Consider the following 115,343-nt stretch of genomic DNA (forward strand, 5'->3'; position numbering starts at 1 on the left):
AGAAGGCTATGAAGTCACTGAAGCTGATTACGATGGCGACCCAAATGGTTTAGAAATTTACAAACAAGTACTGATTGAAAAGGAGAAGTATACTTTTCACTCGTATACAATAGAGTAAGATTAAACTACATACAAGGCATTTCAGAAATGCTATGTAAAATATAAATACAAGGGTTTGCATGTAGCATTCTACCTACAAGAAGCTGTTATATACTAACATGTTAGGGCATGTTAAAACACATTAACATTTTTCCCTACTTTTACCACCGATTCCGTAACCAAAATTAACGCTGTGAAAATGATTGCAGGTAAACGGCTGTTCCTGTACAGCTCCATACAATTTTTACTTTCCCTTCATACTACTATTGGTAAGGCACAAGCCCCTAATCCATATAATTACCAGGATCTATCCCACACCGTAAACATTCGCCTCCGTGATTCGTTAAAAAGCAAATGGACAGTACCAGATATCTATAAGAACAAGGAGACACAAAAGAAGTATAAGGAGTTCTGGGATGGGCGTACGGCATTTATTGTAAATGGAATTGATAATAAAAACTTCATCCAGGAAAAGGAAGTATACAATTTTGTAGATGGCATTGTTGATAAACTGCACAAAGGCAATCAAAAGTATCTTCCTAAAAAGCCAACCCTCCTAATAGACCGAAGTGCCGCTGTAAACGCCTACTCGATTGGTGGTGGCATCATTGCCGTAAACTTAGGACTGCTGGCTTTTGCGTCCAGCCAGGAAGAGGTGGCCTTAGTAATAGCACACGAGCTTTCACATGATATTCTTGGTCATGCCGATAAATCCATGAAAGAGCGTGCTGAATGGCTTACTTCTGACGAATACAAAAAATCACTCAATGAAGTACTCGATTCAAAATATGAACGCTATAGCCGGTTAAAGAAACTGATGGAAGGTTACACCTTTTCCCGCACACGCCACAACCGGTACAGTGAAAGTGATGCCGATTCTCTGGCAGTAGTATTATTGAAAAACAGCAACATCGCTTTTGATGCAAAATACTTCCTTCGCCTGGACAGTGCGGATCTGCAATATTTGCAACCATTGAACAAGCCTGTAAAAGAATATTTTACAGTTTTCAACTTACCTTTTGAAGATAGCTGGACGCAGAAACGAACAAAAGGCCTTTCGTCAAAGAATTACAATTTTAAAAAATCAAACGAGTTGGCTGATTCCCTAAAAACGCACCCAGACTGTGTTCACCGCTATGAAAATACAAAAGCATTTACTACAGCTAACTATACCCCCTTACCCATTCCAGCAACGTTAGTGAAAAAAGTTAACCAGATGATCATCTGGAATACATTTGACAACCGCAACCTTACTGCCTGTCTCTACCGGACCTTCCAGGAAATGGATAAAGGCGACACAGACGCCTGGTACAAGTTTATGGTGTTTAATATTTTTTCTGGTTTAGCTTTTTCCGACGCTCAACTAGAGCGATTCAACTCCATTAATGTAACCTCCAAAGAATACATCTCTCAATCCTATTACGAGCTGCAAACCATGCTGGAGCAAATACCCCGGGAAATGCTGGAACAGTATTATAAAAATCTGACAGAACAGGCCTTCTGGCAACAGTTACCAACAGATGCCCGCAACTTAAAGAGCTTCTTTTATACCATTTTGAATAAAGAAGCCACAGACAAATCAAAAGAGGTAGCAGCTAAATCCTTCACCGCCAATCATGCTACAAGTATGTACTGTGAGTTTGCAGACCATTTCATTAAAAAGTAAATAATACACAGACCAATAAACCGCAAAATGAGAACAAAGTCAATTATGATGCTTTGTAGCCTTTTATGGGCTGCAACCGCATGGAGCCAGTCAAAAGTATTTAAAGAGGTAAGTGAAGATATTTCCTCTCAAATGAAAACCATTACACAGGATGATGCCCTGATCGGCTACCTGATGTTTACCCAACTGGAAAAAGCCAGCAAGGATTCGTTCAATTACCAGGTATCTATTATGGACGAAAACCTTAATGATATTGGTAAATTAAACTTCCGGGAAAAGAATTTAGAATTACAGGCCGTCTCCTTTGACCAGGATGTGTTATGCCTTGTCTACCTGAAAAGTGACATGGCTGATCTGAAAGGCAACAGTATGAAAAAGATTCGCAAGTCACTGGACGGCACCCAAAACGAGTTGTTTACGCAGCTGGTAAACTTGCAGGGTGAAATTATCAATACCAGCTCACAACAAGTAGAGCTGAGATTAAAAGACGAAGTGACTTATTTTAAAAACAGCCGTCCCTCCACTATTCCTGGTCGCTTGAAAAATGAAGTGATCCTTAAAAACATTCCAGGTAAAGGATTTTCACTTTTTTATGGTGATGAGAAACAGAGACATCTTTCAATCATTGACTTAACAGGAAAAGAAACTTGGCAAAAGACTATGACAGATGGAAATGTTGTTGGTATGCTTACTTCTCCTTCAGATGTTTATTTACTATTACAATTTAAACACCAAAAATGGGAAGGCGGCTTTAAATTGAGAGGTTATAATGCTACTAACGGTACTGCCTATGACAATTATGAGCTAAAAGATAAAAAGGGCAATCAATTAAAGGTGTTGAGTTTTGAAGCAGACCCTGCTACAGGCAAGCCTTTAGTAACCGGCGTTATCATTAATCCGAGACGTGACGATCATTTTCTTAGCGTAAAAACAATGCGCAGAGGTGCCTACGACGGGGTATTTACCTTGCTTGTCAACGGGCCTAAAAAATCAGATATAAAAGAACGGTTTTCTTATTGGCAAGATGGCTCCAAAGCACCAGAAATAAAAACAACGGGTATGTTGAGTGAAGGGAAGCTCTATCCCGACTATGCTAAAACCATCCGTGACTTCCAGGGCAACACCTATTTTGTTGGCTCTTCCTATGTTCGCAAAGTGAATGTTCCCGGAATTGCCGTAGCTACCATTTTAGCGCCCTTTATTTTTCCCCCTATTGCGCTACTCGTAAGTGGCGTACATAAGGTGAAGCAAACCGATGTGGTTTTGTTAAGACAAGATTCGACTGGTAAGATCCGCTATGAAAATAAGATAGATGCCTCTAGATCCAGGTCTCTTCGTAACAAGGATCCATTTTCTGCTTTTAGCAACCGCAACTTTTACTCAGTAACAAACACTACCAGCAAATCCAACTTTTTAATTATGGATGAAGCAAAAGGGGCCGTTATTTATAATCTGGAAAAAAAGAAAATAGTGCGTAACGTACCGCATAATGATGGAAACGTTTACACCTATATCTATCCGGCCAAAGAAGGCCATATCATGGTTATGGAATACAACCAGAAAGCAAAGGAAACAAAGCTTTCGATTGAAGCTTTATAATTAACCTTTTGAATTTTATTTTAACAGAGGTCTTTCAATTGAAAGGCCTCTGTTTATTATAGCCTATCAGTCAGTAGCCACTCTCTCCACACCTATTTTCCAAGCCTCACTTAGATTACTCAACTCACTATTCCCCGTTGCGCTTTAGGGTAAATATAACCGACTAAAACATACGTATATTAGCAAATTGCCGGTTATTGTATATAAACAACAGCAAACCATAAACAACAATAAAAAATAGAACCTCATGAGAAAAATAATTTCGTTTATGCACATATCGCTTGACGGTTTTGTGGCAGGGCCGAACGGAGAAATGAACTGGATTAAAGTTGATGAAGAAATTTTCGATCATGTTGGCGAACGGGTAAGCGAAACTGATACGGCATTATATGGACGGGTAACCTATGAGATGATGCAAAATTACTGGCCAACTGCAGGAGATGAACCTGGAGCATCCAAACATGACATCAAACATTCCAAGTGGTATAACAAGGCTCACAAACTTGTTTTATCAAAAACAATGGAAGACACGGGTTTGACTAACACAAAAATTATTAGCGACAACCTTTTGGACAGAATAAATGAAATAAAGCATGGGTCCGGGAGTGATATACTGGTTTTCGGTAGCCCCACAGCAACACATTCATTGATTCAACAGAACTTAATTGACGGCTACTGGCTGTTTGTTAATCCAATTATTCTTGGACAAGGCATTCCCTTGTTTACAGACATCAAAGACCAAATAAAATTAAAACTATTGAGCACCCGACAATTTACTTCCGGAGTAACGGAACTGAATTACACTGTTGACAGACAATAACAACAATCCACTAATAAAGGTATTGGCAAAAGCTGGGTGAACGGAAGATCAATCAGCTGTATACTGTTACACAAATGCATTTGATCCGAACAAGCAGTAACTATCCAGCCTTTGCCTATACCCGATCGTTTACTTCATACAATCACTTCAATCAAAATAGTATATGGGAAAACTAGCTGAAATAAAGACCAAGGAAACCGACGCCAGCATAGAAGACTTTATCAATAGTGTAGCTTCTGAACAAAAACAAAAAGATAGCTTCACTCTGATCCAACTCATGCAAAAACTGACAATGGATAATCCCAAAATCTGGGGCACTTCAATCATCGGTTTTGGTAAATTACGATACAAAAGTCCCTCTTCCGGAAGAGAAGTAGATTGGTTTAAAATTGGTTTTTCACCCCGCAAAGCCAACCTGACCATCTATCTGTGTGGCGATGTTAAGGCTCAAGCATCATCACTTGAAAAGCTAGGCAAACACAAAACAGGCGGAGGATGTATTTACATTAATAAGTTGTCTGATATAGATATTAAGGTGTTAGAAGAAATGCTAACTACGGCCTTGAGTACAAAGCAATAGACCCATTGATTTTCCTTCCCGATTGCCCTCGTCTCACTTGCTATACATAAGGTCCAGCAAAGCAGGCACTAGCGGGCCGAAACAATACACTTAACACAGTAGTTCCACCCCAAACACATTCACAAACAATCTTACCATGCCTCCAGACCTATTGCTGGTAATAGACACTATCTACAAACCTTGCGGGCTGGTTTTCACGGAATTGAAACCCGAAGAGGAAAGCGCTGAATACGACGCTTTTACTTTTAAGATCAACAACCAATCCATTAAGTATAGAGCGGCTAAAATCACACCCACTAAGACAGGGCAATTTGTTACTATCTGGAAAAGGAATGGCAAGGGCCCTATTGAACCATTTCATATATCTGACGACTGGGACTTAGTTATTATCAGCACCAGGAATGACAATAAACTAGGACAGTTTATTTTTCCTAAACATACGTTATACAATAAAGGCATCGTATCTGGCAATGAGAAGGAAGGCAAACGAGGCGTTAGAGTTTATCCGCCATGGGATAAAGCTGTCAACAAGCAGGCCGAGAAAACACAAAAATGGCAACTAGATTATTTTATTGACTTCACCAACAAAAACGACATAGACAACGCTAAGCTCCAGCAACTGCTTTTTATTACTAATACTTCCCTACTACAACACTAAATCAAAAGCTTTAATAGAATCGTTGCAACGTCTCTAAGCTATTTGTAGTGTTTCTACACATAATAAACGACCGCCGTCCAGAGTTTGTAACCACAAGTGTTCGAAAGATCCTGGCCACAGTATTCTTTATATATTTTGCCTAGGTAAGAAATGATCCAGTTGTTGAAGCTGGTGTTCCTTCTTACTTATCTTTTCAACATTTTGGACCGCAGATATTCGAAACGTACACTTTGCGTTCCTTTGCGAATGCTTTGCTGCTCTTTGCGGTTAATTTTTACCGCAAAGCCCGCAGAGAGGTCGCAGAGATGCGCAAAGAATACCTACGTATAACAGTCTTGCTTTTAACCTTAGTATAAGGTTTCGAACACATGGGGTTTGTAACCACAAGTGTTCGAAATATCTAGAACACATCATTCATTGTTGATTTTGCTACTTCTGTTTGGAGTACGTAATGGTCATGTTGATAATGTAACAGGTCTTTCTTCATCTATCTTTTCCACTTTTTGGACCGTGGATAGACAGGATTTGGAATGGATTAATCGGATGAGAGACTTTCGTTTTGAGTGTTCCTTCTTCCTCTTTCTTTTCCCCTTTTTTCTTGATAAAAAAGGGGAGCAAAAAATCAATCCCGCACGTGCGGGACCGCCAATGCGCCTCCGGTTGCCGGGCCACCCACGCACAGCAACCCTCCACTGCTTTGATCCCTGTTTAGGATAGGTTGGTCAATGTAAGTGTATCTTTCCAAAAGGTAGATGCGGTGAGCAAAGAAGTTAGAAAACGCTGCTATATGGAGAAACGGCAGGCGCTGTATATTCCGCCCGACTCAAATAATACAGTGAGATTGTAAATAGGGGCGCAATATAAGGCGCTGGACCGCTCCGATACTTTTTTGGGCGAGTGGGTTTTGAGTAGGGTACCTTGCTTTCTGGTATGGAAGTAAGGTTAGAGCTGTTTTAATGCAACTCTAAGTACCAATTAAAACTTTCGAACACTTGCGGTTACAAACTCAGGACAGTGTGAACTATAATTTGATCTTCCTCTACATACAACAACTAAGTCCACTTATCCAAAACAATCAATCACATACTACTATAAAGAGTTCGCCTATTTTTGCGCCGTCTTTTCTCATGACACAAACAACAAACAAATATACCTGGATCGCCGCTGGATTGTTATTCGCCGCCCTATGGGCATCAGCCTCTACAGCCACTAAGATTGGGCTTACTATAGCGCAACCCTTAGTAATAGCAGTAGTACGCTTTGGAGTAGCGGCAGTTATCATGCTTACCTACACCCATCTCATTAAAGGCAATAGACTACCCAAGGGAAAAGAATGGAAGCAGCTAACCATCTATGGCTTATTGAACATCACCATTTACCTGGGCGTTTATGTTATTGCTATGCAGTCCGTAACAGCTGGCATCGGTGCGCTGGCTGTAGCCACCAACCCTGTTATCATTAGCTTTCTATCCGTCTTCTTTCTAAAAAAGAAATTAACGGGCCCTATTGTAGCAGCCTTACTGTTAGGTGCAGCAGGAGTAGTCTGTGCCGCCTGGCCGTTATTGGGACAAGCCGCTGTAACCGCTAAAGGATTAGCGCTAATTTTATTCAGCATGCTCTCCTACTCCGTTGGCGCTATTTATTTCTCAGCCAAAGGATGGAATGGTTTACCCCTGTTTACCATTAATGGTTGGCAAACATTAATTGGAGGATTGCTATTGCTACCTTTTGCGCTATTCAATTACAATACAGCGCTTAATCATTTCAATTCGACTTTCTGGCTCTCTGTTTTATGGTTGGCTATCCCCGTTTCCATTGCAGCCGTGCTACTGTGGATGTGGCTACTTCAACGTAATGCAGTAAGAGCAGGACTCTGGCTATTTCTTTGCCCTTTGTTTGGCTTTGCTATTGCCGCATGGCTTATGCATGATCCTATTAGCATTTATACACTAGCCGGTATAGCCTTAGTGATCGGTGGACTAGTAATTGCACAACGAAGTACAAAACGGTAATGAGCGTATATGGTAACACGTAAAGCCCCTCCCGGCCTCCCCGAAGGGGAAGTGTTCCACGCACAATACCAGAAGAACAAACACTCTTACATAACAAAAGCACTCCAACACAGGAATGTTTCTATTTATAGACATTCTTTATTAATCTCCTTTCCTCTGTGCCTCTCTGTGTTCCCGGTGTCTCCGTGGTTCAAATCGCTGCGCCATCGGCGCCATTTGGGGGCTGGGGGCCTGCGCTGACTTCTGCTGGCTTACGCTGCCATCACCACCTCCTTAGATTTTCGGGCAACTCCATAGGCCTTCTATACAAACCCTCTTATCAAAAGCAATTAAATTAGAGGGCATAAACCTCATTTAGCCGCACCTCATCTTTATTGGTTCTCTATGCCCAAACTAATTATCATGAAGTTGATGCTGCCTATCTATTGTTTTCTTGTCACCATTTTAATACATAGCAATGCGATAGCCCAAACAGATACCACAGCTAAGCCTGCCGAAAAATCCATCATGAGAGATACATTGGATGGCAAGCTCGACTTCAGTCGTTTTTTAATAGACGCCAAAGGCTTTATTCCAGTACCCTTCATTATCACGGAACCGGCATTGGGTAGTTTTGGTTTGGCTATTGTACCCGTGTTTCTAACACCCAAAAAAAGACCACCCGGCTTTACAGGATATATTCCACCCGATATTACAGCCGGAGTTGCTATGTATACAGCCAACAAGAGCTGGTTGCTGGGTGGCATGCGCATTGGCAGCATTCCGGCTAAAGGTCTAAAATACCGGATTGCCGCAGGTGTGGCAGACATCAACCTTTCGTTTTTCAGAGAGCTACCGAACCTGGGTGAAAAAGAATTTGACTTCAGCATCAAAACTGTACCGATCCTTCTTTCATTATCCAAGAGGATATCAAAGAAGGATGTGTATTTGGGCGTGCAATACTTCTTTGCCAAAAACGAATTGAAGGCCTTGTTTAAAGACAGTTTACCAAACGACATTCAACCCTCCAGCTTTAAGAGCAACATAGGAAGCCTGGGTCTATTTACCGATTGGGATAAACGCAATAGTTTCTTTACAGCCGACAAGGGCTTTCGTGTAAATATTCTATACACGATGAATGATAACTGGACCGGCAGTGATTTTGAATACCAAAAACTCTCAGGCGCACTGAACTGGTTTATCCCATTCAAAAAGAAATGGATCAGTGGCTTTCGTGCTGAGTTCAACCAGGTATTTGGCGATCCGCCATTCTATGCCCTTCCTTCTCTAGCCATGCGGGGTGTGCCTGCTGTAAAATACCAGGGATACACAACCGCTTTGGTAGAAACCGAGCAGCGTTTTGACTTTAACCTGCGATGGAGTGCTGTGGCCTTTGCAGGCTATGGCAAAGCCTTCCAACGAGATGAAAGCGCTAGTGAAACGCAGTCGGCCTACAACGTTGGTGGCGGCTTTCGTTATTTAATTGCAAGAGTATTTAAGATAAGGGCAGGGATTGATGTAGCAGCAGGCCCCGGCAGCTTTGGCTGGTATATTGTATTTGGCCACAACTGGAACCGGTAAGTCTCGCTCCTCATAGAATATCCACTTGCTATGCTTCAATTTATAGGTTTACATGTTCACAAGTTCGTGAAAGGTTCTAGACTACAAAAAGGCGTTCTGTAGTTCACGAGTTCTCTTGTTCACCTTTTAATAAATGTTACTCGACTACAAAAGTTTTCACACCAGGTTTAAACCTGAGTCTGAGCGTGCAAACTTTTGTAGTCTTTATAGCGTCTTTTACATTACACTGTTTTTATTAGTAGATTGGAACTTGTGAACCCGTGAACTTGTGAACCCGTGAACTTGTGAACCCGTGAACTTGTGAACCCGTGAACTTGTGAACCCGTGAACTTGTGAACCCGTGAACTTGTGAACCCGTGAACTTGTGAACCCGTGAACTTGTGAACCCGTGAACTTGTGAACCCGTGAACTTGTGAACCCGTGAACTTGTGAACCCGTGAACTTGTGAACCCGTGAACTTGTGAACCCGTGAACTTGTGAACCCGTGAACTTGTGAACCCGTGAACTTGTGAACCCGTGAACTTGTGAACCCGTGAACTTGTGAACCCGTGAACTTGTGAACCCGTGAACTTGTGAACCCGTGAACTTGTGAACCCGTGAACTTGTGAACCCGTGAACTTGTGAACCCGTGAACTTGTGAACCCGTGAACTTGTGAACCCGTGAACTTGTGAACCCGTGAACTTGTGAACCCGTGAACTTGTGAACCCGTGAACTTGTGAACCCGTGAACTTGTGAACGACCTTTTCACCAAAACATATAATTAACACGAAATGGAAATGACAACAAATGCTATCAACTGGGTAGAAATTCCAGTAACTGATTTTGACCGCGCAAAAGCATTCTACAGTACTATCTACGACTATCAAATGCCCGACATGCCAATGGGACCCGTTCGTATGGGCTTTTTATTGTACGACCAACAAGGCGGTGGTATTGGTGGCGCCATAGTACAGGGTCAAGGGTATGCGCCAACCAGCAAAGGAGTACGCGTTTATTTAAATGGCGGCAATGATTTAAGTGTTGTGTTGAACCGTGTAGAAGGTGCTGGCGGCAAGATTGTTTTACCCAAAACACAGATCACTCCGGAGCTGGGTTTCTTCGCTACGTTTGAAGACACAGAAGGAAATCACATCTCCTTACATTCCATGTCATAAACTTCCAGTTAAAAAGACTACAGCACATCTTCAAACGTATTGTAGTCTTTTTATCTCCAAATTCTCCTCTCACATCCAATAGACTCGAAAGAAACGCAACGCCATACAAGTTTCAAACTTTGCGTATAGCGGCTTGACTTAGCTGCCACTTTTCTTATATTACAATTTCCTATAACTTTATGGCTACTAAAACTAACTACTATGCAAATGCGCATTGGCTTGCTGCTATCAGCCTTGTCGGCTACCTTTCTATTTAGCGTTACGAACTCCTTTGCTAACCAATCTAAAGAATCATCTGTTACGCCTATCCTTGTCACATTACCAGCAAGAGACACAACCAGTGTTGATACAACTATTTTTACAAAAGTGGATTTGGAGGCCACCTTTCCGGGTGGCGAAAATGGCTGGAGAACATTTTTAGAAAACAACCTCAAAGCAGATGTTCCCGTGCGCCGCAAAGCACCTGCCGGTCAGTATATGGTGGTGGTTCAATTTATTGTAGATAAACAAGGCAACCTGTCTGATATACGCCCGCTAACCAACTTAGGTTATGGAATGGAAAAAGAAGTGGTACGCGTGCTGCGCAAATCGCCAAAATGGCAACCAGCTATGATGAATGGCCAACCGGTTAAAGCCTACCGTAAGCAGCCACTTACGTTTGTAGTATCAGAAGTGAAATAATATACCCTAACATCTTATTTCATACCTATTCACTCATTAAACCAACGATCAAACACATGAGACTATTGCTTATTTTAGGACTACTTATTACTGGAACAACAGTACAGGCCCAACTGCAAATGGCAAAGGTTGTTGGCAAAAACGCCGACAAGTATAAACTGGGTTTTGGCGCTTTTGCCTATTACGACTTCCCCTTAAATGAAGTGGGCAACCAAAGCGCACGACTGGAATTGATGGACCTGGCCTTTTTTCCGGTAAAAAACAAAGACGTTGATGCAAGCGCAGCCTACGTTTCTATCAAACTTGGCTACAAGCATATCTTTTCTGAAACCAAAACAGGCTTTTACCTGGAGCCCCAGGCAGGTTACTGTCGTGTGGTAGTAGCTGCACCAAACGAATCCGAGGCTAGCCATGGCGATGGCATTGCTGCAGCATTGGAGGGAGGCTATAGCTTGGAAGTAGGGCAGGCTGGCAATGTTTTAAATTTCGGATTGAAATATGAAACCGATCGTGCAGGCAAGGAACACACTTTAAGTTCAGTAGGGCTTCGCTTATCCTATAGCTTTAATTTATTCCGCCGGAGAGAATAACGCTTAACACGGATCTTCTTTTCTACCCCACATTATCTATTCAAAAGCGCTCGGTGTAATGCCATCTATTATTACACCGAGCGCTTATAAAACTTCACATCTACATTCATAATAGGAAAGGTTGATGGCAAAAGCTGTTTATCCACTTCATCAAAACTATTCTTTTCATAAAAGCGTTGGGCCGCCACAAACTTTTCTGTAGTGCCCAGGTAGATTGTTGCATAGTTCTTTTTCTTAGCCCAATCCAAGAGTGTATTTAACAGTGATTGTCCCACACCCCACTCCTTTCCTCTAAAGTCTTTATGCACAAACATCTTTCGTAGCGCACCCATTCGATCACCAATATCCAGCAGTGCAATGGTGCCTACCACTTTATTGTCATAAATAGCCACCCAAAAATTGCCATTGTTTACCTGGTAAAAACTTGGGATTGCTTTTAAGTCGGGCTGCGCCTCAAGATCTATGGGTATTAAAAACTCGTCATGTTGAATGCTTACAATAAGTGCGCCTACTTCTTGTTTCAAACTATCGTCATAGGGCTTTATTTCTATTCCTTCCATGGCAGGCTATTTACTACAAAGAAAATAATAGATGCTAAATAAAACGGTACACACTTGCATTAGGTGTATTGTCAATAATAAGAGGCGTCAATGCAAACAGCCCAGACCTGGTTCTTGTCGTTGGTTGACAAATACATGCTGTTTGTAGACAGTCCGTTTTACCCAGCATCTTTTGTCAGTAGTTTGGTTATAGAAATTGTTTAACCGATCTAAACCGAATCACCATGACATCCATTCCGTTATCGCCCAAAGCAGAAACACCTCATACATCCCGCTTTCATCCTTTTACTATCTTTAAGCGCGACTATGAACGCTACGAAGGTGTTCCGCGCATCAACATTTACCTGCTCAGGCTTCTGTTCACTTTAATGTTTTTCTTTCTTAGCTACGATGCCTGGAGCCATATCTTTAATCACAAGGGACCTTGGGACAATGCAAATGCTGCTGCCTGGTGCATGTGGGGCTCGTATGCCATCATCTCGTTTATTGGTATTATTCGCCCGCTAAAGATGCTGCCCATTGTGTTGTTTGAGATCGTTTACAAACTTGCCTGGTTAGCAATCGTAGCCTATCCTTTATGGGCTAAAAATGAGTTAGCAGGTTCCCCTGCAGAAGGAATGGCGCGTGTATTCATCTGGGTGATATTTCCTATAGTAGCCATGCCATGGCGTTATTTTTTCAGAACCCATTTATTGGGTAAACACACTGCTTGATAACGCATTAACTGCGTGTTCAAGCGGGGTCTTCACTGCGCGGATTTGAGCGTGGCGAAACCCCGATTGTAGCAAGAAGTGATTAGACATTTATTACTTGTAACCCTCCCTTATCATGCTTTACGTTCTTTTTGCCTTGATGCAAAAAGAACCAAAAAGATCAATCCCGCACGTGCGGGACCGCCAATGCGCCTCCGGCTGCCGGGCCGGCCCACGCACAGCACCCCTCCGCTTTCTTGAACCTTGTTTACGATAGGTGGGTCGTTTTACGCGTACCCTTCCCAACCTTGGGTGCAGTAAGCAAAGAAGCCAACATCAGCTGATAGTTAGAGATACTGCAGGCGCTGTATATTCCGCCCGACTCTAATTATACAGTCAGTCTGTAAGTACAGGGCGCAATATAAGGCGCTGCTCCAACCTGCTTTACCCATTTCCTCTAACCAAAGCCCGATTCTAAATAGGAGCCCTCAGATCAGCCATCCTAAAATCAGCCATCCGCCATCCTCCCGTCATCCTGTCTGCAGGGGCTCTTCCTAGTAATCTCCTAGTAACGTCCTACTAACCTGTAGGGAGTCTGTGGGTTCACCCGTACTTCACCCGTACTTCATCCGTACCTCGGCCCTACCACAGCCCTTCCCAGGCCGCTATCGGGTCGTAGCAACTGCAGGAATCATCCGTAAGGAAATAGTAAAAGAAAAAAAGATGTGTATAACTAAACTGTGTGCATCCCTTGCAAGGGAGAAAAGAAGGGTGTAAATTTACTAAAATATTTAGCAATAAGCAATCATCCATAATTAATCATTAAACCCTCACCCCTATGGCACGACAGGCAGGCCCACTCTTTATTACCGGAACGATTGATGATATGGTATTTTACAAAATGGGCGACAAGTACTACATGCGCCTAAAAGACGAACCCACGCCTGGTACCAAAAAACGCATGAGCCAGGACGAGCACTACCCCTTGCTGTGCCTGCGTAAACGCGAGTTTAAAGAGGCTTCTAAAATGGTGCGCAAGTGGTACTATACCCTGCCCAAGACAGTGCGCAAACAGGGCCTGTTTGGAACACTGACCGGCAAGGCCGTACGGTGGCTGCGTCAGGGGAAAACAGAGGAAGAAATAAAAGCACTGGGGCTAAAAGCGGCGCTGCCTAAGCAAAAAGAGACGGAAACAGTGAAGGAGGCAAAGCCTGTAGAAAAAGCTGCAGTAAAAGAGCCTGTTATGCAGGAACTCTCTAATTGGTGTGTTACAGCAAGCGGTGGTATGAACATCATTTATGTCGAAAAACGTGCGCAACGACACGCCTCCCCGCCTACTTTGGCCGTTTTGCCTAACACAAATACTCCTCCCGATTAAGGAAAACCTGTGAGAAACATGTCCCTGAAAGCCGGAGCTCCTCACTTATCTTTGCCGCTCATTCTATTGATCAATCAAATTGATCCGCCGGCGGCGGAGACAGGAGTATTATTATGTTTCGTTCACATACTTGCGGAGAATTAAGAATCCAGAACGTGGGCAATAAAGTCACACTGGCTGGTTGGGTACAGGCAGTAAGAAAGTTTGGTTCTATCACTTTCGTTGACCTGAGAGATCGTTATGGCATTACCCAATTGTATTTTAATGAGAACCTGAACCCTCAGCTGGATGCGGAGCCTCTGGGTCGTGAGTATGTGCTGCAAGCTACCGGTACGGTTACCGAGCGTAGCAACAAAAATGCGAACATCCCTACCGGCGATGTGGAGATCACGATTGAATCGTTCAAGATCCTGAATAAATCGGCGGTTCCCCCCTTCACTATCCAGGACGATACCGATGGCGGTGACGACCTGCGCATGAAATATCGCTACCTTGATCTGCGTCGTAATGCGGTGAAGCGCAACCTGGAACTACGCTATGCGGTAAACCGCGCCACACGCGACTACCTGCACCAGCAAGGTTTTATGGATATTGAAACCCCTTTCCTGATCAAGTCTACTCCGGAAGGAGCCCGCGACTTTGTAGTGCCATCCCGTATGAATGAAGGTCAGTTCTATGCCCTGCCCCAGTCGCCACAGACCTTTAAGCAATTGCTGATGGTGAGTGGCTATGACCGTTACTACCAGATCGTAAAATGCTTCCGTGATGAGGACCTGCGTGCCGACCGTCAGCCGGAGTTTACACAGATAGACTGTGAGATGGCCTTTGTAGAGCAGGAAGACATCCTGAACATGTTTGAAGGCCTGATGAAATTCATCTTCAAAGCCGTTAAGAATATCGACTATACTGAGTCTGTAGAGCGCATGACATGGGAAGATGCCATGTGGAACTATGGTATCGACAAACCTGATATCCGTTTCGGCATGAAGGTCGCGAACCTTAAGGTTCCAGCTTCTGTATTCCTGGATAAGCAAACGCAGCTTAGCAGCTCCCCTTTAGGGGCTGGGGGTAGTGGCTTCCCTGTTTTTGATAATGCAGAAACTGTAGTCGCCATTGCTGTACCCGGCGCTTCTGAGTATACGCGCAAGCAAATTGATGAACTAACGGATTGGGTAAAGCGTCCACAGATTGGCATGCAAGGCCTGGTGAATATCAAATGCAATGCAGATGGCACGTTTAAGAGCAGCGTAGACAAGTTCTTCAATGCAGACCAACTGAAGGCCATTGCTCAATATACCAATGCACAACCCGGCGATCTGATCCTGATCTTAGCTGGTGCGGAAGAAAGAACCCGTAAAGCCATTAGCGAATTGCGCTTAGAGCTGGGCGAACGCTTAGGTATGCGTAAGAAAGACGAGTTCAAACTGCTGTGGGTATTAGACTTCCCGCTGTTTGAATATGCAGAAGAAGAAAACCGTTGGGTAGCGCGTCACCATCCGTTCACATCACCCAAGCCTTCACAAATTGAGGTTATGATCAACAATAACCCGGTGATTGAAAATGCAGCTGAATACCTGAAGCACCCGTATGCCAACATCAAGGCGAATGCCTATGATATGGTGTTGAATGGTAATGAAATTGGTGGTGGTTCTATTCGTATCTACCAGCGTGAATTGCAAGAAAAAATGTTTGCTGCGCTAGGTATGTCGGATGAAGAGGCTAATCACAAGTTTGGCTTCCTGCTGGGTGCGTTTGAATACGGTGCACCACCACACGGTGGTATTGCCTTTGGCTTTGACCGTACCTGTGCTATCCTAGGCGGTAGTGAAAGCATCCGCGACTTTATTGCCTTCCCTAAAAACAATAGCGGCCGCGATGTGATGCTAGATGCACCAAGCGCTATTGATGAAAAGCAACTGGATGAATTGCATATTAAGTTGGATAGCAAATAAGAGTATAATTACTATAATGGGTACCCGCAGTTTATAAAGCTGCGGGTATTTTTATAACTTTGCTTCAACATTTTCTATATAGGACCTTTTAGTCCTTGTGTAGTAGCTGCACCAACAACTGAACTTTGATTATCTTTCACTTATAACTAAATGGAATAATAAAGTCTATCCGGCCTTCATCAATCTCTAGCCCGCTGCTTGTAACACTGATGGAACTTCCAAAACATCAAAGATCAAATGAGAATAACAGATTATAGTTTTCGATTTTTAGCGTTTATAATTTCTTTAAACGGAATAACTGTACTTGTACAATCTTGCAAAAACAAAGACTCCTTATATGGAGAAGCAAAAAAACTTTATGATTATGGAGAATATTCAAAAGCATTTGAGTTGTATCATAAAGCGGCAAAGACTGGGGACATTTCAGCAATGAATGAAATTGGATGGATGTATGAAAAGGGAGAAGGTGTAAGTAAGGATTTTCATTTGGCCATGGAGTATTACAAAAAGGCCGCAGAGCAAGGAAACTCTTCAGCTATGGCTAATATCGGATGGATGTATGATAAAGCAGAAGGTGTAAAAGAAGACAACCTAAAAGCTATCGAGTGGTACAAAAAAGGAGTTGATGCAGGGAATGCCGATGCCATCTACAATCTTGCATGGATGTACGAAAATGGCGAAGGTGTAAATGTAGACCTCCAAAGAGCAATGGAGTATTATCAACAAGCAGCACAAGCAGGAAATGCTAATGCTATGAATAGTCTAGGATGGATGTATGAGAACGGTGAGGGAGTGAATGTAGATTACCAAAAGGCTATGCAATGGTATGAAAAAGCAGCTCTCCTTGGGGTTTCTGATGCTACATTTAATATGGGATATATGTATGAGAAAGGTGAAGGCGTAAATATAGATTACCACAAAGCTATGAACTTGTACCAAAAGGCGTATAAAGATGGCAACGCACGGGCAATGAACAATATAGGGTGGCTTTATCATAAAGGCTTGGGGGTTGATAAAGATGCCCAAAAAGCTATAGAATGGTACAAAAAATCAGCGGATGTTGGCTATAATATTGCTTTTTACAATCTGGGATGGATGTTTCAGCATGGTGAAGGAGTCGCAGTTGACTATCTAACAGCCATGAAATGGTATCAAAAAGCAGCGTCAGCTAATAATGCTCAAGCTTTAAATAATATTGGATGGATGCATGAAAAAGGTGAAGGAGTCAGTATAGATTACCAAAATGCGATGCAGTCATATGAAAAGGCCGCTACGCTAGGCAGCAGTGATGCCATGAACAACTTAGGATGGATGTACCAAAATGGAGAAGGGGTAATAACTGATTATCAAAAAGCAAGGGAGTGGTATCAAAAGGCCGCAGATGCTGGAAGTGCTGATGCGATGAACAATCTAGCATTAATGTATGAAACGGGAATTGGATTGAAAAAGGATATGAAAAAAGCAGCAGAGTGGCACAAAAAGTCAGAGGACTCAAAAAAATGACGAAATGAAATTTAGGGCCTAAGCGGGGTCTTCCACTCGTTGCCGTTGGTCGCCGACCAACGGTTCTTGTTTTAAATGAATATCTGGTAAAACAAAAGCGCCATCTGAGAAATTATCCCAACAGACAATAACAACACTTTCATTCAACGCCTTGCATACTTTCGAAATAGGTGAACCGTTGGTCGGCGACCAACGGCAACCAACGGCAACGAATAGGCAGTTTTATTGGTCTCCCGCCGGGCACCTATTCGTGGTCCACCCAGAGTGTAACCACTAATTTGGCCGATTATCCTAGCACAACCCGTGTCCCGGACGGTTTTAAGGCTTACTGGTCTTACCTCTCATTCAGCTTCGGGTACTCTGGTTGTTCCTCCGGGTGTCGACTGCATTATAAAAGGGATCGTTTTTTGATCGGTATTGATAGTGTCTAAAATTCTTCCTAAGTAGTAAGCCAATCAGGTAAGACCGGTTAAAACCTAACGCAGGTATTTTCTCTTTATGCTTACCAGTTGGAATTTAATGCTATCATAGATCAAGGCGCTTATCAATGTTATCACAGACAATAACAGGATTTTTATTCCGATAACCAAATAGCCATAGCCCCCGGTTATACCGCCTAAAAAGAAAAAGAAGATGATGGTAAGACGTAGTTTGATGGAAGCAATGAGTTTTTTCTGTTGTTCCTCTTTTTTGTAAAAGAAAAGTTGAGACAGCTCGATGCCCAAATCGGTAAACAGTCCAGTCAGGTGCGTGGTTCGAACAACAGAGTTGGACAGTGATGTAACTAAGGCATTTTGAAGACCCATGGAAAACAAAAGCAGACAAGCAACTATATTGACCTTTGCATGAATAGTGGCTGGATGGAGAAAAGCAATAAACGCCAGAATGGAAATTTCCATTAGAACTGGAATCGTGTTGATAAAGCGTTCGTTCACTTTGGAAATCACCTCCAACAGGAGATTAGAGAAAAAAGCGCCAAACAAAAAGGCCAAGATGAATAACAAATAAACAACTGCCTGGTCAAAGTTCTTATTTACCATTTCATCAGCGAAAAAAGCAAAGTGCCCGGTTACGTTGGTTGTCAGTCGCTGCACAGCAAATAACCCACTGACATTAACGATGCCAGCGACAAAGGATAACAAAGAAGCGAGCTTTAAATTATGCGTTAATGTTCTGCTCTTTCCCCGGTGCCTGAACATACTACTTTAAAATGAACGCAAAGATAACTAATAGTACCGCTGCGCCTAATCGTTGCACTCTTTACGCCGTTGTTGGTGTTCCTCTTGGCCCATGTGCGGCAGCTGCACCAACAACTGAACGTAGTAGAGAGGTTCTGCTATAAGTTGTTTATCTTCAACCGTGTTGTTGGTGGGCTTAACACATAACCTTCACCTCAACACCAACAACGGCGTAGTTCAGCTTTTGTGGATTTGTTCGTCTTCAGTTTCTCAATTTAGCATTGGTATCGGGTGTACTTTTGCTCAAGTCATAAGCAAGAAGACACAACAGACGGTTTTACAGTCACTGGAACCTTGAGCAAAACTACTGAGCAGCACGACACATTACCCTGCACGACATTTTATAACTTCAAAATAGAAATTACTATGGGAAAGTTTGTAATTACAAAACGTAGCAACGGCGAGTATCAGTTTAATTTAAAAGCCGGTAACGGACAGACCATTCTTAGCAGCGAAGGCTATTCTTCAAAAGCGGGTTGCGACAATGGCATTGACTCGGTGCGGAAAAATTCACAGGACGACAGCAAGTATGACCACAAGGTATCTTCTAACGGTAAATATTACTTCAACTTAAAAGCGACAAACGGGCAAATCATCGGCACAAGTGAAATGTATGAAAGTGTAAGCAGCAGGGACAACGGCATTGCATCTGTAAAAACGAATGCTCCTGACGCAACTGTTGACGAACAGACAACATAACAACACTAATGGTTTTTAGTATGACAGCGAAGTATGGCACATTACTGGGGTTTGCTGCTATGCTGGCTGATAGCGAATAAAAAATCATCTTTTTATTCCATTTAACTGGCGCAAGTATGCAGGGCAAGCCATTGAGCGTGGGGTACTTGTGCCGCACTGTTAGTAATGTTTTAGCTTAGATGCTTTTCGTCGTTTACAGTAGAGGTAGTACCTGTCCTTTGTCCCGGCACAAGTACGCTTAGCGGCAATGGGCTTGGCTGCATACTCATATCATTGCAAAAGATTATTTTTCATTATAGCAACAAAGCAATTAAGTAACCAGTACGCATACTAAACAAGCATCGCTATGTTGAGCGCAAGGCCTCCCTTAATTGCTTTTTCTTTTAAAGCCTGAACAGTACTTAAAGGTAGCCGCCTTACAGAGCTGCTAACCTTGTATAAAATATGAGAGAAGGCTACTAAAGAAAACGTTGCTGCGTATTCATTTTTAAAATTCAGGTATGGATTTATTGAAGTATGGTATTGGTATAGACATGGCCATGGACAGCTTTGATGTTTGTTTAAGTGTAATTGACCGCCAGCAGCACGTTATCATTCAAGCACGCAGCAGTTTTAGTAATGACAAAACAGGGTTTGATCGTTTCGATGCCTGGTGTACGAAACACAAGAAGCTCCCTTTGCCGACGGTTTATTTAATGGAAGCAACGGGGGTCTATTATGAGCAGCTGGCCTGGTACCTGCACACCAAAGCATACGATCTCTCCGTTGTGCTTCCCAACAAAGCCCGGAAATATAAAGAGTCGCTGGGCCTGAAATCAAAAACCGATCGTATTGATGCCAAAGGCCTTGCCCAAATGGCCTGCGAACAACAGTGCAGCCGGTGGCAACCCTTATCGGCCAACATTTACCGGCTGCGATTGGTGACCCGGCAGATTCAAAACCTTACCGAGCAAGCCATCGCGCTGTCCAATCAGTTGCACGCCCTGCAGCATGGCATGTTCCGCGATAAAGACCTGGAGAAGATGCTGCAAAAGCAACTAGTGGTTCTAAAAAAGAACAAAGCGTCACTTAAAACAAAAGTGCAGGCACTTATCGATGCTGATCCGGCCTTAAAACAAAAATTTGAAAAGATCGGGAGCATCAAAGGACTGGGCTGCCAAAGCCTGGCCGTAATTGTAGCAGAGACCAATGGTTTTGCGGCTTTTGAAAGTGCGGGGCAACTGGTCAGTTATGCAGGCTATGATGTAGTGGCCAACGACTCCGGTAAGCGGGTAGGTAAAACAAAAATATCCAAGAAGGGCAATAGCCGGATCCGGAGGTGCTTGCATTTTCCGGCTTTTAATATGATTAAATATGAAGTGGGTGTTTTTAAAAACCTCTATCAAAGGGTGTATGAAAGAAGTAAGCTGAAAATGAAAGCGTATACAGCGGTACAGAAAAAACTGCTTATGATCATCTATGCACTTTGGAAAAACAACGAAGCTTTTATCGATAAGATACCGGGGCCAGCATTAGGCGATACAGCCGCAGCGCCTTCGGTGGCATTGGTTGGGCAAGGGACAAAAAATTAGCCCGGGCAAACGCCTGGGCTAAACAAGATAGACAGCCATCGAAGTATCGGCAGATGTCTTCTTTAAGAAAACAAAGGTATTAAAAATTAGTGCCTGAATAATTTGGTTTTCTTGACAGTACCTTGCGCCAGATTGAGGGTATTTGGAGATGAACCACTGCCCACGACAATTGTTCATTCATCAAATGACGAAGCAATTATTGCACAGTGGGTATATGGTGAAAAAGAAAGTGAGAATGCGCTGCAAACTGTTGATTTTCCAGCATTGAATTGGAACTTCAATTTAGTAATTAAATTCTGTTCACCAGAACAGTATCTGTTTGATGCAACTATCGATGGAAGAAGTTTAGTTGCAAAAGATGATGGCACTTTCTTTTTGAAAATGAATCTATCGACGAGGGAATATCAAGTCTTTTCCACTTTTTATGAGCCAGGCAGCCAGACAAGATTTATTCTTTATAAGCTATTGAGAACCAATTAGCCTGCAGCCAACAGCTTTTTACTGCAATAGTGGCAAGTGAACATATTTTGAACAACAACTATTCTATTTTACTTTAGTGCAAGCGTGAACCTGAAATGCAAAGAATGCCACCACTGACAGCAACAAGTTCTCCGTTATCGGCAACTTAATATGACAACTACATTATTTGGATTTATTGTTTTAGCCTGTACTGTAATTGGCTGCACTGACAGCTACTCTCATAGTGCGCTCACCCAACAAACGTGGGTTGATACAACGGCATTTCCCAAAAAGCCATTTTCCAAAGTAGTTCTGTTTGTTTTAGATTCAACTGCACGCACTACCATTTCTACTGCATCGGAAGGAACAATCCAAGACACGACTAAGGTTGAATACAGAGGTGGCGGCTACACCTTTGTCAGTAAAGCAGGTATTCCTAAGACAAGTGAACACAAGACCTATACATTGGACTCGCTACAAGTGCAAGCTTTAGTAACCCAACTTAAGCAGCGGCCCTGCAAAAGTGATTTGGTCGCTGATAAAAACTGTTCGCCTACCTACCAACATGTATACGTGTTTTACAATCAACAACAGCAACCCATTGCTCAAGTACATGTGTGTTTTAGCTGCGAAAAAGCAGCTTTTTTACCCGATGTAGAATATATGTGCGATTTTGACAATAAGGCTGATTTTACTGCATTCAAAGCCCTTACAAACCACATCAGTCGCTAAGTGCAACAGAAACCTTCTATCTAACCCCGTTGTCGGTGTTTATTTTAGCCTTTTCACTGCTACTGCACCAACAACTGAAAAAAGTAGAGATGTCCCGCCATAAGTTGTTTTTCTTCAACTATATTGCTTGCGGATTAATTACATAGCCCTAGACTCACACAAACAACGGCGTAAAATCTATTCTTTGTGACATAATTGGCTGTATATATGGAAAGAAAGCCTACCTTCATCTTGTTAGTTTGAGCCTCGCATTAGTATTCATTAATTATTCTGCTTAGCAATCTGCATCTTAGTTAGTTTCTTACTGCTTGCTTTTCTCAATCTTTTTGACAATTATTAATTTTTAAAAATGAACATTTTCGTTTCAAACTTAAGCTTCAACATTCAGGATGAAGACTTAAGAGATTTTTTTGCTGAATATGGTGAAGTAGCTTCTGCCAAGATAGTGATGGATAAAATGACAAACCGCTCCCGTGGATTTGGTTTTGTTGAAATGGCTGATGATGAAGCTGCTAAAAAGGCTATTGCCGAATTAGATGGCGCTACAGTTGAAGGCAGAGCCATTAAAGTAATGGAAGCCAAACCAAAAGAAGCCCGTCCTGCTCGCGACTTTAATCCCTTCCGCCCCAATAAAGGGAGTGGTTACAATAAAAATAGATATTAATAGCTCTCTTCTACAATTTCTGAAAAGCCTTGGTGTCATCCAAGGCTTTTTTATTTATAGGTAACAAAGAAGTTCACCTGACATTGCTTGGAGTGCCAAAATACCCACAGCCGAACATTCACTTAGCATTTGGTCTTTCATCAACACTCTTACGCCGTTGTTGGTGTTTCCCATAGCCCTTGTGCTGTGGATGCACCAACAACTGAAAGGAGTAGATGTTTACTGGTATAAGTTGTTTAACTTCAACCATGTTAGTGGTGGGCTAATTACATAGCCTTTAACTTAACACCGATTAAGTTGTAGAAAATTTAAGTCTTTTGAACAAACAAGCATATTGGATTGGCGCCTCTTTAATAGTAATCGCTTTCATATTTGCTGTTATAAGCTACTACCTCCTAATCTTTTGTATTCCGTTATTTGTAATTGGGTTAATCGTTGTTTCTTTTGCTCGGGTTACCATTAAACGGTGGATTCTAACTTGCGTTCTCCCTGTGGCGCTTTGGCTTCCCTGTAGCTATATGTTTTTGTATGCCTATGGGTGGAACCCCAAGGAGGTGTATTTGATTCCTGATGGATATACCGGCCCTATTTCCATAGTCTACGAGGAGAAATGCGGTACTACTCCTTTAAAAGAGAACGGCTTTAAAACATTTCGAGTTCCAGACAATGGTATTTTGATTGTCAACTTGCCTCGGAAAAACGGCTTCATAAATCACGAATACTATTACCTAAAGAAAGATGGAACAAAAACAAAACTGGCGGAAGCGAACTACTATGACACGTCTCTTCGACAAGTACCTAGTGTTTCATTTACAGGATCGGGTATGATTGGAAGCATCAGCGGAGGCGAAATTCAGTACTCAGAGCTCTGGGTATTTGGACATAAAAGGGTTGGTCGTTCTGAAAATGAAAGTAAAGTTGATTCAACGTTACTGGCCGAGGTCGAAAAGTGTAGGCGCTCCTCCCAATAGGACTGCAGCAAACAGAGTGTAACTGCAATAGCAACGAAAGCACAAGGATTGAACATCGGCAACTCTATTCTACATTAGTATAAACTTGAGGCCACAGAGCACAGAGTTACAACACCGGCTGCAACATGTTTATCATTTTGAGCAATACTTAATACAACTAGTCACCAATAATGAAAAATTTAGCTGACATCCTCCTTACTACGCTAATTGCAGTATTTGTGGGAACACTGGTTTCCTTGGTGATGGTTCTGCTTTTGAGTACAGCCGACAGCGCCATATTAGCGGCTATTTTAATCCCATTCAATATTTTTCTGCCTACACTATTAGGAGTGAGTATCTACCATTCCCTAAAGACGTCGAAATTGAAATTACAGCAGTATGGAGTCTTTCAGCAAGGTTTTCGTCTGTCGATTGTTTTTGGTGCAGGTCTTTTACTATGGGCAGTTTTGGAAGTTCTCATAGGTTCTGGAATTCAAGCAGGAATGCTGAGCAAAATGAAACGCACCTTTGTTTCTCAGTTTCTGGGATTTGTACCGGTAGCTATTGCGATAGCTTTTGCAATTCCTATAATTGATAAGAAACTTAATACCAATAAAACTGCGGCAAAAAGGGATGTAGCGGATAGGCTTTGATGACACAGCGCTTAACACAATGTTCCGAAAACTATGGCTTGCCATCAAGGAATCAGTACACTATCTTTAATTAATGCCAATAGAGGAATAGAGCAGCAGAAACACCTACGCCCACTGTTCCATTAGGCTAAATGTAGAAGACGCTTCATCTAATCATTTATAACGCCCTTACTAATAAAATGAAAAAAGCTATTTTATTCTTTTCACTTTTTACAATAACCTCCTCATTAGTTGCGCAGAGCAATAACCCTCCCGGTTTGAGTTTGATACGCAGCGAAGATTTGAAAAAGGATCTATACAGGTTCGCCAGTGCACATTTTAAAGGACGTTCCGCTGGCACCATCGATGAACTGAATGCTTCTGCCTGGTTGGTTGAACAATTCAGAGCTATTGGGCTAAAGCCTGCAGGTGATAACGGAACTTATCTTCAGTTCTTTTCGCTTGTGCGCAAACAGCTGGCAAACAATTCAACAATAGAGATCAATGGTACGCCTTTGCAGTTATGGAAAGATGTTGCTGTTTCGCAGTTGGCAAATACTAACCTGAAAGCCCCCATTGTTTATTTGGGCAATGCCGCAGACATAGATACCAATACGGTGGATGTAAAGGATAAAGTAATAGCCATTGAAGCCAGTACAAAAGGCATTAATTTAAATGTCTCTTTACCTACATGGAGGTACAACCGGTATATTTTTGCCCGGTATGGTATGCCTTTATTAAAAAGAGGCGCTAAGGCTATCCTATTTATTGCTGATGAACAAGCTGAAGCAGCTTGGGCTGATGCTACAGAAAACTTTAAAAGAGGCATTTATGATCTTCATGAAGAAGCTAACCCAAATGCATCAGCCAGAAGTGCGCAATCTGCAACTGCCACGGCACCGGTGATCTGGCTTCATGCCGAAGCAAAACAAAAACTGCAAAACAATACGGCATCCATTAACATGAACCTTATTGTATCGGAATATTTATATCCTTCCGCAAATGTTGTAGGGATGGTTGAGGGAACGGATCCTAAACTAAAATCGGAGTATGTATTGTATAGCGGTCACACCGATGCTCATGGTATTAGAAACGTCATAAAAGGCGACTCCATTTATTATGGCGCTGATGATAATGGAAGTGTAGATGTGGCTATGCTGGCTAACGCACGGGCGTTTGCTAAATACCCGTCCAAAAGATCGGTCTTGTTTGTTATCCATGGAGCTGAAGAAAGAGGCCTGTTTGGATCCCGCTATTATTCAGGACATCCAACCGTTCCAGTTGGAAAAATTGTTGCTGTTTTGAATGGTGATATGATTGGCAGAAATAACACAGACAGTGCGGCAATTTTAGGCGTAAATCCACCACACAGAAATTCGTCTGATTTAGTTAGTATGGCTTTGGCTGCTAATAAGGAAGGTCCAAATTTTAAACTAGATACCACATGGGACAATATAAACCATGTTGAAGGATGGTATTTCAGAAGCGATCACCTGCCCTATGCACGGCTAGGAATACCGGCTATTATGTATACTAGTCTTTTGCATCCTGATTACCACACCCCGCAGGACAATGTTGAAAGCATAAACTATCCAAAGCTGAAAAAGATGGCAGATTGGATGTACCGCACGGGCTGGAAAGTAGCCAATAAAGAAATGCGACCAGCAACCGATAAGGACTTTAAGCTGGAGCGATAAGAGAAGTACAAGCAGGGTCTCCCAACATTTCAAAGCCAGGCAGTGAAGCCCCGCTTAGACTCTTAATGGTAGCTCGCAGGAGATTAGGTTGTTTCCACTCGTTTTTATATATCTGTAGCGCAGATTTATTCGTTAGCATCAAACTGTAAATGCAAAAGATTAAGAAGCTCATAGGCTGTTTGATACTTTTCGTTGCCCATAACGCTGCGAATGGGCAACGAAACATTACAGAGTCCACTATTGACAGCATAGTTGCTATAATTGACACGTCAATACCTAAACTGGCACTAACTACAAATCCACCAAAAGAAGGCTATCTTTTGTCCAGAGCGGAATACTATATAGATTCTCAAGGGAGCTTATGTAAGGTTGTCTTTATGTATGGAAGTCATCCAGGAAGGGTTAATGGGCATCTAATCTACAGAAGTACCTATTTTTACTATAATGATGAACCTTTAAAAGCAGTAGCGACAACCATTAATTTCAAAGACACTACACTAAGGAGCACCTATTACTTTAACCAACAAGCTGCATCCATCAAAAGCAATCGTTCCAGTTCCAGCCAAATTCAAACGGCAAAGTCTTTCTTAAGAACTTATCATTTTACAATTTCCCCAAAAGGCTACTAACAAGCCCTGCTCCTTTCACCCCTACAAAAGCAACACAAAGGAAAACACCTAGAAACAGGGAGATATCCCTGTAATTGTTAAAGCTATTCCGCCATTCATCATTATAAATACTACCTGTAACCGCATACTGGCTTATTTTCAGCGAGTTTTTCACACTTAATAAGCCGTTATGTTGCATAGAGCCTTCTTTACCTTATTTCTTGCACTCAGTTGCCTATTCGTATTTGCACAAAATATGGGTACTGTTTCAGGTAAAGTAACCGACTCCTTACAACGACCGCTGGAAGGCGCCACCGTATTATTGGTTACCGGAGCAAAAGAGGTGACGGTGAAATCGGCCTTGTCTGATGATAAGGGAGCTTTTGTTTTAGAGAAAATAAAGTTCGGCACTTATAAATTGATCGTTAGCATGACGGGCTTCAGTAAAGAAACCGGCGTTACCGTCATACTCAATGAAGAAAAAAATACGATCAACGTAGGCACAGTAAAACTAATGAACGCTGCTACAAACCTGCAGGGCGTTACCGTAACATCGCAACGTCCTCCGGTGGAAAGAAGAATTGATAGAACAGTTGTAAACGCTGATCAGATGGTGAGCGCTGCGGGATCAACAGCCTTGGATGTATTGGAGCGGTCTCCAGGCGTTTCTGTTGACAACAATGGCATTATCAGTTTAAAAGGGAAGAATGGTGTTACCATTTTTGTTGATGATAAATTTACGTATCTAAGCGGCGCCGATCTTGAAAACTACTTACGTTCATTACCCGCCTCTTCGGTAGACCAGATAGAACTAATGACCAACCCGCCGGCTAAATACGATGCAGCTGGTGGCGGTGGTGTTATTAATATCCGTCTGAAAAGAACCAAGACAAAAGGGTTCAATGGCTCCCTCAATACGGCCTACACGCAAGGCAAGTATGCCAAAACAAACAATAGCGCCAACTTCAATTATCGCAGCGGCAAGTACAATCTGTTCAGTACACTGACACAGAACTACGCCACTAACTTTTCTGACCTTACTATAAATCGTCACTTCAAAAAACCAGATGGCAGCCGCTATTACGATTTCTTACAAAGCACCTATATTAAACCTTCAGGACTTGCTTTCTCTGCCAAAGTGGGTACCGACTATTACGCTAATGAAAAGACGACATTCGGCGTTGTTCTTACCGGTGTTACACGAAAAGGAGAACGCAACAATGACAACACCAGTCAAATTTTGAATACCAGTTATCAACTCGACTCCACCATTGTTGCCCACAACACACAGGATAACTCATTCAAAAACGGCGGTATCAATTTAAATTTAAGAAAACGCATAAGAAAGAATGGGCCAGAGTTCTCTATAGATGCCGACTATATTCACTACGGAACCGGTAATGTGCAGGAGTTCAACAACTTTACTTTCCTGGCGGACAATACACTTTCACAACAGGATCGCTTAGACGGCGACCTGCCTGCCGGCATCAATATTTATTCGTTGAAAACAGATTACACACATCCATTGAAAAAAGGTTGGAAGGTAGACGCTGGTGCAAAATCGAGCCAAACGGAAACAGATAACGTGGCTGATTATTTTTCTACAATAAACAATGTAACAAAACCTGACTACGACAAAACGAATCATTTTATCTATAAAGAAATCATTCATGCAGCCTATATCAATAGCTCTCATGAAGGTAAACGCTGGTCCATGCAGTTAGGACTGCGGGCAGAGAATACCGTATCGAACGGAAAGCAGTTAGGCAACGCGGTGAAGCCCGATTCTGCATTTAAGAGAACATACACCAGTTTATTTCCTACGGCCTATCTGAATTATAAACTGGATAGCGTTGGGAACCACACACTCACTCTTGATTATGGTCGCCGAATTAACCGACCTTATTACCAGGATCTGAATCCTTTTATTTCGCCATTGGATAAGTTCACGTATTATGTAGGGAACCCGTACCTACAACCGGCCTATACACACAATGTACAGTTGTCATACAGTTACAAGAATAGGATAACTGTTGGATTCAGATACAGTTCTACTTTGAATAACACCAACGAGACCATTGAGATCGTAAATGGGACTTATTACAGTCGCCCGGGAAACATTGGTAAGATCACCAACATCAGTGGCTCATTAGAAGGCGATCTGCCTTTACGGAAATGGCTAAACTTCGGTTTTTATTCAGAAGTGACGAACATCCATTCTAAAACCAATTTTTACACCGGCTTTTTAGATACACAGGGCACATTTTGGTATGTACAGCCTAACCTGCGTTTCACTTTCAAGAAAGGATGGGCCGCACAGCTCGATGGCGTATATCAAACAGGTCTTACATCAAACCAGTTCTATTTATTGGAAAGAGGACGATTGAACGCAGGCGTTTCTAAAAAGGTTTCTACAGCTTTGACCGTTCGTGCAGCGGTGAATGATATTCTATACACCAATATCAACCGCGGCATCATTAATAATCTCGCCAATACGGAGGCTAATTGGCGTAATGCAAACGATTCACGTACGTTTTCTATTGCCATTGCCTATCGTTTCGGGAAAGCTATTGCCGATCTGAGAAAACATAGCCAAAACAGTGCACAACAGGAACAAAGCAGGGTGAAAGAATAATGAGCAAGGAAGGGAATATTGAACAAGGAACAAGGAATGATGAATAATGAATGAGGGAATGTTCGATGCTCAATATGCAATACTCAATGCTCAAAGAACAAGGTGCAAGGAGAAAAGACTGCTATCATTTTACGCCGTTGTTGTTTCTCTTAGCCCTTGTGCTGCGGCTGCTCCAACAACTGAAAGGAGAAGATACATCCTGCTATAGGCTGTTTACTTCCACTAGTGTTGTTGGTGGGCTGGTCACATGGCCATAGCCACAACACTAACGGCGGCGTTAAAAGAGACCAACAAAAGCCACAACAAAAGTGTTTCATATTCAGACATATTGCCTCTCTTATGGAATGCTCTATTCCTTTGCATCTCAAATAAGCATGATACAGTTTTCTAAGTCTCTTATTCTTGGCTTCTTATTGTTTACTTCTTTTGAGGCTTTTAGTCAAAGAACAGGACAAGACTCTACTATTGGTTGCACTTTTCTTGATGATGTTCACGCTAGCTTCCCGGGCAGTATTGAAACCTGGAATAAATACTTATTAAGAAAGTTGAATCCGGCTATTGCCAAGCAAAATGGAGCACCAGTAGGAATATATACTGTATATGTTCATTTTAAAATAACCAAAGTTGGTAGTATTGATAGTGTAAGGGCTACCACAAATCATGGCTACGGAATGGAAGAAGAAGCGGTGCGAGTGATACAGCATGCACCCAAATGGTCTCCGGCCATAAAGAATGCCATAAATGTACCGGAATGGAAGCAACACGCTATTACATTCACCGTATCCAAATAGATAACCGAAATAGGAAACAGTTAGCATAGTATGTACTTACAGGTAAAGTAAGCCATCTGCAAACACCTAGCCTCCTACCCTTCTGCTTTTTGTATAATCAACCCAACAGAAGTAACAACATACTCATTCAACTGAAGCTTCAAGTGTATTTCTTGTTTGTGCGGCAAGTAGTCAACTGCATAATCTTCGGGCATAGCGCCCATGGAAAAGTCAAACGGTTCAACAAAATGGCCATCACTTCTCAGCTCATTAGCCAGTTGCTCCAAGTCTTTCCTTCTAAAGATCACTGTATTATCATTATCAAGAGTCAATTCTTCAGATGATATATTGTACTCCGTTGTATGCACGGCCCATCCACCCGGCTTTAGTGTTTTTAATTGGTTCTTTAAAAAGGTTAGTCCTTTTTCAATAGAACCCAAATGCTCAAACGAACAACTGGACCAGTTAAAGTCAAAGTCTTTCAGATCACCCGGTATATCATTCATATCTACAGCCCTGTATTGCACATGTTGGCGCAGTGTTTCATCACTACACAAACCACGCTTATTCAATGATTCAATACCAAAGCATAATTGATCTGCAACGGTCCATCCTTTTTCAATACCCACTTCTGGGAAAATATCGGTGGCCAGTATATCACAACCATAGTTAGCAAATACAGAAGGCAACGGTTCTGTTCCTACCGCGAATACCAAACCTTTTTTACCGCCAGCAATACAGCCCCTTTCCCATAGCGCCTGCATCACATACGCGAACTCCCACTGCTTTCGATGAAATCGTGCCGGCTCCTTTATCTCCCTTACCCATCGATTATACCAGTCCGTATGCCAGTCCTGAGCTTTGCAAAGTTCTGAAATGCGCCAACCCCGGTTATATATAAGAGGCGAAGGCGGAACCCACTCCGGCTCCGGCGCTGTCACAGCCCGTTCATCTACCGTATGCTGTTGTTCTTGCTTATTGGAACGAAACCAGTTCTTTACCGTATTGGGAATGCTCATAACAATGATTTATAAACCTTAAAATACTCCTGTGCACTACGCTTCCAATCAAACAACTTACCACGCTCCCGGATCCGGTCTGCAAGCCCGTTCTGACTGTAGGTATGTAGTCCATCCATCAATACCTGCTGCATGTGGGCAGGCTCAAAGCTTTTAAAGTAAAAGGCCACATCGCCACCAACCTCTGGCAGTGATGTAAGGTTTGAAAGGAAAATCGGTTTACCAAACTCCATAGCTTCTACTACGGGCAAACCAAAACCTTCGGCCAAAGAAGGATGCACATATGCTTTGCAGTTCTTCATGTACCATGCCTTTTCACTTTCGGAAATGGGGCCCAGTATATGCAAGCGTTCCTCTACTTTTCTACCTTTTGCCTGCTTATGCATAAAGCTTACATAGTCGGGCTCATCCAGGCGTCCGGCTACCACCAGTTCCAGGTCAGCATCGTGTTCCAGCAGCGCCAGCAGTGTATGAAAGTTCTTTTTCTGATTCACATATCCAATACCGAATAAGAATGGACGTTTGGGTTGATAAGAATTGATGCCTAACACTGGTTTCTCTACATGGCGACTACCATTATGGATGACATAAACCGGCTTATTGCCCACCTCGCAGTTTTTAAGTACATCATTCTTACAAAACTCCGACACACATACTATTACGTTGCTGCGCTTTATTAACTGCTGAGTACGTGCTATACTTTCTCTTTGTTCTCTTATTGGTTTGCCTTCGTGCAACGCGTTCAGGTCATGGATGGTTAAAACCACCTGTACAGATTTGTTTCTATAGGGAACAATTCTACCTGTTTGAAAGGGCGCATGCCAAACACGGCAGTTCCAAATAAAGGGCTTGAAAAAACGGTGACGCTTATGTTCAATAATTACTTTGTTACCAGGTCCAAAAGCGGCTTTGTCTTTCCGATGTACATAAAACTCCAATTTCGGCAACCCATGCTCTTCCAGTAACGGATTGACATGCAAGCCCAAATTCAAACAATAATGATACAGCCCTGAGTTGGGATACTTCATCAGGTCGCAATCCAATATAATTTGGCCCATACGTTATGCTTTATTCAAAATGAGGTTACAGGGCACGGACACATCAGTACTTTATCTATCAGTAAATCGGAAAATAAATGGCAATTAAAGCAACGTTTCTACGTTAAAGAAGTCTCATAATTTTCGCAGGGACAAATACAAAACAAAGCTCTTTTATACATTTTATATTGATGGGCTAACGCTTACGGTATAAATTTTGCTTCCGAAGGCCATCCAACTTGTCCATCCTACCTTATAAAAGCTCACCTATTACTTAACCGTTGCTAATCTACACCACATGCACATGAACAGAATCGTTTTCGATTGTGAACGGATGAAGTATCCTAACACCGGCCTATACAGCTATTGCCTCAACCTTGGAACGCGATTACAGCAAACCTTACACCAAAACGCACAGTTAACCTTTTTTATTCCGCCTGCTGTCAAAAAAATCTTTGGTTCACAAAGCTCCAATATTATCCAGCACTCCTATCAAAAGTTTTGGCTTCCCTCTTTAAAAGACTACCACATCTGGCATGCTACCTATCAAGGCAGTCAGTACCTACCACAACTCAACAAGAAAATTAAAGTTGTGTTAACTATACATGATCTAAACTTCATGCATGACCCTAGAAAGTCGGAAGCCAAGAAAAAGAAATATTTAAAAGTGCTACAGCACAACATCGACAGAAGCGCTGCTATCATCTGCATTTCAGAATTTGCGAAATCAGATGTTCTTCAATACTGTGCTACAAAGAATAAGCCTATATATGTTATACATAATGGTACTAACAGTTTAGAAAAGCCGGGCCTGTTTGGCAATTCTTACAAGCCACGAACACGCTTTCTTTTCTCTATTGGTGTAATGGAGCGAAAAAAGAACTTTCATGTATTGTTACCGCTACTGCAACAAAACAAAGACATGGAATTACTAATAGCCGGGCAGCCAAACGATAGAGAGTACATCGATTATATTATAAGCATGGCCAGAGAATTAGGTGTGGAAGAAAAACTAAAAGTACTCGGAGCCATATCCGAAGAGGAAAAATCCTGGTATTATGAAAACTGCTATGCATTTACGTTTCCTTCTTTGTCAGAGGGCTTTGGATTGCCGGTAACAGAGGCCATGTCTGTAGGCAAGCCACTTTTCCTTTCCGACAAAACGGCCTTACCAGAGATCGGTCAAGACATTGCTTTCTACTTTAACGATTTTAATAGTGCACACATGCAAAAGGTATTTATAGATGGTATGCAGCAGTACAAGACTGAGAAAATGCAGGATGCTATCAAGTTGCGTGGCCAGGACTTCTGCTGGCAGAAAGCAGCACAACAATATATCAACGTTTATCAATCACTCTGATTAAAAAGGTTAAACCAATAGACAATGAAAATCTACCAACGTCTTTTAACCTATGTAAAACCCTATGGGCGTTTTATCCTGCCCTTCTTTGTGCTTACACTGATCAGTGTATTCTTTAGCATTTTTCAATTTGCGTTGATCATTCCCTTGCTGAATTTCTTGTTCAATCATACCAGCCCTGAAGACGTTCAGAGGTATGCACATGCTCCTTCCTTTTCATTAACGGCCAACTTTTTCAAGGATTTCTTTTACTACCAGGTATACCGCCTTAAAAACATGAACCCCAAATATGCGCTGTACCTGATTGCTGCGCTGATTGTAGTAGCTGTTATCTGTACCAACATCTTCCGGTACCTGGCACAACGCTGTTTGGTTAATGCCCGCACGCTGTTGGTAAAACGATTACGTGAAGCTTTGTTTACGAAGATCAACAGGCTCCACCTGGGCTATTTTACAAAAGAACACAAGGGCGATTTACTTTCCCGGATGAATGCCGATGTTTTTGAAATTGAAGCCGTTGCTGCCAACTCTATTGAAGTGCTTTTTAAAGAGCCTTACGTAATGATTGGTTATTTCATTGCGCTCTTTGCCATATCGCCACAACTTACCTTGTTTACTTTGGTCATCATTCCTATTTCAGCAGTTGGTATAGCATCGGTTACCAAACGATTAAAAAAAGAAGCCACAGCGGCTCAGGCGTCCATTGGCCGGTTATTTACCATCATTGATGAAACACTAATGGGTATGCGTATTATACGCTCCTTCAATGCTTCCAAGTTCATTATCGATAAGTTCAGCCAGGAAAACGACTTTTACCGGAAGGCCAGTTTACAAGGATTTAGCCGACGCGAATTAGCACCTGCCTTTTCTGAAGCATCGGGTGTATTTGTAGTGGCTTGTATATTGGTATTTGGTGGTAGCCTGGTCTTAAAAAATCAAGCTACCGGCACAGGTCTGCAAGCCAGTGCATTCATAGCATTCATAGCCATTTTCTCACAAGTAATCCGTCCCGCCAAAGCCATGGTAATTGCTATGGCCAATATTCAACGGGGAGAAGCGGCTGGTCAACGCATACTACAGGTGCTGGATACCCAGGTAGAGGTTGACGATCATCCCAATGCCATACCATTACCTTCTTTTGAAGACGCTATTGAATTTAAGGATGTAAGCTTTGCTTATCATAATAAACCCGTATTGCAGCACGTTAATTTTATTATACCGAAAGGAAAAACGGTTGCCCTGGTGGGCCCCTCTGGAGTAGGCAAATCCACTATAGCCGACCTGATCCCCCGCTTTTATGATGTAAGGAGTGGTGAAGTGTTGATCGATGGCATTGACGTAAGGGGATATACCATGGAGTCGCTTCGAAGCCATATGAGTTTTGTAACTCAGGATGTGATTCTTTTTAATGATACCGTCTTTAATAATATTGCGTTGGGCCAACCTGAAGCAAAGATGGAAGATGTAATAGAGGCAGCTAAAATTGCAAACGCCCATGAATTTATTAGCAATACGGAAGACGGCTACCAAACTATTATTGGTGATCGGGGCATTCGTTTATCTGGAGGGCAACGCCAGCGATTGAGCATTGCGAGAGCGGTGTTCAAAAACCCATCGATCCTGATCCTGGATGAAGCCACATCTGCCTTAGATACAGAGTCTGAAAAGTTAGTGCAAGATGCTTTGAATAAACTAATGAAAGGCCGAACCACCTTAGTAATTGCACACCGTCTCAGCACTATTAAGGAAGCGGATGAGATCATTGTATTACATGAGGGTCAGATCATAGAAAGGGGCAATCATAAGGAATTAATTGAAACGGAAGGAAGCATTTATAAGCGACTAACTAACCTTCAAAAAATTGCCTGATTTTGTGTATTTCTCTTCACGAAAAACATTAACAATAAACCCTGCCAATTAAAAATTAAAGCTGGGCCATCGGCATAGGAATTGAAGAGATAAATGTACACCCACCACCATAAATCGAACCATGAAAAGTTTAATCACCCTTTTTTTCCTCATGACCATTTTCAGCTCATGTGATAGGAGTGCTGGTAACTCCTCAACAGATTCTTTTGCCCCAGCTACGGCAGAGTCGAAAATAAACGTAGCATATGGAAACGACTCGGCTCAACGCTTGGACATTTATTTGCCGGCAGGCCGAACCAGCGCTACTAAAGTGCTGGTGTTAATACATGGGGGCGGCTGGGCAGGTGGCGACAAAAACGAGTTTGCTTCTGTCATTCCCACCCTGCAAAAACAATTACCCGGCTATGCTATTGTTAATGTAAACTATCGTTTAGCTAACCAGTTCGGGAACCATTTTCCCACCCAGGAAAATGATATAAAAGAAGCACTACGATTTGTATTAGGTAACACAAAAGATTATCGCATTTCAAAAGACATAATTATATTAGGCACTTCAGCTGGCGCCCACCTGGCGCTGCTACAAGCCTATAAGAATACCGATGTCGTAAAGCCAAAAGCCGTCATTTCATTCTTTGGACCGACAGACATGGCAGAGATGTATAACCGGCAAACTAATTCTTACTATCAATTTGCCATTGGCTTATTAGTTGGTGGCACACCTGCCAAAGTACCTGAGGCTTATGCAAAGGTTAGCCCCATCAATTTTGTAACGCCTCAAAGCGTTCCTACGTTATTATTTCATGGTGGTAGAGATGGGATGGTACCGGCTTCTCAATCAAAAAACTTAAAGGCTAAACTGGACAAATTAAGTGTGCCTTCAGAGCTGGTCATTTATCCTAGAGAAGGACACGGCTGGTGGGGAGCTACACGGGATGACTCCTTTAAAAAGATTGTGGCGTTTTTGAAGAAGCATGTTGGGTGAGGAAAAGCTGCACGCTGTACGCTGCACGCAGCGGGTTTCACGCAGAGCGCGCCAAGGCGCGGAGAGGGGATTTCGCACAGAGGAATTGCCTATAAAACAAAAGCACTCCACCTAAGGAGTGCTTTTTTATTTTCTTCTTCTTTATTGACCATTGAATATTGATCGTTGAGCATTGAACATTTCCTTCCCTTCCGTGGACCGTCATCTGTCGACCGTGGACTTCTTCTCACCGCTCGTAGCTCATAGCTCGCAGCTTTCCTCCCTTCATCATTCTTCCTTCCTTGTTCCTTGTTCAATATTCCTCTCCTTTCCTCCTTTCCTCTGTGCGAAACCCCCTCTCCGCGCCTTGGCGCGCTCTGCGTGAAACCAGATTCGGTCAAAAAATTGCATCGCTGTTCATTGATCCTTCTTTAATTTGATATATGAAAGCAATGGCTCCCCTGGCAGAACGTATGCGCCCGCATACATTGGATGAATTGGTAGGACAAGAACACTTGGTCGGCAAAGGCAGTATACTACGTACAGCAATAGAAAGCGGTAAGATTCCTTCAATGATCTTATGGGGCCCGCCAGGCACAGGGAAAACTACACTGGCTAATATCATTGCGCATCAACTACAACTACCATTTATAAACCTCAGCGCTATTAGCTCAGGTGTAAAAGAAGTGCGCGATGCCATTGCTACTGCTCAAAGGGCAGGCGGCGCCATTTTGTTTATTGATGAGATACACCGGTTTAATAAAAGCCAACAAGATGCCTTATTAGGGGCAGTAGAGAAAGGTACTATTACACTTATTGGCGCTACAACGGAGAACCCCTCTTTTGAAGTCAACAGTGCCTTGCTTAGTCGTTGCCAGGTCTATGTACTGAAAGCTTTAGAAGATGAAGATTTGGTTAAACTGCTTCAGCAAGCTTTAGAAAAAGATGATCAGTTAAAAGAAAAGAAGATTGAGTTAAAAGAAACGGAAGCGTTACTTACCATTTCAGGAGGTGATGCCCGCAAACTGCTCAACTTACTGGAACTGGTAGTAGACACACTTACAACGGGAAAAGGATCCAATGGCAAGCATGGGATTACCAATGAGAAAGTAATGGCCATTGCCCAACAGCGTATAGCCATCTATGATAAAAGCGGTGAGCAGCATTACGATATTATTTCTGCCTTTATCAAGTCCATGCGCGGTTCAGATCCCAATGGTGCCATATACTGGTTGGCCCGCATGATAGAAGGCGGAGAAGATGTAAAGTTCATTGCACGCCGTATGGTCATCTTTGCCAGTGAAGATATAGGAAATGCAAACCCCAATGCCCTGCTCTTGGCCAATGCCAGCTTTGAAGCCGTGAATAAAATTGGTTATCCGGAAGCCCGGATAATCCTGGCCCAATGCGCCACATATCTGGCCTCCTCTCATAAGAGCAACGCATCGTATATGGCCATCAACGAAGCGTTGGATCAGGTGCGTCGGGAGGGCGACTTACCAGTACCATTACACATACGTAATGCGCCTACAGGCCTAATGAAGAAACTGGGATATGGCAAGAACTATAAGTATGCGCATGATTATGAGGGTAATTTTACAGAACAGGAGTTTTTACCAGAAGAAATCAAAGGCACCACCTTTTACGATCCCGGTCATACACCACGAGAAGAAGAACTTCGCAAATTCCTGCGCAGTCGCTGGGGTAATAAATACGGTTATTGACAACAGATATGAAGGATTTGAAATAGATTAGCAGGATCATTAATTCGTATTAGATGAAACGCTCAAGCATAGCCATTGCTTTTTCTTTGTTTTTATCGCAAACTACTTCCGCCCAACAGATCATTAATCGTGATGCTGAAATAGAAGGCATGGTCAAAGAAGTATCTTCCGACTCATTAAGAGCCTATGTAAACAAAATGGTATCCTTTGGTACACGCCACACATTAAGCTCTACTACAGATAAGAAGCGTGGTTTAGGTGCTGCAAGGGAATGGGTTGTTCAAAAATTCAATGAGTTTGCCAAACAAAGCAATGGGCGCTTAACAGCGTTTGTAGATACCACCATTTTAGAGCCTGATGGCAGAAGGATCGACTCGCGCATTAATCTAGGCAATGCTATGGCCACTTTAAAAGGTACAGATCCCAATGATGATCGGATCTATATCATTAGTGGGCACTTAGACAGCCGGGTTACCGATGTAATGAACCGAACAGCCGATGCACCAGGTGCGAATGATGATGCCAGTGGTGTTGCTGCTTTAATAGAATGTGCGCGTATTTTGAGCAAACATTCTTTCCCAGCTACAGTCATATTTGTAGCCGTTAGCGGAGAAGAACAAGGCCTTCTGGGTGCAGAATACTTAGCTAAGAAAGCAAAGGCCAATAACTGGAACATTGATGGATTGTTGAACAATGATATTATTGGTAGCAACAACAGCAGCGAAACAAATATTATTGACAACTCCAAAGTGCGCATCTTTAGCGAATCCTTTTCACAACAAGATACAGGCCGTGTTCTTCAAAACATCAGAAGTATGGGTCTGGAAAATGATGGCCGTTCCCGCCAGTTGGCCCGATATATTAAAGAAGTAAGCGAACGCTATGTTGATGACCTGGAAGTGATGCTTGTATATCGTAACGACCGCTTCTTGCGTGGAGGAGACCATACCCCATTTGTACAACGCGGTTATCCGGCAATTCGCGTAACAGAGATGAACGAGAATTTTAATCATCAGCACCAGGATCTCCGCACGGACAAGGGCGTAGTATATGGCGACTTGCCAGAATTTATGGATTTTGAATATCTACGTAAGAATACTTCTTTAAACCTGGCAACCTTAGCCAACCTGGCAAAAGCACCTTCTGTGCCTCAAGAAGTAAAAGTGGATGTAAAGAATCTTACCAACTCAACATTTTTAAGCTGGAAGGCACCTAAGAACGGCAAGGTAAAAGGTTATTATGTAGTAATGCGTGAAAGCAGTTCTCCTGTATGGCAAAAAAAGTTCTTTACGTATGAAACTAGTATGCGCCTGCCCTATTCCAAGGACAATTACTTCTTTGCAGTACAGGCCGTAAATGCTACTGACAATGAAAGTTTGCCGGTAATTCCTGCTGTTGGTCGCTAAATTTGTGCTATGCAAATAGAATGGCGCCTTAAGCAATTTGACGAACTGACACCACATGAGCTCTACGCGATCTTACAACTACGTATTGAAGTATTTGTAGTAGAGCAGCATTGTGTTTTTCAAGACGCTGACAACAATGACCAGGGATCATTCCATCTAATGGGTTGGCAAGACAATCTGCTGGCTGCTTATACAAGACTAGTGCCGCCTGGCAACATTTATGAGCAGGCCTCTATTGGCAGAGTGGTAACGTCGCCCAACGTACGACGATTTGGTGCAGGTAGACAACTAATGCAACAATCCATTGAAACCGTTTACCAACTCTTTGGCCAAGGGCCTATTAAGATAGGCGCCCAGTTTTACCTAAAGAAGTTTTATGAGTCTTTCGGTTTCCAACAAATAAGTGATATCTACTTAGAAGATGATATTGAGCATATATATATGATGAAGCCATAATAGGAGAAACCAACTAAGTGTATTTACCTATTTTCTGCTATAATTTTATAGAAACATTAGCAAAGGTTTGCTCATTAAATTTTCTGCAACTACATTAGCGCAGTTATCCAACTCTTGTAAACCAAAATTCAGTATCCATGAGAACAACTGTACCTAGCGTACGTACATTTGTATTCATTTGTGCTTTCCTGCTCGCGACCTCTAACACCTATTCACAATCGATTTTTTTTGGTGGCAAAAATGAAATAGGCTTAGCCCTTGGACCCTCCTTTTTTCTAGGAGATCTGGGTGGGCATAAGGGAAGAGATATTTCTGACACCCGTCCTGGTGGTCTGAAGCACTTGAATCTACCTCTAACTAAACTATCTAAAGGATTATTTGTTGCTACTTATCCAAATACCTGGTTAGGACTTCGGTTAGGCATCAACCACACTGTTCTTGAAGGTGATGATGCATTAATTCCAACTGTTGACCAAAATGATGATGCCTGGTTCCGTAAAAAAAGAAATCTTAGTTTCAAGACCAGTGCCTTAGAAGGTCATTTACTGGCTGAAATTTTACCTCTTGGCTTCATGGAAGAATTTACAGAAGCCAGCCTACAACCTTACCTTTTAGCTGGTGTTGGCGTTACTAAGGTAAATCCTAAAACCCTGTACAATGGAGAATGGATTGAGCTAAAACCATTGATGCTTGAAGGTCACGGTATGGAAGAATTCCCAGAGCGTAAAAGCTATAGCAACATCGTACCATCATTAAACGTAGGTGCAGGTTTTAAATACTATTTTGGCCGTAATAAATTTGCTGGTTTAGAAGTTTTACACCGTTCATCTAAAGGCCCTGGTGCTGATATGATCGATGGTGTAAGTACAAACTATATCGATCCAAACTTATTTGATAAATACCTGAGTCCTAAACAAGCAGACCTTGCTAATGCGCTTTACTTCCGTGAAGATGAATTGAAAAATCAAAATGGAAGTGTACTGCGTATTCGTCCGCAGGTTGGTGAACAAAGAGGTGATGGCGGAAAAGAAAAAGACTCTTGGTTTACTGGCATAATCCGCTTTGGATGGGTGATGCCAGATCCAAATTCATTAGAGTCCAGACAAGCAAAACAAATGCGTTGTCCAACATTCTACTAAGAATTATGTATATTAACTGAAACAACTTCTAAATTAGAATAAGATCTTTCCAGTAAGCGACAGAGAACTTAATAAAATTCAAATCCTGGTTGAATAAACCTAATCCGTTCCCTATAGTACGCTAATTACAATTTTATTAATCATTCTCTGTCTCCCCTTACTGGAATCAATAAACGCTCTTTGTTTCAACAACCATAAGTCATTTACAAATAAAAAAAGCCGCATAAATTCTTCTGATTTATGCGGCTTTTTTTATTTACCTACTAGCGTTTAATTCAACAGTTTTTTCCTGGGCTTCAATTCATCTTTTAAGAACTGCCCTGTAAAGCTTGCTTTAACTTTAACCAGGTCTTCCGGTGTACCTTCAAACAAAATCTGTCCTCCACCAGAACCCCCTTCAGGGCCAAGATCAATAATATGGTCTGCTACTTTCACAACATCCAGATTATGTTCAATAACCAGTACCGTATTACCTCTATCCACCAATTTATTAAGTACCTCTAACAAGTGATGGATATCTTCAAAATGCAAGCCTGTAGTTGGCTCATCTAAAATATAAAAGGTCTTACCTGTATCTTTCTTCGCCAGCTCAGTTGCCAGTTTTACACGCTGCGCTTCACCACCTGATAAGGTAACGGCCGATTGCCCAAGCGTGATGTACCCTAACCCTACATCTTGCAACACTTTGATTTTTCTGTAAAGGAAGGGAACATTTTGAAAAAACTCTACCGCCTCTTCTACTGTTAGGTCCAATACATCGGCAATGGACTTTCCTTTGTAGCGGATCTCTAATGTTTCCCTGTTGTAGCGCTTACCATTGCACTTTTCGCAATGCACATATACATCGGGCAGGAAGTTCATTTCAATAACCCGCATACCACCACCTTCGCACACTTCACAACGGCCGCTTTTCACATTAAAGGAAAAGCGTCCTGCATTGTAGCCACGGATCTTTGCTTCAGGAATTGAAGCAAACAGTGTTCTGATTTCTGTAAAGAAGCCACAATAGGTAGCGGGGTTGCTCCGCGGTGTACGCCCGATAGGCGTTTGATCAATTTCAATGACCTTATCAATATGCTCTAAGCCTTTTATGGATTTATAAGGCATAGGTGTACCCTTAGATCCATAACAGTGATGCGATAAGATCGGATACAGCGTATCATTAATTAGTGTTGATTTTCCACTACCGCTAACACCAGAAACAACGATAAACTTACCTAATGGGAATGTAGTACTTACATTCTTTAAATTATTCCCTGTTACACCTTTCAATGTAATAGTCTTACCATTGCCTTTACGACGCTCCTTTGGAACTTCAATTTCTCTTTCGCCATTTAAAAAATGTGCTGTCAGGGTATCATTTCTCAAAACATCTTCCGGTTTGCCCTGTCCCATCACGCGGCCACCATGATAGCCAGCCTTAGGGCCAATATCAATAAGATGGTCTGCCGCCAACATAATGTCTTTATCATGCTCTACAACCAACACACTGTTTCCAATATCACGAAGGTTCTTTAACGCCGTAATTAACCGGTGGTTATCACGCTGGTGTAATCCAATAGAAGGTTCATCCAAAATGTAAGTGATGCCTTGCAATTGAGATCCGATCTGCGTAGCTAAGCGGATACGCTGGCTCTCTCCCCCACTTAGGGTTCGCGTTGGTCTATTTAATGTCAGGTAGGTTAATCCCACATCCAGCAAAAACTGCAACCGCTCCCGTATTTCCTTATTCAACTCACGGGCTATAACATTTTGCTTTTGGCTCATACGGCTCTCAATATCTTTAAACCAAGCCGCAAGCTGCACCAGGTCCAATTGACTGAGTTCTGAAATATTTCTTCCATCTACCTTGAACCACAAGCTTTCTTTTTTAAGGCGTGTACCATTACATGTAGGGCAAGTAGTTAGCTCCATAAAAGCTTCTGCCCATCGCTGTATGGCCTCGGATGTACTGGTAGCAAACCAACGCTTTATTTGATTTACAACACCTTCAAACTCACCATTGCTTGAACCTTCACTTATTTCTTCATCATCAAAATGCAGTTCATCGCCTGTTATTCCTTCTTCTTTTCCATACAGCAACAGGTTTAATGCCTTCTCTGGCAAATCTTTAACCGGCTTATCTAAACTGAATTTATTGCGTCTGGCTAGTTGCTGTACCTGTCTAAAAGAATAAGCCTCACGTTCGCCACCCAAAGGTGCTATACCACCCTCATTAATACTTAAACTATCATCAGGGATTATAGCACTCATACTTACATTATATACTTGCCCTAAGCCTTTACAAGTAGGACAAGCACCATAAGGTGAGTTAAAAGAAAACGAGTTTGGTGATGGTTCTTCATACGAAATACCCGTGTCTTCACACATCAACTGACGGCTATAAGATACCTCACCAGCACCGCTTCCATTATCTTTTTCATAGGCCACAAACATCAGGTCCTTACCAAGCTTCAACGATTGTTGTACACTTTGGCTAATGCGTGTGCGCATTGATTTTTCTACTTTCAGACGGTCCACTACCAGTTCTATATCATGAATCTTATAGCGGTCCAACTGCATTTTAGGCGTTAGGTCTTTTATTTCTCCATCTACACGAACTTTTAAAAAACCTTTCTTTCGTACTTCTTCAAATAGTTCGCGGTAATGTCCTTTTCTACCTCTTACTAAAGGTGCCAGAAATGTTACTTTATAGCCATCCAGCTTTTTGAAAAGGTTATTGACAATTTCATCTTCACTCCACTTAACCATTTTCTTACCGGTGTTGTAAGAATAAGCCTCGCTGGCACGTGCATATAATAAACGAAGGAAGTCATAGATCTCCGTGACAGTACCAACAGTAGAACGAGGGTTTTTATTGGTAGTCTTTTGTTCTATAGAGATAACCGGAGATAACCCCATGATTTTGTCTACATCTGGACGCTCCATCTCGCCCATAAACTGACGGGCATAGGCTCCAAAGGTTTCCATATAGCGTCGCTGTCCTTCTGCAAAGATGGTATCGAAGGCTAAAGAAGACTTACCACTACCACTTATACCAGTAATAACAACAAGCTGATTTTTAGGAATGTTAATATCAATATTCTTCAAATTATGCTCTCTGGCGCCGTATACTTCAATAAACTCTCCATCTACCGGCACTTCGATTGGCTTCTTTGTCCCTTTTTTCATTCGGTTAATTCCCAAATTTTTTAGTAAGCGAAGATACGGTGCCATACATTCTCTTGCACTTCTTTAACATCTATTAAATTTTTTTAGCGGGTTTTCCCCCAATTAACGTTTTTGGCACAATATTGTCTTAGAAGGGGCAAAAACCTTTCCATCACATAATTTGCTAACAAATGAAAAACACCTTTTTATCAGCAATCATTGCCCTATTTATTGGCGCAACAGTTAATGCTCAGTCAACGGTAGACTCTATTGCAGCGAAGTATAAACTACTTCCAATGCCAGCTCCTTTAACAGTAGAAAAGACTTTCCCTGTATTAGGTTCTTATCAACTAGCTTCAGGTACTCCTGGCGCAGTTAGTGCTCCTGCCACTACAGCACCAGCTACTACTACAGCTCCTACTGCTACAGATTCTAATGCTTCTCAAACAGCTCCTGTTACAGCGCAAGCTCCAGCTACAGTAGCTACTGAAGCAACACCCTCTGTTACAATTACTTTAGATTCTGTAAACAAAGGAATTGTATGGATAGACGGTTTACCTGAAGGTAAATTCAAAGCTTACTTGAAAAAATCACCTACTACTTATCGAATTGTATCTCAGAAAACAAACCTGGGTAAAGAAATTCCAGAAGGTACTTTGTACTATGATGTACAAGCAAATGCTTTGAACATTGCTCTTGGAAAACCTTATAATGAAGAAGATCCAACAGCTGTATTTGCTGTAAATGCACCTTCTACAGAAGTTGCAGCAACATCTACTGCTAGCACAAAAAGCAAATCTGCAAAACAAAAAACAAAAGTTACTTTCTATACTGCATCTAAAGTAATTACTGAGCCTGCAACTTCAACAGAAGCGCAAGGCGGCGGTACTGACCACGATCAGCAATAAGAGTTTTCATTTGCATATACATAGGGACGAAGGGGTTGCGCAGGCAGCCCCTTTTATTTTTTTATATGGATAGGTTAAAAGAAATTATAATTTGGAAGTTAAAACACCAACCTATTAGCTTTGTAGACTTATAACTACTTGATGGTATCATTATATCACATATGCTACTTCCATCATTGCAGCACGTATTGTATGCCGTAAGGCATAATTATTTTCCCCTAATCTTACCGACTCCTATTTAATCATTTAATAACTCTTTACGTATGCAATTACCTATAGGTATCTTTTATGAACATCCTGAATGGTTTAAAAAACTGTTCGCCACACTTGAATCCTATCAACTTCCTTATGAAAAGCTACATGCTGGCTTTCATCAATTTGATCCCTTACAAACAAAACCAAAGTATAGTGTGGTTTTAAACAGGGTTAGCTCCTCCTCTTATCTAAGGGGCCATGGTCAAAGTATATTTTATGCAAAAGGCTTTATCTCCTATTTAGAGCAAATTGGCGTTCCTGTAATCAATGGTTCTAAGGCTACAGAAATTGAAACATCAAAAGCACTGCAACTACTTCTGCTTTCTCGATTAGGTTTGAAATTTCCAAAGTCAATTGTAGTTAACCACACCAACCAATTAGTAAGTGCAGCCAAGCAATTGCAATTCCCTATTGCCGTTAAGCCAAACATTGGTGGCGCGGGCGCTGGCGTTATCAAGTTCAATTCATTATCAGCCTTGGAAGAAGCTGTTGAAAATAATGCTATTGATTTGGGCATTGATCAAACAGCTTTAGTACAAGAATTTATTCCTGTTCGTGGCGGTCATATCAATCGTGTGGAAACATTGAACGGTAAATTCCTATATGCCATTAAAGTGTTTACCTCGGGCGAAAGTTTTAATCTATGCCCGGCAGAGATCTGTGCTGTTCCTGAAAAGCCAGCCGTTGAAGAAATTGGTGAAGTGTGCCTGACAACGGCTGTAAAGAAGGGCTTTAAGGTTGAAGCCTTTACGCCTCCTGCCCATATTACTCAAGCTGTTGAACGCATTGTTGCAGAAGCAAAAATAAATGTGGGTGGTATTGAGTACCTGGTAGATGACAGAAATGGTGATGAGCTTTTTTATGATATCAATGCCTTATCAAACTTTATTGCTGACGCTGAGAATGTGGTTGGCTTTGATCCATTTGTAAACCTTGTAGAATACATCAAAACATTTACAAACACTAAAACCCATTAAAATGAGATTTGGCTATTGGCTACCTGTATTTGGCGGCTGGCTACGTAACGTAGAAGATGAGGCCATGGAAACAAGCTGGAACTATGTTAAGCGCTTAGCGCAACGTAGTGAACAGATTGGCTTTGACCTTACCTTGATCGCTGAACTTTTTTTAAATGATATTAAAGGAGAATCGGCTCCTTCTTTAGATGCATGGTCTACAGCAGCTGCCCTGGCAGCCGTTACAGAAAAACAGGAACTAATGGTGGCAGTACGGCCTACGTTTCATAATCCTGCTATATTAGCTAAGCAAGCTGCTAACATAGCCCACATTAGTAACAACCGTTTATCACTTAATGTAGTATCATCCTGGTGGCAACAAGAAGCTTTAAAATACGGTATCAACTACGAGCAGCACGATGATCGTTATGCTCGCATGAAAGAATGGCTGGAAATTGTAACCGGCATGTGGGAGAAGGATGATCTAAATTATCAAGGCAATTATTATTGTGTAGAAAACACCATCCTTCAACCTAAACCTACTATAAAACCCGCTATCTATGCTGGTGGCGAATCAGAAGCAGGTAAAAACCTCATTGCACAATTATGCGACGGTTATGTTATGCATGGTGATTCTCCTGATGTAATTGCTAAACGTATTGCCGATGTGAAAGAACGTCGCGAAAAGTCAGGCCTTCCTCCTATGAAATATGGAGTGGCCGCGTATTCAATTGTCCGCAATACAGAACAGGAAGTAAAGAAAGAAATTGAGCGCATTACAGATGTAAAGGCAACAGCTGCCGGCTATAACAATTACCAGCAATGGTTGAATGGTACGCAGTTAGAAAAACGTGTATCTCTTGAAGATTATTCTGTTTCTAATAGAGGCTTACGCAGTGGTTTAACAGGAATCCCTGACCAAGTAGCTGAACAAATAAACAAATTTGAACAAGCAGGTGTTGACTTCTTCTTATTACAATGTAGTCCGCAATTGGAAGAAATGGAGCGCTTTGCTGAAGCCGTTATTTCACAAAAAGCACTCGTATAACACTGATAGACAAGATTAATAAAAAAGCCTTCTGCTTAAGAAGGCTTTTTTATTACGCGGAGTTTAAACATTTTCCAATTAACAAAGTCCTAAACAAATACAAACACTACAGTAGTGGTTATAACATGTTGATAGATTACTAACCACTAAAGACCTTATGGTACGGTGTTTGAAAAATAGACGAAAATTAAAAAGAGAATGCTATGAAGACACTACAACAATTCGCACTGGCCCTTACGTTGTTCGGCTTAATATTATCTGGATGTAAATCAATGAATCGGACACAGAAAGGAGCTGTCATTGGCGTAGCGGGTGGAGGTGCTATTGGCGCCGTGGTAGGTAAAGCGTTAGGAAACACTGCGATGGGTGCTATTGTGGGAGCTACAGTGGGTGGTGTAACCGGTGCAGTAATTGGTCGGAAGATGGATAAGCAAGCCGAAGAGATGAAAAAAGTATTAGGCGATGCAGAAGTTAAACGAGTAGGTGAAGGAATCGTGATTGAGTTTAAAGACAAAGTATTATTTGGCTATGATCGCTCTGATCTAAGCGACCAGGCACGCGCGAATCTGACCAAACTCGCGAATGTTTTACAGAAGTATCCTGATACGAACATAGAAATCTTGGGACATACAGACGATAAAGGTTCAGATGCTTACAATCAGGGCCTTTCAGAACGTCGTGCTAATTCAGCAGCAGGCTATTTGCGCTCACTGGGAGTAGCCAACGCAAGAGTTACTACAAAGGGCCTAGGTGAGTCTGACCCTAAAGTTTCCAACGATACAGAAGCCAACCGGGCAGAAAATCGTCGCGTTGAATTTGTTATTACAGCCAACGAGAAAATGGTAGAAGAAGCAAAACGTGAATCAACACAGCGTTAACCAAAATCGATAGATACATTTAAAAAGCAACACTATGAAGAAACTAGCAATGGCGGCAGCGATCGGATTAATCAGCTTCCCTGCTCTCGCCCAGAACATGACAGTAAATGCCGGAAGAACCACTTTTGGCATCAGAGCAGGCGTTAATTTTCAGAACATCAATGGAAAGAACATGGATGGTGGTGATCTGGAAAACCATGTACTTACAGGCTTTAACGCTGGCGTAAATGCCGAAGTACCAATAGGTACAGGGTTTTATGTGCAACCTGGATTACTCTATAGCCAGAAAGGAGCTCAGTCTGAAAATAAGGTAAACAAAGTACATCTTTCCTATGTTGAACTTCCTGTAAACCTGGTGTATAAACCCATTCTTGGAAGCGGCAATATGGTTTTAGGCTTTGGCCCTTATGCGGCGCTAGGCGTAGGCGGCAATGTTGAAACAAACGGCAATAAAACAAAAGTGGAGTTTGTAAGCGATTACGAACCTTCTACCCCAGCCCCTCAGTTTAAGAAATTTGATGCGGGTGCCAACTTTTTGGCCGGTTATGAATTTGTAAGCCGTCTTTCCTTCCAGTTAAATGCACAACTGGGATTAGTAAATATCAATCCTGAAATTTCAACAAACGATAAGTCTAAATTGAAAAACACAGGCTTTGGTGTATCACTTGGCTACCGTTTCTAAAATGTTATAAAGCACAAAAAAAGCTGCCCCGACGGGCAGCTTTTTGCTTTCTAAGCAATAGCTGCCAGTATATTTGCGCGGTGATTACCGAACAGAAAACCGACAACATTCAGCAACATTTCAAAATTGCTGTTGTCACCAGCCTAGTATTAGCTTTGGTGGTAGCCATCTTTTTAATGATCTATGGCAAGCAAGACTCCTTTGTTTTAATTAATGGCTATTATCATCCTTCTCTAGATCTCTTCTTTCAATACATCACTTTCCTGGGAGATGGGCTAATCTATATTCCAATTGCACTTTATTGCGCTGTATACAACAGGAAATACTTAGTGGCCGTAATTGCCGGCATTATCATCTGCACCATCCTTACGCAATTTTTAAAGAATGTGGTCTTCTCTAATGAATTGCGTCCAATTAGCTTAGAGGCGAAGAAAATCATTATTCATAAAATAGATGGCTTGACCATTCATCGGGAACACAGTTTCCCATCTGGGCATACCAGTACTGCATTTAGCATGGCATTGTTATTAGCAGCTATCATGAAAAGAAAATTCTGGTGCATCATCCTTCCGTTAATTGCATTCATGGTTGGTTATTCACGAGTATACCTATCACAACACTTTGTCACGGATGTTTTTGCCGGAATGACCATTGGAATTGTCACTGCCTATTTATCCTTACTTATATACTTTAATTATTTAAAAAGAAGGGAACAAAAGAAGAAACAATTGACATCATAAAAAAAGAAGGGCTCTCAATGAGAGCCCTTCTTTTTTTATGTTATTATCAACCTGGATATGTTAAGCACTTCTACGCTTACTATCCTTTTTTGCCGTTACTCTTTATGAGTTTAAAATAGGTTGCTTTAAAGCGGTTATCTACTACTTCGCCTTGCACTTCTGCTTTCCGTATAGCCTTGCAAAAACCATCTTTCGCATGGGCATCTCCATAGGAGTCAATATGCGTTCCATCAACATAGTAAGCTTTTCCATTGATACGCACGGCCAACTCACAATCCTGCCCCGGCAAGCCAAACTGGCATTGACCGCAAGCGGCCTCTACAACCTGTACAGGCTTAGAGGGATCAGGTTTGGTAGCGACGGTTTCTTTTGCCTGTGCATGCCCTGCCAAATAAGAAAAACAGCAGACAAGCAATATATAAAGCGATTTCATAAATAAAATATTAGAGGTGTAAAGACAAGTCAAACTTACACCTTTATTGACTACTAAGCCTGACTTAACTAGTATGCATGAAAACTGTATAACTCACAAACATTTCTAACAGCCCATCTAACGCTCCTTTTTAAAAATGATATTTCTGGAGTGACACCGAAGTATGAGCACCCCAAAACATCTCAATTTGAAATAGTATTGTTGAAAAGTAAGGACAACCCTAAAAGTGTATAAGAACATTTTATCTCACTTCGCTTCTAAAAGTTGTAGTTAACATGCACCAACAGCTCATAAAATCCACATTATTTTCTTGGAACGATTTTTTCTAATAGTATTTATAAGAATCGTATTCCCTTTTTATGACTGCATAAAAAGTACCCGAAACACCATTCCATACACGATTTAAATGAAACCGAACATGACAGCATCTACCTTACAAGCCAAGAAAACAAAGAAAGTGCTCATCATTGAAGACGAAGGTGACATGTGTTTATTGTTGAACATTATCCTCACTGGAAAAGAAATGGAACTAGAGCACGTAAAAAATCTTTCAGCTGCAAAAGAATACTTGAAAGAGCATCAACCGGAAGTAGTTCTTCTCGACAACAAGCTGCCTGATGGATTTGGCGTTGACTTTATTAGTTACATCAAAGCGAACTATCCCTCTATTAAAATTATTATGATCTCTGGATTTGACATTTCAGCAAAAGATGTTGCACTAGACAATGGTGCGGACATCTTTTTAGAAAAGCCATTCACCAAGAATCAACTTTATCAATCCATCACTGGATTGTTGCACAACTAAAAACACGAGTAAGCTAAAAGCGTTGGTCCAAAGATCAACGCTTTTATTACTATGTTTTCTATCCCCATTCGGCATACCGTTGTATAATTAGGCAGCATTAATTGCGCTTGCTAGTAACTAGAATTCTGGGCATCTTTACATGGAGTTCATACCAGCAATCAATAATTGCCCTATTATACATTTAGCCGTGACTACATCTACTAAACAAGAATGGCATCCCAATGGCCAGTTAAAAGAAGAAATTCATTATAACGGCTCATTGCCTGCAAATGGTTGGAGTTACAAATCGTATTACCCTAATAGCCAGCTTGAAAAAGAGCAATGCTTTAGCAAGGGGCAATTGATAGAACAAAAGACGTTTGATGAAAATGGTAACAAAACCAGCCATACTATCTGGAACATCCGCTTACAACAAATGGTTGATCGCCCCGTAGTTACACCAGCTTCACAAACAATTCGACCAAATGTTGCCAGTGGCTGTATGACAATTGCAAGCATTATAGAAATAATGCCTTGGGTTTGTGAACTTATTGAAGCGCCTGTTATGGCAAATGAATTAGGGGCTGCACATGACCGTTTTTACAGTCAATTTAATGATGATAAAGAAAACGAGGCTGAAGAAGAAAGAGATGAGGAAGCTTGGAGGCTGAAAGGCAAAAAAGGCAGCCTTAGTGTATTATTTGAACGCTCCGAAGGCTATTTATTCTATCACATTCATACACCAGACAACAATGATTATGTAAAAGCCAACCAATTAGTTGCACGTGCGCAGAATCGAAACCGGCTGGATATGTATTTTACAGAAGAAGAGCTTTTATTAAAAGCCACAAGAACAGCAACCCCTATCCTATATTACATAACGCCCTTTCCCAGAAGTCAATGGCTGGAGTTTGAACTGAATGTATGGGGTACTGATCCTGTTTACACCTTATTATCCAAAGCGTTTACATTGGCGCGCTATTCAATAAACATAAAGAATGACTCAGTTCCTCCTGTGCCCAGCTTTTTGGAATCGCTTCCATACTGGAATACTATCATCAAAGAGATTAAAGAGTCAGATAGTGCATTTTATATCATTCACGCACCCCACTCAGCAACGGTACCAATAGTAAAGAACCCTACCCCTAAAGAATTGGAAAGATTCCTGCAAGATCATAGATCTTCCCAGTAGAGCCTTTACTGTTGTGGCATAGTTTTTAACCGCTTTTGTAAAAACAATAACTATGACTACAGTTTCCAATACCCGTCTGCCAGAAGAAAATAAATTACCCACCACCAGCCCTGGAAATGCCAGCAACCCTCCTTTACAGGATGAGCGATTTGAACCCGCCCATAATAATCAACTAATAAATGAACATGGTGAAAAACACCTTCGGGAGACTGCTAATATTGAAGACTATCCAGATGCACAAGACGAACAACACATGGATGAAGCTATTAAAAGGCAAAAGAAAGAGGAGTAAAACTGTATAACGGCAAACCAGTTATTTTACTAATTGCTGCTCCTGAATGAGTTTATATAAATCATTGGCAAAAGCTGCATAGGCTATAAAGGTGTCAGGCTTCACCATGTACCCTGAAGCTCCTAGTTTCAGACATCGATCAATCATTACTTTGGCGGAAGAAGTAGAGGTTATGATAACCGGTATATGCCTATAAGCAGGATCTGCTTTTATGCCTTCCAAGATATCATATCCATTTTTACCAGGCATATTCAAGTCAGATAAAATTACATCGGGTAACGAAGGCTTATGTTCCTCTAGCCATTCAAACAATGCGTCTCCGTTTTTCAACTGTGATACAATTTCAAATACGCCAGCCACATCAAAGCCTTCTTTCATAAAGAACTGCTCATCCTCGTCATTTTCTACTATTATCAGCTTGTATTTAATCATGCTATTGACTGTGCCTCCCTGTTTTCTTTATTAATGGTAAAATAAAATGTAGTGCCTTTTCCTGGTTCTGACTCTGGCCAGATATGGCCGCCGTGCCGCTCAACAATTTTTTTACAAATAGCCAGGCCTATACCAGTACCCGGGTAATCTTTTTTTGTATGTAAACGCCTGAAAATATCAAAAACCTTAGGTATATCGCTTTTAGAAATGCCAATTCCATTATCAGTTACAGCGAACCTTACAGAGCCCTTCTCATACTTACATGTGACTTTTATTTGCGGCTGCTCCGCCTCTGTAAACTTCAATGCATTTGTAATAAGGTTTTGAAGCAACTGTACCAATTGTACACGATCGCCATACACTACACCTACCTCATTTTCAATCACCACTTGAGCTTTTGAGGCATCTATAGCACTCTTTACATTTTGCAAAGCTTCCTCTATCAATGCATTGACCTCAATATTTTCTTTTGCTATTTCTCCTTTGCTCAACTGCGAGTAATGCAATAAGTTTTGAATCAATTCACGCATGCGAGTAGCAGCATTGATCGACTTACTAATATAGGTCTTCAAACCTTCATGCTGCTTTGCATCCAACTTCATATCTATGAGCTGCAAAAAACTTTTAATGGTACGAATAGGCTCTTGCAGATCGTGCGATACAATAGAGGTAAACTGCTCCAACTCCTCATTAGCATAAGATAATTCAAAATTGGTAACTTTTAGCTCTTCGGCCAGCATGCGGAAGCGGTCATAGCTTTCACGCAGCGCCTTTTCAGACTCTTTACGTTCGGTAAGATCACGAACAACCTTTGAAAAGCCGATAAGTATATTCTCATCAGTATATACTGCAGTAATAACAATATTAGCCCAGAAAAGAGATCCGTCCTTTCTAATACGCCATCCTTCTTCTTCATATTTCCCCTCCCTTCTGGCTACCTTTAGTTCATGAGCAGGCTTGCCGATTAAAATATCTTCTTCTGGATAAAAAATAGAAAAATATTTACCTATAACCTCTTGAGCAGTATATCCATTAATTCTTCGGGCGCCTTCATTCCAGCTGACAATACGCCCCTTTTCATCGAGCATAAATATCCCATAATCAGTAACCTGCTCTACTAGGGAACGAAAGCGCTCTTCACTTTGGCGCAGGCGCTCGTCCTTTTCTTTCCGATCAGTAAGGTCACGTGTCACTTTAGAAAACCCTATCAGCTTATTATGTTCATTGAACAAGGCAGTGATCACCACATTAGCCCAGAAAAGTGATCCGTCTTTTCTTACCCGCCATCCTTCTTCTTCATATTTCCCAGTAGCCAAGGCTACTCTTAACTCCATTTCTGGCTTTTTACTTTCCAGATCTTCTGCAGTATAAAAAGTAGAGAAATGTTTTCCTATGATCTCGCTAGCGGTGTAACCTTTTATACGAGCAGCGCCCTCATTCCATGTTTTAATATATCCCTCAGTATCCAACATGAAAATGGCATAGTCCCTTACACTCTCTACCATCAATCGATATTTCTCTTCGCTATAACGCACATCCAATTCTGCATTTTTCTGCTCAGTGGTGTCGCGTAGTAAACAGCTATAGCCTACAAGCATCTGGTTGTTATCATACAAAGGTGACAATGTCATAGAAGCCCAAAACTTAGACTCATCTTTTTTTGTTTTCCACCCTTCAGTAACATATGTACCTCTTTTGCTGGCTTGGCTTAATTCATATTCAGCTTTGGTTAGATCGTTAAGAATAGGGTATAATGCAGCTAAGGGCCGATTCAGGAGTTCATCGGCGGAATAACCTGTAAGTGTTGTAGCTGCAGGGTTGGAATATTGTATATACCCGTTTGTATCCAGCATCAACACTGCTTCGCCTATGCCTTTCAGCAATTGTTGGTAATCAGTAAACATGGTTAAGGTAAAGGCCTCCCTAGGAAGACACTTGTTGTAAAGATAACTATCTGACTATTATATGTTTAATTTTTTGACTTCCATCCAACTCTTTTGTTTAACAAAAAAGTGTTCACAAATGGCTCTTCCAAAAAATACTTCCATCCATATGAAAGGCAAAATTCAGGCAATTCACAAGCTGACAGGGCATATCACCAAGGCTTTTAACAAATTGTATTTCAGTACAGTTACACCAAAAGAACACTTCAATTGGCACTATTCTCCGAAGTTTTAATGCTACCTACTTACAGTACGAGGTCGGTATTAAATGGATTCATACAACACTAATTTTCAACATCTATACGTTTTTGAAAACAAATTGGTTAAGAAACCGGTATCCGGGCTAATCGTACTACATATTAATTATTTACTATTTTCGCTGACCTTAAAACCATACGTAATCGTGCTAAACCTGAATACTAACACTTTACAGGAGCCGCATATTATCATTGTAGATAATGATCCTGACGACAATGCGCGCTTCTTAAACTGTTTTCAACATTTAAACTGGCATCATCAAGTAAAAATGCTAAATGATGCGGATGCTTTATTTGAATTATTAGACAATACACCCCATCTTAATCTTTTACCAACACTTATTGTACTGGATTACAACTTGCCGCGTTTGGGAGGAGAAACAACATTGATACTACTAAAGAAAGACAAGCGCTTTCAAAGTATTCCTGTAGTACTATTTACTACTTCTATATCTGACAGAATGGAAAAGCAATTATTGTCTTTAGGCGCCCTTCTTTGTATTAGAAAGCCCAAAACTATAGATGGCATACATTGGCAGGTGGTGGAGCTTATGGAGTTGGCTAAAGCACAATTTCATAGCCACCAAATGGCATTAACCACTAAGTAATACTTACGCTAATAGGGAAGCTATTGTAGTACCTGCTAATAGCAAATGCTCGTAGTATGCCTCTACCCATTTGCCAAGGCCAAAATACCTTTTACTACATGGAATAACTCTTTTGGACTTAGGGGTTTGGTCACAAAAGGAATATTGAATTGTTCGCAAAACGTACGATCCAATTGGCTAGAAGATGTTGTAAACAAGACGATAGGTATACTATCAAAACGACGCTCTTTTTTAATGCGCGACACCGTTTCTTTTCCGTCCATCAGCGGCATGTTGATATCCATGATAATGAGGCAGGGAAGTTCTTCTTTTGTCTTTGCATTGGAGAGAAAATGCAAGGCCTCTAAACCGTTAATGGCAGTAGCTATTCGGGCATCAGGATTAATCTCCTTTATTGTTTCAAATACCATCAATTGGTCATCAGCATCATCATCAACACAAAGGATGGTTCGCGGAATTACGTGCATATATCTATCTGAGATAAATCAATATACACATTTTTATACTATTTGTGTGCCTGAAGCTAAGTTCGCCTAAAAGAAATGTTGATTATAAATAAGGGGTAATGAAATACCCGTAAAAAGTTTATTATTTACTCGTATGCAATATAATTGAGATTAGTCAAAATAGCAAGGGAGCTATAACTAGCAAAAAAGTGCATTGATATTGATTTCTTCTAAATAAGGATCCAGCTCATTCGTATCCTTAAAGCACTTGACCTTATTGATCCGGTCCGTATGCCTTTTAAAAAAAATCTCAACATAATAGTCTGTCAGCTGGAAAAGCAAGATGTCTTCAGCATCAGTATTACGGTCACTTACACAAGCCCCATTAAAAAGCAGGTACTGATACTTTTTGCCTTTAGAGAGACGGTTAAATTGATGAAGTAACATAGAGGTAATTATAATATCAATATAAAAAAGACAATGCCAAACTGGCTAAAGTTTAAAACTTGAAAAAAATAAACGAATAGCGGCTTTCTTTCCCCAAAATCATCTAATTGTCATTTGACCATAATCAAGGAAAAGAGTACACCATTTCCCCCTTTCATTGACTTTTATAGAAGTTACTTAAACGTACTCTTCATTACTTTTATTACACCTGAAGCTGACCATTCCGGAGAAACAATCATACGCCTTACAGTATACAGCGGCTGAGCCGAATCTCTAGGTGTAGCTAACTGGAATGCCATTTTATAACCCCGCTTTTCAATTTCGGGCAAGGCCTCTTTGCTCCAAATACCAAAGGGATAAGCAAAATAATAGACCGGCTTACCAGTAATTTCTTCTAATTGTGTACGAGTATTTGTCAACTGAAAATCCCATTCATTTACTACCTTTTTCTGCCCACGGTACTCGATGGTGTTCTCGTTTTTCAAACGATCTACCCGATGGTGATCCCAGGTGTGGCTTGCAATGACATGCCCTTCATCCGACAACTGCTTGATCTGCTCTTTGGTCATATAGCGGGGACGGCCAATAGAGATGGTCATTATAAAATAAACCCCTTTAAAGCCATACTTATCCATTTCCGGCTTAGCAATGCTGAATTGCTCTTCATCGGTATCATCGTAGGTAAGCATAACCGGCTTAGAAGGCAGTGGCGTACCCTTAGTAAGGTAAGCATATAACTGGTCAGGAAGAATGGTATGGTAACCACTATCGGCCAATGCCTTCATTTGGGCTTTAAACTCGGCCACAGTTACCTCGTAGCCTCTATCAGCCCTGCTGGCCATTTGAATATCCCGAATATGATGATAACAAAGAATAGGCACTTGTGTACGGGCCATTATAGTTGCTGCATCAGCCTTTGTTTCGTTGGCTCCAGTAGTATTTAGAATCAACGAAGGATGGTTACTACTAGCAGTAGCAGAATCTTTAACAGGTGCGGCAGTTGTTTTCGTGGAGGAATCAGAACAGCTAGCCAGTAAAGTGACTGCAGTTGCAAGGCAAAGGAGGTTTTTCATAATGTGTTTTGCTTAGACAAAGGTGTAAAAGATGAGCTTGATTTCAAAAACTTTCTTCCACTTTTTTAATTAACCATCAAATTCAATGAAATATAAGCCTGTAAAGACTTACAAACAAAAAGAGTAGACTAAAAACCACCCTTTAAAACGAATTTAACAACTTACATGGAAAAGCACCATCCTTTGGACTAATCGCCTTCCTTTTTATCGCTAATTTTTTAGGTTTAAAACCATATGCTGAAACTGTAAGGCATACCCTTTTCCTACACTTTTCCTACCCCTTGCTGTCCTCATAGTCATGACTTCTTCGGGACTGCTTCGAGGCTTGTTCGAGACTTCTTCGAAGCGGCCCGAAGGAATCCCGAAGGAGTCCCGAAGCGGTCTCGAACAAAGGATGACGCTAAGGACAGCCATTCCACAGCAAAGGATAGAATAGCCCGCAGAAACTAGTACATATCAATGGTTTACAGAAGATAAAAGGAAGTTATGGGGGAAAACTTGCAACCAAAAAACAGAAATTTAATACGTTTAAATTCTAAAATCTTTGATACCCTCGACCAAGCATTTACCAACATATGAATAAGCAGGGGCTAATAATTACATTTTTACCTACCTATTTTTCAACAATTTTGGTTCCCTATACCATGATATAGTTTTGAACTACCTATACCTATAATGATTTGTATAGCACCAGAGAGATGGTTACGATCCTGTACAAAGCAGATGGCGTCTGACGAACCCATTGTAACTAATTATTATACAAGTAAGAAGTGGAGAATTGATACTAGGACTTAAACCCTAATGTAAATATGCGCTGACGGCCATTATAGGTAAAGATGCAATGCTTGAGCACTTCTACGCCTATGATAATAGAAGCTGGATACTGGGGATCGATAAGCGTACCTGCCCTTATTCCTTCAATAACAGCTACCTGTTGCCCTTCCTGGTCAAAGCGCAGATCCATCAGGTATTCTGTCAGTGGCATTTTACCAAATAGCGGATGCCGGTAATCGGCCAAACGCAAGGTTTCCAGTTGCAGCTGCTTGGCCAGCTCCTCACGTATAAGGCAGTGGGCAGCGCCTGTATCAATAATGGCCTTTGCTGATACAGCCAAGTCTTTTTTCTTGTTGAGCACCTGCAATTGCAAATATGGAAAAGCGTCTTCATCAAATGTACCGGTTACTATCTTATCCATAATCAGAGCATTTACCTCTTACAAACTACAAACTATACATAACATTTAGTGCTTAAATAACCTTCTTTTTATTGCTTTTTAGGTTAACCAGACCGTGGTTTTTACCACCCTTTGAACCTGCTTAATTACCTATAAAAACAGGGTGTGAAAAACAATTGTATAAACTATTAAGAGTTTATCCTAAATTAAGGGTCGAAATAACGTTTGTCTAACCCTTAAATGCTCATAAAAAATGGCAAAAGCAACAAAGAAAGCAGCTCCTAAAAAAGCAGCTGCTAAAAAAGCGGCCCCTGCTAAAAAGGCTGCTCCAGCAAAGAAAGCATCAGCTAAGGCGCCTGCTAAAAAAGCGGCAGCTAAAAAAGCAGCTCCTGCAAAGAAAGCAGCTCCTAAAAAAGCAGCAGCTAAAAAATCTGCCCGTAAACCTAATGCGGCCTTCATGGCTCCCCTACAACCTAGCGGACCATTAGCAGAAGTAATTGGTAACAAGGCTTTACCTCGTACAGAGATTGTAAAGAAGGTTTGGGACTATATTAAGAAGAACGACCTTCAAGACAAAAAGAACAAGCGTATGATCAATGCCGACGCTAAGCTGAAACCGCTGTTTGGCAAAAATCAGATCTCTATGTTTGAGTTGGCAAAAATTGTCAATAACCACGTAGTGAAATAGATGACCTACTTGTTCTGCAGAACACAGCATCTATAACGCTCAAGCTTATACGAAAGCCGGTATTTACTACCGGCTTTTTTATTTTATGGCACTGAACTTTGCATTAATTACCGGCACATGGTTTGACGCCATATGTTATTCATCTTTTAAACGGCCAATTGATTACTTATGACAGCAACAACTAAAATAGCCCTTGTAACCGGCGGCAGCCGTGGATTAGGGAAAGACATGGCATTGAGTTTAGCTCAAAAGGGAATTGATGTTATTCTTACCTATCGCACCAACAAATCAGAGGCAGAAGAAGTGGTCAAACAAATAGAAAGTTCGAAACAAAAAGCAGCAGCCTTAGCACTTGACATGTCGAAGGTTGACTCTTTAGGCTCTTTTGTTGAAGAACTCAAGCATACGTTACAAGACAAATGGAACACCAGCCAACTGGACTTCCTGATCAATAATGCTGGCATGGGTGCTACAGTGCCATTTGCAGATGTAACAGAAGCCCTGTTTGACGAGTTTTTAAATGTACATTTTAAAGGCGTTTATTTTCTTACACAAGGACTGTTACCACATCTGAACCAAGGCGGATGCATTATTAATATCTCAACGGGTACCACACGCTTTGCCAATCCTGGTTACTCCGTATATGCTTCTATGAAAGGAGCTATAGAGGTTTTTACCAGATACCTGGCGAAAGAACTAGGCCACAAAGGCATTCGTGCAAACGTAGTAGCTCCCGGCCCAATAGAGACAGATTTTAATAGTTCAGCTATTCGCAGTAATCCACAAATGAAAGAACGTCTTAGTAGTGTAACTCCATTAGGACGTGTTGGCACAGCCGAGGACATTGGTGGTGTGGTGGCTTTTCTTTGCTCTGATGAAGCTCGCTGGGTCAATGCACAGCGTATAGAAGTGAGTGGAGGAATTAATACATAGGCCATATGCTTTATACTGCAAGCATTTATACACTTTCCGTTTTGCACTTCTTAAAAGGAGGATTGCTAATTAAGGCTAATAGATAGTTGGCATTTGAATGCTAAGCAGGTGGTCGGGGATGACTGAATCCGAATCAGCGGCCTCTTCGTCCAGAATTGATAACTAAATAAAAAACTATGTGCAGAAGAGAATAAGCCACCAACTAGATATTGGCAAACTGTTGTAGCACTTCTTCTTTCATCGTTCTTTTCTTACACTCAATCACCCGCTGCAATTCCTGCAGTACCGTACTTTCAGCAAGTTCTTTTATTTGAATAACTTCAGGTAAATGAAGAAGGGTTTGCGATACACATAGATCATGGAATTCGCCCAATTTCTCTGCCAGGCCATCAGCTTCTTCTTTCTTCACCAATAAGGCTGGTAGAAGGAGTGACATATACGAGCCCAGGTAATCGCGATTATATCCAATATCCTTAACGATCTTTCTTACATCATGTAAGTCATCGTCACTAAAAGAAGCTGGGGCCAGGATTGCAATTAATGCAGTATGTTGATTTAACAGGTAGCTTTTCCGCTCACCGGCTTTTATCTCCAATTGAATAGGGGAAAGGAGATCTTTACGATTTTTTTTAAATGAAAGCTTTTGCTCTTCAACCCGTAATTGCTCTATCGCCTTTTCTTTTTCCTTTTCCAATAATTCCGTGAAAACAACAGGCAATGTCAGATGGTTCTCATTGGCCAATTCCTGAATGCGCTGCTCATGTAGCTGCAGGTTTCTTAGGTTCCCTGTCAGTTTATAATAGGTTTTTAAGTGCCGGTTCAACTTAAGTGTTTCGTGATGCGTTCTGTGTGTATTTAGCAGGCGCAAGAATGCTTTTAGTTTTTTCATTTCCAGGCGGTAATCGTGCAATTCTTCAGGATCAAAGCTTTTCCTGAGCTTCAAAAAATGTTTCTTGAGCCTTTTCATTCGCAATTTCAATACGTCAAGGATAGCTTTTTCTTTCATAGTGGCTGATGCTAAAAGAACAGTATTAGCAGCTCATCAATTAATAAATTACCCCCTTTAGAAATAAGTACATCAATAAGCACACCTGAATAATTTCGTAACTTTAAATAGTATCTGGCACCTGTTCATTGAAATATTGTAAAAGGCAGTCTATTCGCATTTTAATTAACCTGTAAACAGTTAATTTATGAGAAGTTTTTACAATCAAGCCACCCCCACCTTGACGCCTATTGCTCCTTTCAGTTACGTTCCTTCAAATGAGCATGCTGCCTGGTTTGCCATTGCCTATACAATTGCCTGTATTAATGGCGATATTTCAGAAGAAGCGAGAAAAACGTTTTGTAAGCTCATAACTTCAAAGAGCTTTTTCAGCGGACATCAAACATTGGATTATTTTTTTGAACTAAAAAAAATAAGCGACCTGTTACCTCCAAAAGAAATTATACGTGCTGCCGCTAGATTGATAAATCCAGAAAATGCGCCTACACTCTTTTGCATTATAGTTGAAATCCTATTAACCAAAGGTTACCTGACACGAAAGGAAGAAAACCTTTTGGATTATCTAAGCTTAAGGCTGGCTTTGGACGATAATCTAACCGATAAAATAACAGAAGTATTACTGATTAAAAACAAAGGAAACTGGATTAGCTAACACCAGTCCTATTCCCTAATAATTTCACTTTACCCAAGTGTTCTTCTCTACCTAACAATTAGAATTAAAACCACCATTTTCTCCTCTATAAATCAGCTCTTTTCTCCCATTACTCATTTTCCAATACCCGCCGTACACAACTCACCACTCACCTCTTCCCTCGTTTAACAGTCCTTTTACAAAAATCTTCAGAAATGCTTCAGAAGTGGGAACTAAGCTTGCAATGAAAACAAATTGTAAGCAACCATGACAATAAAACAATCATTGGCAACTGTAGCAGTGGCAGCAGCTACTTCCTTGGGAAGCATCTGGGGTTATAGTCAGTATCAACAAAACAAATTACCAATTCTAGATACTACTGATAACGGTTCACTATTTAAGAGTGCTAAATATACCGGCACAGCCGACCCTGTAATTGATTTTGAAAAAGCAGCCAACAAAGCTGTACCAGCCGTTGTACATATTAAAACACTTACAAAGGCCAAACAGGCAAATGTTCAAGACTTGCAAAACAATCCATTCAGAGATTTCTTTGGTGACGACTTTGACCAACTCTTTGGCGGCAGAGGCAACATGCAAGCACAACCGCAGCGCGCTTCCGGATCCGGCGTGATCATTAGTGCCGATGGTTATATTGTAACCAACAATCACGTAGTAGATGGCGCTGATGAGCTGTCTGTTACACTGAGCAATAATAAAACCTATAAAGGCAAGGTAGTAGGTAAAGATGCCAGCAGCGATCTGGCTGTTATTAAAATCGACGCTAGTAACCTGTCCTTCTTAAGCTTCGCCAATTCAGATGATACGCATTTAGGTCAATCTGTTTTAGCCATTGGCTACCCACTGAATCTGGATGTAACTGTAACTTCTGGAATTGTAAGTGCTAAATCCAGAAGTATTGGTATCAATGGTCAGAACAGCAAAACCCCATTAGAGGCCTTTATTCAAACCGATGCAGCTATTAACCCGGGTAACAGTGGCGGTGCCCTTGTTAATGCTGATGGCGACCTGATTGGTATCAATAGTGCTATTGCTTCACCTACAGGCTCATATGCCGGCTATGGTTATGCTATTCCATCTAATATGGTTAAGAAAATTGCATCTGATATTGTAAAGTATGGTAGCACCAAAAGAGCTTACCTGGGTGTAATGTTTGGTTATGACCAAATGAGCGATGAAGATCGCCAGAAATATAACGTAAAGGAAGGTGATGGCGTGTTTGTAATGGACGTAGCTCAAAACAGTGCTGCATACCAAGCGGGTATTCAGAAAGGTGACTTTATTACCAAAGTAAATGGCATCCCAGTGAATACCGGCACACAGATCATAGAAAAGATAGCTACTATGCGCCCCGGCGATAAAGTGAGCATTAGTTACCAACGTAATGGTGTCGAGAAAACAGCTTCTACAACGTTGAAAGGTGAATCTGGTGTATATGCCAGTATGAAAGAGCAAGCTGTTGAAAGCCTGGGCGCTAGTTTTGAAGCAGTGCCAAAAGCACAAGCTTCACAACTGGGTATAGCTGGTGGTGTGTCTGTAAAATCCCTTTCACAAGGTGTATTAACAGAACAAACACGCATCAAAGAAGGCTTTATCATCACTAAAATCAACAACCAGCGAATTACCTCTGTAGACGAGCTAAATGCCGCCCTGCAAAGCGCCGGAAACAGTGCTATCATCAGTGGCATCTATCCTAACAATCCACAGCGGGAATATCAGTATGCGTTGAATGACTTGCAATAAGCCCGGCACGCCCCCAAGCCCTAAAGGGGAGACCAGCGCGACAAAGCCTATCTAGCGATCATCCCTCAATATACATTAAGGTCAGAGTTAGCTCTGACCTTTTAAGTTTTCATAAAAAGTGAGATAAATAATAGAAGAATGATAGATCTAAGTCTCCCCTTTAGGGAGACAGGGGGTATTTTTACCACCATGAAACTCCTGATCATTGAAGACGAGCCAGCCTTGCGGGAATCGATACAGACCTACCTTGAGCAGCAGGGCTTTGTATGTGAAGCGGTTGCTGATTTTAAAGCAGGCTTGCAAAAAGTGCAGCAGTATGATTATGATTGTGTAGTAGTAGATATTAACCTGCCTTATGGAAGTGGATTGGATATCGTAAAAGAGTTGAAGGCAATTGAAGCCAAAGCCGGCATCATCATCATCTCAGCCCGGGCTTCCCTGGAAGACAAACTCACGGGGCTTGAATTAGGATCAGATGATTATCTCACCAAACCCTTTCACCTATCTGAGCTTAGCGCACGCATACAAGCCATTATACGACGGCGCAATTTTGGAGGCAGCAAAACTATCAGCTTCCAGGAAATCCGGCTAGAACCCGATGCACAACGCGTAAGTATTGATAGTAAGCCGGTAGATCTTACTGAGAAAGAATACCGGTTGCTGGAGTACTTTATTGCCAACCAGCGAAGGGTACTGACCAAGGCTGCCATAGCCACTCACGTATGGGGCGACGAATACGAGCAGGTAAGCAATTATGATTTTATATATACCCATATTAAAAACCTGCGTAAGAAACTGATTGATGCCGGTAGTGAGGATTATATAAAAACAGTACACGGTGTCGGCTACCGTTTTACCGATCATTAGTAGATATTTACACCAAAGAGTTATGGAATAGGAAAACAGAACAGTAAAAGCGTAAGCATGCGACTACTCACAAAAACAACTCTTTATTTTTTATTAGCCATGATACCTCTGCTGGTGGTTGGTGGTTATTTTTTATACAAGCAATACAGCACGCAAATCAATGAACGGGCTGACAAAGAGCTGGTTTATGAAGAGGTACAATGGATCCAGTACCTGGAAGCTGCTACCGCAAATGGATCTAACTTCCTATTGCAATCGCCCGACCTGCTGATCCATCCGGCACAGGAAGAGCCTACGCCCTACCCCACTATCACTAACACCAACGGTCTAAAGGCTCGTTCCAATGAAGAAATTCCTTATCGCCAATTAGCGCATATAGTAGATATTAACGGTGTTCCTTACCAGATTGTGATCCGTAAGTCGCAGGAACAAAAACTGGCACTGGTTTCCAATATTACCTATATCATGCTGTTGGTATTTGGAGGCTTATTTATAGCAACATTGCTATTTAACTGGATGATCAGTAATCGCCTTTGGCGACCTTTCAGGGCATCCCTGCAAAAAGTACGCAACCTGGAGCTCCAGAAAATGGAAGCTGTCCGTTTTGAAGAAACGAATACCAAAGAGTTTAATGAGCTAAATGGTGCCCTCAATACCATGGTGCAAAAGATACAGCACGACTACCTGAACATGAAAGAGTTTACGGAAAATGCCGCGCATGAAATGCAGACACCTCTTGCCATTGCACAATCCAAGCTGGAGTTGCTGCTTCAAGACAGCCAACTGAACGACACACAGGTAGGCTCCATTGCACAGGCCACCGAGGCTTTAAGCCGATTAAGCAAGCTTAATCAATCCTTACTATTACTTGCCAAAATAGAAAACAACCAATTTGTGGCTACCGAAACAATCAACCTAACCAACGTTACTCAGAAATACCTGCGCCTTTTTGATGAGATCATTAAAGACAAACAATTACAAGTACATATACAGGCTGAGGAAGATTTCACTGCCCGACTACACCCCTTCCTTGCCGACTCTCTGGTAAGCAACTTGCTGGGTAATGCCATTAAATACAATGAGGAAGGCGGTAAGATAAACATTCAAGTTAGCCGCAGTTCATTTTGTATCAGCAATACCAGCCAGCAGCCAGCCCTCGATGCCCAACACTTGTTTCAACGTTTCCAAACTCCTAATAAGGGCACCACACACTCCACCGGCTTAGGGCTAGCCATTGTAAAACGCATTGTTGATACCTCGCAGTTAAAGATCACCTACCAATACGCGGAGAGTATGCACCGCTTCTGTATAAGCCAGGCATAGTAGCTTCTAGTATTTAGTTACCTTTAATAAGTCCGAATAACCAAGGAAGTTTCTCTATTTACGCGTTTCATCTTACTGGTATTGAAAAGTATGAGAGCATTCATGAACTAACCAACCCACGTCACCATGAAAAAGAATAAAGGCATACAGACCGAAATAGATGCATCTTATTTATACCAACAGTTAGCCAATCATGAAGACGATCCCACCATTGCCGATGTATATCGACAAATGAGCGAAATAGAAAAAAGCCATGCAGAAGCCTTTGCACAAAAAGAGAAAGTATCGCTAGTAATGCAGCCTTCCTGGAGAGCCAAAGTGTTGAACAGGATTGGGAAGACGTTTGGCTATGATTATGTTTTGGGATCCCTAATGGACACCGAGAAAAGTATATCCAACGCTGTTATAATCACCAAGGAAAATCAAAAAATAAAGCTTACCGGTTCAGAGACCAACCATGTAAACATCTTACGTGCTATTCTTGAAAAGCAGTCTAAGGTTACAGGATCCCAGTTATCCAAGTTTGAAAGCCGGCACCGCACTGTTGGCGGCAATGCTATACGGGCAGCCGTTCTAGGAGGTAATGATGGCTTGGTTTCCAACTTCAGCCTGGTAATGGGAGTTGCTGGTGCTACGGCAGGTGGCACAGCCGTTTTATTAGCCGGTGTTGCGGGCTTGTTGGCGGGAGCCTTATCCATGTCGCTGGGCGAATGGATATCGGTAAAAAGCTCACAGGAGCTGTACGAAAATCAAATGCAGGTTGAAATGGAAGAACTGGAAACCAATCCTGAAGGCGAAATGAAAGAACTGGCCCTGATCTACATTGCCAAAGGCATTCCTAAAGAGCAGGCGTATGAAATGGCGGCAGATACTATAAAAGATAAAGAACACGCCCATGAAATACTAGTAAAGGAAGAATTGGGCATTAATGCAGACGAACTAAAAGGCTCACCTATTGAAGCAGCTATCTATTCCTTCATATTATTCTCTATAGGTGCCATTATCCCCTTTCTCCCTTTCTGTTTAGCGGTGGCTATAATGCCATCATTATGAGTGTGATCTTTAGTACAATAGGTTTGTTTTTAATTGGCGCTGCTATTACCTTGTTTACTGGAAAGAATGTATGGTATTCCGGCTTTCGGCAGGTTATATTTGGATTATTAGCGGCCGCTATCACATTCGGAATTGGTAAGCTTATAGGTGTATCCGTTTCGTAACGACTTGTATATCCAGTAATAGAAAATAAGCAACCGGTCGACGGCAATCGCCAACTAAGGATTCCCTTTTATTAAATAAAGTTCTGTTCTTGATTACTTAGCCCCCAGGCGCCCTGTAGCTAACATTTTTCTTAGTGGCTTCATCAACATCTGCAGGTGAAAGCAATACAGTTGTTGTAATTTTAACCAGGCCTGCTGTATTCACTCGCAATCCCACAGCTGCTGCAGAAATATCATCAGGGAGTTCTACAACCACATATACATCATCTTCTCCAAATGCATAATAGAATGACTCCACTTTGCCACCCATATCTGCCAGCATTTTCTCAACAGCATTTTTACGTCCAGAGCCACCTTCCTGCATTAAGCCTTTAATTCCTTCTGCGTTGTAAGATCCTTTAATCAAATACTTTTTCATTGTTTGGTAATTTAATTTTTCTACTCTTACGGCTTTTCGGATTGGTCCAGTCCTTATAAGGTGGGCTCCAATTGAGTATAAAGAAAAAAGAGGTTGACTACCATGAGCTACTCTTTTCAAATACAACAACTGATACAAAGATTAGGGGAGCATAAACTTCAGATACAATGCCTATAAAAGATACAATATCAGATGCAGAGTTCCTACTCAGCTTTAGCAGAGAGGGCTCCCACTAAAAGTAAAAGTGATGCTGATGCATCGCTTTTACACTGGCTATCAATCACATATTAAGAGCCACTAAGGAGGTAAGCCAAAACGAAAACGTTGGCCTCAGCCAACGTTTTCTAATACTTTAAGAGCTAACTGTTTTACCAACAGTCTTCTTATTTATAAACTCTTTTTATTCATAAGTTCATATACTTCAATCAACTCATTCTTAAAGCTGACATTATTAGGTTCCAGTTTTATAGCTTCCTGTAAATCGTCTTTTGCACCACTGTAATCACCTTTACACTTTTTCGCTTTGGCCCGGTCAACAAAGTATAAGCTTTCTTTAATAGCACCTAGCTCCTGTTTATAGAGGCGAATAGCTTCATCGTAATAACGAACCGCTTCATCACACCGATTCTTGCACATCAGTATTGATGCTTTTGTGTGATTATTATATCGTGTTTTTTCCAGCGCCAATGCCTTATCTATACTTTCCATTGCATCATTACAATAACCAGCCTGGTATTGCGCCCAAGCCAGGTTATTTAGCGCACTAGCGTTTGAAGGATAGAGTTCAAGGGCTTTCTTAAAATCTGCTATTGCCAAATTATAATACTTGCCGTTTAAGTGGTCAGAGCCATCTTTTAGGTATTTTTTAAATTGCTCCTCATTATTCTCTTCTTTCTTATAATAGATAAAAGAGTTTATTCGTCTTCCCTTATCCCACTGTTCTTTTATTTTAGAAGTAGGGAATGATGTTTCTGGAAGAAAGGCCGTTTCGCCCTTAGAGGTAGCCTGTTTGGTCATTACTACAATCCACTGCTTGCCATCATGCTCAATTGAGGTAATGTTATACTTATCATCATACTGCTCTTGTATCCAGCTGCTAGGAAACGACTCACTGGCCTTGAATTTCTGGTGCTCATACGTCTCCATTACAGTAAGAATTACAGCCCAAATGCCGTTTCCATAAGCCAGGTCAGTAATATTATAGCGAGAGTTCTCCTTCCACGTATCGTCTATATATTTCTTCATACCATCCCAAGTATCGCGCGTTCCCCAGCTTTGCGTTTTTACGTTTTTGTCTGTGGCCATTATTACAAACCACGCTCCATTGCCATACGTAACCTTGGTAATATACTTTTTATTATCCCACTCACCTTTTATCCAATCTGAAGGGAAGTCTGGGCCCCATTTCCAGGAGACAGTCGTTTCAACAGCTGTGTAGGTAGTAACTACATACCATTTACCATCGCCATAGACAATCTCTGTAGGCACATACCCCTTTTTTAACTGGTCGGAGATATAGGTACTAGCACTTTCTAAAGAATAAAAATAGTCATACGACTGTGCTGCGGTTCCCTGTGTCATCACAGCAGACCACTGATTTTGGGCGCTGAGACAGAGGGTAAAAAGACAAAAGAGGGTACTGAAAATCAATCTCATAGTTGGCGGTTTTGGCTTCCGATAACCTGCTAAAAGCAAATAAGCAAGCCTAGGGAATTACTTTAAAAATACGCGCAAAGTTAAGCCCATGCAACATTTCATAAGAAAAATCACTTAGTTGTCGTTAGTCAACGACCAACAAAGTCTAAATAATCGCATGATGACCTATAAGGCGTTAAGACAATAGTTATTTTTTATAATAAAGTTTTGCGACAATCCCATATATACAGCCAGCACGAATAATTACATCTGTATCTAAATACTTTAAGTGATATCCCACCAAAGTATCATATGGCTGTAGGGTAGTTTTTTAGGTCCAGCCATTCAAATCCTAAGGGATTGCAGCAGTATATAAACTTTCATAAGTCAAACAGTTTAATTAATAGCGATTGCTACCACCTAGATGCACCTATTTCTGATATTACACAAGCTTATCTTCTTAAATAAAAAAAATCTTTTAAAATCCAATAAGGATAATAAAAGCATAGCCTTAAGTATTGGCAAGAAACCCGTTTTATTAAACAAATAGTTTGGTGGGAAACCAGAAACAACGAAATGGGTTTGTTTCTCAGCGCAAATGCTAGAAATGAGTCCTGTACTATAAGGTATAGACTTTCTTAAATTGTGCTATCAATCCATTTATTAAACTAGGATTCAGTTGCACGTAACGTCATCGGAGGCGTTTTCCATTTATTGGTCTCTTTAGGGGGACTTTTCTTAGGCTCTTTACGCTGACTTTCCTTACGCGTTTTAATAACATCGATCACCTTTACCACAACATCCCGCACAGGAGCGCCAACACCTAAGCGCTGGGCATTAGAATTTGCAGGAGATATCATCATGCTGGTAGGATCAAACACTACGTAATCATCAGCATTCTGTGCCACTGAATCTGCAACCCCTTCTGGCACATATACCTGTATTTTCGTTTGCTGGTAGTTGTTGGGCAGATACCGTACAAAATAGCCTTCTTCCTGCTTATACCATTGATCGCGCTTCATATGAGGCTTACTGATTTGAGAAGGAGTAGTCAATACCGCCAGGCGCTCATAGGCTTCATACGATGAGGATCCAACATCCAACAACTGTTGTAAGCTGCTTTGAAACCCTGACGATGGTAAAACCCTCGCCACCGTCCTTGCTGCTCCCAACACGCCACCGTTCAATTCAAAGATCTGCTTAGGAGTCAATAATTGCCAGGCAGCTGATTGTACATCTGGGGATAGTTTTTGAAACTGAGAACGACTCACTACAGACCATAACAAGAGCTGTATGTTCTTTTGATCGAGTTGAGATTGCTTACGTGAATTAAGCAGGATATCTTCAATGATCTCTTTGCGTGGACCTTGTAGGGATGCCTGAAAATACGCATCGTTAGATGAAGGTCCCGGTGTGCCGGGCTGAAGACAATAGGTCTTAAAATCAGCTTCATAAAAGCCCGGCGCTAATACAAAGGCTCCATCTGTTGTTCGCGGCAGCTCCGTCAAGGCAACAGGTGTTTTGCCTTCTGTAAGATCGCCAGGAGCAAATAAGCTGGTATCTACTTCTTCAAAATGAGTTGCAAGCGATTGCTTATTCTTGGTGCTATTCCTACTGGCAGAATTAGTAAAGGTTTTTTTATGTGCCGTAGACGCACAGCCGTATAATAGAATAACAAGCAATAATGCTGAGAGTAAATGTTTTGCCATAAGGTACGTTTAGGTGTTATGTGTTGAGCAGGATATTGGATGAGATATACAGGCATACAAATGCTGCTACCAAGGTGTAAACTTATTTGCTTTTTTGAAATAATAAGGGCAGTAAAGTATTGTTAAGGTTGTTTTCATAACCTATATACTACTCCAAACAATAGTAGCTGGGAAATAAAGCATTTTATTAGCTTCATAATTCAAGGTTAATGTGGTTAAGAAAAATATCTATGCTATCTACAAGCTACTAAAATATATAGTGTACAAACTGTAACTAGTCATATGACACTGCACTAGTACCCTGTGCGTTCCAAGCCAGACGACATATTTATGCCAGATGGAGATTGTTTTCTTAAGGCTGGCATCCTCAAGTACAAGCGGCGAATTAAAGGGCTGCAACCATTTATTCTAATCCTTTTTGACAATAATAGAACCTTTATCAATCAATGCCAACAATAAAGCAAGCTGATACTAAACACCAATTATTTATTCTGTTAATAATTAATACTTTCACATCTTCCGCTGTATAAAGTAGTCAAGAAAAGGATACTTCTAAATTAAACTAGTCAAATGCAAGTCATGCTAAAACACTCTTTACTCCTTATTTTTTGTCTAGTTCATTTTTCGATTTACTCTCAGATAACAGACAGTTCCTATACAATCTATTTAGAACAATTCATTGAACTTAGTAATACAAGGGCCCTGCAACCAACCGAAATCCAAAAAACTATAAAAGACTTCAAGTCAAATAATTTAAATTCCAATGAAGATTTTGCAAAACTATGTTCCAGACTTTACCCCAAAGACAAAGGGATAGGCATCCTGCTCTACTTCTTTCATAGAGATACATTGAAAAGGGTTTTCGTTGAACCAGGTAACGTAATAGAGGAAACAGCAATACCCATTAAAAAAGAAGCCCTTTTAAAACTAAGTGATGATTTAAATTATGCGCTAAACCTCTATAATTTAACTGCCAATCGAGCCCCCACGTTACGAGGAGGAATAAGGATTGACAAAAAGGAAGAGAACACGGGACAGAGTTTAAGTAAAATAACTTCTGATCTAACATCTCTTTTGCTACCGAGTAAGTTTAGTGATAAGTATCGGCATTTAATTATCATCCCCTGTTTGAATATAGGTGTTTTACCCTTCCATTTATTGAAGCCATATAAAGACGATTCTTACCTTATAGACAAATGCAGTTTTACGATTGCTCCAACTTTAGTTGACTTCGTTGGCTTACGATCGAGAGTAATAAAAGCCTTGGGAATGAACGTTGAATATATAAAGGATTTTGATGTAGCCATAAATTCAACAGACTTCGCTGAAGGTCTCATAAAATTTTCAATAGAAAATCCTTTATTTATTTCAAACCCTGACTATCCTAAGAATAGTGAGTATTTTTTTCCAGATTTACCAGGAGCAGAAAGAGAGATTGACAGCGCTTTACGATATGCTGCACGATACAGTTTATTAAAAGGTAAAGAGGCATCAAAAGCGCTTGTTATTGAATCTTTAAATCACTCTGACATTGCATATTTTGCTACACATGGTATGTCAAATGCCGAAAATCCTAAAGACAAAAGCTATTTAGTATTAAGCGGAGATGATCCATTTTTAACATCAAAGGAAATACAGGACTTGCGATTAAAGAAGGACTTTGCCATGCCTGAACTGGTAATATTATCGGCTTGCCAAACCGGATTAGGCAAGGCAACAGAGGCTGGTATTGCTGGATCTCTTGCCAGGTCATTTATTTTGAGTGGCAGTAACCAGGTGATTACAAGTTTATGGAGTGTTGATGATAATGCAACAGCCTACCTTATGAATCGTTTTTTCTTTCATTTAGCTAACTCAGAATATTTTATTCCAGCAGAACATTTAAGAAAAGCAATTCTTGATACCAAAAATAAATTTCCTAATCCCGCTCACTGGGCAAGCTTTTCATTAGTAGGCGTAGATTATGGTATAAGATAGATGCACAATCCCTCCATTTGGTGCAAGCTTGCAGGCAGGTTATTACAGGTGGGCGTTCTTGCGCCGTACTGTCAGAGAGGTCTTACTAACAACAGTCTGTGCTTATCATAGCACGGCACAAGTACCCTATGCACCCTAAGCCAGGCGGCATACTTCCGACAGATGGGGGCAGATCTATTTTACGTTGTTCAATTGTGCCACGATTTCTTCTGCGATTCCTTCAAGCCCATGTTGTGATCCTGGATCAGATTCATTTGTCAAAAGAACAATTCCAACTTTACTCTCTGGATAGATTACACAGTAACTTGAAAAACCAAATGTCCCACCACTTTGCCAAATCTTTTTTTGCTTTTTTGATGTTATTTGCTCTTGCCAATTCAGCCCAATTGCATAATCATTAATCTCACCCATCGTTACTTTGTGTGATAAGGCAACCACTTCATTGTTTTCGTCTAAATGAAATTTCAAATACTGCAGCATATCAGATGTTGTTGAAAATATGCCACCGGCTGCATCAAGTATTTGTGGATTGTATGGCATAAGTTTTCCTTTATCATTATAACCTTTTACCAAAAGTGTAGCGTCATTCTTTGTATATAGAGAATTGGTGTTTTGCATTTTCAAAGGCTTGGTTATGTATTCACTTAAAAGTTTGTCATATGGCATTTTATACACCTTTTCCAAAATGAACTTTAGAAGCTGAGCACCTGCATTTGAATAATGAAATTTATACCCCGGGATGGTGTCTAATTGAACGGTATGCAAGTCGTCAAAGAACTTTTGTTTTGAATAGTTCTGTTGAATTTTGGAAATAGTAAAAGGTAAAGTATCAAAATTTGGTTTTTTAAAAAGATCCGGATTGTCAGGAAGGAAAAAAGGAAGTCCTGAAATATGACTTACCAGATGCGATAGCTTTATTGGCTTTCCTTGATATTCCAAGTTAGGGTAATTGCCGTCAAGATACTTTCTAATGTCATCATCCAATTTTACTTTTTTGTCTTTAACTGCTTGGGCAAGTAATGTTCCTGTAAATGTTTTAGATATTGAGCCTATCTCATAAACCGTTTTATTTGTTGGTAAACTTTGCTTTCCTTTTTGTGTGGTGCCGTAATTATAATAATGCACTTCGCCATTTTTGTAGATACCAATTGAAAGTCCAACTTTTGAAGTATCGCTAATAAAAGGTATTGTAGCTTTTTGAACAATGGTGTCTATTTGACTTTTGAGTTTGTTGTCACTCTGAATAATGGGTTTAATAGTTTGTGTTTGCCCAGCGAATGAGTGGTGTATGTTGACAGGACCTTTTGTATTGGTTTGGCCACTGCATAAATAAGGAGCTCCAAACGCAAGTAAGGAAATAGCGTAGAAAGCTTTTAATTGTTTTTTACACATGTAATTGTTTGAAATATTTTACAACAAACATATATAAAAGCTTTCAACTACGATATGCTTCGTATTACTATTTTAGAGACTTTAACAGGCCATACATAAAAGTTCACTAAAGCCGATGAAACCGTTTACGAAAAAGTAAGTTGTCTATGAATGTATTTGCGGTCTTAAAACACAAGACTGATACTTGCTATAACATCTAGCACCTCTTGCAAAAGATGAATAATCAGATAGCTTATCGCTAACGGAGCGAGGATTGGTGAAGTAGCGGAATTTGAAAATTTGCTGCTTCATTTCCTTGCTAGCGTTGTTTGTTGTTTGAAGCTGAAAGATAGCACGTCATCCGCTATTTTACCGATCCTGTGTTAGCAGCACTGTTCTTCAGTTTGTACCATCTAAAAAACAAAAGAACGATAGCGATAGCCATAATGCTTTTAATGACTAACAGTATCAGGTTGTACTTCTCTTCAGTCAGTTGGCTTATACCTAAAGAAGCTAAGGGCGGGTAAGATGTCCATCCATAAGTTATATAATCAATAAGGAAAATAAAAACAATCCCTGTTGACAAAGCCGTTATGAATGCGGCCTTGTCTCTCCTTGGAGAATAATAAAGTCTTACAAAGAAGTAAATAAAAATTATTAGCAGTAACACAGAAACAAAGAACCCCCACAAATTATAAGCAACATAGCTATCCATTATTTTAATTGATATAATGCCATGTTCAAAGCTCGGTTGCCATAACATTGCAAATAAACTACTGACTACTATCAGAGCCAAGCAGAAACAAACAATATAAAAAGGAATTGATTTACGCTTTCTCATTTTGGAGGTTCTCACTCATTGCTGATAACGTAGTGAAGCTTTCCGAAGTACAGGTAGTCGGTGTTCATGCCGCTCAGGTTGGTACTAAGATAAATAGAATTGATTAGTTGAGCCTATGTACTGCCTCCTGTATTTTGGGAAACCTGTATTAGCGGCTGCTTATTCTAGCATATCCAACGACCAACCCTTATCACCACGCTTTTCTTTCCATTCCCAGTAGGTCCCATAAAAGTCATCATGCAGAAACGGCATATCTTCTTCAAGGTCTTCTGGCTTATCTATTAGAAATACTCCAGACCACTTTTCTGTTTCAATGTCGGGAGCTGTAGTGCCGTCGAGGGTATTGAAAAAGGAGAAGAAAACTTCGGCAGTATTATTGGCTAACAGTTTACGAAGGGCTGTCATTACTGATTCATTTCCTTTCAACTGTGTTAATGCTTGTGCTTCTGCTTCTGTCAACCCTCCATTAGGAGGATAAGTAATGGATAAGGGCTTACCTTCCAAAATAGCCTTTGCTTTAGCATTGGCATAGTCTTCAATTTGCTTATGAAGAGAAAGTAAAAGTGGGGTTCTGTTATTATCAGATAATTGCATAGAGAGTTAAGTTACCGCTAACGGAACAAGTATTGCTGCCAGTGGTGGCCGTCCGTGATCCTGTTGTAGGATTAAAGGTAAGGGGTTGATTCGAATTGTTATGCTGGTTACAGGTATGCTTCCACCATTGCAGCAATATCGTGTGCTTGTTGCACAACTCAGCCTCCTAAAGCCACTGTAAAAGTGGTAAATTAAACCATGCAAGGAAAGAAACCTTTTCAAGACAAGCGCCTTGCTTCCTTCCGCCTCTCGGAGCGGGTGCCGCGTGACAACTTCTACCGCCGCTTAAAAGCAATCATGGATGTGGAGTGGCTCTATGAAGCCACCCAAAAGTACTATGGCCGTGAGGGCCACAAATCGCTGGACCCGGTGGTGTTCTTCAAACTCATTTTAATTGGTTATCTCGAGAACCTCTTAAGCGATCGAAGAATCATCCAGACCGTCAGCCTGCGCCTGGATCTTTTGTACTTTATCGGTTACTCCCTGGACGAACCGCTGCCCTGGCATTCTACCATCAGCCGCACGCGTCAACTTCTGGGTGAAGAGGTCTTTAAAGAACTCTTCAAACGGGTCTTACGCCAGTGTGTGCAACAAGGCATGGTGAAGGGCAAACGCCAGGCCCTGGACTCGGTGCATGTCAAAGCCAATGCGTCGATGGACTCCTTAAAAGAAAAAGAAATTGTGCAGGACGGGGAAGCCTATGCAGGTGAACTCGGTGAAGATGCAGAGGACGAAGAGCAAACAGAAAAGCAAACCGTCTCCGTCTTCAAACACCAGCAAGTGCAGTGGCATCACGGCTGGAAGCGGAAGGCCTACAAAGGGCGGCCCAGTGGTGGATGGCGGGCTCGCTTTGTCTCCAACCACACCCACTACAGCACTACCGATGGGGATGCCCGTGTGGCCGTCAAACCCGGCAAGCCCCGCCAGTTAAACTATTTGGGGCAACTCAGTGTCGATACCGCCCATCACGTTATTACTTGTATACAGGCCGACTATGCCAGTAAAAAAGACTCGCAGTGTTTGCCCTCATTACTCCGGCATACCATTGACAATGTAAAGGCGGTAGGCTTAAAAGTAAAAGAAGTACTCTGCGATGCGGGCTACTCCTCTTCGGAGGCCCTAAAAGCACTGAAGCAGTACCGTGTCACCGGCTATATCCCCAACTTTGGGCAATATAAACCCACCCGGGAAGGCTTCCGCTATTTTGCCGGCGGGGATTATTACCAATGCTCCCGGGGAGTAAGGCTTCCTTTTAAACGCATCAAGGACTCTCATGATGGCACGTACCAGATGCGGGTCTACAGAAGCAGTTCTTTGGATTGCAGGAACTGCCCTTTGAGAAAAACCTGTATTGGTAAAAGTGATTTTAAAAAGATTGAAGACACTGTAGACAAACCCCTCTATGATGAGATGCATCTCCGGCTACAAACCCGCAAAGCCAAACGTATGAAACGGCTTAGGCAAGCCACCGTCGAACCGGTGATTGGTACCCTGGTGAACTTTTTAGGGATGCGACGAGTGAACACAAGAGGCATCCAGCTGGCCAACAAGTGTTTGCTGATGGCCGCCGTGTGTTATAATTTGAAAAGACTCCTAAAATGGATGGGGAAAGCCGAAGGCAAAGGCGAAAAAACGCTTGGCCAGCTACTGGTTATGCTGTACTGGCTACCGGTTCTCTACAGCCGAAGAGGAGAGCAAATACAAACCAGCTTAAGCTACGCTTGCTAAAATCAAAAAACCACATACAAATACTGTTTTAGTTCCGAGTTGTGCAACAGCCACTCGTGTTATACAACGGCATCAGGCATCACAATTCATGATAATGCGCTTCATTAGGTATTTCTATCCAGCCATCTTCAGGCTGTTTAACGTTGGTTTGCCTGTAGAATTGATAATTGGCCAGTAGTCGGCATTGCTGCGGATTTGAAGGAAGCACCTGCACTAAATACCTGTTTCCTACAATATTCCCCCCTAAAGTGATATGCTTACTACTTTGATACACTTGGCCTTTAAATTTAAACTGATAATAGACAATCTGGCCTCGGGTAGTCACTTCATACTTTGTAATGTACCCAACTACATAGACACCCTTTTGCTCAATAACGGCATCTTCTTTCTTCTGAAAAAAGCCTACAGCGATGACTATTAAAGCGGTAGCAACAACAATTAGAATTCGCCATTTATTGGCTCTTACAAATTGAAATACGTTAGCAGGTAGCTGGCTCATTAGAAGGTTCTCTGAAAATAAAGGTTGTTATTGTTGTTGTATAACTATCAAATATACGAACCACTTTCAGTTTATCACCTTTCTTAGAATTTAGTCTACCCGGCACATTTACAAGTAGTTGCAGGTGCGCATCCTTTGTTGCCAGAAGCTTGTTTCCTGCTTATCTTCTGCCCTCCGGCAACAAAGAAACGAACTTGGTTATGTTAAACAGGCAACCTGAAAAACGCACCTGCATATCCTTATACACTGCCCATTTTATCCAGCATTGTTATCTTTGTAGCCCCTCTTAATTTTTCTTCTTTAAGCTTTTCTTCCTTCATTCTTTTACCCTTGTTTTGAACTTCTTCGGAGATTTCCGAAGGCGTCTCGAAGCAGTCCCGAACAAGCCTCGAAGGATCTCAAACCCAAATGATGCAATAAGCTCATTTTCAACCATGTATTACGTTTAGATATCCAACTTTCATTTCCTAAAGTGGGGGAAACGTGCCCAAACGTGCCCAAACGTTCCCAAAAATGCCCAAACGTGCCTTTTCGTGCCATTTTGTGCCCAAACGTTCCCAAACGTGCCCAAACAGGGAAGTGACCCTTTGGCGCTATGGTATGTTTGCACTGTCATCGTTACTCACCACTGCTACACCGGTTACAGCAGCTAATAGTAAAAAGGACATTTATTATTAAATCAATTTTTAAATCACTAAAATTTTATTTTTTATGGCTCGTATTAGTAAGGGCATTTTAGGCCCCGTAAATGGTTTAGTAGGCACTGTAGTAGGCAGCAGCTGGAGAGGTATTAATTATGTTCGTAGCAAACCTACTCGCAGCAGTAAAGCAGCACCAAGCCAGGCACAGCTGGACCAGCAGTCGAAATTCCGTTTAGTAACCAAATTTGTGCAAACCATGGGTGCACTACTGGATTACACCTTTAAAGACTACGCTATCAAAAAAACCGGCCGCAACAGTGCTACTTCATTCTTATTGAAAAATGCTGTTACCGGTGCTTCACCCGACTTTACGCTCGACTATCCGCAAGTGCTGATTAGCCGAGGCGATCTGCCGGGAGCTTCGGGAGCAAGTGCCAATGCTGGCATTGACCGAACGGTAACTTTTTCATGGGCCAATAATACCGGCACCGGCAAGGCCCTGGAAACCGACAAAGCTGTAGTAGTGATCTATTGCCCAATGATGGACCGCAGTATCTATAGCATTACCGATGCAACACGCAGAGGAGGTACAACGAATATCGATACCCGTGCCTTTAGCGGGCAAACGGTTCACACCTGGATGGGGTTCCTGTCGGCCAATGGCAAAGAGGTAGCCAATAGCGTATATACAGGGCAGTTAGTTATCGCATAAGTTTTATTGCTTAGTCATAATATTAATTGTTAAAGCCCGCTGTGTCTACAGCGGGCTTGTTATATAAGCAATCGGTCAGGTATATCTCCTCACCTTCGCTTCTGATATTATACAGACAATACTTTCTTTATTACGAAAAGTCTTTACCTACAATCGTCCAATCGTTGTTACCAAAGCCTTTTTCTATCCATTGATCCATTACACCAGCTATAGCAGGTAAGAGTGAGAGTTGGATGTTGTTTTGTTGAGCAGAATCCAAGAACAACTGAGTGTCTTTTCTAGCCATGGCTAGCTCCCAGGAAGGATTGGTATGATCATCCATAGATAATCGCTTCAGGCGTGCATCGGCCTGTGCACCGGGGTTCCAATCTTGAAATAATTTCAGTATATCATCAACCCCTACGCCTTGCGCTTTTGCCACACCCATCATGTCTCTTAAGCCAAAAGCAAAACAAACCAGGAAGGCGTTGCCTATCAGTTTTATAGAGGCTGCTTTGCCTACTTCCGGTCCATAATGAATTAGCTTACCAGTCATTGGCTTTAGTTCCGGCTCCAGCGTTTTAATTAGCGCTTCATCGCCCGAAATCAGCATATAACCGGTACTATCCAGTGCATTGGCTGGGCCCATAAACACCGGTGCATGCTGGTAAGTAACGCCTCTCTCCTTCCAGTAAGCCGTTCTGCGAATAACACCTTCTTTAGATGTAGTGGTATGATCTATAATAATAGCACCAGGTGTAAAGCCAGCACTGGCAGCTTCCAGCACTTCATCTACCGATACATCATCTTTCAAGGTTACATGAATGCGGGTGACACCCTGTACCGCTTCTTTCACATCTGCAAAAGCGGTTGCACCAAACTGTTCCAGCCCCATAGCCTTTGCTGTGGTACGGTTCCACACCTGCACGCTCTCCCCTCTTTTGGCCATAGCCTTCACAAAGTTGGAACCCAATAATCCCATTCCTAAAAATGCTTTCTTATCCATATCCTTTTTATTAATTACAAGTTTTAAAATTAAACACTACAGGCTTTCTAGCTATTTAACAACAGGAACTCAACTGCCTTGGCAGGAACCATCAAGTGCCCCAAGCCGTAATTACCAAGGTTCTAGAGCCTCCCTGGTTGCGGTGCTCGCAAAGATAGATACCCTGCCAGGTTCCCAGTGCTAATTGTCCATTACGTATGGGTATCAATACCGAGCTACCCAATAGGGATGCTTTCAGGTGAGCCGGCATATCATCGGGCCCTTCATAATCGTGTGCATAGTCGGAATCGTTTTCCTTTACTGTTTTATTGAAGAACATTTCAAAGTCCTTGCGCACTGTAGGGTCGGCATTTTCATTAATGGTTAGCGAGGCCGATGTATGCTGAATAAATACCTGACAAAGTCCTGTTGTTATCTCACCTAATTGAGGCAAGGCCTGCTCTACTTCTGCAGTGATGAGGTGAAAGCCTCTACGCTTTTGGGGTAATGCTATGGTTTGCTGATAGATCTTCATGTACCAACCGTATTTTCTATTTACAAAGTTTAAAGCAATGATTCAATACTAAAAGCATGCAATTCTGAATAGGTATAAAAACAAACAAGGTCCTATAAAACTAGGACCTTGTTTGTTGGTTTATCTTTTATGCTTTACAGCGGGTCTGCTGTAACCTTAAATTTTGAGTCTGCCTTTACAGTTAACTCTTTTGCCACGCTAGAGCGTAACGTCACATCTGTGTAAAGTGTAAAGCTCTCGGCTTTTATATACTTATCTAGTTTTGAAGAACCTGGTACTAAATCAATTGCAGAAACACCGGTAGGCACATTATCCAGCGATGCCAGGAGTACTTTGTCTGAATTATCCGTTCCTATGTAAATTTTGATCGTTTTCAAAAAATCGAAATTCTCTGCTGCGGGATCTATTATGGTAAGCGACAATTTAGTTAAACTGACATCTTTTACCAGGTTGGCGCTTGTATTATTGTTTTTAAACGACTCCTGGGAACTAACCGTAGCTGGAACAGGCGAAATAACAGGTACGTTAATTAATCCTGTAGCAGGTATTTTAATATTGCTTGAGTTCTTTATTTCAAACGTGAGTAATTCATTTACTTTTTCACAACTGAATAAACACAGGAGGAATAAAGGAAGAAAGAAAATAGTCTTTTTCATATGTTAAGATTAGACAGGCAATTTAGAGCATTACACAAAACGAATTTCACCCTACTTACCTATTCCTTAAAAACCATAATTAATTGCTATAGTGTACTTCTTAGAAAAAAGCATTTTGAACAGATCATCCGGCAACACACTTCTTTTCTTACAACAATTCTACACTAAACAGCAGTAAGCGCTTTTGCTTTCTGGTAAAGCTCTTGTGCATGAAAGGGTTTCAACAATACATCGTTAAAGCCCATATCCAACACCTCTTTACTGGCTATTGCATCGGCTGTCATTAGCAGCACTGGTCCTGTGTAGCTTTTTTCCTGCCGCAGCTTCTTTACAGTCTCAACACCATCTAACACCGGCATATGCATATCCATTAATATCAGGTCGTAGTTTTTATTAGCCAGCTTAGCAATTGCTTGCTCGCCATTGTTGGCTTCATCTACAACTACTCCTTGGCGTTCCAGGTATTTGCGGGTTACCATTACATTAATAGGATTATCTTCTGTAATCAACACACTCAGGCCACTTAACTTATCTGCCCATGAGTCTTCTTTTATTTCTTTTACTACTGTTGGCTGTATGGCTTTTAGCTTCAGTTGAAACGAAAAGCTAGAGCCTACGTTTGGCGTAGAAGCTACCTGTATACAAGACCCCATAGCCTCTACCAGTTTTTTAGTAATAGCCAGCCCCAGTCCTGTACCCCCAAACTGCCGGTTTACGCCGGTATGCGCCTGCATAAACTGCTCAAAAATGCGCTGCTCCTGTTCTTTGCTAAAACCAATTCCCGTATCTTTTACTTCAAATAGCAGGTCAACCGATTGCGCGGTTGTAGTTATAGGCTTAACATGCAGGCTTACGCTTCCTTCCAATGTAAATTTTACAGCATTCCCTATCAGGTTATTGAGGATCTGCGTTAAGCGGGTGGGATCTGCCACTACCACTTCCGGCACTCCTTTATCAAGAGTAGCTTTAAGGCAAATACCTTTTTCTTTTGCTTTGGGATCATGTGTTTTGCGTACTTCATCTACCAGCTTTGGCAGGCTAAACTCCACTTCTTCAAGCATTACACTACCTGAAGTGATTTTGTTGTAGTCCAGAATATCATTTACAATCGAAAGCAGGTTTTTAGAAGCGAACTGTAGTGTATTGATATAGGCCTGCTGTTCTGGCTTTGGGGCTTCAGTTTGAAGAATTTCTACAATACCTATGATACCATTCAGTGGTGTTCTGATTTCGTGGCTCATGGTAGAAAGAAATTGTTCCTGTGCCGCACGAGCTGCATCAGCCTCTTGCTTTAGCTCCCTTTCAGTTATAGCCAACCGCTGCAGTTCTTTATTTTGCTTACGCACCTCCAATAAAATACCAGCTTGCTGTGTTAGCTTGCGAATGGCATTCTTTTGTTCTTCGTTTAGTGTTTTGGGCTGGGTATGACAAACGCACAAGGCGCCAAGGTTATACCCCTTAGGCGAACGGATAGGTGCACCAGCATAAAACCGAATTCCTGCTTCTATAGTAAATGGATTATCAAAAAAGCGCTCATCTTCTAAGAGATCCTCTACCAGGAAAAGATCATTCTGTAGAATGGTATGTGCACACATAGAGCCTTCACGCACCATTGTTGTGTCGCCTAATCCAAAATTGGCTTTCCCCCATTGTCTGTGTTTATCGATAAAATTGATGACGGAAAAATCGGTCTGGCAAATGAACGCTGCCAGTTCAACCAGGTGGTTGAAGTCTTGATCTTCTTCTGTATCCAGAATTTGGTAAGCGTATAAATCCTGTATCCGCTTTTCTTCATTAATAGGTAGAGGGGCAGCTAACATAAAGTATTACATAGGATATTTACGCAAAAAAAGCGGATTTTATTGAATTCACGCCTACTTTGACTAGAATCATTAGCCAACTCTATCATCCCTAAATAGATATATTCAAGTGACTCCTATAGGTGCAGTTAAGCATTTTACCCCATTTCAGTTTAACTAAATGCGGAGAGCATAGACTGGCACTTAGACAAAAGCCCGTTTTTAGCTACTCCCAAATACTCTTAAACCGACTACCCCTGTAGTTCTCTTACCACACCAAATTCAAGGTATACAACTAATTATAAGTCAGAATAAATAGTAATTTCGGCTTCATACTCTTAACCATGCAGTCTACAACCATTAGTGGAAGGCCGGCCCATACCCTTGAATTTTTAGCCGGCGGTGGAGAATTGGGTGAAATGATCAGAAAGTTTGACTGGTCATCAACACCTCTGGGCCCTTTTGAAAAATGGCCTCAAAGTTTACGTACTTGTATTCGCATTATGCTTACATCCCGCCAGCCCATATGGATTGGCTGGGGGAAAGACCTCATTAAGTTCTATAACGATCCTTATAAGGCCATTGTAGGGGGCAAGCATCCCTGGGCGCTGGGGTCGCCTGCCTCTATGGTGTGGAAAGACATCTGGAGAGATATTGAGCCTATGCTTAAGCAGGTTATGGAAAAAGATGAAGGCACGTATGTGGAGTCGCAGCTACTGATCATGGAGCGCAATGGCTACCCGGAAGAAACGTACTATACCTTTTCCTATACTCCCATACCTGGTGATGATGGAAAGACAGAAGGGATGTTTTGTGCCAATACGGACGACACTGATAAAATCATCAGCGAACGTCAATTACGGACGCTAACGCAATTGGGTAAGCGATTAACGGATTGCCAAAGCAACCGGGATGTTATTGAAAAGACCATCTATACCTTACAGGAGAACCCATATGATTTCCCTTTTGCTCTATTCCGGACTATCGCCGATGGCAAAGCCATTCTGGAGCGCTCAACACTGTTAGATGCAGAACAGAAAATATTTCCAAAAGATATTCACTTAAACTCTGATGATCCTGTTGCACTTGCAATAAATATGGCGCTGTATACCGGAGAGCTTCAAGTGTTTAAAAACCCCAAAGAGAGGCTACCAACTGTACCTACTGGTGCATGGCAGGTGCCGCCAACACAAGGTATTATTATACCCATTATACAAACCGGGATCAATGAACCATATGGCATACTGTCTGTTGGTGCAAATCCATACCGGCTGCTGAATGAAAAGTATTTGAGCTTTATAACATTGGTAGGCGACCAGGTAGCTACCGCCTTTGCCGATGTGCATGTATTGGAGGAAGAACGTAAACGTTCAGAAGCGCTCGCCGAAATTGACAAAGCAAAAACCATCTTCTTTTCTAACATCAGCCATGAATTCAGAACGCCACTAACCTTACTATTAGGGCCTATTGAAGAAGTAATGAATGACCCTGATACCATTGGTGAAAACAAGGTGCGCATGGACGTTGCCTATCGGAATGCCTTGCGCATGCAGCGGTTGGTAAACACCTTGCTGGAATTCTCCCGAATTGAAGCAGGACGATTGGAAGGTCGTTTTACCAAAGTGGATATTTGCTCGTTTACACAAGAGTTGGCCAGCACCTTTAGATCAGCCATTGAGAAGGCTGGCATGCAGTTGAAATTTGATTACAGCGCTATTCAATCGGATGTGTATGTAGATGTAGATATGTGGGAAAAGATTGTACTCAACCTTATATCCAATGCCTTCAAATACAGTAAAGAAGGAACAATATCTATTTCCGTAAAAGAAGTGAGTCAGAAGATCCTGTTTTCAGTTACAGATACAGGCGTTGGTATACCGCAAGATCATCTGAGTAAGATCTTTGACCGTTTTCACCGAATTGAGAATATACAAGGCAGAAGCCAGGAAGGATCCGGTATTGGCCTGGCTATGGTTAAAGAACTGGTACGATTACACCAAGGCGTTATAGATGTAGAAAGTACCGTTGGGAAAGGCTCTACATTTACAGTGGCTATTCCGGTAGGCTTAGACCATTTACCAGAAAACAAAATAGTAAAAGACGCGGCGGCACCTATAACCACGCGCTATGCAAATGCTTTTGTACAGGAGGCCATGAAATGGATCCCTACATCAGAATCAGAGTTGCAGGAAGCAGGCCTGCCCATTTCTTCAAAAGAAATTTCATTACTAGACACACCTCCTTCAGATAAAAAATACAAAGTGCTGGTAGCAGATGACAACAGGGATATGCGCGAATATCTTGAGCGCTTATTGTCTGTGCAGTTTGAAGTAATTACAGCTGTGGATGGAGAAGACGCCTATCAAAAAGTATTGCAACATTATCCAGACCTATTACTCACTGATGTAATGATGCCTCGACTGGATGGATTTGGTTTGCTTGAAAAAGTGCGTCAGCACCCAGACAGTAAAATGATACCTGTTATTCTATTGTCGGCACGCGCTGGCGAAGAAGCTAAGGTGGAAGGATTAGAAGCCGGAGCTGATGATTACCTGGTAAAACCTTTCTCAGCTAAAGAATTGCTGGCCCGGGTAGATGCCAATATTAAAATTTCAAAGACCCGTATTGCTGCAGCCAAGAACCTGAAAGATATAATTCAACAATCACAGATAGCCACTACCCTATTGCAAGGTCCATCCTTTGTCATTGAATTGGCTAATGAAAAAGCGCTTGAGCTTTGGGGCAGAAGCCATGAAGAGGTTATCAACAGACCTATTTTACAAGCCCTCCCTGAAATAGCGGAGCAGGGTTTTGGCTATTTACTGGAAGATGTATTTACCACCGGAAGAATACACAAGGCTTACGAAATACCCGTAGAACTGGTTCGTTTTGGAAAGCCGGAATTGGTATACTTAAACTTTATTTATCAGCCATTGCGCAATGACGACAATAAGATCACATCTATCATTGCAGTAGGGCTAGACGTAACTGAGCAGGTAATAAGCCGGAAAAAATTAGAGCAAAGTGAAAAAGAATTAAATGAATTGGCCAATGCTGTTCCACAATTAGTTTGGGCTGCTAATGAGGCTGGTAAGATTACTTATTATAATGACCGGGTAGCCGAATTTGCTGGTGCCTATAAAAATGAAGATGATACTTGGTCCTGGCAAGGACTTGTTCACCCGGATGATGCGAAAGCTACTGAAAATGCCTGGAGTCAAGCACTGGAACATGGAACAGTATATCAGGCGGAGCACCGTGTACAAATGAAGGATGGCAGCTATCGCTGGTATTTAAGTCGCGGATATCCTTACAAAGATAAAGATGGCAATATCATTAAATGGTTTGGCAGTGCCACCGATATACACGCATCTAAAGAACATGCAACCATACTGGAAGCGGAAGTAAAAAAGCGCACAGCAGAATTGTCGGAATTGAATGTTTCCTTAAAACGCTCTAACAGTGAGTTGCAGCAATTTGCACACGTAGCCAGTCATGATCTAAGAGAGCCACTGCGTAAGATCAAAACCTTTATTGGTCGCTTGGCCGATGATCCAGGCAACTCGTTAACGGAACGCTCAACTACTTTCGTACAAAAAGTCAATTCAGCTTCCGATAGGATGTTTTCCATGATTGAAGGGGTATTAAACTATTCGGTTCTCAATACTAGTGATCAAAGAATAGAAGCGGTTCAACTTAGCACGCTTATACAAAACATTGAATCTGACCTGGAGTTACTTATCACGCAGAAAAAGGCTGTTATTCGGTATTCAGCGCTACCGGTTATAGAAGGATCTGCAGTATTGCTGTACCAGCTATTCTATAATTTGATCAATAATTCATTGAAGTTCTCTAAACCCGACACGCCGCCTGTAATAGATATAGATGCAACTGATGAACATGGCCATGAAAAAGAATGGACATTGATCAAAGTACAGGACAACGGAATTGGTTTTGAGCAGGAGTATGCCGAAAAGATATTTGAAAGCTTTACACGCCTCAATTCAAAGGATCAATTTGAAGGTACAGGTTTAGGATTGTCCTTATGTAAAAGGATCGTAGAACGCCATGGAGGGTATATTGAAGCAACAGGAGAATTGGATAAAGGCGCTAGTTTTTCTATTCATCTTCCGATCATACAAAATCGCAAGAGTATATAAACTATGAAGAGAGTTGTTTTAGTTGATGACGACAGGGACGATGCAGAACTGTTTCAAGAAGCCTTAGAAGAGGTAGACAACAATTTACATTTTCAGCATTTTGAAAATGCACAGTCTGCCTTAACTGAATGGAATACCTCAACGAAAGTATTGCCTGATGTCATTTTTCTGGACCTTAATTTACCGCAGGTTAGTGGCTGGGAGATTTTAAAACATCTGAGACAAACCAATCACCTGGCAACTATTCCGGTAGTTATGTATACAACTTCATCACAGAAGCAAGAGGCAGAAATTGCTCACAACCTGGGCGCTAATTACTTTATTACCAAGCCTACTGATTACAATGAGTTGAAACGATTGTTGACAGAGGTGTTGGGTAAAGTTTTAGTATAACAACCAGATCCAAATAGATGCCCAAGAGGTAGTCACACAAAGTCGAAAGAAAGAAGGGGTGTTTTATAAACTTTGGGGTAGCTAGAAATCTACACTAAAAGATGCTACTCCAAAATTATCTGAACTAAAAGGGCTGAAATAAAAAAAGCCTGCCCTGCACCTTCCAAAATAGTATTCAGCAAATAGGCCGCGCTGAAGTTCCAGATCGGATTCAAACAACCTTGTCCTTTGAGCCATAAGACCTGTACGTATTGCCTTAATTGGTCTTATAGCTAATTCTGAATACGTATAAAAGAAGTTATTTTCTTTCGTTTTAAAGTCAAACAGGTATTCACTTTCAGAATAGAAATCAAACTTCTTATAAATGATCTCCGTTTCTAAACCAGGCGCTATACCATTTGTATTTCCAAAAACAACGCCCCCCATGGGCACCAGTACAAACTCAACGGCTTTGCCAAACTTAAATCTCCGTCCTGCCCAAAGAGATGCGGTGTTCTTGTCTTCATAATTATAGCGGCCTTCCAGGTGTAGCGTTTTGTGTCGGGCATAAAAAGTAGGATTAAAAAAATCCTTTTCATCAGGGATAATGAATAATTCAGCCCAGGCTGAAAATTTCCATTGAGAACTAGTAGAATCGATTTTATTCTCTTGTGCCGACAATTTTAATGAGGCAAAGCCTAGTAATAACAATAAATACTTTTTCATATTTATCCCCCCAATGCAATTGTTATTGCCACCAGCAGTATTCCAATTAAAGTGACGGCAGCACTCATTTTCCATTTACTGAATCCTGCATATTTAGCCACCGACCACCCACATAAAAACATCATTATTATAGCAACCAAGTTTGAAACTCTTAAAGCAAGCATTGTATTATGCATAAATACAAATGGCACAACAACGGGGAAAGTTGTAATAAATACAAGGATAAAAAGAGCTATAGCTCTCTTTATATCATTAAATGTCAAATGCACTTTTCCTGAAACGCCGGGAAGTTTCATTAATCTACTTCTTATTTGCTCCAAATCCTCTTTCTCTAATACCGAGGCTACTACGGGTGGCAAGGCATGAGAAATGCACCTTCTTGCTTTTTCTTTGTCTGAGGTTTTTTGAATAGAATCGAATATTATTTTGTTTCTGCTATTTTGAGCTAAGACTCCAATGAGGTACATGGTTGCATCAACAAACCCCCAAGCCAGATTACAACCAATTGCACCAACAAGTAATTGCCTAATTTCAGCTCGATGAGTATTGGCAATACTAATTGAGCAAGTAAAGCTGAGCGCCATTATTAATCCGAACAAGATTTCTTCCGCTCGATCCATCGGATTCAATAACCTTGGAGATTTGACAAAATCTTCCATAAAAAGAATTTAAACTTCTAAAGCTCCGTACCCTTGCTGCCGTTGTCACTTCTTGACGCCGTAATAATGGCCATATTGAAAACTCCATATTATTTGACAGCAAGAGGCAGAAAAATTTAGGTCACCGAAAGATTTATTTGCAAAGTTACTTGTGGACGCTGCCTAGTATCTTAACTTATCTGGGATGGCAGGCTTGAAAACTAATTGATACAAGGAAAAATGATCAAAGAGAAAGCAATCATTCTTTTGGTAGACTGATAATAAAAAAAAGGAGTCACATTTCTGTGACTCCTTCGTTTGTTTTTGTCGGGAAGACAGGATTCGAACCTGCGACCCCCTGGTCCCAAACCAGGTGCGCTACCGGCCTGCGCTACTTCCCGGTCCTGTTATCGGGCTGCAAAGGTAAGTGTTCTTTACATTCCGATAACATTTTATTTTTCAGCGGTGAGGGAGGGATTCGAACCCTCGGTAGAGCTTTAAGGCCCTACGACGGTTTAGCAAACCGTTGATTTCAGCCACTCATCCACCTCACCTCCTTTTGCAAGGGGTGGCAAAAATAAAGGTAAGTGTCGAATTACCAAAAAAAAGAAACCCCAAATTCTAAAATTAATTTTAGAATTTGGGGTCTTACTACGTTCTTTCAATGTTTACAAAGAAGCCAATTGCACTTTTTGCTGCAACTCCATTACATTATCTCTGAATACACCATCAGTATCCATCAAATCTTTTACAGTTTGACAAGAGTGTATAACTGTAGTATGATCGCGGCCACCAAAGTGTTCTCCAATAGTCTTTAAAGAATTTTTCGTGAATGCTTTTGCTAAATACATTGTTATCTGACGTGCCTGCACAATCTCACGCTTTCTTGTCTTTTGCAACAATTTATCATAGGCCACATCAAAATAATCACACACCAGTTTCTGAATGGTATCGATTGTAATTTCCTTGCTTGATGATTTTACAAAGTTCCGCAACACTTTCTTAGCTAATTCCAAATCTATTTCTCTACGGTTTAGCGAAGATTGTGCCAACAAAGAAATCAATGCGCCTTCTAACTCGCGCACGTTATTATTAATATTATAAGCAATATACTTAACAACCTCTGATGGCATCTCCAATCCATCATTCTTCATTTTACGCTCTAATATTTCAATGCGGGTTTCATAATCCGGCATTTGAATATCTGCGCTTAACCCCCAACGGAAGCGGCTTAATAAACGCTCTTGTACCCCTTCCAAATCTTTTGGCGGCTTATCGGAAGTTAACACCAGCTGCTTACCTGATTGGTGCAAGTGATTGAAGATGGCAAAGAATGCATCTTGAGACTTTTCAGCTTTATTAAAGAATTGCACATCATCAATGATCAACACATCGATCAACTGATAAAAATGAATAAAATCATTGATGGCATTATTGCGGCTATGATCAACAAACTGATTGATAAACTTTTCAGAGCTCACATATAACACCACTTTATTTGGGTGCAAACGCTTTACATCATTACCTATTGCCTGCGCAAGGTGCGTTTTACCAAAACCCACACCACCATATATTACTAAAGGATTGAAAGAATTAGCACCTGGCTTTTCTGCAACGGTTTTGCCTGCACGACGAGCCACACGATTACAATCGCCCTCTACATAAGCATCAAATGTATAAATAGGATTTAGCTGCGGGTCGATATGCATTTTTTTCAACCCTGGTATCACAAACGGATTTTTTACTGGTGTATTGACCACCAAAGGGAAATCCATTTCATTATTGGAAAATGATTTATAGCCATGACCAGCTACATCAACCGTTACGGGCTTATTGTAATTGTTACCGCCGTCTACCATAATACGGTATTCCAGCTGGGCATCTTTACCCAACTCTCTTTTCAGCGTTTTAGCCAACAGGTTTACATAATGCTCCTCTAAGTACTCATAAAAGAATTGGCTAGGCACCTGAATGACTAGTATTTTTTCTTTTAAAGCAACTGGCTTAATGGGCTCAAACCATGTTTTGAAATGCTGCCATTCTACGATGTCTTTTATGATAGACAAACAGTTGGTCCAAACGAGATTGGCATTTTTCTCCATGTATATCGAACAGTTTTAGAATATGTTATTGAATTAATGAACAGTTAGTTTTTCACAAGATGTGTATAAATAAATTTGGATAGGACAACGAATATCTAAAGGAAGTTCGAGAAAAAAAATTTTTATATCTCAGTTTTTTGTGTAACTAATATGGATTGCGCTGAAATCATTTTTTTCTTGCTAGATTTTTCAAAAATAAAATCCAACCTACCCAGTTGTATACCCGCAAATCCGACTTGATTGATCAATACATCATCCCCCTTTTTATTCTTTATGACTACAGGTGCATCCAGGAACGTATGTGTATGACCTCCAATGATTAAGTCAATATTTTCCGACTCTTTTGCCAACACCTTGTCACACATTTTATTCTGATCTTCTTTATACTCATAACCTAGATGTGACAAACAAATAATCAGATCACAACCTTTTTGTTTTAATTCTGCGCTATATCTATTTGCCTGCTGAATGGGATCTAAATATTTTGTATTACCAAACAAATTGGCGGGCACCAATCCATCCATTGCAATACCCACTCCTAAGATACCAATCCTCAACCCTCCTTTCTTAAAAATCTTGTAAGGTTGAGAACGTCCTTCCATAGGCGTATTGGCAAAATCATAGTTACTGATAATCAACGGAAAAGAGGCATGCCGCTCTAACTGCAAGGCCAAGTTCCCTAACCCTGCGTCAAAGTCATGATTACCAATCGTTGTGGCATCATAACCCATAGAAGTCATGGCTTTGATCTCCGGCTCCCCTTTATATATATTAAAATAAGGAGTGCCCTGAAAAATATCACCAGCGTCTAATAATAACACGTGCTCTTCCTGCTTTCGGATCTGCTTTATGAGTTGTGCGCGAGCTGCCACCCCTCCTAATCCTTGATTACGACTCCCATCCATAGGGAAAGGATCTATGCGACTGTGTGTATCATTTGTATGAAGGATCGTTAACTTATGCGGCGCTTCAAAATAAGATGCTGCATGTGTCAGTTTAGAACCTACCAGAAAAGCTCCAGTTGTAAGTGCTGATTGTGTTAAAAACTTTCTTCTATTGAGCATTGGATACACGATTGTCTTCGGTTGCAGAAATATTTTTTCCTTGAGATTTCAATACTTTGATATAGTCAAAGATTGCATCACGCATTAAATAGCCATTTGTTTGCTGCGGAATAGGCTTTAGCATAGCAGCATTATCACCACCGTTTGCCACATAATCAGAATTAGCGATGATGTATGTTTTATTTAAATCAAGCGGCACCCCTCCTACCTTCACATTTACAGCTTTTTTATTTTGTATCTGCATAGTAAGTCCAGCTACTGGCCAGCCACCATGTGCAGCCGTTAAATCCAGGAATTGCTGCAACACATCGCCTTTTACTTTTTGCAGAATCAATAAATTGTCAAATGGCATTATTTCAAACACTTTACCACGAGTTACAGGACCAGCTGCCAACTGATTAATACGAATACCTCCATAATTAACAAAAGCTGCATCTACAGCCACGCCATATTTTTCTTTAGCCATTACATACATAGCATCAGCCATAAAATTATTCAAGCTACCTTCTGGCATTTTTTTATCTAAAGTCTTTTCAGCAACACCAATTACCTGATTCATCCCTCTTTCCACACTATCTCTATAGGGCTGCATCAACTGCAGCATGCCTGAATCCTTAGGCACTTCGGCTGTTATCCGATAATCCTTATACTCTGTTTTAGTAGGTAGAAATAATGTATTACAAGAAGCTAAGAAACAGAGCAGTAGAGCGATGGGCATACTCTGTATTTGTTTTCTAAAAGTGCGCATGTGTTTGAAATTCTGGGCCAAAATTAGGTGGTGCCTGCTAAAATCACTCTTTTCATTCTTTAATTGAAATTTAAAACTTTTGTGATGGCAGATAAATCCTTTTGTAACACCTTTGCATCATCCATTTTTCAGGATAACTACCTGACATGCAACAGAAAATTACAATTAAAGTACTGCCATCAGAAGCAGCTAGTGAAAATTCGGTTAAACAAGTAATTGCACAAAACTGTGCTGTAAAGCCTGAACGCGTAACCGGCTATACTATTTTAAAAAAATCACTCGATGCACGTAGCCGACAGGCCTGGTTCCACCTTACACTAAACGTATTCATTGATGAACCGTTTAAACAAACTACTCTCCCTCCCTTACTACTACATGATGTTAGTCAAGCCGAACACACCGTAGTGGTGGTGGGTGCTGGCCCTGCCGGCTTATTTGCAGCTATACACTTGATTGAATTAGGTGTTAAGCCCATATTACTAGAACGAGGGAAAGATGTAAGAGCCCGCCGACGCGACCTGGCAGCTATGAACAAAGAAGGTGTTGTGAATCCAGAGAGTAACTACTGTTTTGGAGAAGGAGGCGCCGGCACCTATAGCGATGGTAAGCTTTATACACGCAGCACTAAAAGAGGCGATGTACAACGCATTTTGAATATTCTAGTACACTTTGGGGCTGATGAACGCATCTTATATGAAGCACATCCCCATATTGGCACTAACAAGTTGCCGCATATTATTACCGCTATGCGGGAAAAAATTATTGAATGTGGCGGCGAAGTACGTTTTGATAAAAAGCTAACTGATTTTACTGTTGAAAAGGGTCACATCACCTCAGTTACAACTGCCGATGGTGATAGCATACCTGCCAAAGCCGTATTATTAGCAACAGGTCATTCTGCACGCGATATATTTGAATTACTCCACAACAAGAAATTACAAATAGAGTTTAAACCCTTTGCATTAGGTGTGCGGGTAGAGCATCCACAGCACATTATTGACACGGCTCAATATCATTGCGATATACGTAGCGAACACCTGCCACCTGCTGCATATAGCTTAGTGCAACAAGTGGATGGTAAGGGTGTTTTTTCTTTTTGTATGTGCCCCGGCGGCATTATAGCCCCAGCTGCAACTGCTGCTGGTGAGGTCGTGGTTAATGGTTGGTCGCCCTCCAAACGCAACAACCCATATGCTAACAGTGGTATTGTTGTAAATATTGAAGAGAAAGATATACAGTCATTTAAAAAACATGGTCCCTTAGCTGGCATGCTCTATCAGCAAGCCGTGGAACATAAAGCCTTTAATGTTGGGGGCGGTAAACTTGTTGCTCCTGCACAACGCATGGAAGACTTCTTTAAAAATAAAGTCTCATCTGATCTCCCTGATTGCAGCTACTTGCCAGGCATTCATGCTGCAGATTTGCGCAAGGTTCTTCCTACCCATGTACACAAGGCACTTCAAACCGGCTTCAAAGAATTTGGGAAAAAGATGAAAGGCTACTTTACCAACGAAGCCGTTGTGGTTGCAACCGAAAGCCGGACATCGTCGCCTATACGGATACCCCGACATAAAGAAACCCTGCAACATCCGCAGGTTACCAATTTGTATCCTTGTGCGGAAGGTGCAGGGTATGCTGGAGGTATTGTTAGTGCTGCTATGGATGGCGAAAAGGTTGCCGAAGCAATAGCAACTTATTCACTATCCTTACTTTGACGACTAATCAAAGCCTTATTTTCTTGCAACTGGTTTTTCTTAAACCATTTCATTTGTTGCTTTAATGCTTTCTTGTCCTGGTCTGTCATACTGCTGGTTAACAACGGAGTTAAATCTGGCTTTCCAGCATCAACCCAACTGGTATACAAAAAGTCAGAGAATAAGTTAGCCGATCGAATTGCCTGATCAGTTACGGTACTGCCTAAACGACTACTATAAGCTCTTGCGAAGTCAGAAGAGTAACTTTTCACCTCACGGCCTCTACGTATTTGTGTACGAAACTTTGTGCTGTCTACAAAGTCTTTAGATGTTTCCTTTTCTAAGCGAAAGACATCAGGCACCAATTGATGTGCGTGACGTAGCGCCTCCCAAACAGCCTGCTCTGGACGCTTTAAGTATTTGGCTTTATGGCGACTGCTTAGATTGTAAGTGTTAATTTCAATTTCCGGCACCACACTTTCCCATAAACTATGCAATCCTTTCTGCCCAGTCATTTGCCCATCATAATTAATAGTAGTATGCAATGGCACATGCGCATCTTCAATATAATGTCCTAGGTCTGTAGCGTAAAACAGTATACTGTCTTTATTCTTCTGCCGGAAGGCATTTGTCAACTGCTCTTTCACACTCATTATCACATAAGGCACATAACCATACTCGAACAATGTATCCTTAGAATATTTAGCTACCGCTTCATTCCATGTAAGTGGCATTTTCCAGGCAGCCGAATCACCATAAGCTTCAAAATCAATAAAGTGTTTTGAAGCTTCGGTACTATCTTTTGTTCTTCGCTCATCTGGACGAGGAGCGTTTTTAACAATATAGTCCAGGTTTTTATAGAAAAAGGGCTGCATGTCTTTCGGCAATTCATAAACCGCTAATTGATGGATGGTACGGTGCATTAGAAAACCCCAGCTACTCAATCCAATTAGAACAAACAGACCAACTATCCACACTATCCGCTGTTTCATAGTTACTTTATTTTTTTTGCAAAAGTCTCAAAAACAAACGAAACTGAACTATAAATTTCATTGTTACAATACTCGGAATCCACCACTCATCAAGAATTTCAAAAATATGTACCTTGAGCCTATAATTTGTCAAACAAACACTGCACCATGCCATTACTAGAGTTACGTAACCTTAAGAAATATTATGCTACCCAAAAAGCGGTAGACGACATTTCCTTCTCGATTGAGCCCGGTCAAATCTTTGGACTGCTAGGCCCTAACGGAGCTGGAAAAACGACATTGCTCCGCATGATAACCGGTATTTTCTATCCTGATGATGGCCAGATTCTTTTTGATGGCAAACCGTTCAACCCAGAAAAAGATATTCAACATATTGGATACATGCCTGAGGAAAGAGGTTTGTATAAAAAAATGAAAATTGGTGAACAAGCCCTTTATCTGGCTCAGCTCAAAGGCTTAAGTAAAGACCAAGCCTTACAGCTTATTAAGGAATGGTTTGTTAAGTTGGAAATGCAAAGCTGGTGGAATAAAAAAGTAGAAGACCTTTCAAAAGGTATGTCGCAAAAGCTACAGTTTGTTACTACAGTGCTACATCGCCCAAAACTGATTATACTGGATGAACCTTTTAGTGGTTTAGATCCTGTAAACAGCAATGTTATTAAAGAAGAAATCTTCCAATTGGCAAAATCTGGTTCTACAGTCATCTTTAGTACTCACCGCATGGAACAGGTGGAAGAAATTTGCGATCATATAGCATTAGTGAACAAAGGCCAGAAAATATTAGATGGCACAGTAAAAGGTGTAAAGCAGCGGTTCAAGAAAAATCTTTTCCGCATTGGCTTTGAAGCACTACCTGCTATTAATACCAACCAAGCATTTGAAGTGGTAAAAGAAAACAATGATCAATCATTAATTGTAAAGATCAACGACGGATACACGCCCAACGATGTATTGCGCTTTTATTTGCAAGGCAATACGCCAATCACTTCCTTCAGTGAGATACTGCCTTCATTGAATGAGATCTTTATTCAACTGGTAGAAGGCACGCCAGCTAGCCGTCAATTTCAAAACGTTACCGCATAATATATACACATGAACAAGATTTGGATCATTATAAAAAGAGAATACATTACCCGTGTTCGTAAAAAAACATTCTTACTCACGACAATTCTTACCCCACTATTGTTTGTGGGCTTTATGGCGTTTGTCATTTTCATGACTGTCCGAAACATGTCGCATGAGAAAGTGGCGGTAGTTGACCCTGCCGGTTATTTAAAATCCAGCTTAGAAAGTAGCAAAACTATCACCTACTCTTTTGCTAATGATGTAGACACTGGCAACTTTGTCAAAAGAGGATATTCGGCTGTACTATTTGCACCACACACCAGCATCAACCAAACGTCGAACTTCAGGCTGATTACTGAAAAAAGTTTGAATGCTGCAGCAAATAGTAAGATTGAAAAAGATATAAGCCGTGCTTTAGAAAATAATTTGATCAGCCAGGAGTTAAAGATCGATCCCAAACGTATTGACTCGATTAAAACCAGGGCAGAAAGCGTAAGCATCAATACCAGTAAAAAAGGAGAATCCGGCTTACAAAACAGCAGTTTTGAGGTAGCCAGAAGCATTGGTTATGTAACGGCTTTCCTGATCTACATTACTTTATTGATTTATGGAACCATGGTAATGCGTGGTGTTACTGAAGAAAAAACCAATCGCATTGCTGAAGTGATGGTATCATCGGTTCGTCCATTCCAACTAATGTTGGGTAAAATCATAGGTATTGGAGCTGTAGGTATTACCCAATTTTTAATATGGATTGTACTAATTGGTGTATTGAGCTCTGTACTAACATCTATGATTCCACCAGAAGTGTTACAACAAGCCCAACAAGCCAGCGAACAAATTCCAGGGCAAAGCCAACAAGGCACTGAAGCTCTACGTAACCTTGCGCAAGCCCAAGTAGCACTTAATACCATTAACTGGGGATTAGTTATCAGTTGCTTTATCTTTTATTTCATTGGAGGCTATCTTTTCTATGCTTCCTTGTTTGCAGCAATTGGCAGTGCAGTAAATGAAGATCCCCAAGATGCTCAAAGCCTTATGTTCCCCATAACGTTACCTGTAATCTTAGGCATTATCATTATGATTAATGCCATCAATGATCCCGGGGGCTCGCTGGCTACATGGTCTAGTCTTATTCCTTTCTTCTCGCCCATTGTAATGATGGCCCGTATACCATTTGGTGTGCCAGATACAGTACCCTACTGGCAATTGGGAACTTCAATGCTTCTATTAGTGTTAGGCTTCTTATTTACCACTTGGCTTAGCGCCAAGATCTACCGCACCGGTATTTTATTATATGGTAAAAAGCCAACCCTAAAAGAAATGGCTAAGTGGATCACACGATAATAAATTATTGATTTATCAAACTGAAGTCCTGCCTCCGCGCAGGACTTTTTTGTATTGTCAATTTGGCAACCTGTAAAGAATGACCTAGATAATGGCTAGTGATCTACAGTCGTTCATTTTTTATTTTCTATTAAATCAATTTATGTAAGGTTCAATTTAAGCAACATATATTTTAAATCCTGTTTATATATCTATCGCTTAAAGGCTGCCCAAATCAATGCTAAAACCTACCTCAACTTTACTCAACTCCGTAATGTTAGGGAGTTGAGTAAAGTTGGATGGTACTATAACTGGCATTTGCCCCATCTTTATCATTAACTGATTCACTGGCTTTATTAAAAGAAAATGATGCCATTTAGAAATACTAGATATATAGGGAATAATTAAATAGTCCCTTTTTGAATCCATATACTCGTCAAACACATCTGTAGCCTTTGTTAAATAAAAGACAATTGGATGAACGGCTGACCAACATACGAACGCCATCGTATATTTGTACGAAACATTTCGTCACTATAAAACCATTGTTTATGAAACGCAACGCATCTATTGGAATTGTAGCCGTTTTGATACTGGCTGGCTTTATAACCATTGCCCAAAACCGTTCTTCCTCCTCTCGCCAACAACAAACATTCATTAAAGACACCATACCCCAACACCGAGATGGAAAAGTGAAAGATTTTGATGAAGCCTTGCAAGAAGTAGATAGAGCTATGCAAGAATTAGATGTTCAACTGAAAAAGCCTATACCTTCTATTCCTCCTATTGAGGTAGAAAAAATGAAGGCAGAACTGGATAAAGCATTGAAGGATATTGACCCTGAAAAAATGAAAGCTGAAATAGATAGGGCTATGAAGCAATTTGATGCAGATAAATTAAGAGCCGATATTGAAACATCTATGGCTAAAGTGGATATGGAGAAAATGCGTAAAGACATTGAACGTATTAAAGAAGTAGAGCTTCCCAAGATTGAAGAACAGATGAAAAATATGCGTCCCGAAATTGAGAAGTCTCTTAAAAAAGCAAAAGTAAACATAGAAAAAGCAAAGGCAGAAATCAAGGAATACAAAGACTTTGAAAGCAGTTTAGAAAAAGACGGATTGATCAATAAAAAGCAGTACACTATTGAACACAAGAATGGAGTGCTTACTATTAACGGCCAAAAGCAACCTGAAGCTGTTTATAACAAGTACCGTAGCTTTTTAAGCAAACACAAAGATCTTACCTTAAAGAAAAATGAGGAAGGACTGGATATCAATAATGAACATGACGAAGACTAGAAGGTTTCGTAACTTGCCATACCGTCCCGCACAGCAGCGGGACTTTTTTATTTATGTATATGTATTACATGGCCATAGTATTGCCTGAAGAATTAAATAAAGAAGTATTAAGCTATAAACAGTACATGCTGGATAAATACAATTGTAAAGTAGGCCTAAAATCACCAGCTCATCTCACTATTATTCCTCCCTATTGGATGCAACGTGAAAAAGAGCAAAGCTTACTAAACCAGTTGGATGAAATATGTCTACGAGTAGAACGATTCCCTATTGCTACAAAGAATTTTTCAGCATTTAAACCTCGCACCATCTTTATTGATGTAGATGTGGATGAGAAATTAAAACACTTCAAAAAAAGAGTTGATCATTTTTTCCTTGATCACCAAGACTATGGCGCCAAGGTTGACACACGTCCTTTTCACCCGCATATCACTATTGCAACTAGAGACCTCTACAAAAAATCCTTTGCAGAAGCCTGGGCCTATTTTGAATCTAAAGAATTTGCTACAGCTTTTACAGGAACAGGGCTTTCTACGCTACGACACAACGGAAGAAGCTGGGATATTTTACATTTATCCCGTTTTCAAAACGCAGACTAAAGCGTAATAAAAAAAGGATGCTTTTTGAGCATCCTTTTGAATATCATTTAAGGTAGCCTTAAAAATCAAAAAACTGTGATGGTCCTGGCATGAAATCAAAAGAAGCATGCTCTTCCATCTGGATGTTTAATTGCTGCGCTTCATCTACGCGGGCAATGAATTTTTCCTTAATTACTTTTTTGTATCCTTCTTTCTCAAATACAAAGCGGTAAGTAGTACCAGGCTTGAGATCAGTAAAGGAGTAGTTGCCGTGCGAGTCGGTTAAGATTACCTTTTCCTTCTTGGCATTAGAATATGCAGTAACGCTAACATTGCTTAAAGGCTTTTTAGAGTCAAGCGTAAACACACCTCCAATAACATCGCTTTTTTTAGCATTTTCCTCACCAGTATTTGCACTGGCAAAAAATGAAAAAACAGTTATAAAACAGCTAAGCAGTAAATATTTAAGTTTCATGCGTTGGTGACTTGAGCGGTTATTCAGGACACACTTTACCAAACTAACGAGGTAAAGTTATTTTTTTAAATTGGATTTTGCAAAGCTTCGTTAAACTCCGCCCATAACTTTTTCACAATTAAGCCAGCAGGCAATATATCTTCCAATAATGCGCTCACCTGACCTATTTCTAACTCTCCTTCATCCATATCGCCTTCATGCATTCCTCGTTTGGCCCGCGCCCTTCCTAACAACTGTTTTAGCTCTTCCTCATTAGCTCCTCTTTTCTCAGCATCTTGTACTGCTTCAAAGAATTTATTCTTCAATAGCCGAACGGGAGTTAGCTTTTTCATTGACAGTTGCGTATCACCTTCCTTTGCCTGAATGATCGCTTGTTTAAACAATGGATGAGAGGACGCTTCCTCACTGGCTACAAACCGGCTTCCCACTTGCACTCCGTCCGCACCCAACACCATGGCTGCCAGCATTTGCCGGCCAGTAGCAATTCCTCCTGCAGCTATTATGGGGATAGTCACCGCCCTCTTTACTGCGGGCACCAACACCATTGTAGTAGTTTCTTCTCTTCCGTTATGACCGCCTGCTTCAAAACCTTCAGCCACCACCGCATCGCAACCTGCTTCTTGAGCTTTCAAGGCAAATTTGCTACTGCTCACAACATGCACGACAGTAATACCATGATTTTTAAAATGCTGTGTCCAAGTCTTTGGGTTGCCTGCTGATGTGAAGACAACCTTTACACCTTCCTCAATAATTATTTGGATGTGTTTTTCCAGGTCGGGATAGAGCATGGGCAGGTTTACTGAAAACGGTTTATCAGTTGCTGCTTTACACTTTTGAATATGTTCACGAAGCGTATCGGGGTACATGCTGCCGGCCCCGATCATTCCCAGACCACCAGCATTGCTGACCGCACTGGCCAGCTTCCAGCCACTCGCCCAGATCATGCCCGCCTGAATAATAGGATATTCAATGCCAAAAAGCTGGGTAATACGGTTCCCTGGCCCCCGAAGAGGAAACTTAGATATGTTAGTATTATAAGTTACGGACATGCCTTAAAATGAGTAATTGTTCACTAAATGACGTTAAAGCAATTGCTTGTGCAATATAGGTATTGGGCATTAGACATGCCCTGATAATGACTATATGATAAAGGAGTAGCTAAATTCGATGAGACCTACCTACACCTAAGTTTCCCCTTCGGGGGCCAGAGGCCAGTCTTTATCCTAGGTCTATATCTGTATTATCGCCGATATTTAATGTTCTGGTTTCTCCGCGTATCCCGGTGTCGGAACCAATGATGGAGTAGTCCAATACAATATCAAACAAGTTAGAAAAGGATCCTATTATGGAGTTTTTGATAATAGAAGCTTCAATGGTGGTATTCTCTCCAATAGTAACGTTAGGCCCAATAATAGAGTTCCGGATATCACACCCCTTACCAATTCGCACGGGCTGTATAATAACTGTATTTTCATAAGCCTGTGAAGACATGATACTTCCACCAAACTTTTTTAGCAGTGTGGCATTTGATTCCAGTAAGGTTTCACGCTTACCACAATCAAACCAGCTTTCCACCTTAAAGGCTTTAAACTGTGCGCCCTTTTTAATCATGCAGTCAATAGCGTCGGTAATACTAAACTCACCATGTGTTTTAAGGCCCTGCATAATATTAGCTTCTAGACATTCAAAAAGCAGGTTGCTCTCCTTTATCTTATACACGCCTACCAGCGCCATATTGGATTTTGGAATCTGCGGCTTCTCAATTACATGTCTTACAATATTATCGCCATCTATCTCAGCTACACCAAAGCTGCGGGGGTCATCCACCTTCTTTACGCCCAGCATCGAATATTCACTCTTCAGCACTTCATCGATAGGGTATTCCGTAATGGTATCACCCAGCACCACAAAGATCTCATCTCCCTTCACCAGATCGCGAGTAAGCTTTAATGCATGGCCTATCCCCTGGCGGTCATTTTGATGAACAAAATGTGACTGCAGAAACGGGTGTTCTTTTTTTACATAGTCCTGGATCTTTTCACCCAAGTACCCTACTACAAAAATGAATTCGTTGATACCCGCGTTCTTTAGTTGTTCGATAATAATGCTAAGAACAGTTTTTCCAGCCAAGGGGATCAGGGCTTTCGGCTGAGTATAAGTATGTGGTCTAAGTTTAGTTCCAGCTCCGGCTACCGGGATTATTGCTTTCATTCGCGTGTGTTTTGATGGCCGCTTTCACTCAACTGTCTCACCGCCATCATGAACAAAAAAACTAAATAGTTTTAAAAGGAGCCAACAAATTTACAGCAAATCTGCTAAAGGAAAATAGCGTGTGTCATACTTACTATAAGGCTCAACCCTATTTTTGCACAAAATTGACGGGAGTTTACAATCCAATATATTGTATCTCTCCCTAAATTGTTCGTCATATTTTTGAACAAGTTTGGGTTACCAGCTAAAAGAACTGAAGCCAGCAACCACAAACAGGAAACAAAATATTATGGTAAGAGATAAACTAGTATTTGACATTATCTACAAGGAGTTGGAGCGCCAACGCAATGGTATTGAATTGATTGCCTCTGAAAACTTCACCTCCCTGCAGGTAATGCAGGCTATGGGATCTGTAATGACCAACAAATACGCGGAAGGCTATCCTGGCCGCCGTTACTACGGTGGCTGCGAGTTTGTTGACCAAACCGAGCAATTAGCCATTGATCGTATTAAAGAAGTATTTGGTTGTGAATACGCCAATGTGCAACCGCATAGTGGCGCACAAGCTAATACAGCGGTATTCTTAGCTACCCTACAGCCTGGCGACAAGATACTAGGCCTTGACCTAAGTATGGGCGGCCACTTAACACATGGCTCTCCAGTAAACTTTTCTGGGAAAAACTACCAGGCCCATTTTTATACAGTAGATCGTGAAACTGGTTTGGTAAACTATGAGCAACTGGAAGAAGTAGCTCGCCGTGAGAAACCTAAAATGATCATTTGCGGTGCTTCTGCTTATAGCCGCGACTGGGATTATGCCCGCATTCGCAAAGTGGCAGATGAAGTAGGCGCGCTAGTAATGGCAGATATAGCCCACCCTGCCGGTCTAATTGCCAAAGGCTTGCTGAATTCTCCTTTTGAACATTGTCATTTTGTAACCTCTACCACCCACAAAACGCTGCGTGGCCCAAGAGGTGGTGTTATATTGATGGGTAAAGATTTTGAAAACCCATTTGGCTTAAAAGATCCTAAGGGCAATACCCGTATGATGTCGCACGTATTGGACATGGCGGTATTCCCTGGTGCACAGGGTGGCCCGCTGGAGCATGTTATCGCTGCAAAAGCGATTGCTTTTGGTGAAATTCTGACTGAAGACTTTACCAGCTATGCCAAGCAAATACAAAACAACGCACAAGCAATGGCTGCTGCGTTTGTACAACTTGGCTATAATATAATCAGCGGTGGCACAGACAACCACTTAATGTTGATTGACCTTCGTAATAAAAATATTACTGGAAAAAAGGCTCAGGAAACCCTTGATAGAGCACACATTACCTTGAACAAAAACGCGGTTCCTTATGATGATAAGAGCCCATTTGTAACTTCAGGTATTCGTGTAGGGGTTCCTGCTATTACCACCCGCGGCTTAAAAGAAGCAGAAATGGAGAAAGTGGTAAACCTGATTGACAAAGTGTTGATGAATATCGATAACGAAACCACTATTAGCGAGGTACAGAAAGAGGTACATCAATTGATGGGTAACTTCCCTTTATATGCTGAATTAGGTTTTCAATAAAGCCGAATAAATAAACGTTTATGATACAACGCAAACAAAGTTTATGGTTATTGTTAGCTGCAGCGTTTGATGCAACCACCTTTCGTTTCCCGATTTATAGCGGCGATTGGATGAAGGACACTACACCTGCGGCTATTGACCTGAATGCCAATACCACCATTTGGTTTACCATTCTAACAGTACTGGTTGGTGGATTAGCCTTTGTCAATATCTTTCTTTTTAAGAATCGTAAAATGCAATTACGCTTGTGTTTCCTTGGCATCTTTATCACACTGGCTTTATTGGCACTCTATTTTTTAGAGATCAAAAACTTCTATAGTGGAAATATTGCTCTATGGGCTATCTTTTATGTAGGGGCATTGATTTTCTTTTTCCTGGCTATACGTGGTATTCGCCACGACCAAAAGCTAATCAAAAGCTTAGATCGATTACGATAAGTAGAAAAGCTACATACAAAAAAGAGGAGCCTTGAGCTCCTCTTTTTATTTACCATTATTCAAAACAATTCTATTATAAGTAACGCCCCGTATGGCTTTCTTTCACTTTTTTCAATCCTTCAGGTTTTCCAGCATACACCAGGCTACCTCCATCTGCACCGGCCTCTGGCCCTAGATCAATTACCCAATCTGCACTTTTGATCACATCGGTATTGTGTTCAATAACCAATATAGAGTGTCCTTGGTCAATCAAGGCATTGAATGAAGCCAGGAGTTTTTTGATATCATGAAAGTGAAGACCCGTAGTCGGTTCATCAAAGATGAACAAGATCTTTCCGGCAGCTTTACCTTTTCCAAGGAAAGAAGCCAGTTTTACCCGCTGCGCCTCCCCACCCGATAAGGTATCAGACGACTGCCCCAGCTTCACATAACCCAGTCCCACATCGCTCAGCGGCTTGATAGCATTTACAATCGACTTCTCGTCTGCAAAAAACGCTACTGCATCATCCACACTCATCTCAAGCACATCAAATACACTCTGGCCTTTGTACTGTACTTCCAGCACCTCTTCCTTGAACTTACGTCCATGGCATACTTCGCAGGTCAGGTGTACATCCGCTAGGAACTGCATTTCTACAATTTTTTCCCCTTCACCCTTACATGCGTCGCAACGGCCTCCATCTACGTTAAAGGAGAAGTGTTTGGCCTGAAAACCGCGGATCTTACTTAAAGGCTGTGCAGCAAACAGATCGCGTATATGATTCCAAGCCTGAATATAGGTCACAGGATTACTGCGTGACGATTTACCAATCGGATTCTGATCTACCATTTCCACAGCAGTAAGCGATTCAATATCGCCAGTCACAGCTTTATGTAAACCCATTTTCTCTCCCGGCTCACCCAGTATTTTTTGAATAGCAGGATATAGAATATGCTTTACGAGAGTTGTTTTACCACTACCGCTTGGTCCACTTACTACACTCAGCACATTGAGTGGAAATTCAACCGTAACATTCTTTAAGTTATGCTGACGGGCGCCTTCTACTACAATAGAGTTTTTCCATTTGCGTACCTGCTTGGGCGGGTCTATAGAATATTCACCTTTAAGGTATTTACCGGTCAGGCTCTTAGGATTAGCTATCAGCTCATCATAATTACCAAACGCTACTACCTCTCCTCCCAAATGTGAAGCCAGCGGGCCCATATCCACAATATAGTCCGCTTCACGCATCATCATTTCATCGTGTTCTACTACAATTACAGTATTGCCTAGATCACGCAACTCCTTTAATACACTGATCAAATTAGCTGTATCACGTGAGTGCAAACCAATAGAAGGTTCGTCCAGTATATAGAGCGAGTTGGTCAGATTGCTACCCAAGCTACGTGTTAGTTGTATCCGTTGGCTCTCACCACCACTTAGTGTGTTGGCCAAACGATTTAAAGTCAAGTAACCCAATCCCACTTTCAGCAAGGTATCGATGCGATGTTCTATTTCCAGGATCACGCGCTTACCAACTGTTCTTTCATATTCTGAAAGTGTAGTAACAGCATGGTCAAACCAAACCTTCAGGTCTTTTACCGGCATATCGCTCAACTCACCTATATGCCTACCTGCTACTTTTACATACAGCGCTTCTTTACGTAAACGTGAGCCACCGCACTCCGGGCACTTAGTACGCCCTCTATAGCGACTTAACAATACACGGTATTGCACCTTATATAGGTTCTGCTCTACTTCCTTAAAAAAGTCGTGGATCCCTTCAACAAACTGGTTACCATCCCACAACGTCTTATATTGGTGCGGGGTTAAATCTGCAATGGGTGTGTGTACAGGGAAATCAAAGCGACGGGCTGCTTTAACAAATCGTTCGCGCCACAATCCCAGCTTCTCTCCTTTCCATGGAGCAACCGCCCCTTCATACAGACTCAATAATTTATTAGGGATAACCAGGTCTTCATCAATACCCAGCACCATTGAGAAACCCTCGCAGGTAGGGCAAGCTCCATAAGGATTATTAAAGGAAAACAGGTTGGGGCTAGGTTCTTCAAACTGCATACCATCCAGCTCAAAGCGGTTGTTGAACGAAAGGAGCTTCTCGCCATTTACTTCTACATACACATCACCTTCGCCTTCGTAAAAGGCCGTACCAATAGAGTCGCCCAGGCGGTGTTCATCATCTTCATCAAACTCCTTGGCCACAATCCTATCAATCAGCACATACACATTTTCTGGATATTGAAAGGCTGTTTTCAAATCATCGGCATTTTGCAGCAGATCCTCTATATGATAAGTAGTACTTTCAATAATAGGGTTTTCCTTTTGGGTGCGCGACATGGCCGAAACGTAGATACGTGTAAAGCCTTTTTGCATTAAGATGTTCAACTCCTCCCGGATATCGCGGTTTTGGTGTTGCTTAAAGGCTGCCAGTATAAACACCTTACTGCCGGTCTTTACTACCTTAATGGCGTTCAATACATCCTTTACATCATCTTTCTTTACCACTCGGCCCGAGATGGGCGATATGGTTTGACCGATGCGGGCATACATTAGGCGGAGATAGTCGTAGATCTCAGTCATACTTCCCACCGTACTACGCGGTGTACGGGTAATGACTTTTTGTTCAATGGCAATAGCAGGCGCCAGTCCCTTAATGTAGTCTACATCTGGTTTATCCATGCGGTTCAAAAACTGCCGCACGTATGCACTCAGGCTCTCTGCATAGCGGCGCTGCCCCTCAGCATACAATGTGTCAATGGTAAGGGAGGACTTTCCCGAACCCGACACCCCGGTTACCACAATCAGTTTGTTGCGCGGAAAGGATACATCAACATTTTTAAGGTTATGTACCCTGGCGCCTTTTATAAAAATGACATCGTCAGGAACGACTGGTGCCTTTGTTTTTCGTTTATCCACTGCTGTCTTCATAATAATGCCTTGCAAATGTACACTCCTTTACTAAGTTCTTTAGCGAATTATCGTTAACATTTATTTGGCGAAAAGAATATAATATTTCTGGGGATAGGTATTGCTCATGTTGTAAAAGACCGCTATTTTTATGACAACAATCTATTAATACCGTTACCGACAAACACACTACGCCTATCGTATTGATATTTACTCCGAAAATTTTATTGTTCTCTATCCCTTAGATCACCTAAACCCTAGGAGTAATTATGACACCTTTATCTAAACTATCTGATCATGAGCTCATACAATCTTTTGTTTTGGGCAATACTGGAGCATTTGAATGCTTAGTACTACGTCATAAAGACAAGCTCTACACTTCTATCCACTTCTTAGTTAAGGACAAGTATCTTGCCGAAGACATCTTTCAGGACGTATTCATCCGAGTAATTGATACCGTTCGTGGTGGTCGCTATACAGAAGAAGGTAAGTTCTTGCCATGGGCTATGCGTATTGCCCACAATCTATGTGTGGACCACTTTCGTAAAGTAAAACGTACGCCAACAATAAAAACGGGTGACGATACAGATATTTTTGAAATCCTTAACTTTACGGAAGAGAGCCCCGAGGAAAAGTTAATAAAAAAGCAAAGCCATAACCGGGTTAGAGACATGCTAGATCTACTGCCTGAAGACCAGCGCGAGGTGATCATTTTAAGGCATTATGCTGATTTAAGCTTTAAAGAAATAGCAGAAATGACTCATTGCAGTATCAATACCGCATTAGGGCGTATGCGTTACGGCTTGATCAATCTGCGTAAAATGATGGTACAAAAACAAATTGCTTTATAACTTTTTGTCATTCTTTGTCTCCGACCGCAATAAAAATTGCTTGCCGCGGAAGGCTGATGAAGAATGACACCTAATTAAGAGCCCCGCCTAGGCGGGGCTTCTTTTTTATCGCAGATTACTTTGTTTTTTATAGATTGCGCTGATGGGTGCCCGAAAGGCGAATCATTTTCATAGCTGCACTTATGCCTTCTTCTTGCTTCTGCCTCGCACTATTTCAATAATGGGTGGCAAAATAGAAAGAAGAATGATTCCAAATATTACATAGGTAAAGTTGGATTTGATAACTGGAATGCCGCCGAAGAAGTAACCCAGGAAAAGAAAGCTGGCTACCCAAAGCACACCGCCAATCACATTATAGAATGCAAAACGGCCGTACGACATTGTACCTACACCAGCCACAAAAGGAGCAAACGTGCGGATGATAGGGATAAAGCGCGCATAGATGATCGTCTTACCACCATGTTTGTCATAAAATGCCTGGGTTTTTTCCAAGTATTCTTTTTTAAGCAATTTGATTTTGCCACTAAAAGCTCGCGGTCCAATATAGTCGCCTATATGAAAGTTCACCAGGTCGCCCAGAATAGCCGCCACAATCAGAATACCACACATCAACAAAATACTCAGCCCACTCTCTGGCTTGGCTATTATAGCACCAGCGGCAAAAAGCAAGGAGTCACCGGGCAAGAATGGAGTTACCACTAACCCTGTTTCAGCAAAAATGATGAGGAACAAGATCAGGTACGTCCAGGTTTTATAATCACTTACAATTTCTACCAGGTGTTTGTCAATATGCAGGATAAAATCAATGATGGCTTGGATTGCTTCCACTATTTGCTTTTTTGAATTGGGGCAAAAGTAAAGGAGCCATGTATTAAAAGGTCAAGCGGCTATAAGATTAGGGAAACTTTTTACTCTCGATAGAGGGGATTGCTTTGAGAGAAATTAAAACCTACGGATATAGAGAAGGCCATCCATAGCTTCTTTGGCCTCCTTTATATGCTCGTTTGTATGCTCTTTATATACTTTATCTAATTCAAAGAAATTCATGCGCAACACCTTATAGCGTGCATACCATTTTTTAAATAAGAATATCCCGAAGCTTACTATCAAAAGCGTAGCAATACCAAACACTAACAAACCCTCATACTTAGCTATAAGACAAATCACAAGCCCCAGACCAGCAAATACAATAGCAAATTTTGCTAGCATACTTACCAGCTGATTCTGAAGCTTTTCCAGATCTTTTTGTATTTGTATAAGATGCTTCATACGAAAGCATGGACTTAATAAACAAATTACAAAATATAATTTTTAAGTCGTAGCCTCCTGTACAATGTGATCAGAATAAAAAATCCTATTTAAAAGGAACCACGCTGTCGCATTCTTACAACTATTCATTTTATGAAGAGATAGTAGTTTTGCCCAAATTTCGCTTATGCCCTACCAGCATCAAACTCAACCCTTTGTAGTGCCCACTACTGATGGGAAATTAATAGAAGAGCATTTTGGACTGGCCTCACTTGCCAGCAACAACCTTAGCATTGCGCATATGATAGCGCCACCCGGCTGGGGCGAGCCTTTTCAAACCCCTACGTTTGATGAATACACGTTGGTAAGCCGAGGCAAAAAACAAATTGAAGCAGATGGTGAAACTATTATTGTTTCTGCAGGTCAGTCTATTTTAATTAAAAAAGGTACCCGTGTCCGTTATTCCAACCCGTTTGAAGAGGAGTGTGAGTATTGGAGCGTTTGTCTTCCGGCTTTTTCAATGGAGGAGGTAAATCGGGAAGAATAACCAACCCAAGCACTAGGCTTTAGTGAAACGTCAAACGTGAAAGGGCGCTGACAGAACAAGCTAATCTTACATAGAAAAAGCACTTCTTACCGGGAGTGCTTTTCTGTTAAAGTAAGAAATAGGCTGCCATTCCCTTAAATCCGCCATCCCTCCTCCGCTCTACCTTGCCTATTCCTTCACCCTACCTTCATGGCTACGCCTCTGTCCCTTCATGGTTACTCCGTATGGAAGACTAGGTTACTCCGTATGGCAGCCTAGGTAACTCCGTATCTCACCCGTACCTCGGCCGATCCTTGACCCTACCTCACCCGTACCTTGACCCGTATGTCGTCATCCGGTCACCTTTATAAACTCATTAGAAGTAGTAAAAAAAAGTGTAATAAGAAAGGCAGAAAACACCTTAAAGGAAGACCCTAAAGATACCAAAAATGCGGGTACAGTTGCCGGCAAGATGGTTTGGCTTGCAGCGTGTAGCCGCCTGCCGCGCGGCACTCCCCTTTAGGGGCTGGGCATGCGCCCGCTTAAAATGAGTTATCTTAATTAAATAATTGACCTCTTACGGCTCCAGACAATAAAGTCGGTTGGGGGTATTGTATTAACATCTAATTGGCGCAGCATGGTTACCAGTTGTCCTCGATGGTAGGTACCATGGTTAAATATATGAAGCAGCATTTGATATATAGCCTGCTTGAACTTTTCGCGTTTGGTGTTATAGTAAATAAACTCATGCTCAAACATATGTTCGGTAGCATTGGAAATCCACTCATGCCACTGCTGGGACTGCTGCATCAAGCTCTTCGCAACATCACTGACAGAGCCCGTAAAGTTTTCACTTGGCCGGTTAATGTTTTCCAATAGCTTCATACGTTGCCACCAGATAGATTCAGCATCTAGCATGTGTAGCAGCGTAGCTTTCAAACTTGGAAAAGAACTAACTATATGCTGTTCCTGAAGGGCTTCCGGCAGTTTTTCGATTGTTTCAAAAATCTGTTGGTTTGCCCATAGGTGGTAGGCTGAATACTGGGTCAATAATACTTTCATAATTGTAAATGGTTGCTGGGCATATATTTCCATTACGAATTAACAAATAACATTTGTCTTACCTATCATTTTTTTTAAAAGAAGTGAGGAGAACGTCTACAGACCACAATCTAAAGCCAAGAATTAAAAAGTAATAAACTATGATCCAACCAAAGCTGAGATTTAGGCTACAAGCCAAAGAAACCAAATAGCTGACAATAAGTACATTGAATATTACCTTAACATTGTAATGATAGAAAACGCAATAAGAATAAAATGAATATCAATATTAGAAAAGCTGTCAAGGAGGATTGCGGACGCATACTTGAATTAGTGCATGAGCTTGCTCGTTATGAACGTGCGCCAAACGAAGTAACAGTAACACTGGAGCATTTTGAACAAAGTGGCTTTGGTTACAAACCAGTATGGTGGGCCTTTGTAGCTGAAGTGGATGGGGTAGTGCAAGGCTTTGCACTCTATTATATTCGCTTTAGCACCTGGAAAGGTCAGCGTATGTACCTGGAGGATTTTTATATAACTGAGCAAATGCGTGGAAAAGGCCTTGGTAAGTTATTGTTTGACCGATTGATCAAAGAAGCGCAACGCCGTAATCTCAATGGTATGCAGTGGCAGGTGCTGGAGTGGAACGAACCGGCTATCAACTTTTATAAGAAATACAACGCCGCCTTTGATGGCGAATGGCTCAATTGTGGCATCTACTTTAAATAAAAAAGCCCCGCATTAGGGGGCTTTTTTATTATTTATTTTTAGTTCACACCATTAGTTTGAACCTCTTTATTAATCTTTAAGATCAGCCCTTGTAATACTTTACCAGGACCAGCCTCTGTAAAGGTGCTGGCTCCGTCTGCAATCATGGCTTGCACACACTGTGTCCACTTAACAGCCCCGGTTAATTGATCAATCAGGTTCTGCTTGATTTCGTCTTTATCCACCACTCCTTTTGCTACCACGTTTTGATAAACCGGGCAGGTTGGGGTCATAAAGCGGGTATCTTCAATAGCTTGCTGCAACTCCTGGCGAGCAGGCTCCATCAATGGAGAGTGGAAAGCACCACCTACTGGCAAGATCAATGCTCTTTTAGCTCCGGCAGCTTTCATTTGCTCACAAGCAATCTCTACTCCTTTAATTGTTCCAGAGATTACCAACTGGCCTGGGCAATTATAGTTGGCCGGCACCACGATCTCACCGGTTTCAGCCTGCACTTTTGCACAAATTTCTTCTACCTTCTCATCAGCTAGGTTCAACACTGCTGCCATCGTTGAAGGGGTTTTCTCACAGGCTTTTTGCATAGCCTGAGCGCGTAGACTTACCAAACGCAAGCCATCTTCAAAACTCAAAGTGCCATTAGCTACCAAAGCAGTAAACTCTCCCAAAGAATGACCAGCCACCATTTCAGGGCGGGCATTATCGATACTTCTGAAGGCTATAATGGAATGCAGGAAGATTGCCGGCTGGGTAATATTGGTTTGCTTCAGGTCTTCTTCACTGCCGTTAAACATAATATCGGAAATGCGGAAGCCTAAAATCTCATTAGCTTGTTCGAATAACTTCTTGGAAAAAGCACCATTTTCATAATGGTCTTTTCCCATTCCGGGAAACTGGGCACCTTGCCCAGGAAATACAAATGCATGTTTCATAAAACAATTGTCTTGGCTAGCGACATATTCATCACTCACAAATGCACATTCGCCGCCTATTTTTTTGCGAAAGTAAAGGAAATGAAATTGATGGCCCTAACTCAGGTCAGCGGAGATCAACTTCAGGAATTCACTACGTGTAATCGAATTATTTAATAATTCACCGTCAAAAGCAGACGTTGTGGTTACCGAGTTTTGCTTTTGAACCCCGCGCATCATCATACAAAGGTGCTTAGCCTCAATTACTACAGCTATACCCATAGGGTTCAGGCTTTCTTTAATAGCTTCCAAAATTTGGGTTGTCAGTCGCTCCTGCACTTGAAGACGGCGAGCAAATACATCTACCACTCTTGCCAATTTGCTCAGGCCTGTAATATAGCCATTAGGGATATAGGCAATATGCGCTTTACCATAAAAAGGCACTAAGTGGTGTTCACACATACTGTACAACTCAATATCTTTTACAATAACCATCTCGCTGACATGTTCTTCAAAACGGGCTGAATTCAGAATCGTAACCGCATCCTGATGATAACCCTGCGTCATGAACTGCATGGCCTTTGCCATACGCTCAGGGGTCTTTAATAAGCCTTCGCGTTGGGCATTTTCCCCTAATAAAGTAATAATGTCTTTATACTTCCCAGTCAATTCTTCTGTTATTTCCAGATCGTAGTGCTCTGATTTATGGTAAGCCATTCTATTTGCGATTTTAGATTTTAGATTGTGAATAAGTAATCGTGAACGGGACTAATTTATTGACCATTCATAATTCACCACTCACGCTACTGGGTATTCAACATAGTTGCGAGGTGTTTCGTATAATCTAATATACAGCTCCAACTTTTCTTCTAAGTGAGGACGCAGGAGATTATAGATTACGATGGCTATATTCTCAGCCGTTGGGTTCAATGATTTAAACTCCTCTGTATCCAGATTGAGATTCTTATGATCAAACTTTTGAAGTACATATTTATTGGCCAGCAAAGAGAGACGTTTTGTATCCATTACAAAACCGGTTTCATCATCAATCTCCCCTACTACTTTGATCTCCAGCTCATAATTATGCCCATGAAAGTGAGGCCAACTGCATTTTCCAAATACTTCAGTATTGCGTGCCTCATCCCAGTCCATATTATACAATCGATGAGCGGCATTAAAATGTTCTCTGCGAAATACGGCTACTTTCTGTCCCATATGGTTGATTTATTCGCCAAAATACTCAACATAGATACGTGGCGTTTCATATAACTTAATACAATATAACTGAACTCCTTCTGGCAAATGTTTAGCCAATTGTTTCCAAATCCCAATAGCAAGATTCTCTGTAGAGCAGAATTGCCCCTCTAGGAAGTCTACATCCATATTAAGGTTGCGGTGATCTACTTTTTCAATTACCTGATCTTTAATCAAAAGACTTAAGCGCTTTACATCCATTACAAAGCCAGTGTCGGGGTGGGGCTTTCCTTTTACAGTTACCAACAGTTCATAGTTGTGCCCATGCCAGTTTTCATTTGCGCATTTACCGAATACCTCTTCGTTCTTTTCTTTAGACCAGGAAGGATTATATAATTTGTGCGCCGCATTGAAATGCTCCACACGTGTCAAATACACCATTCTTTTCCTAAAATTTTTTGCAAAGATAATCGCAGACGAGAGGATTTAGGAAGGATTAGCTGGATTTTGGGAGTTTAACGGCCTTTCCAACCTATGCAAGGCACTAATATATATAGGCAAGACTTTTCCATGAGAATCCCTTTTAAAGGCAGATTGCACAACAAAACTTCATACTTTACCCCCTTAAGTAATCTGCAAAATCTATTACAATCCATTCATCCGCGATTATTTTTGCACCATGTCATTGCTCCTTTGTGCCGCTACCCCCTTCGAGATCCAGCCTACCATTAATTTTATAAAAGAACGTCAGTTAGACAGTCAAATTACCGTTTTATTTACGGGTGTAGGATTAATGGCAAGTGCCTATACTTTAACGAAACAAGTTTCTTCCCAACAGCCAACTATGATTATCCAAGCTGGCATAGCAGGTTCTATTGATCCAAATCTTGCTTTAACTCAAGTAGTGGCTGTAAAAACAGAAGTGGTTGGAGACTTGGGCGTAGTAGAGCAAAATAGCTTTCGCGACCTGTTTAGCTTAGGCTTTATTCAGAAGGACCTATCCCCTTTCCAAAATGCTTTACTTGTAAATAACAATATATCTGATTTTGCTGGTGAGCTTATCCAAGTAGCCGGTGTTAGTGTCAATGAGATTTCAACGGACAAAAACCGCATTGCCTATTACCAACAAATGCTAG

107 protein-coding genes, 2 tRNA genes and 1 pseudogene (2 of these 110 only partly in view) are annotated in these 115,343 nt (G+C 41.3%); 66 read left to right on the plus strand and 44 right to left on the minus strand.

Features of this window, described 5'->3' with window-relative positions; all coding sequences use genetic code 11:
• The 11 genes from SY85_RS07700 to SY85_RS07755 form a co-directional block, all read left to right on the plus strand.
• Positions 1-118, plus strand: the 3' end of a protein-coding gene (locus tag SY85_RS07700; RefSeq protein ID WP_066403151.1) for a hypothetical protein. It extends 173 nt beyond the left edge of the window; the window shows 118 of its 291 coding nt (coding positions 174-291); the start codon falls outside the window, past its left edge; its stop codon occupies positions 116-118.
• Between the two features lie 180 nt (positions 119-298).
• The gene (locus SY85_RS07705) at positions 299-1,765 is read left to right on the plus strand and encodes a M48 family metalloprotease (RefSeq protein ID WP_066403153.1); all 1,467 of its coding nucleotides are present in this window, start codon (positions 299-301) and stop codon (positions 1,763-1,765) included.
• A gap of 27 nt (positions 1,766-1,792) precedes the next feature.
• Positions 1,793-3,364 (plus strand): DUF6770 family protein, encoded by a 1,572-nt coding sequence (locus tag SY85_RS07710; protein ID WP_148661135.1) that lies wholly within the window; start codon positions 1,793-1,795, stop codon positions 3,362-3,364.
• A 247-nt stretch (positions 3,365-3,611) separates the two neighbouring features.
• The gene (locus SY85_RS07715; protein WP_066403157.1) at positions 3,612-4,184 is read left to right on the plus strand and encodes a dihydrofolate reductase family protein; all 573 of its coding nucleotides are present in this window, start codon (positions 3,612-3,614) and stop codon (positions 4,182-4,184) included.
• A 163-nt stretch (positions 4,185-4,347) separates the two neighbouring features.
• Positions 4,348-4,764 (plus strand): DUF1801 domain-containing protein, encoded by a 417-nt coding sequence (locus SY85_RS07720; RefSeq protein ID WP_066403160.1) that lies wholly within the window; start codon positions 4,348-4,350, stop codon positions 4,762-4,764.
• A 136-nt stretch (positions 4,765-4,900) separates the two neighbouring features.
• Positions 4,901-5,422, plus strand: a complete 522-nt coding sequence (locus SY85_RS07725; protein WP_066403161.1) for a MepB family protein — start codon at positions 4,901-4,903, stop codon at positions 5,420-5,422.
• Positions 5,423-6,414: 992 nt separating this feature from the next.
• Positions 6,415-7,434: a DMT family transporter gene (locus SY85_RS07735; protein WP_226999045.1), complete on the plus strand. Its 1,020-nt coding sequence runs from the start codon at positions 6,415-6,417 to the stop codon at positions 7,432-7,434.
• A 402-nt stretch (positions 7,435-7,836) separates the two neighbouring features.
• A complete protein-coding gene (locus tag SY85_RS07740; protein ID WP_066409484.1) occupies positions 7,837-8,994 on the plus strand; it encodes a BamA/TamA family outer membrane protein in 1,158 nt (385 codons plus the stop codon).
• Positions 8,995-9,765: 771 nt separating this feature from the next.
• Positions 9,766-10,149 (plus strand): VOC family protein, encoded by a 384-nt coding sequence (locus tag SY85_RS07745; protein ID WP_066403174.1) that lies wholly within the window; start codon positions 9,766-9,768, stop codon positions 10,147-10,149.
• 201 nt (positions 10,150-10,350) lie between these two features.
• A complete protein-coding gene (locus SY85_RS07750) occupies positions 10,351-10,830 on the plus strand; it encodes an energy transducer TonB (RefSeq protein WP_066403176.1) in 480 nt (159 codons plus the stop codon).
• Between the two features lie 56 nt (positions 10,831-10,886).
• Positions 10,887-11,420 (plus strand): hypothetical protein, encoded by a 534-nt coding sequence (locus SY85_RS07755; RefSeq protein WP_066403178.1) that lies wholly within the window; start codon positions 10,887-10,889, stop codon positions 11,418-11,420.
• Positions 11,421-11,491: 71 nt separating this feature from the next.
• Here the strand turns inward: SY85_RS07755 and SY85_RS07760 are convergent, their stop codons facing one another.
• Complete coding sequence (locus tag SY85_RS07760) at positions 11,492-11,980, minus strand: GNAT family N-acetyltransferase (RefSeq protein ID WP_066403181.1); 489 nt, start codon at positions 11,978-11,980, stop codon at positions 11,492-11,494.
• A gap of 224 nt (positions 11,981-12,204) precedes the next feature.
• Here SY85_RS07760 and SY85_RS07765 point away from each other — a divergent pair, with 224 nt between their 5' ends.
• From SY85_RS07765 to SY85_RS07780, 4 genes are all read left to right on the plus strand, one after another.
• Positions 12,205-12,693 (plus strand): hypothetical protein, encoded by a 489-nt coding sequence (locus tag SY85_RS07765; RefSeq protein WP_066403183.1) that lies wholly within the window; start codon positions 12,205-12,207, stop codon positions 12,691-12,693.
• Between the two features lie 817 nt (positions 12,694-13,510).
• Positions 13,511-14,050, plus strand: a complete 540-nt coding sequence (locus SY85_RS07770; protein ID WP_066403185.1) for a hypothetical protein — start codon at positions 13,511-13,513, stop codon at positions 14,048-14,050.
• Between the two features lie 113 nt (positions 14,051-14,163).
• On the plus strand, positions 14,164-16,002 hold the full coding sequence (gene aspS, locus SY85_RS07775; RefSeq protein WP_066403187.1) for an aspartate--tRNA ligase: 1,839 nt from the start codon (positions 14,164-14,166) through the stop codon (positions 16,000-16,002).
• Positions 16,003-16,239: 237 nt separating this feature from the next.
• Entirely contained in the window at positions 16,240-17,505 is a 1,266-nt protein-coding gene (locus SY85_RS07780) for an SEL1-like repeat protein (protein ID WP_066403189.1), read from the plus strand.
• Between the two features lie 476 nt (positions 17,506-17,981).
• Here the strand turns inward: SY85_RS07780 and SY85_RS07785 are convergent, their stop codons facing one another.
• Positions 17,982-18,647, minus strand: a complete 666-nt coding sequence (locus SY85_RS07785; RefSeq protein WP_236938272.1) for a YoaK family protein — start codon at positions 18,645-18,647, stop codon at positions 17,982-17,984.
• A gap of 462 nt (positions 18,648-19,109) precedes the next feature.
• On the opposite strand from SY85_RS07785, the gene SY85_RS07790 reads away from it, so the two are divergent.
• From SY85_RS07790 to SY85_RS07845, 11 genes are all read left to right on the plus strand, one after another.
• On the plus strand, positions 19,110-19,442 hold the full coding sequence (locus tag SY85_RS07790; RefSeq protein ID WP_066403195.1) for a YegP family protein: 333 nt from the start codon (positions 19,110-19,112) through the stop codon (positions 19,440-19,442).
• Between the two features lie 500 nt (positions 19,443-19,942).
• A complete protein-coding gene (locus tag SY85_RS07795) occupies positions 19,943-21,013 on the plus strand; it encodes an IS110 family RNA-guided transposase (protein WP_066401363.1) in 1,071 nt (356 codons plus the stop codon).
• Between the two features lie 111 nt (positions 21,014-21,124).
• On the plus strand, positions 21,125-21,493 hold the full coding sequence (locus tag SY85_RS07800) for a hypothetical protein (RefSeq protein WP_158512946.1): 369 nt from the start codon (positions 21,125-21,127) through the stop codon (positions 21,491-21,493).
• A 150-nt stretch (positions 21,494-21,643) separates the two neighbouring features.
• Positions 21,644-22,204, plus strand: a complete 561-nt coding sequence (locus tag SY85_RS07805; RefSeq protein ID WP_066403199.1) for a hypothetical protein — start codon at positions 21,644-21,646, stop codon at positions 22,202-22,204.
• Between the two features lie 349 nt (positions 22,205-22,553).
• Positions 22,554-22,868, plus strand: a complete 315-nt coding sequence (locus tag SY85_RS07810; protein WP_066403202.1) for an RNA recognition motif domain-containing protein — start codon at positions 22,554-22,556, stop codon at positions 22,866-22,868.
• 317 nt (positions 22,869-23,185) lie between these two features.
• Positions 23,186-23,839 (plus strand): DUF6843 domain-containing protein, encoded by a 654-nt coding sequence (locus tag SY85_RS07815; RefSeq protein ID WP_066403204.1) that lies wholly within the window; start codon positions 23,186-23,188, stop codon positions 23,837-23,839.
• Between the two features lie 170 nt (positions 23,840-24,009).
• Positions 24,010-24,471 (plus strand): hypothetical protein, encoded by a 462-nt coding sequence (locus tag SY85_RS07820; RefSeq protein WP_066403207.1) that lies wholly within the window; start codon positions 24,010-24,012, stop codon positions 24,469-24,471.
• 179 nt (positions 24,472-24,650) lie between these two features.
• Positions 24,651-26,147: a M28 family metallopeptidase gene (locus SY85_RS07825; protein ID WP_066403211.1), complete on the plus strand. Its 1,497-nt coding sequence runs from the start codon at positions 24,651-24,653 to the stop codon at positions 26,145-26,147.
• A gap of 149 nt (positions 26,148-26,296) precedes the next feature.
• Positions 26,297-26,776 (plus strand): hypothetical protein, encoded by a 480-nt coding sequence (locus SY85_RS07830; protein WP_066403212.1) that lies wholly within the window; start codon positions 26,297-26,299, stop codon positions 26,774-26,776.
• Between the two features lie 235 nt (positions 26,777-27,011).
• Complete coding sequence (locus SY85_RS07840) at positions 27,012-29,390, plus strand: TonB-dependent receptor (protein WP_158512947.1); 2,379 nt, start codon at positions 27,012-27,014, stop codon at positions 29,388-29,390.
• 374 nt (positions 29,391-29,764) lie between these two features.
• A complete protein-coding gene (locus SY85_RS07845) occupies positions 29,765-30,181 on the plus strand; it encodes an energy transducer TonB (RefSeq protein ID WP_066403218.1) in 417 nt (138 codons plus the stop codon).
• Positions 30,182-30,255: 74 nt separating this feature from the next.
• Here SY85_RS07845 and SY85_RS07850 read toward each other — a convergent pair whose 3' ends face one another.
• On the minus strand, positions 30,256-31,179 hold the full coding sequence (locus SY85_RS07850; RefSeq protein ID WP_082886330.1) for a class I SAM-dependent methyltransferase: 924 nt from the start codon (positions 31,177-31,179) through the stop codon (positions 30,256-30,258).
• On the minus strand, positions 31,176-32,237 hold the full coding sequence (locus tag SY85_RS07855; protein ID WP_082886331.1) for a glycosyltransferase family 4 protein: 1,062 nt from the start codon (positions 32,235-32,237) through the stop codon (positions 31,176-31,178). The genes SY85_RS07850 and SY85_RS07855 overlap by 4 nt, the downstream gene beginning before the upstream one ends.
• A gap of 277 nt (positions 32,238-32,514) precedes the next feature.
• On the opposite strand from SY85_RS07855, the gene SY85_RS07860 reads away from it, so the two are divergent.
• The 7 genes from SY85_RS07860 to SY85_RS07895 all read left to right on the plus strand — a co-directional run bounded on the left by SY85_RS07860 (position 32,515) and on the right by SY85_RS07895 (position 41,131).
• Entirely contained in the window at positions 32,515-33,576 is a 1,062-nt protein-coding gene (locus SY85_RS07860; protein WP_082886332.1) for a glycosyltransferase family 4 protein, read from the plus strand.
• Positions 33,577-33,600: 24 nt separating this feature from the next.
• A complete protein-coding gene (locus tag SY85_RS07865) occupies positions 33,601-35,445 on the plus strand; it encodes an ABC transporter ATP-binding protein (protein ID WP_066403223.1) in 1,845 nt (614 codons plus the stop codon).
• Positions 35,446-35,566: 121 nt separating this feature from the next.
• Positions 35,567-36,427, plus strand: coding sequence for an alpha/beta hydrolase (locus SY85_RS07870; RefSeq protein ID WP_066403225.1), 861 nt, complete (start codon positions 35,567-35,569; stop codon positions 36,425-36,427).
• A 422-nt stretch (positions 36,428-36,849) separates the two neighbouring features.
• Complete coding sequence (locus SY85_RS07880) at positions 36,850-38,130, plus strand: replication-associated recombination protein A (protein WP_066403230.1); 1,281 nt, start codon at positions 36,850-36,852, stop codon at positions 38,128-38,130.
• A gap of 53 nt (positions 38,131-38,183) precedes the next feature.
• The gene (locus SY85_RS07885) at positions 38,184-39,536 is read left to right on the plus strand and encodes a M28 family metallopeptidase (protein ID WP_066403233.1); all 1,353 of its coding nucleotides are present in this window, start codon (positions 38,184-38,186) and stop codon (positions 39,534-39,536) included.
• A gap of 9 nt (positions 39,537-39,545) precedes the next feature.
• A complete protein-coding gene (locus SY85_RS07890; RefSeq protein WP_066403237.1) occupies positions 39,546-39,992 on the plus strand; it encodes a GNAT family N-acetyltransferase in 447 nt (148 codons plus the stop codon).
• Positions 39,993-40,129: 137 nt separating this feature from the next.
• The gene (locus SY85_RS07895) at positions 40,130-41,131 is read left to right on the plus strand and encodes a hypothetical protein (RefSeq protein ID WP_066403241.1); all 1,002 of its coding nucleotides are present in this window, start codon (positions 40,130-40,132) and stop codon (positions 41,129-41,131) included.
• A gap of 270 nt (positions 41,132-41,401) precedes the next feature.
• Here SY85_RS07895 and uvrA (SY85_RS07900) read toward each other — a convergent pair whose 3' ends face one another.
• On the minus strand, positions 41,402-44,302 hold the full coding sequence (gene uvrA / locus SY85_RS07900) for an excinuclease ABC subunit UvrA (protein ID WP_066403243.1): 2,901 nt from the start codon (positions 44,300-44,302) through the stop codon (positions 41,402-41,404).
• A gap of 170 nt (positions 44,303-44,472) precedes the next feature.
• Between uvrA (SY85_RS07900) and SY85_RS07905 the strand changes: the two genes are divergently transcribed.
• The 6 genes from SY85_RS07905 (at position 44,473) to SY85_RS07930 (ending at position 49,748) form a co-directional block, all read left to right on the plus strand.
• Positions 44,473-45,189 (plus strand): hypothetical protein, encoded by a 717-nt coding sequence (locus SY85_RS07905; RefSeq protein ID WP_066403247.1) that lies wholly within the window; start codon positions 44,473-44,475, stop codon positions 45,187-45,189.
• Positions 45,190-45,452: 263 nt separating this feature from the next.
• Complete coding sequence (locus SY85_RS07910) at positions 45,453-46,421, plus strand: ATP-grasp domain-containing protein (RefSeq protein ID WP_066403249.1); 969 nt, start codon at positions 45,453-45,455, stop codon at positions 46,419-46,421.
• A 1-nt stretch (position 46,422) separates the two neighbouring features.
• Complete coding sequence (locus tag SY85_RS07915; RefSeq protein WP_066403251.1) at positions 46,423-47,448, plus strand: LLM class flavin-dependent oxidoreductase; 1,026 nt, start codon at positions 46,423-46,425, stop codon at positions 47,446-47,448.
• 203 nt (positions 47,449-47,651) lie between these two features.
• Positions 47,652-48,326, plus strand: a complete 675-nt coding sequence (locus SY85_RS07920) for a YiaD family glycine zipper/OmpA-like lipoprotein (protein WP_066403254.1) — start codon at positions 47,652-47,654, stop codon at positions 48,324-48,326.
• Positions 48,327-48,360: 34 nt separating this feature from the next.
• The gene (locus SY85_RS07925; RefSeq protein WP_066403258.1) at positions 48,361-49,008 is read left to right on the plus strand and encodes a porin family protein; all 648 of its coding nucleotides are present in this window, start codon (positions 48,361-48,363) and stop codon (positions 49,006-49,008) included.
• 80 nt (positions 49,009-49,088) lie between these two features.
• Positions 49,089-49,748 carry a phosphatase PAP2 family protein gene (locus SY85_RS07930; RefSeq protein ID WP_066403261.1) on the plus strand — a complete coding sequence of 220 codons (660 nt, stop codon included), beginning with the start codon at positions 49,089-49,091 and terminating at the stop codon, positions 49,746-49,748.
• 79 nt (positions 49,749-49,827) lie between these two features.
• Here the strand turns inward: SY85_RS07930 and SY85_RS07935 are convergent, their stop codons facing one another.
• Positions 49,828-50,181, minus strand: coding sequence for a DUF6370 family protein (locus tag SY85_RS07935; RefSeq protein WP_066403263.1), 354 nt, complete (start codon positions 50,179-50,181; stop codon positions 49,828-49,830).
• Positions 50,182-50,599: 418 nt separating this feature from the next.
• Between SY85_RS07935 and SY85_RS07940 the strand changes: the two genes are divergently transcribed.
• The 3 genes from SY85_RS07940 to SY85_RS07950 all read left to right on the plus strand — a co-directional run bounded on the left by SY85_RS07940 (position 50,600) and on the right by SY85_RS07950 (position 52,449).
• Positions 50,600-50,986 (plus strand): response regulator, encoded by a 387-nt coding sequence (locus SY85_RS07940; protein ID WP_066403264.1) that lies wholly within the window; start codon positions 50,600-50,602, stop codon positions 50,984-50,986.
• Positions 50,987-51,173: 187 nt separating this feature from the next.
• Positions 51,174-52,157 carry a toxin-antitoxin system YwqK family antitoxin gene (locus SY85_RS07945; protein WP_158512948.1) on the plus strand — a complete coding sequence of 328 codons (984 nt, stop codon included), beginning with the start codon at positions 51,174-51,176 and terminating at the stop codon, positions 52,155-52,157.
• A 52-nt stretch (positions 52,158-52,209) separates the two neighbouring features.
• The gene (locus SY85_RS07950) at positions 52,210-52,449 is read left to right on the plus strand and encodes a hypothetical protein (protein ID WP_066403267.1); all 240 of its coding nucleotides are present in this window, start codon (positions 52,210-52,212) and stop codon (positions 52,447-52,449) included.
• Positions 52,450-52,470: 21 nt separating this feature from the next.
• On the opposite strand, the gene SY85_RS07955 is transcribed toward SY85_RS07950, so the two are convergent.
• Both SY85_RS07955 and SY85_RS07960 read right to left on the minus strand, forming a co-directional pair.
• A complete protein-coding gene (locus SY85_RS07955; protein ID WP_066403269.1) occupies positions 52,471-52,881 on the minus strand; it encodes a response regulator in 411 nt (136 codons plus the stop codon).
• A complete protein-coding gene (locus tag SY85_RS07960) occupies positions 52,878-54,785 on the minus strand; it encodes a PAS domain-containing sensor histidine kinase (RefSeq protein ID WP_071890959.1) in 1,908 nt (635 codons plus the stop codon). Before SY85_RS07960 ends, SY85_RS07955 begins: the two co-directional genes overlap by 4 nt.
• A 442-nt stretch (positions 54,786-55,227) precedes the next feature.
• On the opposite strand from SY85_RS07960, the gene SY85_RS07965 reads away from it, so the two are divergent.
• A complete protein-coding gene (locus SY85_RS07965) occupies positions 55,228-55,689 on the plus strand; it encodes a response regulator (RefSeq protein WP_066403276.1) in 462 nt (153 codons plus the stop codon).
• Between the two features lie 62 nt (positions 55,690-55,751).
• Here the strand turns inward: SY85_RS07965 and SY85_RS07970 are convergent, their stop codons facing one another.
• From SY85_RS07970 to SY85_RS07985, 4 genes are all read right to left on the minus strand, one after another.
• Positions 55,752-56,156, minus strand: coding sequence for a response regulator (locus SY85_RS07970; RefSeq protein WP_066403278.1), 405 nt, complete (start codon positions 56,154-56,156; stop codon positions 55,752-55,754).
• 177 nt (positions 56,157-56,333) lie between these two features.
• Complete coding sequence (locus tag SY85_RS07975; protein WP_066403280.1) at positions 56,334-56,582, minus strand: hypothetical protein; 249 nt, start codon at positions 56,580-56,582, stop codon at positions 56,334-56,336.
• 173 nt (positions 56,583-56,755) lie between these two features.
• The gene (locus SY85_RS07980; protein ID WP_066403284.1) at positions 56,756-57,655 is read right to left on the minus strand and encodes a polysaccharide deacetylase family protein; all 900 of its coding nucleotides are present in this window, start codon (positions 57,653-57,655) and stop codon (positions 56,756-56,758) included.
• A gap of 784 nt (positions 57,656-58,439) precedes the next feature.
• On the minus strand, positions 58,440-58,850 hold the full coding sequence (locus SY85_RS07985; RefSeq protein ID WP_066403286.1) for a pepsin/retropepsin-like aspartic protease family protein: 411 nt from the start codon (positions 58,848-58,850) through the stop codon (positions 58,440-58,442).
• Between the two features lie 232 nt (positions 58,851-59,082).
• Between SY85_RS07985 and SY85_RS07990 the strand changes: the two genes are divergently transcribed.
• Together SY85_RS07990 and SY85_RS07995 are read left to right on the plus strand one after the other, a co-directional pair.
• A complete protein-coding gene (locus tag SY85_RS07990; RefSeq protein ID WP_066403288.1) occupies positions 59,083-59,517 on the plus strand; it encodes an SWIB/MDM2 domain-containing protein in 435 nt (144 codons plus the stop codon).
• Between the two features lie 168 nt (positions 59,518-59,685).
• A complete protein-coding gene (locus tag SY85_RS07995; protein WP_066403289.1) occupies positions 59,686-60,450 on the plus strand; it encodes an SDR family NAD(P)-dependent oxidoreductase in 765 nt (254 codons plus the stop codon).
• A 202-nt stretch (positions 60,451-60,652) separates the two neighbouring features.
• Here SY85_RS07995 and SY85_RS08000 read toward each other — a convergent pair whose 3' ends face one another.
• On the minus strand, positions 60,653-61,456 hold the full coding sequence (locus SY85_RS08000) for a CHAD domain-containing protein (RefSeq protein ID WP_066403291.1): 804 nt from the start codon (positions 61,454-61,456) through the stop codon (positions 60,653-60,655).
• Positions 61,457-61,643: 187 nt separating this feature from the next.
• Here SY85_RS08000 and SY85_RS08005 point away from each other — a divergent pair, with 187 nt between their 5' ends.
• The 5 genes and pseudogenes from SY85_RS08005 to SY85_RS08025 all read left to right on the plus strand — a co-directional run bounded on the left by SY85_RS08005 (position 61,644) and on the right by SY85_RS08025 (position 67,258).
• A complete protein-coding gene (locus SY85_RS08005; RefSeq protein ID WP_066403293.1) occupies positions 61,644-62,108 on the plus strand; it encodes a tellurite resistance TerB family protein in 465 nt (154 codons plus the stop codon).
• Positions 62,109-62,354: 246 nt separating this feature from the next.
• Positions 62,355-63,851 (plus strand): trypsin-like peptidase domain-containing protein, encoded by a 1,497-nt coding sequence (locus tag SY85_RS08010; protein WP_066403294.1) that lies wholly within the window; start codon positions 62,355-62,357, stop codon positions 63,849-63,851.
• A 138-nt stretch (positions 63,852-63,989) separates the two neighbouring features.
• Complete coding sequence (locus SY85_RS08015) at positions 63,990-64,718, plus strand: response regulator transcription factor (protein WP_226999046.1); 729 nt, start codon at positions 63,990-63,992, stop codon at positions 64,716-64,718.
• Positions 64,719-64,775: 57 nt separating this feature from the next.
• On the plus strand, positions 64,776-66,041 hold the full coding sequence (locus SY85_RS08020) for a sensor histidine kinase (RefSeq protein WP_082886335.1): 1,266 nt from the start codon (positions 64,776-64,778) through the stop codon (positions 66,039-66,041).
• Between the two features lie 615 nt (positions 66,042-66,656).
• Positions 66,657-67,258: pseudogene (locus tag SY85_RS08025) on the plus strand (VIT1/CCC1 transporter family protein).
• A gap of 97 nt (positions 67,259-67,355) precedes the next feature.
• Here SY85_RS08025 and SY85_RS08030 read toward each other — a convergent pair.
• The 3 genes from SY85_RS08030 to SY85_RS08040 form a co-directional block, all read right to left on the minus strand.
• Complete coding sequence (locus SY85_RS08030; protein ID WP_066403298.1) at positions 67,356-67,676, minus strand: GYD domain-containing protein; 321 nt, start codon at positions 67,674-67,676, stop codon at positions 67,356-67,358.
• 387 nt (positions 67,677-68,063) lie between these two features.
• Entirely contained in the window at positions 68,064-69,332 is a 1,269-nt protein-coding gene (locus tag SY85_RS08035) for a tetratricopeptide repeat protein (protein WP_148661137.1), read from the minus strand.
• A 647-nt stretch (positions 69,333-69,979) separates the two neighbouring features.
• Positions 69,980-71,020, minus strand: a complete 1,041-nt coding sequence (locus SY85_RS08040) for a hypothetical protein (protein WP_066403304.1) — start codon at positions 71,018-71,020, stop codon at positions 69,980-69,982.
• Positions 71,021-71,590: 570 nt separating this feature from the next.
• Here SY85_RS08040 and SY85_RS08045 point away from each other — a divergent pair.
• On the plus strand, positions 71,591-72,997 hold the full coding sequence (locus SY85_RS08045; RefSeq protein WP_066403305.1) for a CHAT domain-containing protein: 1,407 nt from the start codon (positions 71,591-71,593) through the stop codon (positions 72,995-72,997).
• 174 nt (positions 72,998-73,171) lie between these two features.
• Here SY85_RS08045 and SY85_RS08050 read toward each other — a convergent pair whose 3' ends face one another.
• The 3 genes from SY85_RS08050 to SY85_RS08060 form a co-directional block, all read right to left on the minus strand.
• On the minus strand, positions 73,172-74,389 hold the full coding sequence (locus SY85_RS08050; protein WP_071890962.1) for a serine hydrolase domain-containing protein: 1,218 nt from the start codon (positions 74,387-74,389) through the stop codon (positions 73,172-73,174).
• A gap of 343 nt (positions 74,390-74,732) precedes the next feature.
• Positions 74,733-75,083 carry a hypothetical protein gene (locus tag SY85_RS08055; RefSeq protein WP_066403307.1) on the minus strand — a complete coding sequence of 117 codons (351 nt, stop codon included), beginning with the start codon at positions 75,081-75,083 and terminating at the stop codon, positions 74,733-74,735.
• A 285-nt stretch (positions 75,084-75,368) separates the two neighbouring features.
• Complete coding sequence (locus SY85_RS08060) at positions 75,369-75,803, minus strand: hypothetical protein (RefSeq protein ID WP_066403309.1); 435 nt, start codon at positions 75,801-75,803, stop codon at positions 75,369-75,371.
• Positions 75,804-76,001: 198 nt separating this feature from the next.
• On the opposite strand from SY85_RS08060, the gene SY85_RS08065 reads away from it, so the two are divergent.
• Positions 76,002-77,531 (plus strand): IS1182 family transposase, encoded by a 1,530-nt coding sequence (locus SY85_RS08065; protein ID WP_066403313.1) that lies wholly within the window; start codon positions 76,002-76,004, stop codon positions 77,529-77,531.
• A 79-nt stretch (positions 77,532-77,610) separates the two neighbouring features.
• On the opposite strand, the gene SY85_RS08070 is transcribed toward SY85_RS08065, so the two are convergent.
• Positions 77,611-78,030, minus strand: coding sequence for a hypothetical protein (locus tag SY85_RS08070; protein WP_066403317.1), 420 nt, complete (start codon positions 78,028-78,030; stop codon positions 77,611-77,613).
• Between the two features lie 711 nt (positions 78,031-78,741).
• Between SY85_RS08070 and SY85_RS08075 the strand changes: the two genes are divergently transcribed.
• On the plus strand, positions 78,742-79,383 hold the full coding sequence (locus tag SY85_RS08075) for a DUF6266 family protein (RefSeq protein WP_066403319.1): 642 nt from the start codon (positions 78,742-78,744) through the stop codon (positions 79,381-79,383).
• A 130-nt stretch (positions 79,384-79,513) separates the two neighbouring features.
• Here SY85_RS08075 and SY85_RS08080 read toward each other — a convergent pair whose 3' ends face one another.
• The 4 genes from SY85_RS08080 to SY85_RS08095 all read right to left on the minus strand — a co-directional run bounded on the left by SY85_RS08080 (position 79,514) and on the right by SY85_RS08095 (position 83,358).
• Complete coding sequence (locus SY85_RS08080) at positions 79,514-80,368, minus strand: NAD(P)-dependent oxidoreductase (protein ID WP_066403321.1); 855 nt, start codon at positions 80,366-80,368, stop codon at positions 79,514-79,516.
• 91 nt (positions 80,369-80,459) lie between these two features.
• A complete protein-coding gene (locus SY85_RS08085; RefSeq protein WP_066403323.1) occupies positions 80,460-80,882 on the minus strand; it encodes a secondary thiamine-phosphate synthase enzyme YjbQ in 423 nt (140 codons plus the stop codon).
• Positions 80,883-81,016: 134 nt separating this feature from the next.
• Complete coding sequence (locus SY85_RS08090; RefSeq protein WP_066403333.1) at positions 81,017-81,538, minus strand: hypothetical protein; 522 nt, start codon at positions 81,536-81,538, stop codon at positions 81,017-81,019.
• A gap of 164 nt (positions 81,539-81,702) precedes the next feature.
• The gene (locus SY85_RS08095; protein ID WP_066403335.1) at positions 81,703-83,358 is read right to left on the minus strand and encodes a GAF domain-containing hybrid sensor histidine kinase/response regulator; all 1,656 of its coding nucleotides are present in this window, start codon (positions 83,356-83,358) and stop codon (positions 81,703-81,705) included.
• Positions 83,359-83,681: 323 nt separating this feature from the next.
• Between SY85_RS08095 and SY85_RS08100 the strand changes: the two genes are divergently transcribed.
• A complete protein-coding gene (locus SY85_RS08100; protein WP_066403338.1) occupies positions 83,682-87,497 on the plus strand; it encodes an ATP-binding protein in 3,816 nt (1,271 codons plus the stop codon).
• A 3-nt stretch (positions 87,498-87,500) separates the two neighbouring features.
• Complete coding sequence (locus SY85_RS08105; RefSeq protein WP_066403340.1) at positions 87,501-87,890, plus strand: response regulator; 390 nt, start codon at positions 87,501-87,503, stop codon at positions 87,888-87,890.
• Between the two features lie 81 nt (positions 87,891-87,971).
• On the opposite strand, the gene SY85_RS08110 is transcribed toward SY85_RS08105, so the two are convergent.
• From SY85_RS08110 to SY85_RS08140, 7 genes are all read right to left on the minus strand, one after another.
• A complete protein-coding gene (locus SY85_RS08110; RefSeq protein WP_066403342.1) occupies positions 87,972-88,595 on the minus strand; it encodes a hypothetical protein in 624 nt (207 codons plus the stop codon).
• Between the two features lie 2 nt (positions 88,596-88,597).
• The gene (locus SY85_RS08115) at positions 88,598-89,254 is read right to left on the minus strand and encodes a VIT1/CCC1 transporter family protein (protein ID WP_066403344.1); all 657 of its coding nucleotides are present in this window, start codon (positions 89,252-89,254) and stop codon (positions 88,598-88,600) included.
• A gap of 306 nt (positions 89,255-89,560) precedes the next feature.
• Positions 89,561-89,634, minus strand: a tRNA-Pro gene (locus SY85_RS08120).
• A 62-nt stretch (positions 89,635-89,696) separates the two neighbouring features.
• A tRNA-Ser gene (locus SY85_RS08125) sits at positions 89,697-89,787 on the minus strand.
• A 114-nt stretch (positions 89,788-89,901) separates the two neighbouring features.
• Positions 89,902-91,335, minus strand: a complete 1,434-nt coding sequence (dnaA, locus tag SY85_RS08130) for a chromosomal replication initiator protein DnaA (protein WP_066403346.1) — start codon at positions 91,333-91,335, stop codon at positions 89,902-89,904.
• Positions 91,336-91,457: 122 nt separating this feature from the next.
• Positions 91,458-92,399, minus strand: a complete 942-nt coding sequence (locus SY85_RS08135) for a bifunctional metallophosphatase/5'-nucleotidase (RefSeq protein WP_066403348.1) — start codon at positions 92,397-92,399, stop codon at positions 91,458-91,460.
• Entirely contained in the window at positions 92,389-93,117 is a 729-nt protein-coding gene (locus SY85_RS08140; RefSeq protein WP_066403350.1) for a 5'-nucleotidase C-terminal domain-containing protein, read from the minus strand. The genes SY85_RS08135 and SY85_RS08140 overlap by 11 nt, the downstream gene beginning before the upstream one ends.
• A gap of 176 nt (positions 93,118-93,293) precedes the next feature.
• Here SY85_RS08140 and SY85_RS08145 point away from each other — a divergent pair, with 176 nt between their 5' ends.
• Positions 93,294-94,862, plus strand: a complete 1,569-nt coding sequence (locus SY85_RS08145; RefSeq protein ID WP_066403353.1) for an NAD(P)/FAD-dependent oxidoreductase — start codon at positions 93,294-93,296, stop codon at positions 94,860-94,862.
• Here the strand turns inward: SY85_RS08145 and SY85_RS08150 are convergent.
• Positions 94,841-95,833 (minus strand): zinc dependent phospholipase C family protein, encoded by a 993-nt coding sequence (locus SY85_RS08150; RefSeq protein ID WP_066403355.1) that lies wholly within the window; start codon positions 95,831-95,833, stop codon positions 94,841-94,843. The two genes, SY85_RS08145 and SY85_RS08150, sit on opposite strands and share 22 nt — an antisense overlap.
• A 147-nt stretch (positions 95,834-95,980) precedes the next feature.
• Between SY85_RS08150 and SY85_RS08155 the strand changes: the two genes are divergently transcribed.
• Both SY85_RS08155 and SY85_RS08160 read left to right on the plus strand, forming a co-directional pair.
• Positions 95,981-96,916 carry an ABC transporter ATP-binding protein gene (locus tag SY85_RS08155; protein WP_066403357.1) on the plus strand — a complete coding sequence of 312 codons (936 nt, stop codon included), beginning with the start codon at positions 95,981-95,983 and terminating at the stop codon, positions 96,914-96,916.
• Between the two features lie 9 nt (positions 96,917-96,925).
• Complete coding sequence (locus tag SY85_RS08160) at positions 96,926-98,245, plus strand: ABC transporter permease (RefSeq protein ID WP_066403359.1); 1,320 nt, start codon at positions 96,926-96,928, stop codon at positions 98,243-98,245.
• A 198-nt stretch (positions 98,246-98,443) separates the two neighbouring features.
• On the opposite strand, the gene SY85_RS08165 is transcribed toward SY85_RS08160, so the two are convergent.
• Positions 98,444-98,731, minus strand: coding sequence for a hypothetical protein (locus SY85_RS08165; RefSeq protein WP_066403361.1), 288 nt, complete (start codon positions 98,729-98,731; stop codon positions 98,444-98,446).
• A gap of 44 nt (positions 98,732-98,775) precedes the next feature.
• Here SY85_RS08165 and SY85_RS08170 point away from each other — a divergent pair, with 44 nt between their 5' ends.
• On the plus strand, positions 98,776-99,525 hold the full coding sequence (locus tag SY85_RS08170) for a hypothetical protein (protein WP_066403363.1): 750 nt from the start codon (positions 98,776-98,778) through the stop codon (positions 99,523-99,525).
• A gap of 68 nt (positions 99,526-99,593) precedes the next feature.
• Complete coding sequence (locus tag SY85_RS08175; protein WP_158512950.1) at positions 99,594-100,124, plus strand: 2'-5' RNA ligase family protein; 531 nt, start codon at positions 99,594-99,596, stop codon at positions 100,122-100,124.
• A gap of 58 nt (positions 100,125-100,182) precedes the next feature.
• On the opposite strand, the gene SY85_RS08180 is transcribed toward SY85_RS08175, so the two are convergent.
• From SY85_RS08180 to SY85_RS08190, 3 genes are all read right to left on the minus strand, one after another.
• Entirely contained in the window at positions 100,183-100,578 is a 396-nt protein-coding gene (locus tag SY85_RS08180) for a carboxypeptidase-like regulatory domain-containing protein (RefSeq protein WP_066403370.1), read from the minus strand.
• Positions 100,579-100,643: 65 nt separating this feature from the next.
• On the minus strand, positions 100,644-101,627 hold the full coding sequence (locus tag SY85_RS08185) for an NAD(P)H-dependent flavin oxidoreductase (protein WP_066403371.1): 984 nt from the start codon (positions 101,625-101,627) through the stop codon (positions 100,644-100,646).
• A 169-nt stretch (positions 101,628-101,796) separates the two neighbouring features.
• Complete coding sequence (locus SY85_RS08190; protein WP_066403374.1) at positions 101,797-102,789, minus strand: sugar phosphate nucleotidyltransferase; 993 nt, start codon at positions 102,787-102,789, stop codon at positions 101,797-101,799.
• Positions 102,790-103,078: 289 nt separating this feature from the next.
• Between SY85_RS08190 and SY85_RS08195 the strand changes: the two genes are divergently transcribed.
• Together SY85_RS08195 and SY85_RS08200 are read left to right on the plus strand one after the other, a co-directional pair.
• Positions 103,079-104,365, plus strand: a complete 1,287-nt coding sequence (locus SY85_RS08195; protein WP_066409500.1) for a serine hydroxymethyltransferase — start codon at positions 103,079-103,081, stop codon at positions 104,363-104,365.
• A 20-nt stretch (positions 104,366-104,385) separates the two neighbouring features.
• The gene (locus SY85_RS08200) at positions 104,386-104,802 is read left to right on the plus strand and encodes a DUF4293 domain-containing protein (protein ID WP_066403377.1); all 417 of its coding nucleotides are present in this window, start codon (positions 104,386-104,388) and stop codon (positions 104,800-104,802) included.
• A gap of 73 nt (positions 104,803-104,875) precedes the next feature.
• Here SY85_RS08200 and uvrA (SY85_RS08205) read toward each other — a convergent pair whose 3' ends face one another.
• Positions 104,876-107,731, minus strand: coding sequence for an excinuclease ABC subunit UvrA (uvrA, locus tag SY85_RS08205; RefSeq protein WP_066403379.1), 2,856 nt, complete (start codon positions 107,729-107,731; stop codon positions 104,876-104,878).
• A gap of 248 nt (positions 107,732-107,979) precedes the next feature.
• On the opposite strand from uvrA (SY85_RS08205), the gene SY85_RS08210 reads away from it, so the two are divergent.
• Positions 107,980-108,561, plus strand: a complete 582-nt coding sequence (locus SY85_RS08210) for an RNA polymerase sigma factor (RefSeq protein ID WP_066403381.1) — start codon at positions 107,980-107,982, stop codon at positions 108,559-108,561.
• Between the two features lie 180 nt (positions 108,562-108,741).
• On the opposite strand, the gene SY85_RS08215 is transcribed toward SY85_RS08210, so the two are convergent.
• Together SY85_RS08215 and SY85_RS08220 are read right to left on the minus strand one after the other, a co-directional pair.
• Entirely contained in the window at positions 108,742-109,389 is a 648-nt protein-coding gene (locus SY85_RS08215; RefSeq protein ID WP_066403384.1) for a DedA family protein, read from the minus strand.
• A gap of 114 nt (positions 109,390-109,503) precedes the next feature.
• Positions 109,504-109,830, minus strand: coding sequence for a hypothetical protein (locus SY85_RS08220; RefSeq protein ID WP_066403386.1), 327 nt, complete (start codon positions 109,828-109,830; stop codon positions 109,504-109,506).
• A 166-nt stretch (positions 109,831-109,996) separates the two neighbouring features.
• On the opposite strand from SY85_RS08220, the gene SY85_RS08225 reads away from it, so the two are divergent.
• Positions 109,997-110,356, plus strand: a complete 360-nt coding sequence (locus SY85_RS08225; protein ID WP_066403388.1) for a cupin domain-containing protein — start codon at positions 109,997-109,999, stop codon at positions 110,354-110,356.
• 540 nt (positions 110,357-110,896) lie between these two features.
• Here the strand turns inward: SY85_RS08225 and SY85_RS08230 are convergent.
• Positions 110,897-111,397, minus strand: a complete 501-nt coding sequence (locus SY85_RS08230) for a DinB family protein (RefSeq protein ID WP_158512951.1) — start codon at positions 111,395-111,397, stop codon at positions 110,897-110,899.
• A 255-nt stretch (positions 111,398-111,652) separates the two neighbouring features.
• Here SY85_RS08230 and SY85_RS08235 point away from each other — a divergent pair, with 255 nt between their 5' ends.
• Positions 111,653-112,105 (plus strand): GNAT family N-acetyltransferase, encoded by a 453-nt coding sequence (locus tag SY85_RS08235; protein WP_066403392.1) that lies wholly within the window; start codon positions 111,653-111,655, stop codon positions 112,103-112,105.
• 38 nt (positions 112,106-112,143) lie between these two features.
• Here the strand turns inward: SY85_RS08235 and fabD are convergent, their stop codons facing one another.
• The 4 genes from fabD to SY85_RS08255 form a co-directional block, all read right to left on the minus strand.
• Positions 112,144-113,034 carry an ACP S-malonyltransferase gene (gene fabD, locus SY85_RS08240; protein WP_066403394.1) on the minus strand — a complete coding sequence of 297 codons (891 nt, stop codon included), beginning with the start codon at positions 113,032-113,034 and terminating at the stop codon, positions 112,144-112,146.
• A gap of 96 nt (positions 113,035-113,130) precedes the next feature.
• A complete protein-coding gene (gene folE, locus SY85_RS08245) occupies positions 113,131-113,730 on the minus strand; it encodes a GTP cyclohydrolase I FolE (protein ID WP_066403395.1) in 600 nt (199 codons plus the stop codon).
• 81 nt (positions 113,731-113,811) lie between these two features.
• Positions 113,812-114,228, minus strand: a complete 417-nt coding sequence (locus SY85_RS08250) for a 6-pyruvoyl trahydropterin synthase family protein (RefSeq protein WP_066403398.1) — start codon at positions 114,226-114,228, stop codon at positions 113,812-113,814.
• 9 nt (positions 114,229-114,237) lie between these two features.
• On the minus strand, positions 114,238-114,648 hold the full coding sequence (locus SY85_RS08255) for a 6-pyruvoyl trahydropterin synthase family protein (RefSeq protein WP_066403401.1): 411 nt from the start codon (positions 114,646-114,648) through the stop codon (positions 114,238-114,240).
• A gap of 238 nt (positions 114,649-114,886) precedes the next feature.
• Here SY85_RS08255 and mqnB point away from each other — a divergent pair, with 238 nt between their 5' ends.
• Positions 114,887-115,343, plus strand: partial view of a futalosine hydrolase gene (gene mqnB / locus SY85_RS08260; RefSeq protein ID WP_066403404.1) — the 5' portion only. The gene runs 194 nt beyond the window's last position; 457 of the gene's 651 nt are visible here — the first part of the coding sequence; the start codon lies at positions 114,887-114,889; its stop codon lies off the right edge, out of view.

The sequence above is a fragment of the Flavisolibacter tropicus genome (genome assembly GCF_001644645.1).
GTDB classification, from domain to species: domain Bacteria; phylum Bacteroidota; class Bacteroidia; order Chitinophagales; family Chitinophagaceae; genus Flavisolibacter; species Flavisolibacter tropicus.

Coding starts and splice junctions, on each gene's coding strand:
- SY85_RS07705 (WP_066403153.1), top strand. CDS start 299: ATGATTGCAGGTAAACGGCTGTTCCTGTACAGCTCCATACAATTTTTA.
- SY85_RS07710 (WP_148661135.1), top strand. CDS start 1,793: ATGAGAACAAAGTCAATTATGATGCTTTGTAGCCTTTTATGGGCTGCA.
- SY85_RS07715 (WP_066403157.1), top strand. CDS start 3,612: ATGAGAAAAATAATTTCGTTTATGCACATATCGCTTGACGGTTTTGTG.
- SY85_RS07720 (WP_066403160.1), top strand. CDS start 4,348: ATGGGAAAACTAGCTGAAATAAAGACCAAGGAAACCGACGCCAGCATA.
- SY85_RS07725 (WP_066403161.1), top strand. CDS start 4,901: ATGCCTCCAGACCTATTGCTGGTAATAGACACTATCTACAAACCTTGC.
- SY85_RS07740 (WP_066409484.1), top strand. CDS start 7,837: ATGAAGTTGATGCTGCCTATCTATTGTTTTCTTGTCACCATTTTAATA.
- SY85_RS07745 (WP_066403174.1), top strand. CDS start 9,766: ATGGAAATGACAACAAATGCTATCAACTGGGTAGAAATTCCAGTAACT.
- SY85_RS07750 (WP_066403176.1), top strand. CDS start 10,351: ATGCAAATGCGCATTGGCTTGCTGCTATCAGCCTTGTCGGCTACCTTT.
- SY85_RS07755 (WP_066403178.1), top strand. CDS start 10,887: ATGAGACTATTGCTTATTTTAGGACTACTTATTACTGGAACAACAGTA.
- SY85_RS07760 (WP_066403181.1), bottom strand. CDS start 11,980: ATGGAAGGAATAGAAATAAAGCCCTATGACGATAGTTTGAAACAAGAA.
- SY85_RS07765 (WP_066403183.1), top strand. CDS start 12,205: ATGACATCCATTCCGTTATCGCCCAAAGCAGAAACACCTCATACATCC.
- SY85_RS07770 (WP_066403185.1), top strand. CDS start 13,511: ATGGCACGACAGGCAGGCCCACTCTTTATTACCGGAACGATTGATGAT.
- aspS (WP_066403187.1), top strand. CDS start 14,164: ATGTTTCGTTCACATACTTGCGGAGAATTAAGAATCCAGAACGTGGGC.
- SY85_RS07780 (WP_066403189.1), top strand. CDS start 16,240: ATGAGAATAACAGATTATAGTTTTCGATTTTTAGCGTTTATAATTTCT.
- SY85_RS07790 (WP_066403195.1), top strand. CDS start 19,110: ATGGGAAAGTTTGTAATTACAAAACGTAGCAACGGCGAGTATCAGTTT.
- SY85_RS07795 (WP_066401363.1), top strand. CDS start 19,943: ATGGATTTATTGAAGTATGGTATTGGTATAGACATGGCCATGGACAGC.
- SY85_RS07805 (WP_066403199.1), top strand. CDS start 21,644: ATGACAACTACATTATTTGGATTTATTGTTTTAGCCTGTACTGTAATT.
- SY85_RS07810 (WP_066403202.1), top strand. CDS start 22,554: ATGAACATTTTCGTTTCAAACTTAAGCTTCAACATTCAGGATGAAGAC.
- SY85_RS07820 (WP_066403207.1), top strand. CDS start 24,010: ATGAAAAATTTAGCTGACATCCTCCTTACTACGCTAATTGCAGTATTT.
- SY85_RS07825 (WP_066403211.1), top strand. CDS start 24,651: ATGAAAAAAGCTATTTTATTCTTTTCACTTTTTACAATAACCTCCTCA.
- SY85_RS07830 (WP_066403212.1), top strand. CDS start 26,297: ATGCAAAAGATTAAGAAGCTCATAGGCTGTTTGATACTTTTCGTTGCC.
- SY85_RS07840 (WP_158512947.1), top strand. CDS start 27,012: ATGGGTACTGTTTCAGGTAAAGTAACCGACTCCTTACAACGACCGCTG.
- SY85_RS07845 (WP_066403218.1), top strand. CDS start 29,765: ATGATACAGTTTTCTAAGTCTCTTATTCTTGGCTTCTTATTGTTTACT.
- SY85_RS07850 (WP_082886330.1), bottom strand. CDS start 31,179: ATGAGCATTCCCAATACGGTAAAGAACTGGTTTCGTTCCAATAAGCAA.
- SY85_RS07855 (WP_082886331.1), bottom strand. CDS start 32,237: ATGGGCCAAATTATATTGGATTGCGACCTGATGAAGTATCCCAACTCA.
- SY85_RS07860 (WP_082886332.1), top strand. CDS start 32,515: ATGCACATGAACAGAATCGTTTTCGATTGTGAACGGATGAAGTATCCT.
- SY85_RS07865 (WP_066403223.1), top strand. CDS start 33,601: ATGAAAATCTACCAACGTCTTTTAACCTATGTAAAACCCTATGGGCGT.
- SY85_RS07870 (WP_066403225.1), top strand. CDS start 35,567: ATGAAAAGTTTAATCACCCTTTTTTTCCTCATGACCATTTTCAGCTCA.
- SY85_RS07880 (WP_066403230.1), top strand. CDS start 36,850: ATGAAAGCAATGGCTCCCCTGGCAGAACGTATGCGCCCGCATACATTG.
- SY85_RS07885 (WP_066403233.1), top strand. CDS start 38,184: ATGAAACGCTCAAGCATAGCCATTGCTTTTTCTTTGTTTTTATCGCAA.
- SY85_RS07890 (WP_066403237.1), top strand. CDS start 39,546: ATGCAAATAGAATGGCGCCTTAAGCAATTTGACGAACTGACACCACAT.
- SY85_RS07895 (WP_066403241.1), top strand. CDS start 40,130: ATGAGAACAACTGTACCTAGCGTACGTACATTTGTATTCATTTGTGCT.
- uvrA (WP_066403243.1), bottom strand. CDS start 44,302: ATGAAAAAAGGGACAAAGAAGCCAATCGAAGTGCCGGTAGATGGAGAG.
- SY85_RS07905 (WP_066403247.1), top strand. CDS start 44,473: ATGAAAAACACCTTTTTATCAGCAATCATTGCCCTATTTATTGGCGCA.
- SY85_RS07910 (WP_066403249.1), top strand. CDS start 45,453: ATGCAATTACCTATAGGTATCTTTTATGAACATCCTGAATGGTTTAAA.
- SY85_RS07915 (WP_066403251.1), top strand. CDS start 46,423: ATGAGATTTGGCTATTGGCTACCTGTATTTGGCGGCTGGCTACGTAAC.
- SY85_RS07920 (WP_066403254.1), top strand. CDS start 47,652: ATGAAGACACTACAACAATTCGCACTGGCCCTTACGTTGTTCGGCTTA.
- SY85_RS07925 (WP_066403258.1), top strand. CDS start 48,361: ATGAAGAAACTAGCAATGGCGGCAGCGATCGGATTAATCAGCTTCCCT.
- SY85_RS07935 (WP_066403263.1), bottom strand. CDS start 50,181: ATGAAATCGCTTTATATATTGCTTGTCTGCTGTTTTTCTTATTTGGCA.
- SY85_RS07940 (WP_066403264.1), top strand. CDS start 50,600: ATGACAGCATCTACCTTACAAGCCAAGAAAACAAAGAAAGTGCTCATC.
- SY85_RS07950 (WP_066403267.1), top strand. CDS start 52,210: ATGACTACAGTTTCCAATACCCGTCTGCCAGAAGAAAATAAATTACCC.
- SY85_RS07955 (WP_066403269.1), bottom strand. CDS start 52,881: ATGATTAAATACAAGCTGATAATAGTAGAAAATGACGAGGATGAGCAG.
- SY85_RS07960 (WP_071890959.1), bottom strand. CDS start 54,785: ATGTTTACTGATTACCAACAATTGCTGAAAGGCATAGGCGAAGCAGTG.
- SY85_RS07970 (WP_066403278.1), bottom strand. CDS start 56,156: ATGCACGTAATTCCGCGAACCATCCTTTGTGTTGATGATGATGCTGAT.
- SY85_RS07975 (WP_066403280.1), bottom strand. CDS start 56,582: ATGTTACTTCATCAATTTAACCGTCTCTCTAAAGGCAAAAAGTATCAG.
- SY85_RS07980 (WP_066403284.1), bottom strand. CDS start 57,655: ATGAAAAACCTCCTTTGCCTTGCAACTGCAGTCACTTTACTGGCTAGC.
- SY85_RS07985 (WP_066403286.1), bottom strand. CDS start 58,850: ATGGATAAGATAGTAACCGGTACATTTGATGAAGACGCTTTTCCATAT.
- SY85_RS07990 (WP_066403288.1), top strand. CDS start 59,083: ATGGCAAAAGCAACAAAGAAAGCAGCTCCTAAAAAAGCAGCTGCTAAA.
- SY85_RS07995 (WP_066403289.1), top strand. CDS start 59,686: ATGACAGCAACAACTAAAATAGCCCTTGTAACCGGCGGCAGCCGTGGA.
- SY85_RS08000 (WP_066403291.1), bottom strand. CDS start 61,456: ATGAAAGAAAAAGCTATCCTTGACGTATTGAAATTGCGAATGAAAAGG.
- SY85_RS08005 (WP_066403293.1), top strand. CDS start 61,644: ATGAGAAGTTTTTACAATCAAGCCACCCCCACCTTGACGCCTATTGCT.
- SY85_RS08010 (WP_066403294.1), top strand. CDS start 62,355: ATGACAATAAAACAATCATTGGCAACTGTAGCAGTGGCAGCAGCTACT.
- SY85_RS08015 (WP_226999046.1), top strand. CDS start 63,990: ATGATAGATCTAAGTCTCCCCTTTAGGGAGACAGGGGGTATTTTTACC.
- SY85_RS08020 (WP_082886335.1), top strand. CDS start 64,776: ATGCGACTACTCACAAAAACAACTCTTTATTTTTTATTAGCCATGATA.
- SY85_RS08030 (WP_066403298.1), bottom strand. CDS start 67,676: ATGAAAAAGTATTTGATTAAAGGATCTTACAACGCAGAAGGAATTAAA.
- SY85_RS08035 (WP_148661137.1), bottom strand. CDS start 69,332: ATGAGATTGATTTTCAGTACCCTCTTTTGTCTTTTTACCCTCTGTCTC.
- SY85_RS08040 (WP_066403304.1), bottom strand. CDS start 71,020: ATGGCAAAACATTTACTCTCAGCATTATTGCTTGTTATTCTATTATAC.
- SY85_RS08045 (WP_066403305.1), top strand. CDS start 71,591: ATGCAAGTCATGCTAAAACACTCTTTACTCCTTATTTTTTGTCTAGTT.
- SY85_RS08050 (WP_071890962.1), bottom strand. CDS start 74,389: ATGTGTAAAAAACAATTAAAAGCTTTCTACGCTATTTCCTTACTTGCG.
- SY85_RS08055 (WP_066403307.1), bottom strand. CDS start 75,083: ATGGATAGCTATGTTGCTTATAATTTGTGGGGGTTCTTTGTTTCTGTG.
- SY85_RS08060 (WP_066403309.1), bottom strand. CDS start 75,803: ATGCAATTATCTGATAATAACAGAACCCCACTTTTACTTTCTCTTCAT.
- SY85_RS08065 (WP_066403313.1), top strand. CDS start 76,002: ATGCAAGGAAAGAAACCTTTTCAAGACAAGCGCCTTGCTTCCTTCCGC.
- SY85_RS08070 (WP_066403317.1), bottom strand. CDS start 78,030: ATGAGCCAGCTACCTGCTAACGTATTTCAATTTGTAAGAGCCAATAAA.
- SY85_RS08075 (WP_066403319.1), top strand. CDS start 78,742: ATGGCTCGTATTAGTAAGGGCATTTTAGGCCCCGTAAATGGTTTAGTA.
- SY85_RS08080 (WP_066403321.1), bottom strand. CDS start 80,368: ATGGATAAGAAAGCATTTTTAGGAATGGGATTATTGGGTTCCAACTTT.
- SY85_RS08085 (WP_066403323.1), bottom strand. CDS start 80,882: ATGAAGATCTATCAGCAAACCATAGCATTACCCCAAAAGCGTAGAGGC.
- SY85_RS08090 (WP_066403333.1), bottom strand. CDS start 81,538: ATGAAAAAGACTATTTTCTTTCTTCCTTTATTCCTCCTGTGTTTATTC.
- SY85_RS08095 (WP_066403335.1), bottom strand. CDS start 83,358: ATGTTAGCTGCCCCTCTACCTATTAATGAAGAAAAGCGGATACAGGAT.
- SY85_RS08100 (WP_066403338.1), top strand. CDS start 83,682: ATGCAGTCTACAACCATTAGTGGAAGGCCGGCCCATACCCTTGAATTT.
- SY85_RS08105 (WP_066403340.1), top strand. CDS start 87,501: ATGAAGAGAGTTGTTTTAGTTGATGACGACAGGGACGATGCAGAACTG.
- SY85_RS08110 (WP_066403342.1), bottom strand. CDS start 88,595: ATGAAAAAGTATTTATTGTTATTACTAGGCTTTGCCTCATTAAAATTG.
- SY85_RS08115 (WP_066403344.1), bottom strand. CDS start 89,254: ATGGAAGATTTTGTCAAATCTCCAAGGTTATTGAATCCGATGGATCGA.
- dnaA (WP_066403346.1), bottom strand. CDS start 91,335: ATGGAGAAAAATGCCAATCTCGTTTGGACCAACTGTTTGTCTATCATA.
- SY85_RS08135 (WP_066403348.1), bottom strand. CDS start 92,399: ATGCTCAATAGAAGAAAGTTTTTAACACAATCAGCACTTACAACTGGA.
- SY85_RS08140 (WP_066403350.1), bottom strand. CDS start 93,117: ATGCCCATCGCTCTACTGCTCTGTTTCTTAGCTTCTTGTAATACATTA.
- SY85_RS08145 (WP_066403353.1), top strand. CDS start 93,294: ATGCAACAGAAAATTACAATTAAAGTACTGCCATCAGAAGCAGCTAGT.
- SY85_RS08150 (WP_066403355.1), bottom strand. CDS start 95,833: ATGAAACAGCGGATAGTGTGGATAGTTGGTCTGTTTGTTCTAATTGGA.
- SY85_RS08155 (WP_066403357.1), top strand. CDS start 95,981: ATGCCATTACTAGAGTTACGTAACCTTAAGAAATATTATGCTACCCAA.
- SY85_RS08160 (WP_066403359.1), top strand. CDS start 96,926: ATGAACAAGATTTGGATCATTATAAAAAGAGAATACATTACCCGTGTT.
- SY85_RS08165 (WP_066403361.1), bottom strand. CDS start 98,731: ATGGCGTTCGTATGTTGGTCAGCCGTTCATCCAATTGTCTTTTATTTA.
- SY85_RS08170 (WP_066403363.1), top strand. CDS start 98,776: ATGAAACGCAACGCATCTATTGGAATTGTAGCCGTTTTGATACTGGCT.
- SY85_RS08175 (WP_158512950.1), top strand. CDS start 99,594: ATGGCCATAGTATTGCCTGAAGAATTAAATAAAGAAGTATTAAGCTAT.
- SY85_RS08180 (WP_066403370.1), bottom strand. CDS start 100,578: ATGAAACTTAAATATTTACTGCTTAGCTGTTTTATAACTGTTTTTTCA.
- SY85_RS08185 (WP_066403371.1), bottom strand. CDS start 101,627: ATGTCCGTAACTTATAATACTAACATATCTAAGTTTCCTCTTCGGGGG.
- SY85_RS08190 (WP_066403374.1), bottom strand. CDS start 102,789: ATGAAAGCAATAATCCCGGTAGCCGGAGCTGGAACTAAACTTAGACCA.
- SY85_RS08195 (WP_066409500.1), top strand. CDS start 103,079: ATGGTAAGAGATAAACTAGTATTTGACATTATCTACAAGGAGTTGGAG.
- SY85_RS08200 (WP_066403377.1), top strand. CDS start 104,386: ATGATACAACGCAAACAAAGTTTATGGTTATTGTTAGCTGCAGCGTTT.
- uvrA (WP_066403379.1), bottom strand. CDS start 107,731: ATGAAGACAGCAGTGGATAAACGAAAAACAAAGGCACCAGTCGTTCCT.
- SY85_RS08210 (WP_066403381.1), top strand. CDS start 107,980: ATGACACCTTTATCTAAACTATCTGATCATGAGCTCATACAATCTTTT.
- SY85_RS08220 (WP_066403386.1), bottom strand. CDS start 109,830: ATGAAGCATCTTATACAAATACAAAAAGATCTGGAAAAGCTTCAGAAT.
- SY85_RS08225 (WP_066403388.1), top strand. CDS start 109,997: ATGCCCTACCAGCATCAAACTCAACCCTTTGTAGTGCCCACTACTGAT.
- SY85_RS08230 (WP_158512951.1), bottom strand. CDS start 111,397: ATGAAAGTATTATTGACCCAGTATTCAGCCTACCACCTATGGGCAAAC.
- SY85_RS08235 (WP_066403392.1), top strand. CDS start 111,653: ATGAATATCAATATTAGAAAAGCTGTCAAGGAGGATTGCGGACGCATA.
- fabD (WP_066403394.1), bottom strand. CDS start 113,034: ATGAAACATGCATTTGTATTTCCTGGGCAAGGTGCCCAGTTTCCCGGA.
- folE (WP_066403395.1), bottom strand. CDS start 113,730: ATGGCTTACCATAAATCAGAGCACTACGATCTGGAAATAACAGAAGAA.
- SY85_RS08250 (WP_066403398.1), bottom strand. CDS start 114,228: ATGGGACAGAAAGTAGCCGTATTTCGCAGAGAACATTTTAATGCCGCT.
- SY85_RS08255 (WP_066403401.1), bottom strand. CDS start 114,648: ATGGTGTATTTGACACGTGTGGAGCATTTCAATGCGGCGCACAAATTA.